This is a genomic window from Curtobacterium sp. MCJR17_043 (assembly GCF_003224315.2).
In the GTDB taxonomy this organism is placed as follows: Bacteria; Actinomycetota; Actinomycetes; order Actinomycetales; family Microbacteriaceae; genus Curtobacterium.
Genome location: NZ_CP126259.1, coordinates 2,577,063 through 2,692,405 on the forward strand (window position 1 = coordinate 2,577,063; position 115,343 = coordinate 2,692,405).

A 115,343-nucleotide genomic window follows, 5' to 3' on the forward strand; every position below is an offset into this window, starting at 1 on the left:
GGGCACGCCGCTCCGGTCCCGGATCGTGATGCGCCCGTCGTCGTCGACACCGGTGGCGTCCGCCTCGACCGTCGAGCCGTCGGGCAACTCGAGCCGCACCTGCTGGCCCACGGTCCCGCAGACCGCCCGCACGTGGGAGCGGACCGCCTCGGCCGCCGCCCCGCCGGCGGCGAGCCCCGACACCGCGTCCTGGAGGCCCGTCCAGAGGTCCGCCAGGACCGTGTCGGCGAGCACTGCGGCCGGCTCGGTCGCGCCGGCGACCAGCAGGGAGGTCGCCGTCGGGGTGGGCAGGGCCTCCACCGGGATCGTCGTGTTCACGCCGACGCCGACGACGACGGACCCGTCGGACGCCACCTGGCAGAGGACGCCGGACACCTTGCGGCCGTCGACGAGGACGTCGTTCGGCCACTTCACCAGGACCCGCTGCCCGGTCGACCGAACCGGCTCGTCCGGCTGCCCCTGCTCCGGTGCCCGACCGGCGAGGACCTCGGCGACCGCGTCCCGGACCGCGGCGCCGGCCACGAGCGGCAACCACCCGCGGTCGCGGGGTTCGAGTCCCGCCCGCACGAGCACGCTGGCGGCGAGGGTCTGCCCCGCCGGTGCCACCCAGGAGCGGTCGAGTCGGCCCCGCCCCGCGGTCTGGTCGAGCGTGACGACGACACTGCCGTCCGCGAGGCCGGGTGCGTCACGGAGCAGGTCGGCGTTCGTCGAACCCGTCGTCGCGTGCACCACGAACGTCGCTCCGGCCGCTTCGACGAGGGCACGGGCACGGGGGGAACGAGGGCGCGACCGGTGTGGACATGCACGCAAACCTACGGCGCGGAACCGTGGGGGTCCTCCAACGGATGCGGTCGGGACCGCCGGTAGGGTGAGCGGGTGACCACAGGAGACACCCCCCGATCTCTCGACGACCGCCGGCCGTCTGGCCGACCTCCGCGACCGGTACCACGAAGCCGTGACCGCCGCTGGCGAGGCCGCGATCGCGAAGCAGCACGCCAAGGGCAAGATGACCGCCAGGGAGCGCATCGCGCAGCTCCTCGACGAGAACTCCTTCGTCGAGCTCGACGAGTTCGTCCGCCACCGCACCTTCGCGTTCGGGATGGAGTCGAAGCGCCCCTACGGAGACGCGGTCGTCACCGGACACGGCACGATCCACGGCCGTCAGGTCGCGGTCTACGCGCAGGACTTCACCGTCTTCGGCGGATCCCTCGGCGAGGTCGCCGGCGAGAAGATCGTCAAGGTGATGGAGCACGCCCTGAAGACCGGCGTGCCGATCATCGGCATCCTCGACTCCGGCGGCGCCCGCATCCAGGAGGGCGTGGTCGCGCTCGGCAAGTACGGCGAGATCTTCCGGCTCAACACCGCGGCCTCCGGGGTCATCCCGCAGATCTCCATCGTGATGGGGCCCGCGGCCGGCGGAGCGGTCTACTCCCCCCGCCCTCACCGACTTCGTGATCATGGTCGACAAGACGAGCCACATGTTCGTCACCGGGCCCGACGTGATCAAGACCGTCACGGGCGAGGACGTCGGCTTCGAGGAGCTCGGCGGCGCCCAGACGCACAACGCCGTCTCCGGTGTCGCGCACTACCTGGCCGAGGACGAGACCGACGCGCTCGACTACGCGAGGTCGCTCATCGGCTTCCTGCCGGACAACAACCTGTCGGACCCGCCGAGCTACGACGTCGCACCGGAACTCGAGACGACCGACGCCGACCGCGAGCTCGACGTCGTCATCCCCGACTCGACGAACCAGCCCTACGACGTCACCACGATCATCGAGCACGTCGTCGACGACGGCGAGTTCCTCGAGGTGCAGCCCCTCTTCGCGCCGAACATCATGATCGGCTTCGGCCGCGTCGAGGGTCGTACCGTCGGCATCATCGCGAACCAGCCCCAGGCCATGGCCGGCACGCTGAACATCGACGCCGGCGAGAAGGCCGCGCGCTTCGTCCGCTTCTGCGACGCGTTCGGGATCCCGATCCTCACCCTCGTCGACGTGCCCGGCTACCTGCCCGGCACCGACCAGGAGTGGACCGGCGTGATCCGCCGTGGCGCGAAGCTGCTCTACGCGTACGCCGAGGCGACCGTGCCGCTCGTCACGGTCATCACCCGCAAGGCCTACGGCGGCGCCTACATCGTCATGGGCTCGAAGCAGCTCGGTGCCGACATCAACCTCGCGTGGCCGACCGCCGAGATCGCCGTCATGGGCGGTCAGGGCGCGGTGAACATCCTGTACCGCAGCGAGATCAAGCGGGCGGAGGAGGCCGGCGAGGACGTCGCCGCGGTCCGGACGAAGCTCGCGAACGAGTACACCTACAACGTCGCGTCGCCGTACCTGGCTGCCGAGCGCGGTGAGCTCGACGGCATCATCCAGCCGCACGCCACCCGGGTCTCGGTCATCAAGGCGCTCCGGGCGTTGCGGGGCAAGCGGGCGAGCCTGCCGCCGAAGAAGCACGGGAACATCCCGCTGTGACCGCGCGTCACGCTGCCGCCGTCCCCGCTGACGCCCCCCGCGTCGGTCGCGGACGTCCGGGTCGTCGCAGGTGACCCGACGCCGGAGGAGCTCGCCGCCGTCATCGCGGTGCTGCAACGCCAGGCCGACGAGGCCGCGGCCGCCGGGCGCGCTCGCGCCGAGGACTCGCCGCGGTCGGGGTGGGACGCCTCCGCCCGCGGCATGCGCGTCCCTCTGCACCAGGGCACGTGGAGTCGGTCACTCCGCTGACCCGCGTGTACCCCGAGTGCAGCCGGTCGACAGCTGTCGCCCAGGTGCGCGTCCCGTCGGGGTCAGCGGCGGCGACACACCGTTCCGTCTCCCCTCACTCGGGGGGACGTATGGGCCGCCGATCCGCGCAGATCCGCGCAATTGTCCCCCCGAAATGACGACTGACACCCCGCGGCGGTGCGGGCAGGATTGTCCCTGTTCGGTGTTCTTCGATGAAGTGCATCGGCGGTCGGTGGCCGACTAGGGTACGAAGCCACCACCGTGACGAGTCAGGGCGATATTCGGGTTGTCGCTCTGACTCGGGTCGCGAACGGGCCGGTCGGTAGCTCCGACCGGCCCGTTCCCGTTTCCGGCACCCCGTGCAGCAGTGTGGGCGCGCCTGCGGCAGTGCTGCGCCCGCGGTAGTGCGCCCCCCGCACCTGCGGCAGTGCCGACACGAGCCCGCGGCGGTACGGCTACGCGCCGCTCGCGGTCACCGGCGCCGCCCGCGGGATCTCCAGCCAGAGCGCCACCGAGTCGTCGTCCTCGTCGTCGTCCTCGTCCGCCGCGCCCAGGGCCGCCGACTCGCTCTCCGCCGCGTCGAGACGCAGCCCGACCACCGTCACGGCTTCGTCGGCGCCGTCCGGGACGGTCCGCACGATCACGTTGTCCGCCTGGGCAGCGAACGCACGCCGCAGTGCGTCCGCGAGTTCGGCATGCACGCGCGCCAGCTCGGTCGCGTCGAGGTCGTCGAGACCGCCGTCGTCGTGCAGCTGGACGACCGCGCCCCGGCGACGGAGGCGCATCACCTCGCCCCGGACGCCGTCGGACAGCAGGGAGCGTCCACGGATCTCGTCCCGGATCGCCTGCTCGAGGTGCAAGCTCTCCGCGCGCTCGTCCGCGTCGAGGTCGCCGCAGGTGTCGATGATGCGCTGCAGCATCGGCAGCGCCATCCGGGTGGTCTGCCCGAGGCGCACCTGACGCTCCGACACGTGCGCGTCCTGCGCCGCCTGCCAGTCGACCGTCTCCTGCTCGGCCCGGACGAAGTCCCGGGTGATCCGGTTGGCGTGGTTCATCGCGATCGCGAAGCCGGTCGCGACCGACAGCCAGATGACGCTACCGAGTGCGCCGAGCTCGCCGAGCGCACCGGGCCCGGCCCACGCGACCGAGTGCACGGTGCAGAACAGCACTCCGGCCCAGGCGAACGGGCCACGCTGCCGGACGGCGAGCACGACCATGAGCGTGCCGACCGCCGCGATCCACCACGTCGAGTAGGTCGGTGCGACGCTGAGGTCGACCGCCGGCGCACAGACGACGGGCATGACGATCGCGGTGGCGAGCGCGAAGCACGCGACCCACACCGGCAACACCGATCCGCGCACGAACAGCGCGAGTGCGGTGGCCGCGGCGTAGAGGACCATGCACGACACGACACGGGCAGCGTCGGCGGGGTCGGTGGGCAGCGTGGACACGGCGAGCACCAGGTGCACGAGCGAGAACAACGCGGCGAGCCCGGTCGCGCTGCCGGCCGTGACCGACGCCCTCACCGGAGTCCCTCCGTCCCGAGGGCCGGCTGCGGCGCGGGCCACCGGAGCACGACACGCGTCCCGGACCCCGGCGCCGACAGGACCTCGGCGACGCCGTCTGCCGCCGCCATCCGCTCGATGATCGACCGCCGGACGCCGAGTCGCTCGGCGGGGACCGTCCGCTGGTCGAACCCGGCACCGTCGTCGGCCACCTCGACCCGGACCCTGCCGCCCGCGGCGTCGATCGTCACCCACCGGTGCGCGTCCGTCCCCGCATGCTGGACGCTGTTGACCGCTGCCTGCAGTGCGGCGGACGCGAGGGCGTCGGCGGCGGAGGTCGGCACGGCGGGTCCGTCGGACGGGACGCTGCGTACCTCGACGGGAGCGGCGAGCGTGGTCACCGAGGTGACGATCCGGTCCCGGAGTGCGGAGAACGGCACCGCCGGGTCCTCCCCCCGGGCCGTCCGCGGCCGCGGCGGCGAGGTGGTCGATCGCGTTGCGTGCCATCCGGGCCGCGAGTGTCTTCGCCTCGGGCGTGTCCGCCCGGGCTGCGGACAGCAGGGTCGTGAGCACGCTGTCGTGCACGATCGCGTCGACCTGGACGCGCTCGACCTCGGTGGCGTGCTCGCGGATCGCCCGCGAGTAGCGGCGCACCGCGGTCGCCTGGGCGACGTCCACGGCCGCGGCGGCCCGGCGCAGCACCACGATGAGCACGAGCGCCGCGGTGCCGAGGACGGCGGTGTACACGCCGTCGAGCAGCGCGCGCTGGAGGCCGACCGCCCCACCCGCCGGCGACAACCGCAGCACGATGTACACGATCGGGACGAGCGCGTTGTAGACGGCCGCCCGCCAGGTGGCGAAGCTGAGGGACGCGGCGATGGTGCCGACGTTGCAGAGCCACCACGGCCACGGGATCTCGGCCGCGGAGAGCGGTTCACGGACGGTCAGCGGGAAGGTCACCAGCGCGACGAAGAACAGCAGCGCGCAGAGGATCTGCGCGGGCTGCGCCCACCGCTGCGCGAACGCCGAGGCGCCGACCGCCAGGAGCGACAGCCCGACCACGATGGTCGTCGCCGGCGCCCAGAACGCATCGAGCAACGGCAGCTGCTTGAACAGCGACGGTGTGTTCACCGCGCCGAACCCGATCGCCGCGATCGCCATGAGGATCGTGAACGCCCGGTCCAGGGACGCCTGCGTGATCGTGGCGCGCACGGACCGGGACGGGTCCGCCATGGTGGAGGTCGACGTGACGACCGCCTCGGCCGTCACGAGGACCGCCGGGCGCAGACGTCGTCAGCGGCCATCGCCGTCGGGGTCGATGCCGGAGTCGAGCCCCGGCAGGATCCCGTCCTCCACCGCACGACGGAGCAGGTCGACCTTGGTCGGGGCCGGACGGCCGACCTCGACGTACTTCACGCGGATGCGGTCGAGGTACTCCCGCGCGGTCGAGTACCCGATGCCGAGCTGCTGGGCCGCGAGCTTGAGCGGCAGCCCCGATGCGTACAGGTGCAGGATCTCCCGCTCACGTCGGCCGAGCTGCGCCTTCGCGAAGTCCCGGTCGGCGTCGATCGCGCTCGCCCATTCGAGGTTGTTGAGGACGTCGCCACGAGCGACGGTCGCCACGGCCGCCATCACGGTCTTCGTGGCGGAGGACTTCGGGATGACGCCGGCGGCCCCTGCCGCCAGTGCCTCGCGCACGTTCGCGACGCGGTCGGCGATGCTGTGCACGAGGACGGCGGAGCCGGTGCCCTGCACGCCCTTGACGTTCTCGGTCACCGTCGAGCCGTCACCGAGCGACAGGTCGAGGACGACGACGTCGACCTCGCGTCCGCCGAGCTGTGCGATGTACTCCGGGACGCTCGCGGCGGTGAGGACCACCTCGAACCCCTCGTTCTGGCAGGCGGCCTGGATGCCCAGTCGGACCGACTCGTGGTCGTCCACGACCGCGACCCGGACCGGTCGTGTCCCGAGACCGGCAGTCCCTGTCGTGCCGGTCGATGTGCTGGTGGTGTCTCCCACGGTTGCCTCTCGTTGTGACGACGCACCGGGCCCTGTCCCGACGGCCGTCCAGACACCAAGGATACCCAGGTCAGGGTCAGCTTCGTACCCCGCGACGGAAGTGCCGGGCCGGATGCGCCGACCGGCTCAGGCGACCGGCACCAGACGGGCCACGGCCTCCAGGTGGTGGGTGTGCGGGAAGAGGTCGAAGGCGCGCAGGGCCTCCAGTCGGTAGCCGAGGTCGGCGAAGGTGGCCACGTCCCGTGCCAGTGCGACCGGGTCGCAGGCGACGTAGACGACCTGGGCCGGCTGCAGCGCCGCGACGGACACCACGACGTCCCGACCGGCACCGGCTCGGGGCGGGTCGAGCACCACGGTGCCGGCGCGGAAGCGGTCACGCTCCGGACGCGAGGCGTGCTCGACCGTGCGGGCCAACCAACGATCGACCCGGCCGGTCTCGGCACGGGCACCGATCCACTCGGCGAGGTTCTCCTGCGCGTGCTCCGTCGCCCGGGTCGCGCTCTCGACGCTCGTGACCCGGGCACGCGGCCCGGCGAGGTCGGCGAGCGCGGCGGCGAGGAGGCCGACGCCGCCGTACAGGTCGAGGTGCTGGCCCTCCGGGTCCAGGCGCGCGGGGTCGACCAGGTCGTGCACGGCGGCGGTGAGGACGGCGGGCGCCGCCCGGTGCACCTGCCAGAAGCCGGTGTCGTCCACGGCGAAGGTCCGGTCGCCGACGACCTCGTGCACGACGGTCGGGCGCTGGGCGTCGACCACGAGCCGGGCTCCCTCGGAGCCGCTCGGGCTGAGGACGTCGACGACCTCCGCCCCCCGGCATCGAGCCGCGGGCGATCGGTGCGGACGCCTGCACGGCAGCGGTCGCGAGCGGCAGCGAGGTGACCGGGACGACGGTGTGCGACCGCGCAGCGAAGGGGCCGGGCGTGCCGTCGGCGTCGACGTGCAGCCGGATGCGGGTGCGCCACCCGAGGCCGTCCGCCTCGTCGTCGCCGGGCGCCGACTCCACGACGACGGGCGTGCCGAGCAGGTCGTCGAGGTCGACCCGGGCGAACCGCGAGAACGAGTCGACGAGGACGTCCCGCTTCAGGGTCCGCTGGTGGGCCAGGGCGATGTGCCCGAACTCGGCGCCGCCCGGGCGGACGGCGGGGTCACGGTCCAGGGCCGCCTCCGGCCAGACGTGGTCGACGCGGTGCTCGCTCGGCTCGAGGACCTCGACCGTGTCAGCGCGCCAGAACGACTTCTTCCGGTCCTCGGACACACGGGCGACGACCCGCTCCCCGGGGACGGCGTCCGTGACGAACACCACGCGTCCCTCGTGCCGTGCCACCGAGATGCCGCCGTGGGCGATCCCGGTGACGTCGAGTTCGAGCAGTGTGCCGACGGATTCACCCATGGTTCGATGTTCCCATGCGTCTGTACCTCGCGAGCACCTCCCCCGCCCGTCGTGCGCTCCTGGCGCAGTCCGGGATCGAGCCGGTGCTCGTGTCGCCGGGCGTCGACGAGGACGCGGTGGGCGCCGCGGAACGGGAGCGGCTCGGGCGGGACCTCACCGGACCGGAGCTCGTGGCGCTGCTCGCGGTCGCCAAGGCCACCGCGGTCGCCGACGGCTCGGTGGCGGTCGACGGCGGGGCTCCGCTCGACGGCATCGTCTTCGGCGGCGACTCGGCGTTCGAGGTCGACGGGCAGCTGTACGGCAAGCCGCACGACCCGGAGGTCGCCCGGGAGCGCTGGCGACAGATGCTCGCCGCCGGTGGCGGGACGCTGTGGAGCGGCCACTGCGTCATCGACCGGCGGGCCGGCAGCGGACCGGCCGTGTCGGGGCCGGGAGGCGCGGGGCGGGCGGATGACGAGCCTCCCGTCCGACCCGCAGCACCGGCGCGGACCGGGTCCGGGACGTCGGCGTCGACCGACGCGGTCCCGTCGCTGGGCGCCGTCGCGCCCGGCGGGTCGGCACTCGTCGTCGACGGCGACCGCGTGGTCGCGGTCGACAGCGCCGTCCTCACCTTCGCCGACGACATGTCCCCGGCGGAGATCGACGCCTACGTCGCCACGGGCGAGCCCCTCGAGGTGGCCGGCGCGTTCACGATCGACGGCCGGGCGGCCGCCTACATCACGCGGATCGACGGGACACCGTCCGCGGTCGTCGGACTCTCGCTCCCCGTGCTCCGGTCGATGCTCCTCCGGGGCTTCGGGCTCGCCTGGCACGACCTCTGGGCGCTGTAGACATCCACCTGCATCCCGAGGGGTTTCTTGTGGATGCCGGTCAAAACACGACCTCGGCACACGAATACGCTGATGTTCCATGCCCCGCATCAGCAAGGTCCTCATCGCGAACCGCGGCGAGATCGCCGTCCGCATCATCCGCGCGGCCCGCGACGCGGGCAAGGCCTCGGTCGCGGTCTACGCCGACCAGGACCGTGACGCCCTGCACGCACGCCTCGCCGACGAGGCCTACGCGCTGAACGGCACCACGAGCGCCGACACCTACCTGGTCATCGAGAAGATCATCTCGGTCGCCCGCCGCTCCGGTGCCGACGCCGTCCACCCGGGCTACGGCTTCCTCGCCGAGAACGCCGACTTCGCCCGGGCCGTCATCGACGCCGGACTCACCTGGATCGGCCCGTCGCCCGAGTCGATCGAGCGCCTCGGCGACAAGGTCTCCGCGCGGCACGTGGCCGAGAAGGTCGGGGCGCCGCTCGCCCCCGGCACCATCGAGCCGGTGCAGGACGTGTCCGAGGTCTTCGACTTCGTCGACCAGGTCGGCCTGCCCGTGGCGATCAAGGCCGCCTTCGGTGGCGGTGGTCGAGGCCTCAAGGTCGTGCGCGACCGCGCCTCCGTCGAGGAGCTCTTCGAGTCCGCGACGCGCGAGGCCATCGCCGCGTTCGGTCGCGGCGAGTGCTTCGTCGAGAAGTACCTCGACAAGCCGCGCCACGTCGAGACCCAGTGCCTCGCCGACGAGCACGGCAACGTCGTCGTCGTGTCGACGCGTGACTGCTCCCTCCAGCGCCGGCACCAGAAGCTCGTCGAGGAGGCCCCGGCGCCGTACCTGACGGACTCCCAGCAGGAGCGGCTGTACGCGTCGTCGAAGGCGATCCTCCGCGAGGTCGGCTACGTCGGCGCGGGCACGTGCGAGTTCCTCATCGGCGCCGACGGCACGGTGTCGTTCCTCGAGGTGAACACCCGTCTCCAGGTCGAGCACTGCGTGTCCGAGGAGGTCACCGGCATCGACCTCGTCCGCGAGCAGTTCCGCATCGCCGAGGGCGGCACGCTCGACTACGCCGACCCGACCCCGCGCGGGCACTCGTTCGAGTTCCGCATCAACGGCGAGGACCCGGGCCGCAACTTCTTCCCCGCGCCGGGCCCCGTGCACGTGTTCAACGCCCCGTCGGGCCCCGGCGTCCGGGTCGACTCCGGCGTGGTGTCGGGCGACGTCGTCTCCGGCTCGTTCGACTCGATGCTCGCGAAGCTCATCGTGACCGGCGCCACCCGCGCCGAGGCCCTCGAGCGCTCCCGCCGCGCCCTCGCCGAGTTCGAGGTCGCCGGGCTCCCCACCGTCATCCCGTTCCACCGCGCGGTCGTCAGCGACCCGGCCTTCGCGACCGACGACGCCACGCCGTTCTCGATCTACACGCAGTGGATCGAGACCGACTTCGTCAACGAGATCCCGGCCTGGAGCGGCGAACCGGAAGAGCTCCCGGTCCCCGGCGAGCGTGACAGCGTGGTCGTCGAGGTGCAGGGCAAGCGCATCGAGGTCACGATGCCGTCGATCGTCGGTGGCTCCGGTGGCGCCCGTCGTCCGTCCGGCCCCTCCGCGCCGCCCAAGCGCCGGTCCTCGGCCGTCAAGGGCGGACGCGCGGCGTCGGGCTCCTCGGTCGCGTCGCCGATGCAGGCCACCGTCGTGAAGCTCGCGGTCGCCGAGGGCGACACCGTCGTCAAGGGCGACCTGCTCGTCGTGCTCGAGGCCATGAAGATGGAGCAGCCCGTCCAGGCGCACAAGGACGGCGTCGTCACGGGGCTGAACGCCCCCCGTGGGCCAGACGGTCTCCTCCGGGCACGTCCTGCTCGAGCTCGCGTAGCGCGGGCCGCGCGGCGTGCCCCGCGGCGCCGATCGGACCCGCACAACACGAACCGCCCCGAACCACGGCCATCCGTGGTTCGGGGCGGTCTTCGTTGTGCGGCGCCGATCCGCGCTGGGACCCCGCGGTGCCGCTGCCGTCGTTCACCGGATCGTCCGGAACCGTCGCTCCTCCAGCGGGAGGCCGAGGCCCACGAGCAGTGCCCGCAGCAGGCTCGTGTCCTGCGTCTCCGCCCAGCCGAACCGCCCGACCCGCCGCACCTCCGGGACGAGTCGGAGTCGGTCCTCGCGACGCTTCTCCTGGACGAGGACGTCCTCGGCGGTGAGGCCGGCAGCGCGCAGCGCCGGGTCCCGGTACTTCGCCGCGCCGTCGAACTCGAGGACGACGCCCTGGTCGGGGAACCAGAAGTCAACCCGCGCGACGAAACCCGCTCGGTCCTGGAAGTCGACCTGGAGTCGCGGCCGTGGTGCCCCGACCTCGTCCAGCGCGACCCGGGCGATGGACTCCCCGACCGATCCAGTGCGCTGGTCCGCGAACGCGATCGCGAACCGCGCACGGTCCCGGCCGTGCACAGCGGACCGGGAGCTGAGTTCCGCTTGGAGCGCCGCGCGGTCGGTGCCACGTTGCAACGCGACGTCGAGCACGGGGACGGAGCGCCGGAGCTCCTGCGTCAGCGCGATGTCGACGACCGTGGTCAGCAGGTCCGTGACCGCCCGACCGGACGGGGTCCGGACGACGCGCGTCGCCCGCCCCTTCCCGGGGTGCTTCCGCAGCAGTTGGAGCGACTGGGCGGTCTCGCGGTGCGGGTCGATGACGTCGACCACCTCGGGCAGTTCCCCGCTCCAGGGCAGTCCGTGCAGAGCGACGGCCGAGACGTGGGACACGACGAGCCGCTGCGCGATCCGGTCGTCGATCGCGTCGATCCGGGCGAGGTGACGGGTCCGGGCGTCGGCCGCTCGCCACCGCTCGGCCTCGACGTACCTGCCGGGAGCGAGCCGGACGAGGACGCCTCGGTCGGCAGCCGCGACGAGGTCGGCTCCTCGTCGACCGGTGGGGTCGGCAGTGCCACCCCTGATGATGTGGAGTCGTTGCATCCCTGCAGCCTCGTGCGCTGCCCGTCCGGCGACGATCGACTCCACCCACCCTGTGGACACCAGCGGGGAAGCCGCCCGTCGTGGAGGACGAGCCCGGTTCCGGTCGCACCGACACAACGAGAACCCGCTCGAACCATCGGATCCAGTGGTTCGAGCGGGTTCTCGTTGTGCGCGTGCGCCGCGTGCCGGTTCACCCGCACCGTGCGCGTGCGCGGTGCGGAGCGCGCTACGACACGAGGGGGCGGACCGCCGCCGCCAGGCGGTCGGTCAGGGCGCCGGCCTCGGCCGACGTGTCCGCGACGGTGTCGATGTAGACCTTCACCTTGGGCTCCGTGCCGCTCGGGCGGACGATGACCCGCGCCCCGCCCTCCAGGTCGAAGCGCAGGATGTCGGACGGCGGGAAGCCCTCGACGCCGTCCAGGAAGTCGGTCACCGAGGTGATCGTGATGCCGCCGAGTTCCGTCGGCGTGGACGATCGCAGGGAGGCCATGATCTCCCCGATGCGCGACAGGTCGTCGACGCGGGTCGAGACCTGCCCGGAGGAGAACGCCCCGAACCGCTCGGCGAACGCGTCGAGCTGGTCGGCGATGGTCTTCCCGTCGGCAGCGAGTTCGGTCGCGAGCGACAGCAGTTCGAGTGCGGCGGAGATGCCGTCCTTGTCGCGCACGACCTGCGGGTCGACGAGGTACCCCAGCGCTTCCTCGTAACCGAACAGCAGGTCGGGGACACGGGAGACCCACTTGAACCCGGTGAGGGTGTCGCGGTACCCGAGGCCGTGCTGTTCGGCGACGCGGGACAGCGCCGGCGAGCTGACGATCGATGCGGCGAGGACCCCGGTCGAGCCGGCGGCGGCAGCACGGGCCGCGGCACGCCAGCCGAGGAGCCAGCCGACCTCGTTGCCGGAGAGCCGGCGGTAGGAGCCGGCACCGTCGGGGATCGCGAGCGCCAGGCGGTCGGCGTCCGGGTCGTTGGCGATGACGAGGTCCGCTCCGAGTTCGGCACCGCGCGCGATCGACAGGTCCATCGCGCCCGGCTCCTCCGGGTTCGGGAAGGACACCGTCGGGAACGTACCGTCCGGCTCGATCTGCTCGGGTACCACCGCGGGCTCGCGGAAACCGGCACGCGTGAACACGGCCCGGGCCGTCTCCCACCCGACGCCGTGCATGGCCGTGTAGACGACGGAGGGCTGCGCCTCGACCGCGAGGAGCGGGGCCGGCACGGTCGCGGCCGTGGCGTCCACGTACGCCTGCACGAGGGACTGGTCCGCGACGGTGTAGTCCGTCGCCCGGTCGAGCGACCGGATGTCCCCCCGCGGCGACGACGTCGATCGCGGCGGCGATCTCCGCGTCGACCGGCGGCACGATCTGCGAGCCCGCGTCCGCACCGCCGAGGTACACCTTGTAGCCGTTGTCCCGCGGCGGGTTGTGGCTGGCCGTGACCATGACACCTGCCCCGACGTCGAGGTGCCGGACGGCGAACGCGACGAGCGGCGTCGGCAGCGCGCTCGGGAGCAGCGTGACGTCGAGCCCGAGGCCGCGCATGACCTCGGCGGAGTCCCGCGCGAAGACGTCCGAGTTGACGCGACCGTCGTACCCGATCACGACGCTGCGGTCACGACCGGAGTCGATGAGGAAGCGGGCGAGACCGGCGGCCGCCTGCGTGACGACGACTCGGTTCATCCGCAGCGGACCGGCACCGAGTTCGGCGCGGAGACCGGCGGTCCCGAACTGCAGCCGGCCGGCGAACCGTGCTGTCAGTTCGTCCGTGTCCGCCGCGTCGACCAGCTCCTGCAGTTCCGCGCGGGTCTCCTGGTCGGGGTCCTGTTCGATCCACGCACGGGCGGTCGCCAGCACGTCCGGCGCGTCCCTGTCGCCCCGGACGCCACCGTTCCCCAGGTCGCCGCCGTCGACGAGGTCGCCGTCCGCGAGGGCACCGTCGCTCGGGCCGTCGTAGGGGGGTCACAGCGCGGCCACCACGCGGGCGAGCAGGTCCGCGATCACGGGCTCGGCCTGCTTGCCCGCCTCGAGCACCTCGGTGTGCGACAGCGGGGTCTTCTGGATGCCCGCGGCGAGGTTGGTGATGAGCGAGAAGCCGAGGACCTCCATGCCGGCCTGCCGGGCGGCGATGGCCTCGAGTGCGGTGGACATCCCGACGACGTGGCCGCCGATCGCCTTGGCCATCTGGACCTCGGCCGGGGTCTCGTAGTGCGGCCCGCGGAACTGCGTGTAGACGCCCTCGTCGAGGGACGGGTCGACCGACTTCGCCACCGCGCGGAGACGGGCCGAGTACAGGTCCGTCAGGTCGATGAACGTCGCGCCCTCGAGCGGGCTGTCGGCGGTGAGGTTGATGTGGTCGCTGATGAGGACCGGCGTGCCGGGCGTCCAGGTCTCCTTGATGCCACCGGCGCCGTTCGTGAGCACCATGACCGAGGCACCCGTCGCGGCGGCGGTGCGGACGCTGTGCACGACCCGACGGACGCCGTGGCCCTCGTAGTAGTGCGTGCGGGCGCCGATGACGAGCGCGTGCCGGCCGTCGGCGAGCCGGATGGAGCGGACGGTGCCGGAGTGTCCGGGCACGGCCGAGGTGCTGAAGCCGGGGACGTCCGCCGCGGGGATCTCGGACACGGTCTCCCCGAGGAGGTCTGCGGCCTTCCCCCCAGCCGGAGCCGAGCGTCAGGGCGACGTCGTGCCGCTCGATGCCGGACCGGGACGCGATGACGGCTGCGGCGTCACGCGCCACGTCGAAGGGGTCCACGGCGGGGTCGTTCAGGGGGGTTGTCGGTGCTGACCATGCGCCGATCGTACCGGCCCGACCCCTACCCGAGCGCCCTGTCCACAGCCGCCGTGATCTCGCTCTGGTCGAAGTGGTTCCGGATCACGATGACCTCGGCGTACGTCGTCCCGATGGTCTCGACGAACTCCTGGCTCGTCAGGATGACGTTGGCGTCGTCGGCGACCTGCCGCACGGACGCGACGTCCGCCGCGACCACCTCGGCCGTCAGTCCGAGCGAGGCGAGCGCCTTCTCCGCGTTGACCTTGAGGATGGCGCTCGCGCCGATGCCGGCACCGCAGATGGTCACGATCTTCATGCCGTCGTCACTCCCATGATGGCCCGGACCTCGCCGGCCGTGGCGGCGGCAGCGAGCCGTCCGGTGACCGAGGGGTCGTTGAACAGGTTGGCGATCGCGCCGATCGACTCGAGGTGTGTGCCGACCTCCGCGACGGCGAGCCCGAGCACGACCGACACCGGGTCGTTGTGCGGGTGCCCGAACACCACCGGTGACGCCAGGGTGACGACCGCCAGGCCGTCCCGCAGGACGCTCGACCCCGGCCGGGCGTGCGCGAACGCGAGACCCGGCGAGATGACGATGTACGGCCCGTGCTCCTCGACCATGGCGGTCATGGCGTCGGTGTACGCCTCGGTGGTCGCTCCCGATGCGACGAGGGCGCCGCCGACCGCCCGCAGCGCGTCCCGCCACGAGGACGCGGACGCCCCGAGCACGACGGCCGGGTCCGGCAGCGGCGGTAGCCCCATCGGATCAGGCCTCCGCGTACCCGGCGGTGATCGCGGCGATGATCTCCTCGCGGTCCTCGAGCGGCAGGAACGACCCGAGCGCCGCGTTGATCTGGAACGCGGCGAGGTCGTCGAGGTCGTAGCCGAACGTGCCGGCGAGCAGCGCCAGCTCCTTCGACAGCGAGGTGTTGCTCATCAGGCGGTTGTCGGTGTTCACCGTGACGCGGAAGCCGAGCTGGTACAGGACGTCGATCGGGTGGTCGGCCAGGTCGTCGCCCCACGCGGCGACCGCACCGGTCTGCAGGTTCGACGACGGGGAGACCTCGAGCGGGATCTCGCGGTCCCGCACCCAGGATGCGACCTCGCCGAGCGTGGCGAGCATGGACCCGTCACCGCCGTCGGTCAGGGTGACGTCCTCGAACACGCGCACGCCGTGCCCGAGGCGGAGGGCGCGACCGTCGACGAGCGCCGACCGGATGGAGGCGAGGCCGTCGGCCTCGCCCGCGTGCACCGTCACGGGGAAGAGCTCGGAGGCGAGGTACTCGAACGCCGCCCGGTGGTTCGAGGCCGGGAAGCCCGCCTCGGCCCCGGCGATGTCGAAGCCGACGACGCCGCGGTCACGGTGTCGCACGGCGAGTTCGGCGATCTCCATCGACCGGCCGGCGTGCCGCATCGCCGTGACGAGCTGCCCGATGCGGATGGACCCGCCGGCGGCGTCGACCGCCTCCTCGATGCCGGCCTGCACGGCCTCCACCGTCTCGTCGAGGGTGAGCCCCCCGCTGCAGGTGCTGCTCGGGGGGCCCAGCGGATCTCGCCGTAGACGACGCCGTCCGCGACGAGGTCCTCGACGAACTCGCGGGCGACGCGGGTGAGCCCGGCGGCGGTCTGCATGACGGCGGTGGTCACGTCGAAGGTCTTCAGGTACTCGACCAGGGAGCCCGAGTTCGACTGGTCAGCGAACCAGGTGGCGAGTTCGGCCGGGTCCGTGGTCGGGAGGTCGACCCCGTCGGTCGCCGCGAGCTCGATGACGGTCGCCGGACGGAGTCCGCCGTCCAGGTGGTCGTGCAGCGAGACCTTCGGCAGGTCGTTGATGACCGCTCCGGCGTCGGGCAGGCGGTAGGTCGTGGCGGCGTCGCTCATGCGTCCAAGGCTACCGGTCGCGGACGCGCCACCGCAGTCGCGGACCCACGGGACCGTGGACGACGGACCACCGCGTCCCCACGGTGGACGAGACGGACGGGAGGCCCACCACAGCACGTGTGGCGGGCCTCCCGTCCGGCTGCTGGTCGCGTCGCTACTGGATCCGCTCGCGGACGATCGGACCACGCTCCGGCGCGGAGTCCCCGATCGACCAGGCGCCCTCGAGCGACTCGAGCGCGCGCTCGAACCGCGCGGGCTCGTCGGTGTGCAGCGTCCACAGGGGCTGGCCGGCCGTGACGGTTTCACCCGGCTTGACGTGCAGCTCGATGCCGGCACCGGCCTGCACCGGGTCCTGTGCGCGGGCACGACCGGCACCGAGGCGCCAGGCCGCGATGCCGAAGGGCAGGGCCTCCTGCGTGGCGAGGACACCGGACTCGGTCGCGGTGACGACGTGGGTCTCCGCGGCGACCGGCAGCGCGGCCGAGGCGTCGCCGCCCTGGGCCTCGATCATCCGGCGCCACGTGTCCATCGCCCGGCCGTCGGCCAGTGCCGCCGCGGGGTCGGCGTCGGGCTGCCCCGCCAGACGCAGCATCTCGGCCGCCAGCGCGACCGTGAGCTCGACGACGTCCGCAGGGCCGCCACCGGCGAGGACCTCGACGGACTCGCGGACCTCGAGGGCGTTGCCGATCGTCAGGCCGAGCGGGACCTCCATGTCGGTGAGGAGCGCCGAGGTGGCGACGCCCGCGTCCTTGCCGAGGTCGACCATCGTCTGTGCGAGGAGCTTCGACTGCTCGAAGTCCTCCATGAAGGCGCCGGAGCCGAACTTCACGTCGAGGACGAGCGCCGCGGTGCCCTCGGCGATCTTCTTCGACATGATGCTCGACGCGATGAGCGGGATGCACTCGACCGTGCCGGTGATGTCCCGCAGGGCGTAGAGCTTCTTGTCGGCCGGGGCCAGGCCCGAGCCGGCGGCGCAGATGACGGCGCCGACCTGGTCGAGGATCTCCGTCATGCGCTCGTTCGAGATCGCGGCCTGCCAGCCCGGGATCGACTCGAGCTTGTCGAGGGTGCCGCCGGTGTGGCCGAGGCCGCGCCCGGACAGCTGCGGGACCGCGACGCCGAACGTCGCGACGAGGGGCGCTAGCGGCAGCGTGATCTTGTCGCCGACGCCGCCGGTGGAGTGCTTGTCGACCGTGGTCTTGCCGAGCGAGCCGAACGACATCCGCTCCCCCCGACGCGATCATCGCGAGGGTGAGGTCCTTGATCTCCCGACGCTCCATGCCGTTCAGGAAGACCGCCATCGCGAACGCGGCCATCTGCTCGTCCCCGACGTAGCCGCGCGTGTAGGCGTCGACCAACCAGTCGATCTCCGGCGTGGAGAGGGCGCCGTGCGAGCGCTTCGTGCGGATGAGGTCGACGGTGTCGAAGGGCTCGACTGCCATGGTCAGTGCTCCTGCTGGTAGGTGACGAGGGTCCGGGGGGCCGAAGGCGTCCGGCAGGACCTCGTCGATGGTGCGGATGCCCGAGACGGTCTCGAGGAGCATGCCCTCGGCCGAGTGTTCGAACAGCAGTTGCCGGCAGCGGCCGCACGGCATGAGGGTGGCCCCGTCGCCGTCCACGCAGGTGAACGCGACGAGCTTGCCGCCGCCGGTCATGAAGAGCTGCGACACGAGCGAGCACTCGGCACAGAGGGTCACACCGTACGAGGCGTTCTCGACGTTGCAGCCGGACACGATCCGGCCGTCGTCGGTGAGTGCCGCAGCGCCCACCGGGAAGGACGAGTACGGCACGTAGGCGCGGCCCATCGCGGTGGTGGCGGCCTCGCGGAGCGCGTCCCAGTCGACGTCACCGTCGACGGCCGCCGCCGTGCTCCCGTCGATCCGTGCGTCCGGGTCGGCCGGGAGGGTCGTGGCCGGGTCCGTCCAGGCCGGCTCGCCGGTCACGGGGTCGGTCCCCACCCCGTCGTGTCCCGCAGCGTTCGTGTCGGTCATGTGCCGTGCCTCCCGGCTAGTTCTTGATGTACGGCTTGCCGGCGGCCGCCGGTCCCCGCGACTGCCCGACCAGACCGGCGACCGCGAAGATCGTGACGACGTAGGGCAGCATGAGCAGGAACTCGCTCGGCACCGGCGAGTTGATGGCGCCGAGGGTGTTCTGCAGGTTCGAGGCGAACCCGAACAGGAGCGCCGCGAGCGTGGCCCGGATCGGGTCCCACCGCCCGAAGATGACGGCGGCCAGGGCGATGTAGCCCGCACCGTCCGTCATGTCCTTCGTGAACGGTCCGACCGCGTCGAGTGTGAAGTACGCACCACCCAGGCCGGCGATCGCACCGGCGATCGAGACGTTCCAGAACCGCGTCCCGGTGACGTTGATGCCGACCGTGTCCGCCGCTTCCGGGTGCTCCCCGACCGCGCGGAGCCGCAGACCCCAGCGCGTCTTGAACAGGGCGAACGTCACGACGGCGACCGCGATGTACGCCAGGTACACGATGACGGTCTGCTCGAACAGCACCGGGCCGATCACCGGGATCTGGTGCAGGACGGGGATCTCGAAGCGCGGGAAGGTGACACCGACGTTCAGGCGCTCCTCGTCCGGCGACAGCACCTGCGAGTACAGGAAGCCGGTGAGCCCGGAGATGAACGCGTTGATGACGACGCCGACGATGACCTGGTCGACGAGGTACTTGATGCTGAACGCCGCGAGGACGAACGACACGAGCACACCGGCGACGAGGGCGCCGACGAGACCGACCCACGCGGACCCGGTCAGCGACGCGATGAGCGCCGAGGTGAAGGCACCGGCGAGGAACTGCCCCTCGATGGCGATGTTGACGACACCGACCCGCTCGGAGATCACACCGCCGAGCGCACCGAACACGAGCGGGACGCTCAGGCCGATCGCACCGACGAGCAGACCGGGCAGCGGGACCGTCTTGTCCGCGGCCGCCCACGTGAGGAAGCCGATGACGAACACGACGGCGAACACGCTCGTCAGCCACAGCGGCACCGGACGGTACCGGCCGACCAGGACGAACGAGACGGCCGTGAGGAGCGACAGGACCACGACGACGACGACGCCGGTCGCGAGCGCGGGCAAGCCGACGTCCGGCAGCTGGACGAAGTCGCCGGCGTTGGCGAGCCGGAACGTGGTCGTGCCACCCCGGCCGACGCCGAGGAACAGCACGGCGGCGAGCACCGAGAAGACGACGAAGGCGACGGGCGCCTTCCAGCTCCTCGTGGTCTCGACGGGGCGGTCCGGGACGGGTGACGCCGGGACGGCGGTGGGGCTGAGGGTGCTCACGCGGCGACCGCCTTCCGCTTGGTGCTCTGCTTGGTGCGACGACGGGCGCCGGGCTGCGGGATCCGGAAGATCGCGCGCACGAGCGGCGGGGCCGCGATGAACAGGACGATGAGGGCCTGGATGACGTCGACGATGTCGATCGGGATCCCGTTGGCGGCCTGCATGGCGTAGCCGCCGTTCTTCAGCACGCCGAACAGGATCGCCGCCCAGAAGGTCCCCCAGGGCTTCGAACGCCCGAGGAGCGCGACCGTGATCGCGTCGAACCCGATGCCGGCGTCGATGCCCGACGTGAACCCGGTCGTGACCGCGCCCTCGACCTGGTAGGCGCCGGCGATGCCGATCAGTCCACCGGAGATCACGAGCACCCAGATGGTCAGGCTCGGCACGCTCATGCCGGCGACGCGAGCGGCCCGCGGGTTCTCGCCGATGGTCCGGAAGCGGAATCCGAGCGAGGACTTGTTGAGCAGCCACCAGACGACGACGACCGCGATGACCGCGACGACGAAGCCGACGTTGATGCCGAAGCGCGGTCCGAACAGCGCCGGGAGCAGCGCACTGTCCTTGGTCGCCGGGGAGATCGGGTTCGGGCTCCCACCGGCCTGCAGCAGCCCGGGGGGTCCGGAGCATGAAGGAGAGCAGGTAGAGGGCGACGTAGTTCAGCATGATCGTCAGGACGACCTCGTTGGCACCGGTCCGGGCCTTGATGACGCCGACGAGCCCGGCCCAGACCGCGCCGCCGACGATGCCGGCGAGGATCGTCAGCGGGATGTGCACCGCTGCCGGCAGGTCGAACGAGAACCCGACCCAGCCAGCTGCCGCGGCGGCGATGAGGACCTGCCCCTGGCCGCCGATGTTGAACAGGCCCGCGCGGAAGGCCACGGCGACGCCGAGGCCGGCGACGACGAGCGGCACCGCGTAGTCGACGGAGCGGGTGATCGGCGTGATCGCGCTCGCGAACGAGGGGGGCGCCGAAGTTGACGACGGAACCCTGGAACAGCGACGAGTACGAGCCGCCGACCGCGGTGCCGACGGCGCGCAGCATGTCGGTCGGTCGGGCGAAGAAGTACCCGGCCGCGGCCTGGACGTCCTTGTCGGTCAGCGCGATGAGGACACCGCTCGCGACGAGGGCGAGGACGACCGCGAGCACGGTGGTGAGGACGGAGCCGTTGACGATGCTGCGCATCGCATCGCTCCAGCGTCCGTCGCCGCCCTCACGGCGCTCGCTGTCGGCTGCCGAGTCGGTCATCAGGTGCGGCGGTCCGGCCACCTCCTGCAGGCGGTCGTCGACCGCCGGTGTGGCGTCGGACCCGGCCGGGAGGCCCGTGGTCTCGTCGACGGGGGTCGAGCTGCGGTCCGACGGCGGGGTGGCGCCGCCGTGCTCCGGCGTGGTGTCGCTCACGCGGCGAGCTCCGTTCCTGCGGGCAGTTCGCCCGCCATCATGAGTCCGAGGACGTCGCGGGGTGTGGACGCCGGGACGATGCCGACGATCGTGCCGCGGTACATCACGGCGATCCGGTCGGCGAGCGCGACGACCTCGTCGAGCTCGGTGGAGACGACGATCACCGGGACGCCGCTGTCGCGGGTCTCGACGATGCGCTTGTGCACGAACTCGATCGACCCGACGTCGATGCCGCGCGTGGGCTGTGCGGCGACGAAGAGCCGCAGGGGCCGGCTCAGTTCGCGGGCGAGGACGATCTTCTGCTGGTTGCCGCCGGAGAGCCGACCGGCTGCCGTGGTGCGTCCGGGCGTGCGGATGTCGAACTCGGCGATCTTCTCGTCGGCGAACGTGTCCCGCTCGGCGGCGCGGATGGTGCCGGCACGGACGAACTCGGTGGCGTCGGCACGGTCGAGCATGAGGTTCTCGGCGATGGTGAACTCCCCGACCAGCCCGTCCTCCTTGCGGTCCTCGGGCACGAAGCCGACGCCGGCGTCGAGGATCTGCTTGACGCTGCGGCCGGTGACCTCGCGCCCGTCGAGCGTGATGCGGCCGGAGCGGACGGGCTCGAGGCCCATGATCGCCTCGGTGAGCTCGGTCTGCCCGTTGCCCTGCACGCCGGCGATGGCGAGCACCTCGCCACGACGGACCGTGAAGGACACGTCGTCGACGAGCACGATGCCGTCTGCGTCGGTGACCGTCAGGTCCTCGACGACGAGCGCGGCCTCCCCCGGGGCGGCCGGGGCCTTGTCCACGACGAGTTCGACGCTGCGGCCGACCATGAGCGCCGCGAGCTCGCTGTTCGACGCCGTCGGGGACGCCTCGCCGACGACCTTGCCGAGGCGGATGACGGTGATGCGGTCGGCGACCTCGCGGACCTCACGGAGCTTGTGCGTGATGAAGACGATGGCGGTGCCGGCTTCGCGGAGCTGGCGCATGATGCCCATCAGCTCGTCGGTCTCCTGCGGGGTGAGGACGGCCGTCGGCTCGTCGAACACCAGGACCGAGGCGTCACGGGACAGCGCCTTGATGATCTCGACGCGCTGCTGCACACCGACCGGCAGGTCGCCGACCCGTGCGTCGGGATCGACGTCGAACCCGAACCGGGCGGAGATCTCCCGCACGCGCTTCCGGGCGCCGGCGAGGTCGAGACGCCCGCCGAACGACGTCTCCTCCTGCCCGAGCATGACGTTCTCGGCCACGGTGAAGACCGGCACGAGCATGAAGTGCTGGTGCACCATGCCGATGCCGGAGCGCATGGCGTCGCCCGGCCCGTCGAAGTGCTGGACGACGTCGTCGAGCAGGATCTCGCCCTCGTCGGCCTGGTACATGCCGTAGAGGACGTTCATGAGGGTCGACTTGCCCGCACCGTTCTCGCCGAGGAGACAGTGCACCTCGCCCGGTTCGACGGTGATCGAGATGTGGTCGTTGGCGACCAGGGTGCCGAACCGCTTCGTGATGCCGCGGAGTTCGAGCTTCATGTCGGTGAGTCTATTTCTGTCTCGGGTGCGCGACGGTCCCCGTGCGCGCGAGAACGCGGGCGGAGGAGTGTTCCCCCCGCCCGCGTTCGACGGACTACTTGACGGTGGCCTCGGTCTCGACCTTGATCGAACCGTCGATGATGCCGGCCTTGATCTCGTCGAGCTCACCCTGCAGACCCGAGTCGACCTTGGACTCGTAGTCGTGGAACGGCGCGATGCCGACGCCGTCGTTCTCGAGCGTGCCGACGTACGGGGTCTTCGCGAAGTCGCCCTTGGCGGCCTGCTCGACGACGTCCTTGACAGCGGGCTTCATGCCCTTCTCGATCGAGGTGAAGGCGATGTCCTTGTAGCGGGGGGTCGGCCTCGTAGAGGTCGCTGTCCGCGCCGATCAGGACGGAGCCGTTGTCGGCGTCCTTGATGGCCTCGGCGGCGCTCTGGTAGATCGGGCCACCGACCGGCAGGATCACGTCGGCGTCCTGGTCGAGCAGCGACTGCGCGACCGACTTCGCCTGGGTGCCGGCCTCGAAGCCACCGGTGAAGGAGCCCTTCTGGCTCGCGACGTCCCAGCCGACGACCTTGACGTCCTTCTTCTTCTGCTCGTTGTAGTACTCGACGCCGTCCGCGAAGCCGTCCATGAAGATGGTGACGGTCGGGATCTGCATGCCACCGAAGGTGCCGACGACGCCGGACTTCGAGTAGGACGCGGCCGCGTAGCCGGCCAGGAAGGCCGCCTGCGAGGTGTCGAAGGTGATCGGCTTGACGTTCTCGGCGTCGATCGAGTTGTCGTCGATGATCGCGAAGTCGGTGTCCGGGTTCGCCGCGGCCTGCTTCTTCGTCGAGGCGGCGAGGTTGAACCCGACCGTGATGACGAGGTTGCAGTTCTGGCTGACGAGCTGCTGGATGTTCGAGTCGTAGACGGTCGCGTCCTTGGACTCGGCCTTCTTGGTCTGGGCGCCGAGGTCGTCAGCGGCCGACATCATGCCCTCGTAGCCGAGCTGGTTGAACGACTTGTCGTCGAACCCACCGGCGTCGGACACCATGCAGGGCAGGAAGTCGGACTTCTTGGACGAGGTGGACTCGGACGGGGCGGACGCACAGCCGGCGAGCACGGCGACGGTGCCGACGAGCGCGAGGCCGCTCATGGCGATGCGACGGGAACGAGATGACACGGGGGGGGTTCCTCCGGGGGAGATCGGGAGTCGGCCCGGAGTCACTGCGCACCGGGCGATCGTGAGGACAGTACACGACCGGCCGGGCGGTGCAGGACCCCTCTGGACGCCCTCCCGCATCGGTTACGTGATCGCGACCGCGCTGTAACGCGCCGGAAACGCTGCGCGTGGGTCGTGGCCCCAGTTCGAGGGGTTTCGTGATGGAGCGCTACAGACGGGCTGCGGCCTGGAAGATCGCGCGGGCTCCCGTCGCTTCCGCCGAGCCGCTCGTCAGAGCACGTCGTCCCGCCCGCTGATCTTCAGCGCGTCCACCACGCCCTTGACCCGCTGCGCGTTCGCACTCGTGGTCACGAGCAACGCGTCCGGTGTGTCGACGACGACGATGTCCTCGACGCCGATCAGCGAGATGAGCCGGTTGCTCTGCGACACGACGATGCCGCTCGCGGAGTCGGCCAGGATGCGGGCGTTGTCGCCGAGCACCGCGAGGTTGTTCTTCCGCCCGCCCGACTGGAGCTTGGCGAGCGAGGCGAAGTCGCCCACGTCGTCCCAGTCGAAGTCGCCCGGCACGACCGCCATCCGCCCTGCGGCGGCTGCGGGCTCCGCGACGGTGTAGTCGATCGCGATCTTCTTCAGCCCCGGCCAGATCCGGTCGACGACGACACCGCGGGCCGGGGTGTCCCAGGCGGCCGCGAGTTCCTCGATGCCCGCCAGCAGCTCCGGCTCGGTGCGTCCGATCTCGGCGAGCAGCACGTCGGCGCGGGCGATGAACATGCCGGCGTTCCACAGGTACGAGCCGTTCCGCAGGTACGCCTCCGCGGTCCCGAGGTCGGGCTTCTCGACGAAGGACCGGACGGCGTGTGCGGTCGGTGCACCGTCGGCGCCGAGGGCGTCGTCGGCGGCGTGGATGTACCCGAAGCCGATCGCGGGCTCGGAGGGCGTGATGCCGATCGTGGTGATGTACCCGGCCCGGGCGGCCGCGACGGCCTCGCGCACGGACCGGCGGAACCCGCGGGCGTCACCGATGACGTGGTCGGCGGCGAAGGAGCCGATCACGACGTCCGGCTCACGACGGTGCAGGATCGCCGCGGCGAGGCCGATCGCTGCGGTGGAGTCCTTCGGTTCGCTCTCGAGCACGACGTTGTGGTCCGGGACGCCGGGGAGCTGGGACTCGACGGCGGCACGGTGTGCCCGCCCGGTGACGACCATGATCCGGTCCGGTCCCGCGAGCGGCGCCAGGCGGTCCCAGGTCTGTCGCAGCAGCGAGGAACCGGAACCGGTCAGGTCGTGCAGGAACTTGGGGGGCGTCGGCGCGCGAGAGCGGCCACAGGCGGGAGCCGATGCCGCCGGCCGGGATGATCGCGTAGAAGTCGTCGAGTGCGTCCGTCACGCGCCCACCGTACCGGCGGCCCGGGGAAGCAGCTGCGTGCGACCTGGACGTGTCGTGGACGGCTGCCCTGGACGACGCACGGTCTGTTCACCCCTCGCGTGCGCCGCGTTCACGTCGCACCCCCCCGCTCGTCCACGCGCCGCCCGGAACATGGGCCGTGCCATGAACGCACGCAGCGTGGAGCGAGGCACCGAGTCCCCCCCGGACCGTGGCCGTCGTGACCGAGAGCTTCCTGCCCACCCTCAACGGCGTCACCACGAGCGTCCTCGCGGTGCTCGAACACCTCCGCCGACGCGGCCACCGAGCGGTGGTCATCGCCCCGGACACCCCGGGTCCCGCTGCCTGGCGGTCACGGTCGGAACAGGAGCGGCACCTCGGGTTCGACGTCCACCGCATCCCCGCGGTCGCGTACCGGCAGTTCCCCGTCGCACTCCCGCACCCGGTCCTCGACACCATCCTCGCCGCCTCCGGCGCCGACGTGCTCCACGCAGCCAGCCCCTTCCTGCTGGGGGGGCCGCGCGATCACGGCGGCCGGGAGGCTCGGCATCCCCTCCGTCGCCGTCTTCCAGACCGACGTGGCCGGGTTCGCCCGCCGCAACGGCCTCTCCGCGGCCGCCCCGCTGGTCCGCCGGGTCCTCGGGCGGATCCACGCCGGCGCCTCGCTGACGCTCGCGCCGTCCTCCGCGACCGCGGCGATGCTCGCCGAGGAGGGCGTGCCGCGGGTCGCCCGATGGGGCCGGGGCGTCGACACGGCGCTGTTCCACCCCGCTCGCCGGACGTCTGCCCACGTCCGCGCGATGCGCCGCCGCATCGCGCCGCGCGGCGAGACCATCGTGGGCTACGTGGGACGGCTGGCACCGGAGAAGGAGGTCGAGCGGCTCGCCGAACTCGGCGGCATGCCGGGCATCCGGGTCGTGGTCGCAGGAGGGGGGACCCTCCCGGCCGTTCCTCGAGCGTCGACTCCGTCACCTGGACGTGACGTTCACCGGACCGCTGCGCGGTGCCGACCTGGCCGACGCCTACGCGATGCTCGACGTCTTCGTGCACACGGGTGCGGCGGAGACGTTCGGGCAGACACTGCAGGAGGCCCACGCGGCCGGCCTGCCGGTCGTCGCCCCGGCCTCCGGCGGACCGCTCGACCTCGTCGCCCCGGGACTCGACGGCGAGCTCTACGACCCGGATGCCCCGCTGGCCCTGCGCGCCGCGGTCGCCCGGCTCCACGCCGACCGGACGCTGGCCGAGCGGATGGGGTGCGCCGGCCGCCTCCGCGTCGAGGGCACCACGTGGGAGGCGGTCGGCGACGAACTGCTCGCGCACCACGAGACGGCCCGCACGATCGGCGCTCCCCCCGGCCCCCCACGCGCACCGCCCGGACGGGGTGGAACGAGAAGGTCGGTGCTCGGACGTAGGATGGAGGTGTTCCACACGAACACGACGGCAACGGCGCGCCGATCGGTGCGCCGGCCCTACGGGAAGGCGAGCTCATGGCCGAGCAGACCGCAGGCGGGACGGCGACAGCCGTACCGCAGGTGACCATCGACGGTACGTCGATCGACGCACCTCGGACGCGTGTCCCGCAGGGAACGCTGTACCGCGGGAGCATCGGGATGTGGTCCTGGGTCCTGCACCGGATCACCGGCGTCGCGATCTACTTCTTCCTGCTCGTGCACATCCTCGACACGGCACTGGTCCGGCTCTCCCCCCGAGGCGTACAACGCCGTGATCGGCACGTACAAGACACCGCTGATGAACCTCGGCGAGATCGCCCTCGTCGGCGCCATCGTGTTCCACGCGTTCAACGGGCTGCGGATCATCCTCATCGACTTCTGGTCGAAGGGTCCGAAGTACCAGCGGGCCATGTTCTGGGTCGTCCTCGTGCTCTGGGCCGTGGCGATCGCGGGCTTCCTGCCGCGCCAGCTCATGAACCTCGTCGCCGACTTCAACTGAGGGCTCCGTCATGACCACCGAGACCATCGCTCCGCCCCGCAGCGCCGACGCTGCCCGCCGCACCACCAACTGGGAGAAGTGGGGCTGGATCTACATGCGCGCGTCGGGCGTGCTGCTCGTCGTGCTCATCTTCGGTCACCTCTTCGTCAACATGGTCGCCGGCGAGGGCGTCAAGCAGATCGACTTCGCCTTCGTCGCCGGCAAGTGGGCGAGCCCGTTCTGGCGGGTCTGGGACACCGCGATGCTCTGGCTCGCGCTCGTCCACGGGTCGAACGGCATGCGGACGATCATCAACGACTACGTGGCCAAGCCCGGCGTCCGCAAGACCCTGCTCGGCGCGGTGCTCCTCGCCTGCGTGCTCCTGATCGTCCTCGGCACGCTCGTGTGCTGGACCTTCGACCCGTGCCCCGCCGGCGCCGCCGCCGCGGACCTGCCGTCGTTCTGCCCCGCGCAGTAGCGACGCCTCGCGCACGACGTCCCGCACGCTCCACCTCCTGATCGAAAGACCCCTGTGACCGACATCACCGTCCACCACCACCAGTACGACATCGTCATCATCGGCGCGGGAGGCGCCGGCATGCGAGCCGCCATCGAGGCCGGGCCGAAGGCGAAGACCGCGGTCATCTCGAAGCTCTACCCGACGCGCTCCCACACGGGCGCGGCGCAGGGCGGCATGGCGGCAGCGCTCGCGAACGTCGAAGAGGACTCGTGGGAGTGGCACACCTTCGACACGATCAAGGGCGGCGACTACCTGGTGGACCAGGACGCTGCCGAGATCCTGGCGAAGGAGGCGATCGACGCGGTCATCGACCTCGAGAACATGGGTCTGCCGTTCAACCGCACGCCCGAGGGCAAGATCGACCAGCGCCGCTTCGGCGGTCACACGCGTGACCACGGCAAGGCACCGGTGCGCCGCGCCTGCTACGCGGCCGACCGCACGGGCCACATGATCCTGCAGACGCTCTTCCAGAACTGCGTGAAGCTCGGTGTCGAGTTCCACAACGAGTTCTACGCGCTCGACCTCATCATGGTCGACGTCGTCGGGGACGACGGGGTCACGCGCAAGCAGCCCGCCGGCGTCGTCGCCTTCGAGCTCTCGACGGGCGAGCTGCACGTGTTCCACGCGAAGGCGATGATCTTCGCGACCGGCGGCTTCGGCAAGATGTTCAAGACCACGTCGAACGCGCACACGCTGACCGGCGACGGCGTCGGCATCGTGTGGCGCACCGGCCTGCCGCTCGAGGACATGGAGTTCTTCCAGTTCCACCCGACCGGGCTGGCCGGGCTCGGCATCCTGCTCACCGAGGGCGCCCGCGGCGAGGGCGCGATCCTTCGCAACGCCTCCGGCGAGCGGTTCATGGAGCGGTACGCCCCGACGATCAAGGACCTCGCGCCGCGTGACATCGTCGCCCGGTGCATGGTGCAGGAGGTCGCCGAGGGGCGCGGCGCCGGCCCGAACAAGGACTACGTGCTGCTCGACTGCACCCACCTGGGTGCCGAGGTGCTCGAGACGAAGCTGCCGGACATCACCGAGTTCGCCCGGACCTACCTGGGCGTCGACCCGGTCGTCGAACCCGTGCCGGTGATGCCGACGGCGCACTACGCGATGGGCGGCATCCCGACGAACGTCAAGGCCGAGGTCCTCGCCGACAACACCACGGTCGTCCCGGGCCTCTACGCCGCGGGCGAGTGCGCCTGCGTCTCGGTGCACGGGTCGAACCGTCTCGGCACGAACTCGCTGCTCGACATCAACGTGTTCGGCAAGCGCTCGGGCAACAACGCCGCCGAGTACGTGCAGACCGCCGAGTTCCTGCCGCTGCCCGAGGACCCCGCGGCGAACGTGCGCGGCATGCTCGAGCAGCTCCGGGCCTCCACCGGGACGGAACGCGTCTCCGTGCTCCGCAAGGAGCTGCAGGAGGAGATGGACAAGAACGCGCAGGTGTTCCGGACCGACGAGTCGCTCGCACGGGTCACCGAGACGATCCACACGCTCCGCAACCGGTTCATGCAGGTGTCCGTGCAGGACAAGGGCAAGCGCTTCAACACCGACCTGCTCGAGGCCGTCGAGCTCGGCTTCCTGCTCGACCTGGCCGAGGTCGTCGTGTACTCCGCCCGGAACCGCAAGGAGTCCCGCGGCGGGCACATGCGCGACGACTACCCGAAGCGCGACGACGAGAACTACATGCAGCACACCATGGCGTACCTGACGGGCGATCCGCACTCGTCACTCGCCGACGACCACATCACGCTCGACTGGAAGCCCGTCGTCATGACGCGCTACGAGCCGATGGAGAGGAAGTACTGAGATGACCGACACCCTGGTCTCCGACGCACCCCGCACCGACACCGTGCAGGACGCGCCTCCCGGATCGTTCTCCGTGACGGTGATCGTCCGCCGCTTCGACCCGGACGTGGACGACGAGCCGCGCTGGCAGGACTTCGACGTCATGATGCTGCCGACCGACCGCATCCTCGACGCGCTGCACAAGATCAAGTGGGAGCAGGACGGGTCGCTGACGTTCCGACGCTCCTGCGCGCACGGCGTCTGCGGCTCGGACGCGATGCGGATCAACGGGCGCAACCGTCTGGCGTGCAAGACCCTGATCAAGGACCTCGACATCTCGAAGCCGATCTACGTCGAGGCGATCAAGGGTCTGCCGCTCGAGAAGGACCTCATCGTGGACATGGAGCCCTTCTTCACGTCCTTCCGCGAGGTCCAGCCGTTCCTGCAGCCGAAGTCCGCACCGGAGAAGGGCAAGGAGCGCATCCAGTCCGTCGCCGACCGCGCACGGTTCGACGACACGACGAAGTGCATCCTCTGCGCCGCCTGCACGTCCTCGTGCCCGGTGTTCTGGACCGACGGGCAGTACTTCGGGCCCGCCGCGATCGTGAACGCACACCGCTTCATCTTCGACTCGCGGGACGACGCGGCCGACGTGCGCCTCGACATCCTCAACGACAAGGAGGGCGTCTGGCGCTGCCGGACGACCTTCAACTGCACCGACGCCTGCCCCCCGCGGGATCCAGGTGACGAAGGCGATCTCCGAAGTCAAGCAGGCCGTGATGCGCGGCCGTGGCTAGCGGATCGACTCCGCCAGGAACGTCATGGGCGGGCGCGCTAGGCTCCCGCTCATGACGTTCGCGGACACTCGGCCCATCCTCGATCAGCTCGGCTACACGGTCCGGTACGTGCAGCTCCCCCGGGGAGACCCTGCACGAGCCGCCGGTGGAGGGTGCGCTGCGGATCGTCCCCGCGGACGCCGACTCGTTCGCCATCGAGGTCGTCGACTACGGCACCGCACGACGGCTCGCCACCGCACGTGGTGAGGACGACGCGGTCGAGATGCTCCGCCGGTTCCTGAACCGCCCGTTCCCGGACGCGCGGGACATCCGCCGGTCCGACCTCGACCAGATGCGTGACCGGTCGGCGTCGACCTACCCGCAGCTGGCGCAGCAGGTCGCGGCGACCGGTGACGCCGGTCTGACGATCCAGATCCCGGCCGGCGTGCCGGTGGACCGCATCGGCGGCCCGGACGGGTACTTGCTGCACCCGATCGAGACCCCGCTCCACGCCCGGTCCCTGCCGCCGCACGCCACGGTCTCCCCCCGAGGTGCACCGCTACGTGGTCGAGCGCCCGTTCCTCGTCACCGTCCGCTTCGTGCGTCCGTGGTTCGACCAGCCGGGCGGCGCACTCCGGTTCGAGATCGCCGACCCGGCGACGACGATCCGCGACCTGGTCGTCGACGGATCGCTCGCGCGGGTCCGGGTCGTCTGACCCGCTCAGCACACGACGGAGCCCTCCTGCCCGATCGGGCAGGAGGGCTCCGTCGTGTGGTGGACGTCAGCCGCGCTCGGGGCGGTCGAACCGCTGCCCCTCCGGCTTCGACGGCAGGATCGTCAGCACGATCAGGATGATCCCGCCGAAGAACGGGATGACCGACAGGAAGAAGAAGGGCCCCGCGAGGTTCGCGTCGTGGAGCCGACGCCAGGTGACCGCCAGGTTCGGGATGATCGTCGCGAGCGAGTAGAGGCCCAGGAGCACCGCGGCGATCCAGTAGAGCGCGTTCGGCGTCCCGGAGGTCGTCCCCGTGACCGGGTCTGTCCGGAGGTCCGACGTCGCTCCCCCCGATGCCGATGAGGACGTAGAGCACGCCGATGACGATCGTCTGGGCGAGGGACCACCACCAGAACTCGCTGCGACTCGCACGCCCGTCGAACCGGACGTACTTCCGGAAGACCCGCTCGACCGCGTCAGCAAGGCGGCCAAGACGGGCTGGCCGCGCGCGGCCAGCCGCCGACACGACGACGGCGCCCTGTTCGTGGATGGAGGGCGCCGTCGTGACGCGACCGGCAGGCGCTCAGCGGTCCCCGGGTCGGTCGAACCGTGCGCCATCGGGGTTCGAGGGCAGGACGCCGAAGACGATGCCGACGATCCCGACGAAGAGCGCGATGATCCACAGTGCACCCGACAGGTTCGCGTCGTGCAGCCGACGCCAGCCGAGCGCGAGGGACGGCACGAGCGTCGCGAGCGCCCACAGCAGGCCGGCGATGAGGAACACGAAGGCGATCGGCGGTGCCGGGTTCTGCACCTCGTAGGTGCCGTAGTCCGTCTGGACCGTCCGGGTCGACGCGAGGGCGGCGGCGAGCAGGAATCCACCGCCGGTGAGCACCGTGGAGACGACGGCGGTGACGAGCGTCCACCACCAGAACTCGCTGCGGCTCGCGCGGCCGCTGAAGGTCGCGTACTTCCGGAAGAAGCGGCCGACGGCCTTCGGCAGTGAGATGCCGTACCAGGGCGCCCAGAGCGGCGGCTGCCCGTCCGGCCCGACGGGAGCCGCTGCACCCGGCGTCTGCTGTCCGTACTGCGGCTGTCCGTACTGCGGCTGTCCGTACTGGTGCTCGCCGTACGGCTGCTTCCCGTACGGCTGCTGGCTGCCGGGCTGTCCGCCGGCGTCCGGCACGGGATGGTGATCGGTCACGAGGTCCCCCCAGGGTGTCGATGATCGGAAGTGGTCAGCCGCGGTGCGGCTCGTCGAACCGTGTGCCGGCGGGCACGGACGGCAGGAGCCCGATGACGAGCGCGAAGACGGCGCCCACCGGCGGGATGATGAACAGCAGGGCGAGCAGGCCCGACATGTTGACGTCGTGCAGGCGTCGCACCGTCAGCGCGATGAAGCCGACGAGCGTCGCGAGCGCCCAGAGGCCACCGACCACGTTGGAGTCACTCCCGCCGATGGCCGTGTCGATCGTGCCCGTGACGATGTTGCCGATCGCCCACCAGAGTGCCCAGAACCAGAACTCGCTCCGGCTGGCGCGGCCGTCGAAGCGCACGTACTTCTTCCAGAACCGCGTGAAGGCCTTGGGGAACGGGATGCCGTACCAGGGCGCCCAGAGCGGCGGCTCACCCTGCGTCACCGGCTGCTGCCCGTAGGGCTGCTGCTGCGCCGGCTGCTGCCCGTACTGGCCAGATCCGTACGGCTGCTGCCCGTACGGCTGCTGCCCGTACGGCGACTGCCCACCCGAGGGCTGCCCGTACGGCTGCTGTCCGTACGGCGACTGCCCGCCCGAGGCCTGCCCGTACGGCGACTGCCCGCCCGAGGCCTGCCCGTACGGCGACTGCCCGCCCGGGGCCTGCCCGTACGGCGACTGCCCGTCGGACCGCCCGTCGCCGGGTCGCTTGCCGTAGGGGTCCTGCGGTGGGTACTGGTCGCTCACGGGGTTCCTTCCGAAGACGGTGACGAGACGCCCGGGATCGTCCAGCGGTCTGCGGAGGCTGGACCTCCGCGACGTCGGTCACGGCCGCCCCACTCCCCCCGCACGCTGGCCCGGCGCGCTGCACCCAGTGTGCCAGTGCTCGATGTCCGACGACGACCGACTTCAGGGCAGGAGGGCGATCTTCCCGCCCGGGTGCCCGGACTCGAGCAGGTCGAGCGCCGCGCGTGCCTCGGTGAGCGGGAACGTCCGAGCGACCGGGACGACGAGTTCCCCTCGACCGGCCAGGTCGACGAGCCGCTGCCGGACGGCGTCGCGGAAGGCCGCGCTCTCCGGCTGCGACCCGCCGATGGCCGTGATCCCCGCGTCCGGAGCGCGGGTGAAGGCCGCGATCGTCGCGATGCGTGCCCGGTCGGCGACCAACGCGAGTGAGACGTCGACGGCCTCGTCGGAGCCGACGCAGTCCAGGGCCACGTCGACGCCATGCGGCGCGAGGTCGCGGACCCGCGCTTCCAGGCCGTCGCCGTACGGGACCCACTCGCCGCCGGAGCGGCGGACGGTGTCGGTGTTCGCGGCGGAGGCGGTGCCGATCGCTCGCGCCCCGAGCATCCGGAGCTGTTGCAGCAGGCTGACGCCGACGGCCCCGGAGGCTCCGTGCACGAGCACGGTCTCACCGGCGGCGACGTCGGTCACCCGGATGAGGTCCGCAGCGGTCGTGCCGGCGAGCAGCAGGTTCGCGGCCTCCGCGAACCCCATCGCGGGCGGCTTCGCGAAGACGTCACGGGCTGGCAGGGTGACCGCCTCGGCCCATCCGCCCCGCACCCGGAACGCCAGGACCTCGTCGCCCGGTGCGACCGGGCCCGAGGCGATGTCCGTGTCCGGCCCGACCGCCGTGACGACGCCCGCGACCTCGTACCCGATCGGGAGCGGGAAGTCGGCGGGGTCGCCGTCCCGGGTGTGCTTGGCATCGGCCGGGTTCACACCGGCGGCCCGGACGCTGACGGTCACCTCACCGGGACCGGGCGCCGGGACCGCGACGTCCACCAGTTCGAAGGTCTCACTGCCACCGGGACGCGTCGCCACCCACTGCTTCGTCATGGCCGCGACGGTACTCGGAGCCGATCGCTCGGTCGACAGGCGATGCCGAGACGGACGGGAGGCCCGGTACCAGCTGGTACCGGGCCTCCCGTCCGTCTCGTGGTCGCGAGCGCTCAGGCGCGCGCCGCTCCGACCCGTCCGGTGAAGGACGCGTGCAGCGGGTGTTCACCGCCGAGACCGGTGATCTCGGACGCGATGTCGGCGTCCGACCGGTCGGACCGCAGCAGTGCCTGGAGTTCGACGCTCTGCTCGTCGTCCGCGACGTCGAAGCGGAGCACCGCTGCCATCGCGTCGAGCAGTGCCGTCGGCTCGGCGCCGTTCTCCGCCAGGGCCGCCGCCGGGGAGACGAAGCGCTCGTCGCGCGAGAGCTTCCGGAGGGGCTGCCGACCGACACGGGTGACCGTGTCCGGGAGGTGCGGGTTCTCGAAGCGGGCGATGATCGCCTCGACGTAGGCGCGGTGCACCTCGGGGTCGAGCTCGTGCCGGCGGACGAGCAGGTCGCTCGTCTCGGCGAGCACGGCCTCCAGCGCCGAGCGCACGGTCGGGAGGGCGACGGCGTCCGAGATCTTGTCCGCGCCGGCGAGGAAGCCGTGGTAGGCGACCGTGGCGTGGCCGGTGTTCACGGTGAAGAGCTTGCGCTCGATCGATGCGGCGAGGCCGTCGACGTAGTGCGCGCCGGGGATCGTCGGCTCGGCACCGGCGAAGGGCGTGCGGTCGATGGCCCACTCGAAGTAGGTCTCGACCGTGACGTCGAGGCCGCCGTCCGCGGGCTGCGCGGGCACGATCCGGTCGACGGCGGTGTTGGCGAACACGGCCTTGGCCAGCGCGCCCTCGCGCGCGTCCTCGGGCAGGGCGGCGACGATGAACTCGCGGAGGCGGTCCGTCGCGTTGATCGCGTTCTCGCACGCCATCACGACGAGCGGGGCGGCGTCGACGGAACGCTCCTGCAGGCCCTTCGCGATGACGGGTGCGATGAACTTGAGGACGGTCGGGCCGACCGCGCAGGTGACGATGTCGGCGGTCGCGATCTCGGCGACGACGCCGGCCTCGTCCTGCGCGCTGTTCACGGCGCGGAAGCCGGTGACCTCGTGGTCCTGCGCACCTGCGCCGACCTCGTGCACGGTGTACGTGTCGGCGGCGGCGAGGGCGTCGATGAGCGGTGCGGCGACGTCGGCGAAGACGACCTCGTAGCCGGCCTGGTGCAGCAGGAGGCCGACGAAGCCGCGGCCGATGTTGCCGGCGCCGAAGTGGACGGCGGTGCTCACTCGTTGACCTCACCGAGGATCGCGAGGACGGCCGCGGCGTCGGGCGCCTCGGTCAGGGCCTGGACCTGGTCCTCGTCGGAGAACACGATCGCGATCTTGCTGAGGATGTCGAGGTGCTCGTTGTTGACCCCCCGCGATGCCCACGACGAACCGGACGTCGTTGCCGTCCCAGTCGATCGGGGTGGCGTACCGGACGAACGAGAGCGCCGACGCCTTGATGGCGTCCTTCGCGTCGTTCGTCCCGTGCGGGATCGCCAGGAAGTTGCCCATGTAGGTCGAGACGCTCTTCTCGCGCTCGAGCATGGCGGGGTAGTAGTCCGCGGTGACCGCACCGGCGTCCTGGAGGATCGCAGCCGCCTCCTTCATCGCCTCCGACTTGGTCGGCGCGGCGTCCTCGGTGTGGATGCGGATCTGGCTCTCCTGCAGGACGGGCATTCGGGGTCTCCTTGTTCGTGGGTGACGGCGGAAGAGGGGACGGTCGCCCGTCCCCTCTCCCATCGTGCTCTTGTCTTACTGGTTCTTGAGCTGGTCGACGACCTGGTCGTACTGCGGAGCGTTCATGAAGTTGCCGACCGAGACGTGCTGGGCGTTCGGGTTCTTCTGCTTCGCGCGGTCCGTGAGCTCCTCCTGGGTGATGATGAGGTCCTCGTCACCCGAGAGGTTCGCGATCGCCTTGTTGACGACCGTCACACCCTCGATACCAGCCTTCTTGATCTTGTTCCGCAGGACACTCGCACCCATGGCGCTCGAGCCCATGCCGGCGTCGCAGGCGAAGACGACGTTCTCGACGCGCGTCGCCGTGGCGGTGCTGGCAGAACCGACGCCGCCGAGCGAGGCCTGGGCCTCTTCCTCGTTGGCCGGGGAGTTGTCGCCGAGCAGGCCCGAGGTCGCGGCGTTGACGTCGCGGCCCTTGTTCTGCTGGAGCTTCGCCATGGCGGCGCTCATGTCGCCGGCGTTGCCCGCGGCGAGGTCACGCTTGCGGCTGGCGAGGAGGAAGAACGAGGCCACCGCGAAGGACACGGCCGCCGACAGGACCACCGAGAGGATGACGCCGACGTAGCTGTCCTTCGCCGTCGCGGTGAGGACCGCGATGATCGAACCGGGCGACGCCGGGGCGACGAGGCCGGACTGGAAGGCGACGTTCGTGGCGACACCGGTCGCGCCGCCGAGGATGACGGCGACGAACAGGATCGGCTTCTGCAGCACGTACGGGAAGTAGATCTCGTGGATGCCACCGAAGAACTGGATGAGGATCGCACCGGGAGCGGTCGAGCGGGCGATGCCGACACCGAAGAAGGTGAAGGCGAGGAGGATGCCGAGACCGGGACCGGGGTTCGCCTCGAGGAGGAACAGGATCGACTTGCCGGAGTCCTGGACCTGCTGCGCGCCGAGCTGGTCGAGCACGCCGTGGTTGATCGCGTTGTTGAGGAAGAAGACCTTGGCCGGCTCGATGATGACGCTGGCGAGCGGCAGCAGCGAGCTGTCGACGAGGAACTTCACCGCGGCGCCGAGGCCCTCGGCGATGAGCTTGAACAGCGGGGCGAGCCAGAAGAACCCGATCAGCGCGAGCACGAAGCCGAGGATGCCGGCCGCGTAGTTGTTCACGAGCATCTCGAAGCCGGGCTTGATCTTGCCGTCCCAGATCTTGTCGATCTGCTTGATGAGCCAGGCGCCGAGCGGGCCGCAGATCATCGCGCCGAGGATCATGATCGTGCCGTTGGCGCCGATGATGACGCCCATGGCCATGATCGAACCGACGACCGCGCCGCGGGTGTCGTAGACCATCCGGCCGCCCTGGAAGGCGATCGCGAGCGGGATGAGGTAGGTCAGGATCGGGCCGACGAGGCCGATGTTGGCCACGCCGTCCGTCTCGCCGAAGCCGCCGAGGACGCCGACGGGCGTCCAGCCGGTCTCGATGAAGAACGCGGTGATGAGGCCCCACGCGATGAAGATCGCGATGTTTGGCATCACCATGCCGGACAGGAACGTGCCGAACTTCTGGACGGCGACGCGAGCGCCACCCCGCGACTTGTCGCGGGTGTCTGGCGCTGCAACGGACGACGTTGTCATGTGCGTTGACTCTCTGTGTGTGTGCTGCTGCAGGGATCGGGAGTGGTGCGGGAGGGGGGCGGGTCAGGCGGCGTGCACCGCGGCTGCGGCGGCGGACCGGGCGGTCGCTGCCGTGCTCGCGGCGAGTGCTGCCGTCGCCATCTCGCGGGCCTCGTCGAGGGTGTGCTGGCCGAGTTCGGCACGCACGTCGGCGAGGGCCGCGGGGGGTCATGGAGAGGGTGGTGGCACCGAGTCCGACGAGGACGACGGCGAGCAGCGGGTCGGCTGCCGCCTCACCGCAGATGCCGACCGCCTTGCCGGCGTCGGCACCGGCCGCACCGAGCTGCGCGACGAGGCGCAGGACGGCGGGGTGCCACGGGTCCTGGTAGCTCGCGACGGTGCCGAGCATCCGGTCGGCGGCCATCGTGTACTGCGTCAGGTCGTTCGTGCCGATCGACACGAAGTCGGCGGAGCGGAACACCTGCTCGGCCATCAGCGCGAGCGACGGCACCTCGGCCATCACGCCGGCGGTGCGGATGCCGAGTTCGCGGGCGAGCCCGACGAAGTACTCGGTCTCCTCGGCGTCGGCGACCATCGGGGCCATCACCCAGAGGTCGGCCTCGGTCGCGGCGTCGGCCCGGGCGAGTGCGGTGAGCTGGTCGCGGAGGACCTGCTCCTGGTTCCGCAGGGCGCGGAGGCCACGACGACCGAGCGCCGGGTTCTCCTCGTCCTTGTCGGTGAGGAACGGGAGCGGCTTGTCGGCACCGGCGTCGAGCGCGCGGACCACGACCTTCTTGCCGGGGAACGCGGCGAGCAGCTGCTCGTACGACTTCTGCTGCGACTCCACCGTCGGTGCCGTCGGCGCGTCGAGGAACAGGAACTCGGTGCGGAACAGTCCGACGCCCTCGGCGCCGAGGTCCACCGCGGCCTGCGCGTCGGCGGGGCTGCCGAGGTTCGCCAGCAGCGGGACGACGTGCCCGTCGGCGAGCGCGCCCGCCGTGAGCGGTGCGGCGGCGGCGGCGCGCCGGTCGGCGATGCGCTGCTCGACGTCGGCGACGAGTTCGGCGGAGGGGTCGGTCACGACGGTGCCGGCGACGGCGTCGACGACGACCTGCTGCCCCTCGACCAGGTCGTCGGCACCGCTCACGCCGACGACGGCCGTGATGCCCTTGGCGCGGGCGAGGATCGCGGTGTGCGAGGTCGGGCCGCCGTCACGGGTGACGAGGGCGAGGACCTTGTCGAGGTCGAGGAGCGCGGTGTCGGCCGGTGCGAGGTCGCGGGCGACAAGCACGAACGGGGCGTCCGACTCGGGGACGCCGGGGGGCCGGGACGCCGCGGAGCTTCGCGACGATGCGCTGGGCGACGTCGTCGAGGTCGGCCGCGCGCTCCCCCCATGTAGCCGCCCATGCCGACGAGCAGGTCGCGGAACTGCGCGAACGCCTCGTACACGGCACGCTCGGCGTTCGTGCCGCCGTCGATGCGCGCGTGCACGTCGTCGAGGAGGGTCGGGTCCTGCGCCATGAGCGCCTGCGCCTCGAGCACGGCCTGGGCGTCGCCGCCTGCGAGCTGGCCGCGCTTCGTGAGGTCCTCGGCGACCGCGGCGAGCGCGGCGTGCACGGCCTGCTTCGCGTCCTCGGCCGAGCCCTCGAGCGGGGTGGTCGACGGCTCTCCCAGCGGGTCCGCCATCCGGAGCACCGGGCCGTGGGCAACGCCGCGACCGACGCCGGTTCCGAGCAGATCGGACATGGGGAGACTCCTTCATCTCACGCGCAGCAGCGGTGGGCGGTTCGGGGGGCGGTGCTGCATCCGGGGCGTGCTGCATCCGGACGGTCTTGCAGCACCTTACATCGCCCCGCGTTGACAAACAAACACATCCGGGGATAAAAATGCAGAAACAGATGCCCGTTTGCGTCTGCCGGGACGTCCGGCCGCGGGTCACTCGCGGCGATCGTGCCCGAGCTTGTCCGTTCCGATCCGACGAGGCACCGATGTACGCACCAGAACGCCACCAGCGCATCGTCGAACAGGCGCGCGCGCACGGCCGGGTCGACGTGAAGGACCTCGCCGAACTGCTCGCCGTCACGCCGGAGACAATCCGACGCGACCTGACGAGCCTGGAGCGCCGCGGGCTCGTCCGGCGTGCCCACGGTGGTGCGATCCCCGTCGAGCGCGTCACCCTGCACCCGGGCGTCGGTGACCGCGGCGGCATCAACCAGACGGAGAAGATGGTCATCGCCGAGGCCGCGCTCGAGGAGCTGCCCGAGAACGGGTCGGTGATGATCGACGCCGGCACGTCGACGATCTGCCTCGCCGAGCTGCTGCCGACCGACCGCGGCCTCACCGTCGTCACGCACTCGCTCCCCGTCGCGATGGCCGTCGCGAACCGGCCCGGCATCGACCTGCACCTGCTCGGTGGCAACATCCGCAGCGACTCGCTCGCGGGCGTCGGCACGTGGACGCACCAGCTCATCGGCATGGTGAGCGTCGACGTCGCGTTCGTCAGCATCAACGGGATCACCCCCGAGCGCGGCCTGACGACGCACAACATGGCCGAGGCGGCCGTGAAGAGCGCCATGATCAAGTCCGCCCGCCGGAGCATCCTGCTCGCCGACCACACCAAGTTCGGGCGCGAGGAGTTCGGCCGGGTCGCCCCGCTCGCCGCGATCGACACGATCATCACCGACCCCGGCGTCAACCTGGACCTCGTCCGCGAGGTCGAGGCCGCCGGTACCGAGGTCTTCTGGCCCGGGCGCGACTGACCGTCCCCGCACGTCGGCCGTCCGCGTCCACGAGACCCGGGAACCACCCGCCAGGCGCTCGCTAGCATGAGCGCACCACCCATCGACAGGAGTCCATCGATGTCCGAAGCCACCCGCACCGTCACCGTCGCGAGCGCGTCCGGCCTGCACGCCCGCCCCGCCTCGCTGTTCGTCCAGAACGTCACCGCGTCCGGCCACCAGGTCACGATCGCCAAGGGTGAGAAGTCGGCCAACGCCGGCAGCATCCTCGGCCTGCTCGGCCTCGGTGTGGAGAACGGTGACGAGGTCGTGCTGACCGTGTCCGGCGACGACGCCGAGACCACCGCGGACAGCCTCGTCGACTTCCTGCAGACGGACCACGACGCGGCCTGACGCGCGTCCGGAGTCCGCGCGACCACACGGTCGCCGTGCCGACGGGAGGCCCGTCACCAGCTGGTGACGGGCCTCCCGTCCGTCGTCCGGTCGCCCCTCCCGCGGGCACGCCCGGGGCGTCGGGGCGCGCCGGTAGGGTTGGTGCATGACACGCCTGCGCCTCGCGACCGTCAACGTCAACGGCATCCGTGCCGCGTTCCGGAAGGGCATGGGCGACTGGCTCGCCGAGCGCGACGTCGACGTCCTCGCCCTGCAGGAGGTGCGCGCCTCGACCGAGGACCTGACCGGCCTGCTCGGCGATGAGTGGGACGTCGTGCACGACCCCGCCACCGCCAAGGGCCGCGCCGGCGTCGCCATCGCCTCGCGGCACCGGGCCCACCTGCACCGGGTCGAGCTCGGGGCGGAGGACTTCGACTCCGCCGGCCGCTGGCTCGAGGCCGACTACGAGATCGGTGGCCGCACCGTCACCGTCGTGTCGACCTACGTGCACTCGGGCGAGGTCGACACCCCGAAGCAGGTCGAGAAGTGGAAGTTCCTCGACGCCATGACCGAGCGCCTGCCCGCGCTCCGCGCGCACAACCCGCTCGCCGTGGTGGTCGGTGACCTGAACGTCGGCCACGACCAGCGCGACATCAAGAACTGGAAGGGCAACGTCAAGCGCGCCGGCTTCCTGCCGCGCGAGCGCGCCTACTTCAGCCGGTTCTTCGGGGCCGAGGGCGAGCAGGTCGAGGGGGGCGGACGGCTCCACCGGTCCGGGTCTCGGCTGGGTCGACGTCGGTCGCGCCCAGGCCGGCGACGTCGACGGCCCGTACACGTGGTGGTCCTGGCGCGGTCAGGCGTTCGACAACGACTCCGGGTGGCGCATCGACTACCAGGTCGCGACGCCCGAGCTCGCCGCGACCGTGACCTCGTACACCGTGGACCGCGCCGCCGCGTACGACCAGCGATGGTCCGACCACGCCCCCCGTGGTCGTCGACTACGACCTCTGATCCCCCCGCTCGCTCCCCAGCACCAGGACTCTCCGCATGACCAGCACGCGCATCTTCTCCGGCATCCAGCCCTCGGCCGGGTCGCTCCACCTCGGCAACTACATCGGCGCCCTCATGCAGTGGCGCGACCTGCAGGACGACCACGACGCCATCTACTGCGTGGTCGACATGCACGCGATCACCTCCCCGCAGGACCCCGCGGAACTGCGGGCGAGCACCCGGGCGACCGCGGCGCAGTACATCGCCTCGGGCATCGACCCGTCGAAGTCGACGCTGTTCGTGCAGTCGCACGTCCCCGCGCACGCCGAGCTCGCCTGGGTGCTGAACACCCTGACGGGCTTCGGCGAGGCGAGCCGGATGACCCAGTTCAAGGACAAGTCGGCGCGCCAGGGTGCGGAAGCCGCCTCGGTCGGCCTGTTCACGTACCCGATCCTCATGGCGTCGGACATCCTGCTCTACGACACGGCGGTCGTCCCGGTCGGCGACGACCAGCGCCAGCACGTCGAACTGACGCGCGACCTGGCCCAGCGCTTCAACTCGCGCTTCGGCGACACGTTCGTCGTCCCGGAGGCCCGGATCGGTTCCGAGACCGCTCGCATCTACGACCTGCAGGACCCGACCAGCAAGATGAGCAAGTCGGCCGCGTCCGACAACGGCCTCGTCCGCCTGCTCGACGACCCGAAGCGGACCGCCAAGAAGATCCGGTCGGCCGTGACGGACACCGAGCGCGAGATCCGTGCCGACCGGCAGGCGAAGCCGGGCGTGACGAACCTGCTCGCGATCCTCTCCGCCTTCACCGGCACCGCGGTCACCGACCTCGAGACGTCGTTCACCGGCAAGGGCTACGGCGACCTCAAGGGTGCGGTGGCGGACGCCGTCGTCGCCGAACTCGAACCGGTGCGCGCCCGCACCCTCGAACTCCTCGACGACCCGGCCGAGCTGGACCGCCTGCTGGCCGTCGGTGCCGAGCGCGCCGAGGCGATCGCGGATGCCACGCTCGCCCGCGTCTACGACGCCATCGGCTTCGTGCCGCGCGCCCGCTGAGCGCCCGTGCTCCCCGTCACGCTCGAGTCGGCGCGGGTCCGGCTCGACGTCCCCACCCGCACCGACGCGCCCGCGATCACGCAAGCCTGCCAGGACCCGGAGATCGTGCGCTGGACGACGATCCCGCAGCCCTACCGACAGCAGGACGCCACGACGTTCGTCGACGCGCTCGTCGGGCCGGGGTGGGCCTCCGACCGTGAGTACACCTGGGCGATCCGTCGACCCGGTTCGACCTGGCTCGACGGGGTGATCAGCTACCGGACCGCCCGCCGGGACCTCGGGTTCTGGCTCGCCCCGTCTGCCCGGGGCCTCGGGCTCGTGCACGACGCCGTCGAGCTCGTCGTCGGGTTCGCGTTCGACCGCGGCGCGCCCGACGTGTACTGGGAGTGCTACGTCGGCAACACCGCCTCGGCCGCGGTCGCCCGGCGCGCCGGCTTCGCGTACACCGGCACCGGCGACGCCCTCGTCCCGAACCGGGACGGGTCCCCCCGCCGCCGCGTGGAAGGGGCTCCGTCGGGCGGACGGCACCCCGGCGTCGGACCTGCCCTGGCCGCCCGACTCGATGACGGGCCCCGCCGGTAGTCTCGCTCCGTGAGCGACTCCGCACCCGACACGACCCCGGTCCGCGACGTCGGGGTCCGCGACGTCGAGGTCCGCGCCATGCGCCGGGCGCTCGAGCTCGCCGCCCGCGGCCCCGCCGTCGGCGACCACGCCCGGGTCGGCGCCGTCCTCCTCTCCCCCCGCGGGTGACGTGCTGGCAGAGGGCTGGCACAAGGGCGCCGGTACCGCGCACGCCGAGGTCGACGCGATGCGGAAGGTCGATCCGGCCCTGCTCCGCGGTGCGACCGCCGTCGTGACCATGGAGCCGTGCGACCACACCGGCCGGACCGGGCCCTGCTCGGTCGCCCTCATCGACGCCGGCGTCGGCCGGGTCGTGTACGCCGTCGACGACCCGGGGGGCGGCGGCACACGGCGGGGCGGACCGGCTCCGTGCCGCCGGCGTCGACGTCGTGCCGGGGGGTCCTCGCCGACGACGCCGAGGCGTTCCTCGAGCGGTGGCTGCTCTCGGTCCGGCTCGGGCGACCCTGGGTGACGGTGAAGTGGGCCTCCAGCCTCGACGGCCGCGCTGCGGCGGCGGACGGGTCGAGCCGGTGGATCACCGGTGCCGCCGCCCGGCAGCACGTGCACGAGCAGCGTGCCGCGCACGACGCCGTCCTCGTCGGTACCGGGACCGCGCTGGCGGACGACCCGAGCCTGACCGCCCGCGGCGACGCCGGGGAGTTCCTCGCCGACCAGCCCCTGCCCGTCGTCCTCGGCGACCGGCCGCTGCCTGCCGACGCGGCCCTGCACCGGCACCCCCCGTGGTCTCGTCACGATCCCCGGCCACGACCTGGACGGCGCACTCCGGTCCCTCCGCGAGCAGGGGGGTGCACAGCGTGCTCGTCGAGGGCGGGCCGACCGTCGCGTCGGCGTTCATCGCGGCCGGGCTCGCCGACGAGCTGCTCGTCTACCTCGCCCCCGTGCTGCTCGGCGGTCCCCGGGTGGCACTCGACGACATCGGGGTGGGAAGCATCCAGGGAGCGCGGATGTTGCGTGTACTGTCGACGTCCAGCCTCGGCCCCGATCTGCTGGTCCGCGCCCGTCCGGTCCCCCCAGCGGTCCGATCACGCGGTCGACGGGGCCCCCCACCGACCGGAGCACCCCATGACCGACGCACTGACCTCCGCCACCCCCCGGGAGCCCGGTCCAGTTCGAGGTCGCCACGAAGGTCCCGACCACGCACGGCACGTTCGAGATGCGTGCCTACCGGGACCTCGTGACGAGCGCGGAGCACGTCGCCGTCATCGCGACCGCTCCGGACGGGTCGGCACCGACCGACGGGGCGCTCGTGCGGGTGCACTCCGAGTGCCTGACCGGTGAGGCGTTCGGGTCGCTGAAGTGCGAGTGCGGTCCGCAGCTCGACGCGGCCCTCGACACGATCGCGGCCGAGGGCGGGGTCGTCGTGTACCTGCGCGGGCACGAGGGGCGCGGCATCGGGCTCATCAACAAGCTCAAGGCGTACCGCCTGCAGGAGGACGGGCTCGACACCCTCGACGCCAACCTCGCGCTCGGGCTCCCCGCCGACTCCCGCGAGTACGGCGGCGCGGCCGGCATCCTCGCCGACCTCGGCATCACGCGCGTGCGGCTGCTGACGAACAACCCCGAGAAGCGTCGGCAGCTCGTCGAGCACGGCATCGCGGTGGACGCCCTGGTCCCCCCTCGTGGTCGGTGTCTCCGCGCAGAACGCCGGGTACCTCGACACGAAGCGCGACCGGATGGGCCACACGCTCCCCGACCACCTCGCGACCGGCGCGGCCAACTGACGGCTCCTTCCGGGCGGATTCGCAGGTGGGCGACATCCGTCGTACACTGAGGACCCCGTCACGAGCGGGACCACCACCCCGAACGCACCCGACCCGGTGTCCGCGCCACCCCGCGCGAACCGGTCGGCGTCCGCAGTCCGGCCCCACGCTGCGCTCCCCCCGCGAGCGCGCGCACCGCGAAAGTGCCCTCACGCCCATGACCGCCGCACCGGCCACCCCGACGTCCGCCCCGAAGACGAACCCGCGCTCGCGCGTCGTCATCGCGAGCCTCGTCGGCACCTCCATCGAGTTCTACGACTTCTACGTCTACGCGACGGCCGCGGTCCTCGTGTTCCCGACGCTCTTCTTCCCGAACGAGGACCCGACCGCGTCGCAGCTGTCCTCCTTCGTCACCTTCGCGCTGGCGTTCTTCGCCCGCCCGGTCGGCTCCGTCCTCTTCGGCCACTTCGGGGACCGCATCGGCCGGAAGACCACCCTCGTCGCCTCGCTGCTCGTGATGGGGACGGCGACGTTCCTCATCGGCTGCCTGCCGACCTTCGACACGATCGGCATCTGGGCGCCCGTGCTCCTCGCCGTGATGCGCTTCGCGCAGGGCGTCGGCCTCGGCGGCGAATGGTCCGGCGCCGCGCTCCTCGCGACCGAGAACGCGCCGCAGGGCAAGCGCGGGGTGTTCGGCTCGATGCCGCAGCTCGGCGCCCCGATCGGGTTCCTCCTGGCGAACGGTCTGTTCATCGCGATCAACGCCGCCATGCCGGCCGGTGCGGACGGCACCCCGAACGCCGACTTCCAGGCCTGGGGATGGCGCATCCCGTTCCTGCTGTCCGCCGTGCTCGTGCTCATCGGCCTCTACGTGCGGTTCCGGCTCGTCGAGTCGCCCGCCTTCCGCGGCGTGCAGGAGACCGGCTCGGTCGCGAAGGTCCCGCTCGCCCGGGTGTTCCGCACCTCGTGGCAGGCCGTCGTCGTCGGCACCTTCGGCATGGTCGCCACGTACGTTCTCTTCTACTTCATGACGACCTTCACGCTGGCGTACGGCACCACCGCGACCTCGATGGTCCCGAAGGTCGGCCTCGGGTACACGCGCGGTGAGTTCCTCACCCTCCTCATGATCGGCGTCGTGTTCTTCGGGATCTTCACGCCGGTCGCCGGGATCCTCGCGGACAAGTTCGGACGTCGTCGCACGCTCATCCCGACCACGATCGGCATCGCGCTCTTCGGGCTGACCTTCCAGCTGTGGTTCGCCGCGTCGCAGGGCCCGATCACGGTCGTCACGTTCCTCATCGTCGGGCTGTCGCTGATGGGACTGACCTTCGGGCCGATGGGGGGCCCTGCTGCCGGAGCTGTTCCCGACGAACGTCCGCTACACCGGCTCCGCGCTCGCCTACAACCTCGCGTCGATCCTCGGGGCGTCCCTGGCCCCGACGATCGCGGTCGCGCTGTGGAAGCCGGACGGGGACATCTTCCTGGTCGGCCTGTACCTGACGATCGCGGCGGTCGTCACCCTGGTCGCGCTCCTGCTCGTCCGCGAGACGCGCGGCACTGACCTCGACGAGGCCGAGGCGCGGCAGGCCGTCGCGGCCGGACGCGACGCGCGCTGACCGCGGCCTGATCGGACGGGAGGCTGCCCACCAGGCTGGTGGACAGCCTCCCGTCCGTCTGTCGGTGCAGCGGTGAGAGAATCGACGCACGATGAGCAACCCGTTCGCACGCCCGAAGCCGACCGACGGGCCCCGTGCCACCTTCGGCCGCCTGCTGTCCTACCTGTTCGAGAACAAGCCGGCGATGGTCGTCATCATCGTGCTGAGCATCCTCGGTGCCGCGGCGTCCCTCGCCCAGCCGCTGCTCGTCAACCAGGTCGTCACGGCGGTCCAGCAGGGTACCGGCATGTCGACGCTCGTGTGGGCGCTCGTCGTCCTCGTGCTCGTCGCCGGCGTCCTGAACGGTGTGCAGCACTTCCTGCTCCAGCGCGCCGGAGAGGGCGTCGTGCTGTCGACACGGCGGAAGCTCATCGCCCGCATCCTCAACCTGCCGATCTCGGAGTTCGACGTCCGCCGCACCGGCGACCTGGTGTCCCGCGTCGGCAGCGACACCACGCTCCTCCGCGCCGTCCTGACCCAGGGCCTCATCGAGTCGATCGGCGGTGCCCTCACCTTCGTCGGCGCGGTCGTCGCGATGGCCGTCATCGACCCGCTGCTGCTCGTCGTGGTCGTCGTGATCGTCATCGTCGCGGTCGTCGTCGTCGGCGGCCTCAGCCGGCGCATCCGGGTCGCCTCGAAGGCCGCGCAGGAGAAGGTCGGCGACCTCACGGCGGCGGTCGAGCGGGGCATCGGCGCCGTCCGGACCATCCGCGCCGCCGGGGCCACCGCCCGCGAGGTCAGCGAGGTCGACGCACACGCGACCGAGGCCTACCGCCGTGGGCTCGTCATCGCGCGCATGTCCGCCTTCGTCGTCCCGGTCGCGAGCATCGTCATGCAGGTCGCGTTCATCGCGGTGCTCGGCATCGGCGGCGCGCAGGTGGCGGCGGGGACGATCACGATCGCCACCCTCATCACGTTCATCCTGCTGCTCTTCATGATGATCATGCCGCTCGGGCAGGCGCTCGGCGCGGTCGTCGCCGTGGCGCAGGCCCTCGGCGCGCTCGGACGCATCGAGGAGATCCTGCACCTGCCGACCGAGGACCAGGACGACGCTGCCGTCCACCCCGCCGCCGCGGTCGCGACCGACGACGCCATCACCTTCGAGCACGTCACGTTCCGCTACGCCGCGACACCGGACGCCGTGGGGTCGGACGGAGCGGCCGGGTCGGGGGACGTCAGTGCCCCCGCTCCCACCGCCGGCGTCGGCGAGCAGGCTGTCCTGCACGACGTGTCGTTCAGCGTGCCCCGTGGCACCCGGGTCGCCCTCGTCGGACCGTCGGGCGCCGGGAAGTCCACGACCCTGGCCCTCATCGAGCGCTTCTACGACCCCACCGAGGGCGTCATCCGCCTCGGCGGGCTCGACGTCCGCGGCCTCGACCGGGCCGAGCTCCGTGCCCAGATCGGCTACGTCGAACAGGACGCCCCGGTGCTCGCCGGCACGATCCGCGCGAACCTGCTGCTCGGCTCGCCGGACGCGCCGGAGTCCGAGTGCGTCCGGGTGCTCGAAGCGGTCAACCTCGGCGACGTGCTCCACCGCGACCCGCGCGGACTCGACGCGCAGGTCGGCGAGGACGGCGTGATGCTCTCCGGCGGTGAACGCCAGCGGCTCGCGATCGCCCGGGCGCTCCTCGCCGCTCCCCCGATCCTGCTGCTCGACGAGTCGACGTCCTCGCTCGACGGGGTGAACGAGCAGAAGATGCGGCTGGCGATCGACGCGGTGGCCGAGGACCGGACGCTGCTCGTCATCGCGCACCGGCTGTCGACCGTCGTGGACTCCGACGTCATCGTCGTGCTCGAGCACGGCCGCGTCGTCGGCATCGGCACGCACTCCGAGCTGGTGCAGAGCACCCCGCTCTACCGCGACCTGGCGAAGCACCAGCTGCTGGTCTGAGCGCCCCGCCCCGCAGGGTCAGGCGGCGAAGGGGTCCGGGGTGAGCACGTACACGGTCTCCAGGTACTCCTCGAGGCCCTCGTGCGAGCCCTCGCGGCCCAGGCCGGACGCCTTGACGCCGCCGAACGGGAACGCGGCGTTCGACACCACGCCGGTGTTCCAGCCGAGCATGCCCGTCTCCAACCGCTCGGCCAGGCGCTGCCCGCGCCGCATGTCCTCGGTGAAGGCGTAGGCGACGAGCCCGTACTCGGTGTCGTTCGCGAGCCGGATGCCCTCCTCCTCGGTGGCGAACCGCGTGATCGAGACGACGGGCCCGAAGATCTCGGTCGTCAGGATGTCCGACCCCGGCTGGACGTCGTCGAGGAGCGTCGGCGCGTAGTACGTGCCCGCACGATCGACCCGCCGACCACCCGTCACCAGCGTGGCGCCACGCTCGACGGCGTCGTCGACGAGCCCGGCCGCCTTGTCGACGGCCCGGCCGTCGATGAGCGGGCCGATGTCGGTGCCGTCCTCGGTCCCGCGCCCGATGCGGAGTGCCTCGATCCGTTCGGTCAGGGCCGCCGTGAACGCGTCTGCGATGCCCTCCTGCACGAAGAACCGGTTCGCGGCGGTGCAGGCCTCCCCGACGTTCCGGAACTTGGCCTGCATGGCGGCGTCCACCGCACGGTCCAGGTCGGCGTCGTCGAACACGAGCAGCGGGGCGTTGCCGCCGAGCTCCATGCTCGTTCTCAGCACGGTGTCGGCCGCCTGCTTGAGGAGCGCGGACCCGACCGGCGTCGAGCCGGTGAAGGTGAGCTTCCGGAGTCGACGGTCCGCGATGACCGGTGCGGACAGTGCCTTCGCGTCCGAGGACGGCACGACGTTGAGCACGCCGTCCGGCAGTCCGGCCCGGCGGAACAGCTCGACGAGGTACAGGGTCGTCAGCGGGGTGAGGTCGGCGGGCTTCAGCACGACCGTGCAGCCGGCGGCGAGGGCCGGTGCGATCTTCCGGGTCGCCATCGCGAGCGGGAAGTTCCACGGGGTGATCGCGTAGACCGGACCGACCGGGCGCTTCAGCACGATGCCACGACCGGTGCCCTCCGGGTTCGTCCGGTAGTCGCCGCCGATGCGGACGGCCTCCTCGGAGAACCAGCGGAGGAACTCGGCGCCGTAGACGACCTCGCCGTGCGACTCGGCGAGGGGCTTGCCCATCTCGAGCGTCATCACCGCGGCGATGTCGTCGGCGTGCTCGTGCACGAGGTCGAAGGCGCGGCGGAGCAGGTCCGAGCGGCGGCGCGGGGCGGTGGCGGCCCACTCCTCCTGTGCAGCGACCGCGGCGTCGAGCGCGGCGATGCCGTCCTCCGGTGTGGCGTCGGCCACGCTCGCGAGGACGGCGCCGGTCGACGGGTCGCGGACGTCGAACGTCGCGCCGCCCGAGGCCGGTCGCCAGGAGCCCCCCGATGAACAGGCCGGTGGGAACGCCGGGGACGCTGACGTGCTCGTCGGTGACGGTCGTGACGGTCGTGTCGGTCGTGTCGGTCGTGTCGGTCGTGTCGGTCGTGACGGTCGTGTCGGTCACAGGACCGCTCCTCCCGGGCGCTGCCGCCCCTCGTCCATGTCACTGCGTCCGGTGTGGCCGCCCTCGTCCCGGACCTCCTCGAGCGCCGCCTCGCTGGCCGCGCGGTCGACGCCGACGACGAGGTCCTCGTACACGAACACGTCCAGGCCCGCGTGCACGCCGTCGAGCGCCGATGCCCGCACGCAGTGGTCGGTGGCGATGCCGACGACGTCGACGGCGTGGACCTCGCGGTCGAAGAAGACGTCCACCAGGTCCGCGCCCGTGTCGGTCGTCCCCCTCGAACGCCGAGTAGGCCGGCTCGCCCTGCCCCTTCCGCACGTGCACGTCCACGGCGGACAGGTCGAGCGCCGGGTGGTACTCGGCACCCGGGCTGTCGGCCACGCAGTGCACCGGCCAGGTCGTCCGGAAGTCGGGGCCGTCCGGGCCGGCGAAGTGCCCGCCGTTGTCCCCGGTGGCGTCGTGCCAGTCGCGGGAGGCGACGACGAGGTCGTACTCGTCGGCGTGCCGTCGGAGGAAGGCGGTGATCCGTCCGGCCACCGCCGCTCCTCCGTCGACCGCGAGCGCGCCGCCCTCGGTGAAGTCGTTCTGGACGTCGATGATGAGCAGTGCCCGAGCCATGACCCCATCCAACACCTGGCACCAGAGCACCCGTTGACGGGGCACCCGTCCGGCCAGGTACGCCGGGGTCAGGACGCAGCGAGCGCCGGGTCAGGAGGCGGCGAGGGACCCGCCGCAGCGGTAGGCGGCGGCCGTCACGGCGTCGAGCGCCGGCAATGCGGCGGCCCGCGACGACCCGATGGCGTAGAACGCGAACGTCAGCTTCGTGCCGTCTGCGGCGTCGATGAAGCCGCCCAGGGTGTTCGCACTGTCGATCCACCCGGTCTTGGCGTGGACCTTGCCCCGGGCGTCGGCGTTCGCCCCCGTGAAGCGGCTCGACAGGGTGCCCGAGACGCCGGACACCGGCAGCACCGATGCGAGCGTCCCGAGCCCTCGCTCACCCCGGGTCACCGGGACCATGAGGTGGGCGACGAAGGACGGCGACACGGCGTTGGCCGCACTCTCCCCGGAACCGTCGATGATCGTGATCCCGGCCGGGTCGACCCCGTAGCCGCGCAGGGCCGAGGCGTACACCCCGGTGAGCGACGCCGCGGTCCCGCCCGCACCGGCCTCCTTCGAGGACACCCGCGCGAGCATCTCGGCGAGGGTGTTGTCCGAGTTCGGGATCATCTGCCCGATGAGCGTGGAGACCGGCTGCGACTGCACCTGCGCGATCGTGGCCTGCGAGGTCGTCGCGCGCTTCGTGACCGGTGCCGTCGCGGCCCCGACGACCCCTGCGTTGACCAGGGCCGTCCGGAACGCGTCACCGGCCCGGCCGATCGGGTCCTCGGAGCGCGGTGAGGTGGCGGCGGCCGGGTTCGCACGGTCACCGTCGACCATGAGCGCGGTCACCTCGGGCTGGTAGCCGATCGTGCGCTCGCTCACCGGCCAGGTGGGGTGCCAGGCGTCGGCCTCGCTCCACCACGTGCCGTCCGCGACGATCGACCGGACGGGCGCGTCGCCGAGGCGGGCCTTCACCTGCTGCGCGAGCTGCTGCAGCGTGGGTGCACCGGGGTAGACGGTGCCGTTGCCCGCCGACAGGGTCGCGTCACCGTGCCCGACGAGGGCGATCGTGCCGTCGCCCTCGTCGGTGACGGTGGTCGGGATGGTGTGGTCGCCCCCGAGCACGGCGAGTGCGGTCGCGCTCGTGAGGGTCTTCATCACGCTGCCGGTCTGGGCCGGGGTGCCGCCGTCGCGGGAGAACAGTTCCTCACCGGTGGTCGCGTTCATCACGTACCCCTCGAACCGACCGAGGCCGCTCGCGGAGGCGGCACCGGCGATCGAGCAGGTCCGCGCGGCGGCACGGGCGCTCGGCGTCGGGGTCGGGGTCGGCTTCGCGGTGGGCGTGACGGTCGCCGTCGGCTCCGGGGACGCCGAGGGGCTCACGGTCGGCGTCGCGCTGGCGGTCGGCGTCCGGGCGGCGCTGGCGGACACCGCGGCTCGCGGCTGCTCCCCGCTCGCAGCACCCACGGCGACCGCGCCGCCGGACCCGACGACGAGGACCGCGACGAGCCCGCCGATCGCCCACGGGACCGGTCGGCGGTTCGCGGAGGCACGGAGCGCGGCGACGGAACGGGAGACGGGACCGCCGGCGGACGGCTCGGGTGACTGCTCGGACATCGGGACGATCCTACGAGACGCGCGGTCGGGCCTCCAGGGCGGGACCGGCCGTCCGGTGCGGGAACGGCCGGTCAGTCGGCGTCGTCGGCCGCGTAGCGGACGCCCACCTGGCGACGTGCCTCGTCCATGACCGCCATCACCGCGACGGTGTGGTCGATGCCGGCCGGACCGTCCTCCGCGGTCTCGACCGGTCCGCCCCCGGCGGGCGCCGCCGTGACCGCGGCCTCGAGGGCACGGGCCTCGTGCGCGTAGCCGGCGAGCTCCTCGCGCCCGTCGAACTCCTCGATCACTGCCCCGTCCGCGTCCCGGATGCGCCAGGTGGTCGGCGTGTACCAGGTCGGGTCGATGTCGATCCGCCCAGCCGTCCCGATGATCGACGCGCTGTTCGGGCTCCGCACGTCGAGCGCGAAGTGCACGGTCGACTGCGCACCGCCCTCGTGCGTCATCACGATCCCCATCTGGGTGTCGACGCCCTGGTCACTGAGCGTGCCGGCCGCCACGAGACCGGTCGGGACGCCGAGGACGTCGACCGCGAACGAGACGGGGTACACCCCGAGGTCGAGGAGGGCGCCGCCACCGAGCGCCGGGTCGTTGAGCCGGTGCCGCGGGTCGGTCGGGAGGGCCTGGTGGTGGGTCGCCTCGACCAACCGCGGCGTCCCGATCCGCCCCTCGGCGAGGACCCGGCGGATCATCGCGGTCTGCGGCAGGAACCGGGTCCACATCGCCTCGACGACGAGGACTCCGCGCTCGCGTGCGGCGTCGCGGACCCGCCGCGCCTGGGCCGCGGTGATCGTGAAGGCCTTCTCCACGAGGACGTGCTTGCCGGCCGCGATCGCGAGGAGGGCGTCCTCGGCGTGCCGGGAGTGCGGCGTCGCCACGTAGACGGCGTCCACCTGGTCGTCGGCGACGAGGGACGCGTAGTCGCCGTGTGCACGCGGGATGCCGTGCTCCTCCGCGAAGGCACGGGCGCCCTCCTCGGTACGGGACCCGACCGCGACGAACTCCACCCCCCGCGGCGGTGCAGTCCACCACGAAGGACCGGGCGATGCCACCGGTCCCGAGCACTCCCCATCGAACGGTCATGCGGCCTGTCTACCAGGCGCGCCGTGACGGGACCGGTGTCGCCTGCACCGAGCACCCGTCGGTCCGTGCCCGGTCAGGACGCGCGGCGTACCGTGCTGTCCACCAGGAGACGGACGGGAGGCCCGCACCGGGCGGGTGACAGGCCTCCAGTCCGACAGGTGGTTGGTCCGCGCGCCGAGCGCACGGACCGGACGCGAGGAGGCGCCGTGACCGGACCGGAACCGTGGTGGACGAGAGCCGTCGTCTACCAGGTGTACCCACGGAGCTTCGCCGACGGGAACGGCGACGGCGTCGGTGACCTCGCCGGGCTGCGCCGGCACCTCGACCACATCGCCGACCTCGGCGTCGACGTCGTCTGGCTCTCCCCCGTCTACCGCTCACCGCAGGTCGACAACGGGTACGACATCTCGGACCACGAGGACATCGACCCGCTGTTCGGCACGATCGACGAGTTCGACGCGCTGCTCGTCGAGGTGCACCGGCGGGGCATGCGGCTCGTCATGGACCTCGTCGTCAACCACACCAGCGACCAGCACCCCTGGTTCCGCGCGGCACTCCGCTCCCGGACGTGCCCGAAGCACGACTGGTACATCTGGCGGGACCCGGTCGACGGGCACGAGCCGAACCGCTGGCGCGCCGCGTTCGGCGGCCCCGCATGGTCGTGGGACCCCGGCACCGGCCAGTACTACCTGCACATGTTCACGCCGCAGCAGCCGGACCTGAACTGGGAGAACCCGGACATGCGTGCCGCCGTGTACGACATGATGAACCGCTGGCTCGACCGCGGCGTCGACGGCTTCCGGATGGACGTCATCAACCACATCGCGAAGGACGACGACGCCCTGTCCGGCGACAGCGACGCCTACGTCATGCAGCCGCGGGTCCACGAGCACCTGCAGGAGATGCACGACCGGGTGTTCGCCGGCCGGGACGCGCTGCTCACCGTCGGCGAGATGCCGGGCGTCTCGGTCGAGGACGCCGTGCTGTTCACCGCTCCGGAGCGGCACGAACTCGGCATGGTGTTCCAGTTCGAGCACGTCGGGCTCGACCACGCGCCGGCGTCGAAGTTCACCCGGCAGGAAACTGACCTACCGGCGCTGAAGGCCTCGCTCGCGCGGTGGCAGACGGGGCTCGAGCAGCGCGGCTGGAACTCGCTGTACCTGTCGAACCACGACCAGCCGCGGCCGGTGTCGCGCTTCGGGGCGGCGGCACGGGCGGAGTTTGACGACCCGTTCGCCTTCCGCTACGAGTCGGCGACGCTGCTCGCCACCGTGCTGCACCTGCACCGCGGGACGCCGTACGTCTACCAGGGCGACGAGATCGGCTTGGTGAACGCGGGGTTCACCGCGATCGAGCAGTACCGCGACGTCGAGTCGGTGAACTGGTTCCGCGGGACCGTCGGCCGGGGCATGTCCGCCGCGTCGGCGCTCGAGGCACTGGCGTTCCGCAGTCGTGACAACGCCCGGACGCCGATCCCCTGGGACGACAGCGAGCCTGCCGGTGGGTTCTCGACCGCGGAGCCGTGGATCGGGATGGGGCAGGGCTGGCCGCACGTCACCGTCGCGGCGGACCGCGCCGCCGGGGACCGGTCCGTGTACGAACACCACCGGCGGCTCATCGCGCTGCGGCACCGGTCGCGGACCGTGCAGCTCGGCACCTTCACGCTCCTCGAGCCGGAGCACCCGGTGCTGTGGGCGTTCACGCGGGCACTCCCGGACGGGTCGACCGGGAACGAGGACGACCCACCGCTCGTCGTCGTCGCGAACCTGTCGTCGTCGGACCTCGTCCTGCCCGACGGCATCGCGGGGCGGACGGGCGACCTCGTGCTCGGGAACCTCGGGGAGCCGGGCTCGACCGGGATGTTGCGTCCGTGGGAGGCGCGCGTGCACGTGTGCCGGTGACGGGCCTCCCGGCCGGCGACCCTGCCCGCGACCAAGCCTGACGCGGGCCGCCCCGGGAAGCACGAACCCCCCTCGCTCCCGGAGGAACGAGGGGGGTGGTCGGAGCCGCCTGTCGGAATCGAACCGACGACCTATTCATTACGAGTGAATCGCTCTACCGACTGAGCTAAGGCGGCGGACGCTCCGGATGACCCGGAGCGGCACGAGAAACAACTGTACAGGATCAGACGAGCGAGCGCGAAACGAGCGCGCCGAGATCGTCGAACGACCGCTCCAGCTCATCGGTCAGGTGCACCGCCGACCCCGGTTCGGACCACTCCCACCAGGCGTGCCGGAGTGCCGCCAGTCCGACGAGCGTCGCGAGCCGGGCACGTCGGCGGAGGGCCGGAGGGACATCGGCGTCCGCGGTGGCCTCGTCACCGCTCAGGGTGGCGTCGCGCTGGAGCCGCCGCTCGACCACCGTCTGGAGCTCGGCCTGGAACTCCTGCATCGAGGCCATCCGTCGACTGAACAGTTCCGGGTTCGCACGGAGGACCTGCTGCCGCTCCCCGATCAGACCGCGCTCCTCGACGAGTTCACGCGCCGAGTGCACGAGCAGGGCGCCGAGGTCGGACAGCAGTTCGCCCGAGGGACCGCCGGCGACGAACACCTCGACCTCCTCCCCCTGCGGCAGCGTCGGGTCGTCGCCGAGGATCGCCTGTTCCTTGCTCGGGAAGTAGTTGAAGAACGTGCGGGGCGAGATGTCGGCACGGCGGGACACCTCGTCGACGGTGACCGCGGCGAGACCGTGCTCGAGCGCGACGTGCAGCGCGGCCTGCTGGATCGCCAGTCGGGTGGCGCGGCGCTTCCGCTCGCGGAGGCCCGGTTCGGCATCGGTCATGGGCACGATCCTCGCACGCGCACCGCAGCGGGCGGCATGAGAGGACGCGCGGGAACGGCCCGTGCGCACCCGATGGCGGCGCCGTCGGTCAGCGGACGGCGCGGGCCACCGTGACGAGCAGGGCCTCGAGCGCCAGGAGGGCCGCGACGTTCGCGCCGATCCGCTGTCGTGCGGTGGCGATCGCGTCGAGCACCTCCAGCGCGGCGGCCGGCGGCACGGACGGCAGCGCCCGCTCGAGCTCGTGCCGGATCGTCAGGTTCACCGGTTCCGCCGGTGCGCCGAGACCGAGGAGCAACAGATCCCGGTAGAGCGAGGAGACGTCCACGAGGATACGGTCCAACCCGTCACGGAGGCTCCGGGTCGCGCGCCGCTTCTGGTCTTCCTCCAGCGCACGCAGCTGCGACCGGAGCGCCGGCGGCACCGTCCCGCCCGGCTGCACGCCGAGCGACCGGAGCGCTGCGTCGCGTTCCTCGGCGTCACGTTCGAGCGTGATCGCCTTGGCGTCCTCGTCCGCCACGGCGAGCAGCGCGGCCGCGGCGTTCACGGCGTCGCCGACGCTCCGGATCCCGAGCACGGTCGTCAGGGTGCGACGGCGGCGGTCACGGGCGTCCTCGCTGGTGGCGAGCCGTTGGGCCATCCCGATGTGGCTCTGCGCCTGCCGGGCGGCATCGGTCGCGAGGACCCGGTCCACGCCGGTGCGGGCGACGATGAGGTCGGCCACAGACTCGATCCCGGGCACCCGCAGGCGCACGGAGCGGACGCGTGACCGGATGGTCGGGAGGAGGTCCGCCTCACTCGGCGCGCACAGGATCCACACGGTGCGCTCAGGCGGTTCCTCGAGCGCTTTGAGCAGCAGGTTCGAGGTGCGTTCGGTCATCCGGTCGGCGTCCTCGACGATCATCACGCGGTACCGGCCGACCGAGGGCGAGAAGTGCGACGAGGTCACGAGCGCACGGATCTCGTCGATGGTGATGATGACCCGCTGGGTGGTGAGCCGCGACACGTCCGGATGCGTGCCCGCGGCGATGAGCCGCAGCGTGTGGTCGTCGTCCGGACCGTTCCCCACGAGTGCTGCGGCGAAGGCGGCGGCGACGTTCGACCGTCCCGACCCGGGCGGACCGGTGATGAGCCACGAGTGGGTCATGCCCCCCGGTGCCGTCGGTCGACTCCGCGGCGCTGCGCAGTGCAGCCACGGACTCCTCCTGCCCGGTCAGGCCCTCCCACACGCTCACGGGGCGATCTTCCCAGCCGCCACCGACGGCCGACCGGTCGCGGGCATCAGGAGACCCCGACGCGGCCGGAGACCGCTGCACGGATGTGTCCCTGCACCGTGTCGGCGGGTTCCGCGGCGTCGACGACGAGGAACCGCTCGGGCTCCGCCCCCCGCCATCGCGAGGAAGGCCGCGCGCACCGTCTCGTGGAACATCTCCGCTTCGGACTCAAGGCGGTCGAAGACGTCGCCGCGGGCCGCGGCGACCCGGGCCCGTCCGATGGACACGTCGACGTCGAGCAGCACGGTGAGGTCCGGCGTCAAGCCGTCGGCAGCCCAGTCCGAGACGGTCCGGATCTGCTCCGCACCGAGGCCGCGTGCGACGCCCTGGTAGGCCACCGAGGAGTCGATGTACCGGTCCTGGAGCACGACCGCACCACGGGCGAGTGCCGGACGCACGACGGTCTCGACGTGGTGCGCTCGGTCGGCCGCGTACAGCAGTGCCTCGGCGCGCGGGGCGACGTGACCACGCTCGTGCAGCACGATCTCGCGGATGCGCTGCCCGAGGGGCGTTCCGCCCGGCTCCCGCGTCCGGACGACCTCCAGGCCGTGGTCCACGAGCCACTGCTCGAGGCGCTCGGCCTGGGTGGTCTTGCCGGCGCCGTCGCCACCCTCGAGGGTGATGAACCACCCGCGGGCGGCGACGGGCGACGGTCCGGACACGGCGGCGTCCGGCGTCACTTCTTCTTGGCGGGGGGCGCGTCGGGCGGGGGCCTTCTTCTTGACCGGACCCTTCGCGCGCTTGTCGGCGAGGAGCTGGACCGCGCGCTCGAAATCGACCGCCTCGACCTCCTCGCCGCGCGGGATCGTCGCGTTCGTCTCACCGTCGGTGACGTACGGACCGAAACGGCCGTCCTTCACCTTGATCGGCTTGCCGGACACCGGGTCGGCGTCGAACTCCTTCAGCGCCGCGCTGGCGGCACGCTTGGCGCCGTACTTCGGCTGCGCGAACAACTCGAGGGCGCCGGGTAGATCGACGTCGAAGATCGCGTCCTCGCTCGGGAGCGTCCGGGTGTCCGTGCCCTTCTTGAGGTACGGACCGTAGCGGCCGTTCTGCGCCGTGATCTCCTCGCCGGACTCCGGGTCCGTGCCGACCGTGCGGGGCAGGTCGAGGAGCTTGAGCGCGGTCTCGAGGTCGACGGTCTGCGGGTCCATCGACTTGAACAGGGACGCCGTGCGCTCCTTCGGGGCTGCTGCCGCCTTCTTCGTCGTCTTCTTCGCCGCCGGGGTCTTCCCCTTGGCCGCCGTCTTCGTCGCGGTGGTCTTCGTGGTGGTCGTCGTCGTCGTGGTGGCTTCCGCTGCCGCCGACGGGTCCGACTCGGCCGTCGCCGGCAGGACCTCGCCCGTCGCCGGGTCGACCGTCGGCTCGGGCTCCGGGGTGCGCTCGGTCACGTACGGACCGAAGCGGCCGTCCTTGGCGAGGACCTCCTTGCCGGTCTCCGGGTTGATGCCGACGACCCGGTCACCGATCACGGGTGCCTCGACGAGCTCCCGCGCCTTCTCGAGCGTGAGTTCGTCGGGGGGCGATGTCCTCGGGGACGTTCACCCGCCGCGGCTTCTCGGGGTCGTCGCTCGGCGTCTCGATGTACGGGCCGTACCGACCGATGCGGAGGGTCAGTCCCGGTGCGAGTTCGACCGAGTTGATCTCGCGGGCGTCGATCTCCCCGAGGTTGTCGATGACCGTCCGGAGGCCGCGCTGGTCGTCGCCGCCGAAGTAGAAGCCCTTGAGCCAGTCGACCCGGTCCTCGTCACCGCTCGCGATGCGGTCGAGGTCGCTCTCCATCTCGGCGGTGAAGTCGTACTGCACGAGGTCGCCGAAGTACTCCTCGAGGAGTCGGACGACGCTGAACGCGATCCAGTTCGGCACGAGGGCCGTTCCACGCTGCGTGACGTACCCGCGGTCCATGATCGTGGAGATGATCGCGGCGTAGGTCGAGGGACGGCCGATGCCGAGCTCCTCGAGCGTCTTCACCAGGCTCGCCTCGGTGTAACGGGGCGGTGCCGAGGTGTCGTGCCCCTTGGCGGCGACGTCGTGGACGCCGAGGTGGTCGCCCTCGGTCATCTGCGGCAGCTTGGCGTCGTCGGCGGAGTCCCCCCGCGGCGCGCTCCTCGTCACGACCTTCCTCGTAGGCGTTGAGGAACCCGCGGAAGGTGATGACCGTGCCGGACGCGGTGAACTCCACGTCGGTGCCGGACGCCGTGGACGCCAGGCCCTCCACCGGTTCGGTCGAGGTGATGCCGAGCACGACGGACGCGGTCGACCCCTTGGCGTCCGCCATCTGCGAGGCGACGGTGCGCTTCCAGATGAGGTCGTACAGCCGGAGGTCGTTGCCGCGCAGGACGCCCTCCATCTGGGATGGCGTCTTGAAGGTGTCACCCGCGGGCCGGATGGCCTCGTGCGCCTCCTGCGCGTTCTTGCTCTTGCCGGCGTACGAGCGCGGCTTCGCCGGGACGGAGTCGGCACCGTAGAGCGCGGTCGCCTGCTTCCGCGCCGCCGAGACCGCCTGCTGCGAGAGCGAGGCGGAGTCGGTACGCATGTAGGTGATGTGACCGTTCTCGTACAGGCCCTGCGCGACGCTCATCGTCTGCCGCGCGGAGAAGCGGAGCTTGCGTGCCGCCTCCTGCTGCAGGGTCGACGTCGTGAACGGCGCGGCTGGTCGGCGGGTGTACGGCTTCGACTCGACGCTGCGGACGACCGCGTCGCCGGCGCGCTCGAGGACCGCGGAGAGCGCACTCGCCGACGTCTCGTCGAGCCGGACGACGTCGGACGTGGTCGCGCCGCGGTCGTCGAAGTCGCGTCCGGAGGCGACGCGCTTCCCGTGGATCCGGGCGAGGCGTGCGGTGAACGTCCCGTCGTCGGCCTTCTCGAACCGGGCGGTCAGGTCCCAGTAGTTCGCCGAGACGAAGGCCAAGCGCTCGCGCTCCCGGTCGACCACGAGTCGGGTCGCGGCCGACTGCACGCGGCCGGCGGACAGGCCCGGGCCGACCTTGCGCCACAGGACCGGCGAGACCTCGTACCCGTAGAGACGGTCGAGGATCCGACGGGTCTCCTGCGCATCGACGAGCGCGGTGTCGAGTTCCCGCGTGGCTTCCTGCGCGCGCTGGATCGCTTCCTTGGTGATCTCGTGGAAGACCATGCGCTTGACGGGCACCTTGGGCTTCAGGACCTGCAGCAGGTGCCACGCGATGGCCTCGCCCTCGCGGTCTTCATCTGTTGCGAGGTAGAGCTCGTCGGCGTCCTTCAAGGCGCGCTTGAGGTCGGCGACGGTCTTCTTCTTGGCATCGGAGACGACGTAGTACGGCTCGAACCCGTTGTCGACGTCGACCGAGAACTTGCCGAGGGAGCCCTTCTTGAGCTCGGCGGGCAGGTTCTTGGGCTCGACGAGGTCGCGGATGTGTCCGACGGACGCCTGGACTTCGTATCCGTCGCCGAGGTATTGCGCGATCGTCTTGGCCTTCGCGGGGCTCTCGACGATCACGAGCTTCTTCGTGCCTGGCACGTGTCTCCTTGATCGATGGTGCTGGTCAGCCGACGGACGTCGTGGATGCGTCCGGGTCGACCGGGAACTCGGTGACCGGCGGGCCGACAGGCACACCATACACACTCCGGTGGGGATGCCCGGCGGAGCCGGAGGTGGTCCGCGACCTCCGGCTGGACGACACGGCCGGTGTCCGTCGCCCCGGCCGAGGCGTCTGCGCCGCCGTGCGGTCCGGCGACCGCCACGGCCCCGACGGACAGCGGCCCGGACCCGACCACGACGGCGACACGCGCGACGGCCCCGGTGACGGAGCAGGTGCGGACGTCGGCCCGGACGGCCCGGGCGGAGCGGCGAGCAGCAGCGCACGGCGGGCCCGGCGCCAGTCCGACCGTCGCGGCCGCTGCGCTGAGTGCCGCGGTGTCCGCTGCCCCCCTGCGCCCGAGCCGATGCGACGCGGAGGCCGGCGGCGGCGAGCGCCGACACGACGACGAGCGAGACGGCAGCGAGGACCGCGACGAGCACGACCGCCACCGATCCTCCGTCGTCTGCCCGCCCGGCGACCGACGGTCGAGACCGAACGGACAGGTACGCCGCTCCGCCCGACCGGGCACCGGGAGCGATCCGGATCGGCCGGGTCACGACGGGCCGCCGCCGTCGGGCCCGTCTTCGGCCAGCCCGTCCGCGACGTGGTCACCCAGGTCGTGCTCGGCCGGGTCACGCTCGTCGACCGAGCAGGCGCTCTCCCGCAGCACGAGCGCCGCGAACGGACCGCTCCCCGCGGCCCGCCCGGCGTGCACACAGACCAAGCCCTGTGTGTGGTCGATGCGGAACGACCCGGCTCCCGCCGTCCGGAGCGCCCGGCGGCCCGCGTCGTCGTCGCCGCGTCCGAACGCCCGGGCGGCCGTGACCGCGGCGGCCTGCAGACGGCCCTGCGCGTCGACGACCCGCACGCCGCCGATTCCCGCGGCCAGGACGGCGGCGACGACCGGTAGCGCGACGGCGAACTCGACGGTGACCGATCCGCGTTCGTCTGCTGGTGGGCGGGTTCGCCGCGGACTCACGGCGTGAGCGCGGTGCGGACGAGTTCGGTGAGCAGGACCTGTACCTCGCCGGACCGCATCACCGCGACCAGGACGCCGGCGAAGGCCACGGCCGCCAAGATGACCACCGCGTACTCCGCCGTGGCGGACCCGTCGTCGTCCCGCAGCCGCGTCCTCCGACGCTCCGGTCGCGCCTCCGCCGGCGGCAGGTCCGCACTCGGGATGTCCTTCTCCATGTGGTGTCCTTCCTTCTGTCTTGTCTCGTGTGTCCGATCCGGGCCCGTCGGTCCCGGCCGGACGGTCTCGGCCCCGCGGTTGCTGGACCAGCGGGCCCTGGTCCGAGTCTCGGCGAGGCGCCGGTCGTGCGATCGGCACCCGCGACCGTCCGTGGAGGGGTCAGCCGAAGGCACCCGATGTGGAGGAGAGGATGCCCACGACCACGGGCACCACCCCCACCAGTACGAACGCCGGCAGGATGCACACCCCGAGCGGCAGCACGAGCCGTACCCCCCAGCCGCTCGGCGCGCGCGAGACCCTCGGCAGCGGCGTCCGCCCGCCGGTCGAGGGCGCACGCGCGGAGGAGCCCGGCGGCCGGGACCCCGGCTCGTCCGGCGAGCGCCAGGGTCTCCGCGAGCCGGTCACGGTCCGGCTGCGGCCAGGCCCGATCGGCGAACACGGCGTCGACGCTGGCGCCGGCGTCGGTCCAGGCGCCACCGCCGGAGAGCGCCACGGCCCAGACGTCGAGCAGCAGCCCCGGCATCGGCTCGTTCTCCGCAGCGGAGGCCACGAGTCGCTGCGTCCACCGGTGCGCGACCGCGACGAGCACCACCGCCGTGACCAGGCAGACCGAGCCGACAGGGCTGCCCACCAGGACGCCGACCGAGTCGACACCCCAGGCCCACCCGAGCAGCGCCCCGAAGACCGGGAGCGTCAACACGACCCGTGTGCTCGCGCGCGGACCGGCGAGCGCGGTGCGGATCGACCGCGCCGTCTGTTCGGCATCGCGCAGGGACACTGCGAGCGCCCGGAGTGTCGGTGCCACCGGCGCTCCCGTCCGGGCCGCGACGGCGAGCACCCCCCTCGACGTCCCGCTCGGTCGAGGGGGTCCCACGACCCGCGACCGCCGCCCGCCGGGCCACGTCCTCGTACCGTCCTGCGGGATGGACGGGTCCGGCGTCGGACCAGTCCCGCCCGTCCCCGGCGCGGCTCCGGTTGGCCAGTGGCCGGGTACGACCGCCTCTGGGTCGGTGCGGCTGCCGCCGCGGTCACGAGCGCCCACGCCCGCGGCGGTGGGACGCCGGCAGCGACCAGCACGGCGACGCGGTCCAGCGTCCGTGCGAGGTCCAGCGGTCGGCCGAGGGGATCGGTCCTCGGTCCGGCGCGATCACCGGTCCGCGCGCGGGGCGTCGTCACGAGCCGTCACGGGGACGTCGGTGCGCCCCGCCTGTCCTCCGGCGGCACTGCTCGTCGTCGACCCGCCGCGCATCACGTCGAGCGTCGCCCGCGGGTCGGGAGCCACTGCGGGGCGCCGACGAGCCGCAACCGTCGATCCGGGCCGGCCCGCCCGTCCTCGCGCCCTCAGGTGCCGCCACCCGGTCCCCGCTGCTCGACACGACCCGGCTCGGCGCGCCCCGGCTCGACGCCGCCCGGCTCAGCACGGCCTCGACGTCGGCGACCACCAACCGTCCGGCGCGGTCGACGTGCATCCGGCCCACCGCTGCCAACCGCCGCACCCCGTGCCGGCGCTCCACGTGCAGCACCAGGTCGAACGCACTCGCCGCCTGTCGCGCGAGCGACTCGGGTCCGAGCCCGGCCAGCGCACCGAGCGCTTCGAGTCGCGCGGCGACGTCGTCGAGGCCGTTCGCATGCACGGTCCCCGCGCCCCCCGTCGTGCCCGGTGTTGAGGGCCGACGTGAGCTCCCGGACCTCGGCGCCCCGGCACTCCCCCCACGACGATCCGGTCTGGTCGCATCCGGAGCGCTTCGCGGAGCAGTCGACCGAGACCCAGCTCGCCGGCGCCCTCCGCGTTCGCCTGCCGGGCCTCGAGCGCGACGACGTGCGGGTGGTCGACCCGGAGTTCGGCGACGTCCTCCACCGTGATGATGCGTTCGCGGGCCGGCACCTGCGCGAGCATCGCTGCGAGGAGCGTGGTCTTCCCGCTCCCGGTGGCCCCCCGTCACGAGCACGTTCTGCCGTTCGTGCACGGCCCGCTCGACGAGCCGGCGCGGCACCCGCTCGAAGAACCCTCGGTCGGCCAGGCGGTCGATCGTGGGTCGCTCGTCGCGTGGCAGCCGGACGGAGATCGCCGTCCCGTGCACGGACACCGGAGCGAGCACCGCGTGCACACGGATCCCGTCTCCGTGCCGGACGTCGGCGCAGGGTGTGGTCTCGTCGACGTGCCGTCCGCCGCGGGCGACCAGGGCACGGGCGAGGTCGCGGGCGCGGTCCTCCGGCAGGACGAGTCCCGGCACGACGACCAACCCGGCGCCCCGGTCGGTCCAGACGCCCCGTCCGCCCAGGACCAGTACGTCCGTCACGCGGTCGTCGGCGACCAGGGGCGCGAGCTCCTCGAAGTCGACCAACGACGCGGCACGCCGCCGATGGTGAGGAGGCGGAGACCCGGGCAGGAACGGAGCGCGATGGCGGTGCATGGCGCGACGGTACGGCCGCGCTTCAGGTGATCCGCGCCTCCCGGCCGGACCGGTGGACAGCCCTGCCCGACGTCACGACCGTGAGCGATTTGTACCCCGACGATCGCCTTCGTACCCCGTTCCGGATGTCCGGGTGCTGCAGCGATCCGGCGCCGAGGTCGCGGGTCCGCCGAAGGGCGGACCGGGACGAGTGGGTCCCGATGAGCGCGACGAGACCGGCGTGGGGCGCGGGGCTGGGCCGACCGGTCTGTCCACGTCGGCCGCGTCCTGCTGCCGATCGGCGGCGTCGCGCCCGTTCCGTCCGACGCACGCCCGTGCGGTCCAGCCGGGAAGAAGAAGAGGCGGCACCTGTTGGGGGGGAACGGGTGCCGCCTGGACACCGGGGTGATTGGGGGGGAATCGTGACCGGTGCCACCGGGAACGAGCCCGGCAGGGAACACTGTACCCCACGAAGGGGATGCGCCGACACTCCTGGACGCGGAACGCGAGGACCTGCGCGGATCGACTGTCCCGCTGCGCGCCGGCAGGTCCGCGGTGACGGGCCGGACCGCAGGACGGCGCTCGCTGCCGGCACCGGGCCGGGTCCTCCGCCGGGAGCGCGGTCGGGAGTAGTCTCCGACTGCGCCCGGTCGTCGTCTGCCTCGGTGGTCCGACCGCGTCCCGGGCGGACGAGACGAAAGGACATCGATGACGATTCCGCAGCAGGCCGCTCCACAGCAGGCCGACACCTCCGACGACGCGACGACGTTCCCACCGTCGCCCGAGTTCGTCGCGGACGCCGTCGCCGACCAGGGCCTCCACGACGCCGCGAGCGCCGACCGGGTGGCGTTCTGGGCGGAGCAGTCCCGAGCCCTGCTCAACTGGCGGACGCCCTTCACGACGACGCTCGACTGGTCCGGGGCACCGTTCGCCCGGTGGTTCGCGGACGGGGAGCTCAACGTCGCCGAGAACTGCCTCGACCGGCACGTCCGCGCCGGCAACGGCGACCGCGTCGCGATCCACTTCGAGGGCGCGAACGGCGACACCCGCACCGTCACCTACGCCGAGCTGACGGCGGACGTGCAGCGCGCGGCGAACATGCTGCAGGGTCTCGGCGTCGGGCGTGGTGACCGTGTCGTCGTGTACCTCCCCCCTCATCCCGGAGGCCGTCGTCACGATGCTCGCGATCGCCCGGCTCGGCGCGATCCACTCCGTCGTCTTCGGCGGCTTCAGCGCCGAGAGCCTCCGCGCCCGGATCGAGGACGCCGGCGCGAAGGTCGTCGTGACCGCGGACGGCGGATGGCGTCGCGGTGCCGTCTCCCCGCTCAAGCCCGCCGTGGACGAGGCCCTGCAGGGCGAGGGCACGGGCAGCGTCGAGCACGTGCTCGTCGTGCAGCGCGGCGGCAACGAGATCGCCTGGACCGACCGCGACCGGTGGTGGCACGACGAGTTCGCCGCCGCCGCTCCCGATCACGAGGCGCAGGCCTTCCCCGCCGAGACGCCCCTGTTCATCCTGTACACCTCGGGCACGACCGGGAAGCCGAAGGGCATCGTGCACACCTCCGGCGGGTACCTCACCCAGGCGGCCTACACGCACCGGAACGTCTTCGACATGCACCCGGAGAAGGACGTCTACTGGTGCACGGCCGACATCGGCTGGATCACCGGTCACACGTACGTCGTCTACGGTCCCCTCGCGAACGGCGTGACGCAGGTCCTGTACGAGGGCACGCCGGACGAGCCACAGCCCGGTCGCTGGTGGGACATCGTGGACGCGTACGGGGTCACGGTCCTCTACACGGCACCGACCGCGGTCCGCGCCGCGATGAAGGCCGGTCGTCAGATCCCGGAAGCACGCAGCCTCGAGTCGCTCCGGCTGCTGGGCAGCGTCGGCGAGCCGATCAACCCCGAGGCGTGGCAGTGGTACCGGCAGGTCATCGGCCACGACCGGACCCCGATCGTCGACACGTGGTGGCAGACGGAGACCGGCGCGATCATGATCTCGGCGCTGCCCGGCGTGACGAAGCTCAAGCCCGGCGCGGCACAGACCCCGCTGCCGGGGATCGTCACCGAGATCGTGGACGAGGACGGCACCCCCCGTGGGTCCCGGCGGCAGCGGCTACCTCACCGTCACCGAGCCGTGGCCGTCGATGGCGCGCGGCATCTGGGGCGACGACGACCGCTTCGTCGAGACGTACTGGTCACGGTTCCCGGGCCGCTACTTCGCCGGCGACGGCGCCCGGCTCGACGGCCAGGGCGACATCTGGGTGCAGGGACGCGTCGACGACGTGATGAACGTCTCCGGGCACCGACTGTCCACCGCGGAGATCGAGTCCGCGCTCGTCGGACACGAGGGAGTCGCCGAAGCAGCGGTCGTCGGTGCCGCCGACGAGACGACCGGGCAGGCCGTCGTCGCGTTCGTGATCCTCACCGCCGAGGCGGCCGAGGGCGTCGACCGCGAGGCCTCCGCCGCCGAGCTGCGCTCCTGGGTCGGCAAGCGGATCGGCCCGATCGCGAAGCCCCGTCAGGTCGTCATCGTCCCGGAGCTGCCGAAGACGCGGTCCGGCAAGATCATGCGCCGCCTCCTCCGCGACGCGGCCGAGGGGCGTCGCATCGGCGACACGACGACGCTGGCCGACCCGACGATCATGGCGACCATCGCGGACCTGATGTAGCCGGGCGGACGCAGGAAGGGCCTCCCGTCACACCGGCCGGGAGGCCCTTCCTGCGTCCCACGGACGCGTCGCGTCCGTGGGTGGTCAGACCGTCAGCTCGACGACCAGCTCGACCTCGACCGGTGCGTCCAGCGGCAGGACCGCGACGCCGACCGCGCTGCGCGCGTGGACGCCGGCTTCGCCGAACACGTCGCCGACGAGCTGCGACGCTCCGTTCGCGACCGCCGGCTGCCCGGTGAACGAGGGGTCGGAGGCCACGAAGACCGTCACCTTGACGACCCGGGCGACCCGGTCGAGCGACCCGGCGACGCTCTGCACCGCGGCGAGGGCGTTGAGCGCCGCCACCCGGGCCTGCGCCGTCGCCGTCTCGGCGTCGACCGCTGACCCGACCTTGCCCGTCACCGGCAGGGCGCCGTCGACGAACGGCAGCTGCCCAGCGGTGAAGACGTGTGCGCCGGAGACGACGGCGGGGACGTACGCGGCGACGGGAGCCGCGACCTCCGGCACCGTGATGCCGAGCTCGGTCAGGCGCTCGGCGACGCTCATGCCTCGGCCTTCGGACGCTTCAGGTAGGCGACGAGCCCGCCCTCCGGGCCGGTGACGACCTGGACCAGTTCCCAGCCCTGCTCACCGAAGTTGTTGAGGATGGCGGTGGTGTTGTGGATGATCAACGGGGTCGTGAGGTATTCCCAGCGGCTCATGCGGTTCCTTGCCAGCTTTCCAGTCCGAGGTGTCGTTTAGGCTGCATCCTATGTCTGCCCAGAAGACGTCTGCCCGCCGGACCAAGCCCGTCTCCGCAGTCGGCGCCTTCGTCGGTTTCGTCGGTTTCAGCGCACTCGCCGGCCTGCTCGTCACCATCGGTGTCACGCCGGCGATCGCGGTCGCCGGTGTCACGACGACCTCGACGATCGGCGTCTTCGAGTCGCTGCCCGAGTACATCGAGCTCGGCGACCTGCCCCAGCGCAACGAGGTGCTGGCGTACTCGGGCGGCAAGCCGACCCACCTGGCGACGGTCTACGACCAGAACCGCCAGGAGCTGAAGTACGACCAGATCAGCGAGAACCTCAAGAACGCCGCGATCGACGGTGAGGACAAGCGCTTCTGGCACCACGGCGGCGTCGACATGACCTCGCTCGTCCGCGCCGGTGTCGGCACCGTCGCCGGGGGTGGCCTCGGCGACTCCGGCGGTGGGTCGACGCTCACCATGCAGCTCGTCCGCAACATCAAGATGCAGCAGGCACTCGAGCTCCCCACGCAGGAGCAGCGGATCAAGGCCTACAACGAGGCGACCAAGGTCTCCGTCTCCCGCAAGCTCGAGGAGATGAAGCTCGCGATCGGGCTGGCGAAGAAGTACCCGAAGAAGGACATCCTCACCGGCTACCTGAACATCGCCTACTTCGGTGACCAGACGTACGGCGTCCAGGCCGCGGCGCAGCACTACTTCGGCAAGAGCGCCACCGACCTCACCGCCGCCGAGGCCGCCTCGATCCTGGCGATCGTGCAGTCGCCGAACACGCGCAACCTGTCCGACCCGAAGTACTACGAAGCGAACGTCGCCCGGCGTGACGTGATCTTGAAGTCGATGTACGCCCAGAAGCACATCAACACCAAGGACTTCAAGGAGGCCATCGCCTCCAAGCCCGCCGACTACGTGCACCTGACCGACCCGACCCAGGGCTGCAAGGCCGCCGCCGGCAACGGATCCCAGTTCTTCTGCGACTACGCGGTGCAGGTCGTCAAGGAGATGTCCCAGCTCGGCTCGACCCAGAAGGCACGCGACGCCGCCTGGCGCAACGGCGGCTACACGATCCAGACCACGCTGAACCTCGACCTCAACAACGCGCAGAAGGACCTGATCAACGCCTACGCGCCGAACACCGAGGCCCGGCTCGCCCTGGGCGGGGTCCTGAACTCGGTGGAAGCCGACACCGGCCGCGTGCTCACGATGGTCCAGAACAAGAACTACAACCAGCTCGCGGGCTGCGGAACCGAGGGCGCCGACCCGAACGCCTGCGCTCCGGCGACCGACACGGGGATCAACTACAGCGTCGACGAGCGGTACGGCGGCGGTGAGGGCTTCCAGACCGGGTCGACGTTCAAGCCGTTCACGCTCCTCAACTGGCTGCAGAACGGCCACGGCCTCGGCGAGATCGTGAACGGTACTCCCCGACCGTTCCCGAGCTTCAACCAGTGCGGCAGCCCCGTCGGAGTGACGTACACGCCCAAGAACGACGCCCCCCGGTGAGGGCGGCAACATGACCGTCGAGAACGCGACCTACCGCTCGGTGAACGTCTCCTACGTGAACATGGCGCAGAAGCTCGACTACTGCGACATCCGCAAGACCGCGGAGTCGCTCGGCGTGCACCTCGCCGCCCCGCGCGAGACCTCGGCCGAGTTCGCGGACGACACCTCGAAGAAGACGACGACCTCGGTCCGGACGAACGCGTCGTTCGTGCTGGGCACGAACTACATCGCGCCGCTCACCATGGCGGCGGCCTACGCCGGCATCGCGAACAACGGCACGTTCTGCCGTCCCATCGCGATCGACAACGTGACGAACGCGGACGGCAAGTCCCTCGGCGGCCAGGAGAAGGACTGCACGCAGGCCATCGACCCGCAGGTCGCGGCGACGGCCATCTACGCGCTGAAGAAGGTCATGACCATCGGCACCGCTCCCGGTGCTCGGACCGCGGACGGCTTCGACGAGTTCGGCAAGACCGGTACGACTGACGAGGCCGACCAGATCTGGCTCGTCGGGGCCACCACGAAGGTCGCGACCGCCGCGTGGTTGGGCAACACCGTCGGCAAGCAGAACCTCCGCTACGTCTACGGCCCGAACGGCGCCTACGCCGGCTCCCGCACGGCACTGTGGCGCCAGGCGCAGACGATCGTGAACACGCAGTACCCGGGTGGTCAGTTCGCCGACCCGTCGCCCGCCGCAATCCGCGGCAACAGCGTCGCGGTGCCGAACGTCCAGGGTCAGACCCCGGAGGCGGCTCGCGCAGCGATCGCAGCGGCCGGCCTGACCTACGTGGACGGCGGCGTCCAGGCCGGCGGCGGTACGCCGGGCACGGTCCTCTCGACCAACCCGGCAGCCGGGCTGCAGCTCTCCAAGGGGTCGAGCGTGACCGTGTACACGACCGACGGTTCACAGACCGCCATCCCCGAGGTGACCGGCAAGCAGATCGGCGACGCGCAGGACGCCCTCGCCGACGCCGGGTTCACGAACGTCTCCGTGTCGAAGGACTACCCCAAGGGGAACGGCGACAACGAGTGCCTCGTGGCCGCGGTCGACCCCGGCCAGGGCACGGCGGTGTCGAAGGACACCGGGATCACCCTGTCCGTGTACGGCAACAAGAACGGCAAGTCGCCGAAGGGCTGCCGGTGACCCGAGCGCGTGGTGCCCTCGGCGTCCTCGCCGCGGGCGCCGCGCTCGGAGTCGCCTCCGCCGCCTGGGGCTCCCTCGTGGAGCGCCGCGCGTACACCCTCCGGTGGGAGACCGTCCCGGTGCTGCCGGTCGGCTCCCGGGACGTCACCGTCCTGCACCTGTCCGACATCCACATGGCCCCGTGGCAGGCGGACAAGCAGCAGTGGATCCGCGACCTCAGCCTGGTCGAGCCGGACTTCATCGTGAACACCGGCGACAACCTCGGCCACGCGACCGCGAACGCCGCCGTCGAGTACGCCCTCGAGCCGTTCCGCGGGATCCCGGGCGCCTTCGTCTACGGGTCGAACGACTTCTTCGCACCGTCACCCCGCAACCCCGCGCAGTACCTCGCCGGGCCGAGCACCATGCGGGCCCATGCCGAGCCGGCGAAGCTCGACGTGGACCGCCAGACGGCCTTCTTCGAGTCCCTCGGGTGGCTGGACCTCAACGACCACGCCCGCGCCGTCGAGATCCGCGGGTCACGCTTCGAGCTCTTCGGCACGTCGGACGCACACCGCGACTGGGACCGGCTCGACCTCCTGCCGGCGAACGTCGACGAGATGCGCTCCGAGGTGCCGTGGTCGGAGGACGAGAGCGGCCCCTCCCCCCGTCTCCATCGGCATCACGCACGCGCCCTACCGTCGCGTCCTGGACGCCTTCGTGACACAGGGCGCGGACATCGTCTTCGCCGGGCACACGCACGGCGGCCAGGTGGCCGTCCCGGGCGTCGGCGCGCTCGTGACGAACTCGGACCTGCCGCGCCGGTACGCGAGCGGCCTGCACCAGTGGCAGAACCGCACGCACTGGTCCTGGTTGAACGTCTCGGCCGGACTCGGGACCTCGATCTACGCGCCCGTGCGGTTCGCCGTCCGGCCGGAGGCGGTCGTCGTCACGCTGACGGCCCGGACCTGACCGCTCCCCCCGTCGATCGCGACGCGCCCGGCTGACACCGCGTGGTCGTGAGCACCCCCCGATCATCGGATAGACTTCTGGGGTTGCTCCGGGAACGGAGTGATCACACCGCGGGGTGTGGCGCAGCTTGGTAGCGCGCGTCGTTCGGGACGACGAGGTCGCAGGTTCAAATCCTGTCACCCCGACACACAAGGCCCCGGCTTCTCAGGAAGCCGGGGCCTTCGCCGTTCCCGGAGTTCTCCGGCGCCGCCGGACTTCGTCGGCACAACAGGAACCGGCCCGAACCACGGGAGTCCGTGGTTCGGGCCGGTTCCTGTTGTGCACGTCCAGAACGCGCCACGCAAGCCCGCGTCGCGCAAGCCGGCGTCGTGCGGACGGTCCAAGCTGCGCGCTGACGCGCACCCGGTCCGCGCGGCGTCAGGCGACGGCGACGCCCGGCCGGACGAGCCGCCCCTCGGCGTGCAGCCCCGCCACGACCTCGAGCGCCTGGTGCCGGTAGCGTGCCTGCGCGGCCCCGGGAGCGACGATCACCCCGTCGGCGCCGGTCGACTCGACCAACTCGTTGATCTTCGCCGCGACCTGGTCGCGGGAGCCGTACGCCTGACGTTCCGTCCGGGCGGCGATGAACCGTCGCTCGAGGTCGGAGAACTCGTACGCGCGCGCCTCCTCCATCGAGACCGGCTCGGGCTTCGCGCCCTGACGCATGCGGATGAACGAGATCATCCCGGGCGCGCTCTGCTCGTCCACGACGGCCGGGTCCTCGTCGGTGACGACCTGCACGCCGATCAACGCGAGCGGCTCGGAACGGAAACGCGAGGGTCGGAACGCCTGGTGGTACAGCGCGAGCACCGCCTCCGTGTTGTCGGACGCGAAGTGGTGCGCGAAGGCGAACGGGATCCCCAGCGCCCCGGCGACCTGTGCACTGTAGCCCGACGACCCGAGCAGCCAGAACTCCGGGACGTCGCCGTAACCGGGCACGGCACGGATGCGGGCGAGCGGGTTCGACTCCTCCATACCGGTGAAGAAGCCGACCAGGTCGGCCAGCTGCTGCGGGAAGTCGTCGACGTCGAGCCGGTCCGTCCGCCGGAGGGCCATCGCGGTCGCCCCGTCCGTCCCGGGCGCGCGGCCGATGCCGAGGTCGACGCGGTCGCCGTACAGCGCTCGGAGGGTGCCGAACTGCTCCGCGATGACGAGCGGGGCGTGGTTCGGCAGCATGACGCCACCGGAACCGATGCGAATCGTGGAGGTCGCGGCACCAACGGCGCTCAGCAAGACCGCCGGCGCGGACGAGGTGATGCCCGGCATGCCGTGGTGTTCCGCGACCCAGAAGCGCTCGTAGCCAAGCTGTTCGGCCCGGACGGCCATGTCGATCGAGCCCTGCAGGGCCTCGGTGTTCGACTGCCCGTACTCGCGCGTCGCGAGGTCGAGGACGGAAAGGTGCAGGGGTGCGTCACTCATGTCCACACCAACGCGCCGCGTCGCGCGCCCATTCCGGGACACGTGTTGGATGGGAGGCCCGGGATCGGTCCGGTCTGCGCCTCCTGTCCGGACCGGGCTCTCCTGTCCGGACCGGGCTCAGTGTCCGGTCTCGCCGTCCAACCGGCCGCCGGACTCGGTGAGGTAGCAGTTGGCGCAGAGTGACTCGTACTCGACGTCGACGCCGTCGATCGCGACCTGTGACCCGTCGAACACGAACCGGCCGTCGACTTTCCGGGCGTTGAACACGGCCTTGCGCCCGCAGCGGCAGATGGTCTTGAGTTCCTCGAGGGAGTGCGCGACTTCGAGGAGGCGACGGCTGCCGGGGAACGCCTCGGTGCGGAAGTCGGTGCGGATGCCGTACGCGAGGACGGGGATCTCGTCGAGGACGGCGATCCGGAGCAGGTCGTCGACCTGCCGGGGCGTGAGGAACTGCGCCTCGTCCACGAGCACACAGCTGACCGGCCGGACCATGCCGTCGAGTGCTGCCGACTCCGGATCGGTCGCGCCCGCCTCGGCCACCGCAGCACGGACGTCCGCCTCGGCGGGGAGCACGACGTCCACGGTCCGCGTCACACCGAGCCGCGAGACGATCTCGCGGTCGCCCTTGGTGTCGACGCTGGGCTTGGCGAGCAGGACGCGCTGGCCGCGCTCCTCGTAGTTGTACGCGGCCTGCAGGAGCCCGGTGCTCTTGCCGCTGTTCATCGCGCCGAAGCGGAAGTAGAGCTTGGCCACTACGCGAGGAACCCGTCCTCCGCCGCGCGACGGATGAGGTCGGACTTCTTCGACGCCGGACGGCCGACCTTCGCGTACTTCTCACGGACACGGCGGAGGTACGTCTTGGCGGTCTCGTACTGCACGTTCATCTGCGCCGCGACCTCGTTCGTCGAGTAGCCCGACACGTACAGGCGGAGCGCTTCCTCCTCGCCGTGGCTGAGCTTCGGACGCTGGTGGGCGCTCGCCCCCGTCGGCAGCGGACGCCATTCGCGCTGTGCCGGCGTCTCGCGCGCCACGCCCATCACCTCACGCGCGATGTCCATCACCTCGCGCATCGGCAGGGACTTCGAGAGGAACGCCGCCGCACCGGCTGCGAGGGAGCGGTCGCGGGACTCGCGGGCGTCGACGCTCGACAGGACGATCACCTTCGCCCCGGCTGCTCGGCACGTGCGGACGCGGGCCTCGATCGACACCGGCTCCTTGAGCTGGAAGTCGAGGAACACCAGGTCGGTCGGGAAGCTGTCGCTGTGCACCATCTCGAGCCAGGTGTGTGCGGTGAGGGCCAGGTCGAAGTCGAAGGCGTTCACCGCGATCCAGCTCGACAGGCTGTCGAGCAGGACCTCGTGGTCGTCGAGGATGGCCAAACGCACCCGGCGGGAACCCGGGGCCGGCATGGCGGGACCGCCCTCCGGGAACCGGGTCGGGTCAGTGCTGGTCATACGAGAACCTTAATGTCAGGGACGATGGTCGGACGGCGACGTCGAGGTCCGGGAACGTCACGCGGAGCACGGCGACGTACGGATCGAACGCCCGGTGGATGCCGACGTCGGAGTCGGCCACGGCGACGTCGAAGGTCATCGTGACCGCGCTGCCCGCAGCCGACGGGTCGGGAGGCGCGACCGTCACCCGGACGCCGGCCGGGTCGACGGTGTCGGCCGCGAGCACCACGCGCACGAAGGTCCGGACGACGGTCCGCTGGTCGGCGTCCATCGCCGCAGCGAGGCCGAGCGGGTCGACGACGGTGGCGGCGGGGTCCCCCCGCGATGCGCACGGCGTACTCCAACCACGTGCGGTCCGCCTCGGCGACCATGACCTGCCGGATGCCGTCGGCGATGGCCCGTGCCCGCGCCCGGTCCGCGTCCGTCAGCGTCGTCCGCGTGCGGAGCTCGGCGAAGAAGGGGGGCGACGTCCCGCGCGAGGATCGTCGACCGGTCCTGCTGCACGCTCGACGTGATGCCGTCGCGTTCGGCACGTTCCACCGAGTACGACCCCGCACGGATCTGCACGCGCTCCGCCAGACCGGCGAAGGTGTGGGCGAACACGGCCGACGCGGCGGTGAGGACGAGGGTCGGAGCGGCAGCCAGGAACGCCGCGACCGGCACCGGGACGCCCGCAGGGTGCACGAACGCGACCGCCCCACCGGTGGCGGCCCCCACGACGGCGAGGGCGAGACCGCCCGCGACGAGGTCCGTCCACGGACGGTACGGGGCGACGACCACGATGCCGATCGCACCGAGCAGCACCATGAAGTCGTTCACGAGCGACCGGTCGGGACCCCACTGCGCGGCCGCCGCGGTCACGGTCGCGAGCGCGAGCAGTGCGACGTGGGCGACGAACGCCCACCGGGTGAAGGGCGCCCGGAACGGACTGGAGGCGCTGAACACGACGACCGCGGAGGCGGCGAGCAACAGGACGGTCAGGGCGCTCAACGTCGGCGCGCCGACCACGTCCCGGTCGAGGATCGACACCAGGGAGGCCCAGAGCACGCCGCCGGCGCCGAGGACGACCGCGAGCGGTCGGGACCCCATCGCGCCGAGCGGGTCGTACTGCTGCGCGGTCCGTCGTCCCGGACCGCGGCGCGTGGTGCGGCTCACGAGGCCCGCTCCACGTCGTCGTGCGGTCGGAGGGGCACGGGAGCGTTCGCCGACCCGTACGGCACGCTCATCATGACGCTCGTCCCCGACCCGGGCGAGGACCACACCTGCACGTCCCCGCCGACCCGGCCGATGCGCTCGCGGACCGAGTTGCGGAGCCCCATGCGGTCGGCTCCGGTGGCCTGTTCGTCGAACCCGCGCCCGTCGTCCACGACCATCACGGTGCACGCCAGGCCGTCGTCGAAGACGCTGACCTCGGCCGCGTCGGTGCCGGCGTGCTTGCGGACGTTCGTCAGGCACTGGGCGACCGCACGGAGCACCGCGGTCATCGCCTGTGGGTCGAGCCGGGCGACCGACACCGGGTCACCGGTCACGGTGATCTGCAACCCCGTGGACCGTTGCTCGTCGAGCATGCGGTCGAAGGCCGCGACCGCGACCGTGGTCGTGTCGTCGGCGCCGTCGTCCGCCGCCGGACCGTCCGCCGCGAGCCAGGCACGCCCGGTGAGCATCGCGACGTCCGCCTCCATCGTCTGCACGAGGTGCTCGTCCATCGGACCGGCCGGCGCCAACGCGATCGCGTTGAGGTGGTTCAGGACGGTGTCGTGCAGGATCGCCGCGGCTTCGGCCTCGATCCCCGCCCGGTACGCCGTCACGTGCTCTTCGCGGGCCGACCGCAGCAGCTCGGGTTGGATGCGCTCGGACCGCCTGGTCGACCGGTTCACCGCCACCACGAGACCGATGACGAACCCGAGCGTCACCCACGCGAGCACGAGCGGGTGGTCGGGGCCGCCGGCCTGTGCGGCGACGACCGACGTCACGACCCGGCCCACGACGAAGCCGGACACCGACCAGAGCACCACGCGGAGCGTCCCGCTGCCGGTGCCGCCGATGAGCACGAGCGGCACGACGACCAGGGAGAGCAGGTACGAGGTGACCCACGGGACCCCGGCGAGTTCGCGTTGCACGACGGTCGCGAACCAGTACGCGCAGATCCCCCCGACGACGAGGAACGCAGCCGCCGACCGCCAGGTGCCGACGTGGACGTGCACACCGATCATCACGAGCATGGGGACCACGGCGAGCACCGCGCCGAGGACGTGGTCCGTCGGAGCGTCGACGCGGTAGAGCAGCAGCAGGAGCGCAGCGGCGACGAGGGACCCGATCGCGGCTGCGTGGAAGGCGCGCACGGTCGACCACGCGTTCACCCGTGGCGCGAGATGCGTGGGGATGCCGAGCACCGGGGCTGTCCTTCCGTGCGGTCGAGGGGACACGGAGCACTCGGACTCCGAGTGCTCACCGCCGCGTCAGACCGTGGGGTGGTCCGTCAGCGGCGGGGGGCGCCGTCTTCGATCCAACCACGATGGGTGCTGGTGTGTACCCCGATCAGATCGCCAGGCGGCGGACTCGTCCATGGTAACGGCGACCACCGACGGGCCACTGTCCCCCCGGAAGCGGGATCGACGATCAGAAGAGACGCGGTTCCGCCGTGCGGACCGCACCCGTCTCGCGGACCGCACCCGTCGGACGGGTCGCCTCCGTCAGCCGGGTCGGGCCCGTCGGCCGACCCGCCCCCCGCCGAGGCCGGGGCAGAAGCGGCCACACCGGGGGGCCCCGGCGCCCGGGCCGAGCCCGTTCGACGGCCGGTACTCGGCGCGGTGGGCGTACCCGGGGTCCGCGCGCTTGAGCGGCGACTGGTCCGACGTCCGGGGCACGGCGTCGTCCGAGAACCCCATCGATCCGGTCGCCGGGTCGACCTTCCCCAGGGACAGGCCGTGCTCGTGCAGGATCGGCCGGACCCGCTCGGCCAACCAGCGCCGGTAGTCCTTCGGCGCGTACGTGTTGTCGAGGTACATGGCCCGGTAGCGCCCCACGAGGTCGGGGTGCGTCCGGCCCAGCCACTCGTACCACCACGGCTTGATGCCGGGCTTGAGGTGCAGCGCCGAGTACATCAGGCTCGTCGCACCGGAGGCAGCCGCGCGCCCGACCGCGTCCTGCAGGTGCGCCCGCGTGTCCGTGATGTACGGCAGGACCGGCATGAGGAACACCGAGCAGTCGAGCCCGGCGTCGCGGACCGCCCGTACCGTGGCCAGGCGTGCAGAGGTCGTCGGGGTGCCGGGCTCGACGGACTGCTGCAGGTCGTCGTCGTACACCGCGATGGACATCGCGATGTCGACCGGGACGGACTTCGCGGCTTCGACCAGGAGCGGGATGTCCCGTCGGAGCAGACTGCCCTTGGTGAGGATGCTGAAGGGCGTGCCGGAGTCGGCCAGGGCGCGGATGATCCCGGGCATGAGCCGGTACCGTCCCTCTGCGCGCTGGTACGGGTCGGTGTTCGTGCCGAGGGCGACCGGGTGCCGGTCCCAGCTCGGCTTCGCGAGTTCCCGAGTGAGCACGTCGGCGACGTTCGTCTTCACGACGATCTGCTGGTCGAAGTCCGCCCCGCCGTCGAACTCCAGGTAGGTGTGGGTCGGACGGGCGAAGCAGTACACGCAGGCATGACTGCAGCCGCGGTAGGGGTTGATCGTCCACCCCCCACGTGCCGCCGTCCGCTCCCCCCGACCTTGTTCAGCGCGGACTTCGCCAGGACCTCGTGGAAGGTCACCCCGACGAACTCAGGGGTCGTCACGCTCCGGACGAACCCGCTGTTCGACTCGAGTCCGGGGAGCATGTCGCTCCGCTCGGCCGTGATCGCCTGCCCGTCCCAACGCATGCTCCCATTCGAACACATGTTCGAACGAGGTGCAAGGAGGGGGGACGTCAGCGGTGCAGGCCCAGCACCGCCGCCGTACGGTCCAGCGTGGCGCTCGCCAGGGCCGCGTCGTCGCCGAGGTCCTGACCGTACGTCGGCACCATCTCACGCACCGACGCCTGCCAGCCGTCCCACCGGTCCGGGAAGCACCGCTGCAGCAGCCCGAGCATGATCGGGACCGCGGTGGACGCTCCCGGGGGAGGCACCGAGCAGGCCGGCGATCGACCCGTCCCCGGACGTGATGACCTGCGTGCCGAACTGCAGGACACCGCCCTTCTCGGGGTCCGGCTTGATGACCTGCACCCGCTGCCCCGCGGTGATGCGGTGCCAGTGCTCCGGCCGCGCGCTCGGCATGAACTCGCGGAGCGCGTCGAACTTCGTGCGCTTCGAGGCCAGGAGCTGCCCGACCAGGTACTTCACCAGGTCGAAGTTGGAGAACGCGACCGCGAGCATCGGACGGAGGTTGTGCGGGCGGATCGACGTGAACAGGTCGAGCACCGACCCCTGCTTGAGGAACTTCGGGCTGAACCCCGCGTACGGTCCGAACATGAGCGACGCCTGCCCGTCGACGATGCGGGTGTCCAGGTGCGGCACCGACATCGGCGGAGCCCCCCACGCTCGCCTTGCCGTAGACCTTCGCCGCGTGCTTCTGCACCACCTCCGGGTCGTCGGTGCGCAGGAACTCGCCGGACACCGGGAAGCCGCCGTAGCCGCGGATCTCCGGGATGCCGGACTTCTGCAGCAGCTGCAGCGCCCCGCCGCCGGCACCGACGAACACGAACTTCGCCGCGATGCGCTGCTTCGAGCGACCGACCTCGTTGCGGACGTCGAGCACCCAGCCGTCGGAGACCTTCGAGCGGGCGATCTTCGTCACGCGGTGCGACGGTTCGAACTGCAGGCCGTCGATCTCGAGCTGGTCGAAGAGCTGCCGGGTGAGGGACCCGAAGTCGACGTCGGAGCCCGCCGCCGAGTACGTCGCCGCGATCGGCTGGTCCTTCTTGCGCCCCGGGATGAGGGCCGGTGCCCACTTCCGGATCTGCTCGGCGTCCTCGCTGTACTCGAGCCCGGCGAAGAGCGGGTGGTCCTTCATGGCGTCGTAGCGCGCGCGCATGTACGCGACGTTGTCCGCGCCCCACACGAAGGAGATGTGCGGCGTCGGGTTGATGAAGCTCGTCGGGTCGGGCAACGTCCCGTCCTCGACCAGGTGCGACCAGAACTGCCGGGACACCTGGAACTGCTCGTTGACCGTCACGGCCTTCGCGATGTCCACGCGGCCGTCGGGGAGCTCGGGCGTGTAGTTGAGCTCGCAGAGCGCCGAGTGGCCCGTCCCGGCGTTGTTCCACGGGTTGGAGGACTCCTGCGCCGCGCTGCCCAGCCGCTCGTACACGCGGATCGTCCAGTCCGGCTCGAGCCGGTGGATGATCGCGGCGAGCGTGGCGCTCATGATCCCTCCGCCGACGAGGACGACATCGATGGGGTCCACCTGCTTCACTGCCACCCGTCGAGCCTACCGCCGCTGCCTGTCCGACGACGGGAGGCGCGGTACCAGCCGGCACCGTCCCTCCAGGCACGGCCGTCGCGCCGTTGGCGCGTCCCGCCGGTACCGGCCGGCGGGGCCCACCTCCCGTCCGTCGTGCGGCCGTCGGGTCAGACGGTGACCGTCCGCTTGGCGACCACCGTCTCGGCGATCTGGACCGCGTTGAGCGCGGCGCCCTTCCGGAGGTTGTCGTTGCTGACGAAGAGCGCCAGGCCGCGTCCCTCGGGCGCGGACTGGTCGGCACGGATGCGTCCGACGAAGGACGGGTCCTGCCCGGCCGCCTGCAGCGGCGTCGGGACGTCGGAGAGCTCGACGCCGGGGGGCGGCGGCGAGCACCTCGGTCGCGCGCTCCGGCGACAGCGGACGGTCGAACTCGGCGTTCACCGAGATCGAGTGGCCGGTGAACACGGGGACACGGACGCAGGTGCCGGCGACCAGCAGGTCCGGCAGGTCGAGGATCTTCCGGCTCTCGTTGCGGAGCTTCTTCTCCTCGTCGGTCTCGCCCTCGCCGTCCTCGACGATGCTGCCCGCGAGCGGGACCACGTCGAAGGCGATCGGCCGGACGTACTTCGCCGGTTCCGGGAAGGTGACGGCGGACCCGTCGTGGGTCAGCGCCGCGGTGTCCTGCTCGAGCGCCGCGCGGGCCTGGCCGAGCAGTTCCTCGACCCCGGCCAGGCCACTGCCGGACACGGCCTGGTACGTCGTGGCGACGAGGCGACGGAGGCCGGCCTCGGTGTCGAGCACCTTGAGGACCGGCATGATCGCCATCGTCGTGCAGTTCGGGTTGGCGATGATGCCCTTCTCGGCGTCGTCGATCGCCTCCGGGTTCACCTCGCTGACCACGAGCGGGACCTGCGGGTCCATCCGCCACGCGCTGGAGTTGTCGATGACCAGGGCGCCGGCGGCGGCGAAGCGCGGGGCGAGGGAGCGCGATGCGGTCGCGCCCGCGGAGAACAGGGCGATGTCGATGCCGGACGGGTCGGCCGTCTCGGAGTCCTCGACGACGATCTCTTCGCCGCGGAAGGGCAGCGTCGTGCCGGCCGAACGGGCGCTGGCGAAGAACCGGACCGTGGTGGCCGGGAAGTCGCGCTCCTCGAGCAGCCGACGCATCACGGCGCCGACCTGTCCGGTGGCGCCGACGACGGCGACGGTGAGCTGGGTGTCGGTCATGGTCGTGCTCCTGCTCGGTTCAGCGGCCGGTGCCGGCGTAGACGACGGCCTCGTTGTCGGCGTCCAGCCCGAACGCCTCGTGCACGACGCGCATCGCCTCGTTGAGGGTGTCGGCACGGGTCACGACCGAGATGCGGATCTCGGAGGTCGAGATCATCTCGATGTTGATGGACGCGTCGTGCAGGGCCCGGAAGAGCTGCGCCGAGACACCCGCGTTGGTCCGCATGCCGGCACCGACCAGTGCGAGCTTGCCGATCTGGTCGTCGTACTGGATGCCCTCGTACCCGATGTCGGACTTGGACACCTCGAGCGCGGTGAGGACGCTCTGCCCCTGGTCCTTCGGCAGCGTGAACGAGATGTCGGTCCGCCCCGTCGAGGCCGCCGACACGTTCTGCACGATCATGTCGATGTTCGCCCCGGCGCGCGCCACGATCGTGAAGATCTCGGCTGCCTTCCCGGGCTGGTCGGGCACCCCGACGACGGTGATCTTGCCCTCGGAGAGGTCTCCGGCGATGCCGGTGATGATCGGTTCTTCCACGGTTTCCCCCTCGGCAGGGTTGTAGACGATGGTGCCCTCGACGTTGCTGAACGAGGAACGGACGTGCAGGGTGACGCCGTGCCGTCGGGCGTACTCGACGGCGCGGATGTAGAGGACCTTCGCGCCGGACGCCGCGAGCTCGAGCATCTCCTCGGTCGTGACGCGGTCGATCTTCCGGGCCTTCGGGACGATCCGCGGATCGGCGGTGAAGATGCCGTCGACGTCGGTGTAGATCTCGCAGACGTCGGCGTCGAGCGCGGCGGCGAGGGCGACGGCGGTCGTGTCCGAACCACCGCGTCCGAGCGTCGTGATCTCACCGGTGGTCCGGTTGAAGCCCTGGAAGCCCGCGACGATCGCGACGTGGCCGGCGTCGAGCGCCTCACGCACCCGCTTCGGCGTGACGTCCACGATGCGGGCCTTGCCGTGCTGCGCGTCGGTGAGCATGCCCGCCTGGCTGCCCGTGTACGACGAGGCCTCGACGCCGAGGCTCTTGATCGCCATCGCCAGGAGCGCCATCGAGATGCGCTCGCCCGCGGTCAGGAGCATGTCGAGCTCCCGCCCGGCCGGGATCGGGGTGACCTCGTGCGCCAGGTCGACGAGTTCGTCGGTGGTGTCCCCCATCGCGGACACCGCCACGACGACGTCGTTGCCGGCCTTCTTCGTCTCGACGATGCGCTTCGCGACGCGCTTGATGCTCTCGGCATCCGCGACGGACGAACCACCGAACTTCTGCACGATCAAGGCCACGGGCACGCACTCCTGGGGACGGTTCACCGCGACGTCACGCGGCTCGACGATCGTAGCCGGTGTTCCTCGGATGTTGCGTCGGAGCGGGTCGCGACGCAACGATCCCGCGCGGTCGGATCAGCCGCCGACGACCCGTCGACCCTCGAACGCGCGGCCGAGCGTCACCTCGTCGGCGTACTCCAGGTCACCACCGACCGGCAGGCCGGACGCCAGGCGGGTCGTCCGGATGCCCATCGGCACGAGGAGGCGGCTGAGGTACGTCGCTGTCGCCTCGCCCTCGAGGTTCGGGTCGGTGGCGATGATGACCTCGTCCACGGTCCCGTCCGCGAGCCGCACCATGAGCTGCTGGATGCGCAGGTCGTCCGGGCCGACGCCGTCGATCGGGCTGATCGCACCGCCGAGCACGTGGTAGAGCCCGCGGAACTCCCGCGTGCGCTCGATCGCCGCGACGTCCTTGGCCTCCTCGACCACGCAGATCGTGCTCGGCGACCGACGTGGGTCGCGGCAGATGCTGCACCGGACGTTCTCGGTGACGTTGCCGCACACCTCGCAGAACCGGACCTTCTCCTTCACCGTGCCGAGGAGCTTGGACAGCCGTGTCGGGTCGAAGGACTCGGTCTGCAGGATGTGGAACGCGATGCGCTGTGCCGACTTCGGCCCGATGCCGGGCAGACGCCCGAACTCGTCGATGAGGTCCTGCACGATGCCGTCGTACATCAGACACCCCCCCTCGGTCAGCGACGTCTCCTCGATGAACTGCGCGCCGAGGATCTCACGCACGACGGCCTCGCCGTAGCGCCCGGGCACGGCGGTCCGGCGGACACCGGACTGGTTGCCGGCGGCCTGCTGCCCCTGCTGCGCGGTGGGCTGCTGCTGGCCACCGGACGGTTGCGCGGTCCGCGGCGGCGCCGACTGCTGACGCGGAGCGGTCTGCTGCTGCGGAGCCATCTGCCGTTGCGGAGCCGTCTGCGCCGGACGACCACCACCCGGACCGGGGTCCGGGTGCGGCGCACCGTCGTCGAACGGCTCGTCGTCGAGCGGGTAGTCGTCGACCGGTACGGCATCCGAGGGGACGCCGGCTGCGGTCCGGGGTGCGTCTCGGCCGGGAGGCCCGCCCTGCGTGACCGCGTCGGCACGGATCGCCTGGTCGTCGCTCCCGGTTCGGGCAGGTGCACCGACCGGACCCGAGGCGGCGAGAGCAGCGGCCGGCGCCGGCTGCGGCGCCGTCCGCTCGGCCGGCGCGACGGCTGCGTCGGCGGGCACGGTACCGAAGGGGGCGGCCCACGACGGCTCGATGTCCTCGGGGACGGCACCGGCCGTCGGGTCCGAGGCGGGGATGGTCGCGACGGCCCACTCCGTTACCGGGCCGGCGTCCTGCTGAGCGGCGTCCCGCGGCTCGGCGTCCTGCCGGGCAGTGGTGTCCCGCTGCGGGGCGGTGCGCTCCGTCGGCCGGCCCTCCGAGCGGTCGACGGCCGGTGTCGAGCCGGAGCCCGACGGACGGTCCGCCGTCGTGCCCTGGCGGGCAGCGGGTCGCGATCCGGCGGACGGCGCCGAGGCACCGGCGCTCGGCGTCTCCTGCTGGGCGCGCGACACCGCTGCGCCGCTCGGGCCGCCCTGTCGGTCGGGCGCCGCCTGCGCCGGAGCGTCCTGCGTCCGGGCGGACTGCGCCGGAGCTGCCTGGCGCGCCTCGGCTCGCCCCGCACCGGCCTGGGGAGCAGCCTGCGTCCGAGCCGCCTGCGCCGGAGCAGCCTGCGTCGGCCCGGCCTGCGTCGGCGGGCTCGGCGGTCGCGTCGCACCGGCCCCGGCAGCACCGCCTCCGGGCCCGCGGGCGACGAACTTCACCCGGAAGCCGAGCACGTCGTTGATCGCGGCACGCAGGTGCTCGCTGACGCTCGTGTTCGGGTCGCTCATCTCCTTGAACGACGCCACGTCCTGCTGGCTCGGGAAGGTCAGCGTGAGGACGTCGTCCTTGAGCGCGGTGACCTGCGCCGTCGCGACGACCGCCCACGCGGAGCGCTTGGCCCGTTGGACGTGCTCGACGATCTGCGGCCAGGTGTCGCGCATCTGCTGGAGGCCGACCGGGGTGACCGACCGCACGGCCGGCTCGTCACCGATCACGGTGCCGACACCGGTGGACGACGGCGACGCCTGGCCATCGCTGGTCTGCGGGGACGGGGACGCCGCCGGCGCAGGAGTGCTCTCGGGGACGGCGGCAGCCCACGAGGCCGCCGCGCTCCGGGCGGCGTCGACGGTCGGGGCTGGCGGCGACCCGGCCTGCTCGGACGTCCCTGCGGCAGGGGCGGACCCGGCGACCGGAGCGGTCGTGCTGGTCGTCGAACCGGGGGGCCGCCGACACGGGTGCCGACGTCGCGGGTGCCGCCGGTACCTGCGCGGCCGTCGTCGCCGGTGTCGGCGTGGTCGGCGCGGCCGTCGCCGGCCGGGCGGGAACAGCAGCAGGTGCGACGGCGGCAGGAGCGGCCGTCGGCAGCTCCGCCGGTCCGGCCTGGTGGCCCCCGGCGTCGCCGACGCCGACGCGACGCTCGAGCCGTTCGACACGTGCGAGCGCACCGCGCTGGGTGTCGTCGGACTCCGGCACGAGCATGCGCGCGACCATGAGTTCGAGGTGCAGTCGCGGCGAGGTCGCCCCGGTCATCTCGGTGAGCGCACGGTTGGCGATGTCGGCTCCGCGGGACAGCGCCGTCGCGCCGAACACCCCGGCCTGCCGGGACATGGTGTCGAGCTCCTCGGGCGAGACGCCGCGCAGCACGGCGCCCGCGCTCTCGTTCGTGGCCGCGACGACGATCAGGTCGCGGAGGCGTTCGAGCAGGTCCTCGACGAAGCGCCGCGGGTCCTGTCCGGTCTGCACGACGCGGTCGATCGCCGAGAACGCCGATGCCGGGTCGGCCACGGCGAGCGCGTCGACGACGTCGTCGAGCAGTGCGGCGTCGGTGTACCCGAGGAGCGCGACGGCCCGTTCGTAGGCGATCGCACCGTCCTCGCTGCCGGCCATCAGCTGGTCGAGCAGGGACAGGGTGTCGCGCACGGACCCGCCGCCGGCGCGCACGACGAGCGGCAGCACGCCCGGCGCGACCGACACCGACTCCTGCGCGCACAGCTGCTCGATGTACTCGAGCATCGTCGCGGGCGGGACCAACCGGAACGGGTAGTGGTGGGTGCGCGAGCGGATGGTGCCGATGACCTTCTCGGGTTCGGTCGTCGCGAAGATGAACTTCACGTGCTCCGGCGGCTCCTCGACGAGCTTGAGCAGGGCGTTGAAGCCCTGCGGCGTCACCATGTGCGCTTCGTCGAGGATGAAGATCTTGTAGCGGTCGCGAGCGGGCGCGAAGACCGCACGGTCGCGGAGGTCGCGGGCGTCGTCGACGCCGTTGTGGCTCGCGGCGTCGATCTCGATGACGTCGAGCGATCCCCCGCCGCCGCGGGCGAGTTCGACGCAGCTGGGGCAGACGCCGCAGGGTGTGTCGGTCGGGCCCTCGGCGCAGTTCAGGCAGCGCGCGAGGATGCGCGCCGAGGTGGTCTTGCCGCAGCCGCGCGGCCCGCTGAACAGGTACGCGTGGTTGACGCGGTTCGTCCGGAGCGCCGTGCGGAGGGGGTCCGTCACCTGCGACTGCCCGATGAGTTCGGCGAAGTTCTCGGGCCGGTAACGGCGATACAGGGCGGTGACCACGCGACCAGGGTAGTCGGCACCGCCGACACCTCGGCACCGCTCTCCACAGCCCCGGAAGACGAAGAAGACTCCTCACGCACGGAACCGGCACAGCCCCGGTTCCCCCCGCAACGCCGCCCCAGGAAATGAAGAAGACCCCTCACGCACGGAACCGGCACAGCCCCGGTTCCCCCCGCAACGCCGCCCCAGGAAATGAAGAAGACTCCTCACGCACCCGCCAGAGCCCGGTTACCCTTGCTGCGTTTCCGCCCTGGGGGGAGTTGGCCTGGATGGCGTCACGTGAGGAGCCGCTGAACACTCTACCGGACGCGAGGAGCAGCATCGAACGCATGAAGATCGCCATCGCCGGAGGCCACGGGCAGATCGCCCTGATCCTCGAACGCCTCATCACCGAAGCCGGCCACGACGCCGTCGGCATCGTCCGCAACCCAGCACACGTCGCCGACGTCGAACAGACGGGCGCGAAGGCGCTCGTCGCCGACCTCGAGCAGCTGTCGGAGGAGGACCTCGCCCTCCGCCTCCGCGGCTTCGACGCGGTGGTCTTCGCCGCCGGTGCCGGGCCGAACAGCGGCGCCGAGCGGAAGCTCTCGGTCGACCGGGACGCGGCCGTGCTGCTCGCGGAGGCCGCGGTGCGCCTCGACATCGACCGCTACGTGATGATCTCGGCGATGGGCGCCGACTCGTACGACCCCGAGGCCGCGAGGTTGCCCGCCGAGGACGAGGACGGCGTCTTCCAGGTCTACCTCCGCGCGAAGGCGGAGGCGGACGCCAACGTCCGGATGCGCCGGTTCCGGTGGACGATCGTCCGTCCCGGCGCCCTGCTCGACACCCCGCCGCAGGGCACTGTCTCGGTCGGCAGGACGGTGCCGCGTGGCTCGATCCCCCCGCGCCGACGTGGCGGCGGTGGTCCTGCACGCGCTCCTCGATGACAGCGCGGTGGGCCAGCAGTTCGAGGTCACGAGCGGGGACACGCCCATCCCGGCGGCCCTGCACGCGCTCGGCTGACCGAGCCGACCCGACGACGGCCAGGAGGCCCACCACCGGACCGGTGGACGGGCCTCCTGGCCGTCCGCTGCGGACGCTGCTGAGGCCGGCCGCGCCTCAGAGCGCGACGGCCGCCGACTGCCGGGCGATCTCGAGTTCCTCGTTCGTGGGGATGACGAGGACGGCGACGCGGGACGCGTCCGTGGAGATCCGACGTGCCTCCTTCGAGTGGAGTTCGTTGCGGTCCGGGTCGACCTCGATGCCGAGGTGTTCGAGACCGGCCAGCACACGACGCCGGAGCAGCGCGTTGTTCTCCCCCCACACCCGCGGTGAAGACGACCGCGTCCAGCCCGCCGAGCTGCGCGGTGTACGCGCCGACGTAGCGACGGATCCGGTGCCGGTACACGGCGAGCGCCGCCTCGGCCGTCTCGTCGCCCTTCGTCGCGGCGTCCTGCACGTCGCGCATGTCACCGCTGCCGGTCAGGCCGAGCAGACCGGACCGCTTGTTGAGCATCGTGTCGAGGTCCTCGAACGACATGCCGGCTTCGCGGTGCAGGTGCACGAGCACGGCGGGGTCGAGGTCGCCCGAGCGGGTGCCCATGACGAGACCCTCGAGCGGGGTGAGACCCATCGACGTCTCGATCGACCTCCCGCCGTCGATCGCCGCGGCGGACGCCCCGTTGCCGAGGTGCAGCACGATCGTCTTCAACTCGGACAACGGCCGGTCCAGGAACACCGCGACCTGCTCGGACACGTACTTGTGGCTCGTGCCGTGCATGCCGTAGCGGCGGATCTGGTACTGCTCGGCCAGGTCGGCGGGGATCGCGTAGGTGTAGGCGTGCGGCGGCATGGTCTGGTGGAACGCGGTGTCGAAGACCGCCACGTGCGGGACGTCCGAGAACACCTGCTTCGCGGCCCGGATCCCCTCGAGGTTGGCCGGGTTGTGGAGCGGTGCGAGGCTCGACAGGTCGTCGATCTGCTGCTCGACCTCGTCGGTGACGACCGTGGCGGCGTCGAAGCGGGTGCCGCCGTGCACGACGCGGTGCCCGACGACGGCCGGCGGGTGCTCGTCGAAGGACGGGCCGACCTTCCGGAAGGCGTCGATCATCGCCTGGAAGCCGGCGGCGTGGTCGGGCACCTCGGCGCTGTCGTTCGACGAGGTCTCCCCCCGTCAGCGCGTTCGTGTGCTTCCACGAGCCGGTCGACTCGCCGATCCGTTCGACCAGGCCGGAGGCGAGGGTGCGCTCGTCCTCGAGTTCGACCAGCTGGTACTTGAACGAACTCGAGCCGGAGTTGACGACGAGTGCTGCGCTCACGAGGGGTCACCTTCTGTGCGGGGTGCGGGGGCCGCGGTGCCGGCCTGGATGGCGGTGATCGCGACCGTGTTCACGATGTCGCTGACGAGGGCCCCGCGCGAGAGGTCGTTGATCGGCTTGCGGAGCCCCTGCAGGACGGGACCGACCGCGACGGCGCCGGCGGACCGCTGCACGGCCTTGTACGTGTTGTTGCCCGTGTTGAGGTCGGGGAAGATGAACACCGTCGCCTGACCGGCCACCGGGGAACCCGGCATCTTCGCGCTCGCGACCGTCGGGTCGGCTGCGGCGTCGTACTGGATCGGCCCCTCGACGAGCAGGTCCGGCCGACGCTCCCGCACGAACGCGGTGCCCGCGCGCACCTTGTCCACGTCGGCGCCGGACCCGCTGTCGCCGGTGGAGTAGCTGAGCATCGCGACGCGCGGCTCGATGCCGAACTGCGTCGCGGTCTCGGCGGACGAGATCGCGATGTCCGCGAGCTGCTCGCTCGTCGGATCGGGGATCACCGCGCAGTCGCCGTAGACGAGGACCCGGTCGGCGAGGGCCATGAGGAACACGCTCGACACGATGGAGGTGTCCGGACGGGTCTTGATGATCTCGAACGACGGCCGGATGGTGTGGGCCGTGGTGTGCTTCGCGCCGGAGACCATGCCGTCGGCGAGCCCGAGCTGCACCATCATCGTCCCGAAGTACGACACGTCGGTCACCGTGTCGCGGGCGAGCTCGACGCTCATGCCCTTGTGCGCCCGCAGTGCCGTGTACTCCTGCGCGAACCGCTCGCGGAGCTCGGGGTCGAACGGGGACAGCAGCTGTGCGCCCTCGAGGTCGAGTCCGAGCTCGGTCGCCCGGGCCCGGATCGCGCCCGGGTCGCCGAGGATCGTGAGCGCGCACACCTGGCGCTGCAGGAGCGTGGAGGCCGCGCGGAGGATGCGGTCGTCGTCGCCCTCCGGCAGGACGATGTGCTTCCGGTGCTCGCGGGCCCGGTCGATGAGCCCGTGCTCGAACATGAGCGGTGTGACGACACCCGACGGCGTGAGCTGCAGACGGGCGCGCAGGGCCTCGGCGTCGACGTGCCGCTCGAACAGCGCCAGTGCCAGGTCGGCCTTGCGCGGGGAGTCGGCGGCGAGACGACCACGGGTCTGCGTGATCCGCAGCGCCGTGTCGTACGTGCCCAGGGCGTTCTGCGCGATCGGCAGGGAGCTCGACAGGCCCTCGAGCAGCCGGGAGACCTGCGGGGCGGTCTCGAACCCGCCGTTGAGGATGACGCCGGCCAGGCTCGGGAACGTCTCCGACTGGTTCGCGAGCAGCGTGGCGATGAGGACGTCGTTCCGGTCGCCCGGCACGACGACGATGCCGCCCTCGATGAGCCGCGGCAGGACGTTCTCCATGCTCATGCCGGCGACGACGGTGCCGAGGGCCTCGCGGTCGAGCAGCGCCTCGTCGCCGCGGACGAGCGTCGCGTCGGTGGCCGCGAGGAGCGCACGCACGGTCGGGGCGACCAGGACCGCGTCCTCCGGGATCGCCCACACCGGGGCGTCCGGGTGGTGGTCGTGCACGGCGGTGCTGACGCTCGCGACGATCGCGTCGAGGGCGTCCGGGTCGGCGCGGTTCACGACGACGCCGAGGAGCTGGGCGTGCTCGGCGCGGAGTTCGCTCGTCGTGACGTCGGCGACCTGCGCCATGCCGTCCGCCGATCGGGCCGCGCGCTCCGCCGAGTCGCGCCCGCCGAGCACGAGCAGCACGGGTGCGCCGAGGTTCGCCGCGACCTTGGCGTTGAACGACAGCTCCGTCGGGCTGCCGACGTCGGTGTAGTCGGAGCCGAGGACGACGACGGCGTCACAGCGGCGCTCGACCCCGGCGAAGCGGGTGAGGATGGTGGCGAGCGCGGCGTCCGGGTCCGCGTGCACGTCGTCGTACGTGACACCGACGGCGTCGTCGTAGGGGATGTCGACGCCGGTGTGCTGGAGCAGCAGCTCGAGCACGTAGTCGGGTTCGTCGACCGACCGCGCGACCGGTCGGAAGACCCCCCACACGCCCCACGGTCCGGGCGAGGGTCTCGAGCACCCCCCAGTGCGACGGTGCTCTTGCCGGTGTGTCCTTCTGCTGACGTGATGTAGATGCGGCTCGACACGTGACCCAGGGTAGCCCTCGTCCCCGGACGGACCCGGGGCGCTCGACCTCGGCCGAGGACGGGTCCGACGGAGGCCCGACGGGGGGGTGGTCGTCAGCACCCTCCGGGACCTGTACCATAGGGTGTCGTCACCGCGAGGTGGCGCCCGGAGGATTCGCCTAGTGGCCTATGGCGCACGCTTGGAAAGCGTGTTGGGTGCAAGCCCTCGGGGGGTTCGAATCCCCCCATCCTCCGCACGACGAACCGGAACCCCCCGCCCTGTGCGGGGGGTTCCGTCGTTCCGGGGGTGCACCACCGCGGGCGGTGGCCGTGCCGGGAGGCCCCGGGCGCACCCGCCAGGCCGGTCACGCTGGTCCCGCCGGTTCCGCCGGCGTCGGTCCGGGTGGTCCCGCTGGTCCCACTGGTCCCCCAGGCGGCGGACCCGCGCGCACCCCGTCGCGGACCGACCCTCCGGAAAGCGGCCGACCGCCTGTCCCCGCCGCGACCACTCCCCTATGCTGACCGGACGAGCGCGCCGGAGGGACCCGACGCACTCGACCAGCATCGGACGGCAGGGGCGCCGTCGCGGGCCCGGCGCTCCGCCGCGCCCGTGCACTCCGGGGACGAGGAGACCTGCCGTGGGGGAAACGACGGCGCGAGCGACACCGCTCGACACGAGCACGGCCGAGGAGCTCGTGCGACCGCGGGCGGCACTCGTCCGCTCCACCGGACTGAGCATCGGCTTCTCCGCCCTGCCGATCGCGGTCGCGGTCGTCTGGTCGGCGGTCCCGACGGGACTCGGCGCCGTGGTCGCCGCGGTCGTGCTCCTGCTCGCCGCGGTGGTCGCCGCCGCCTACCTCCGGCTCCGCACCGCGTTCGTCGCGGTCCACCAGGACAGCGTCACGATCCGCGGCGTGCTCACCGGCACCCGGACGGTCGCCCGCTCCCGCGTGCACGACGTCCTGCTCGTCACCCGGCACGGCGCGTCGGCGGAGCGCGCCAGCCGTGACCTCGTCGCGCTCGACCCCGCGGGCGAAGCGCTGTTCCGTGTCCGGGGCGACGTGTGGGGCGACGACGGTGTCGAGCGGCTGGTCGATCGGTTCGACGTCCGGACGGAGCGCCTCCCCGGCACGATGTCGGCCCGGGAGTTCTCCCGTCGCTGGCCCCGGCTCCGCCACTGGTACGAGCGACCTGCGGCGGCGGTGTTGGTCGGCGGAGCGGCCGTGCTGACCGTCGGCGGACTGCTCGTCGCGGAGACGGTCGGCCTCGTCCGGAAGTGACCGCCCGGTCACCGCCCGCCCTCAGTGACTGAGGGCCGGGACCGTCCTCGGACGCACGACGAACCACAGCACGAGGATCGCGACGAACGCGGTCGTCCCCATCACCATGGCCATCGGGGTGGCCGTCGAGATGCCGAGCAGGCCCACGACCGGCGAGATGATCCCGGCGACGCCGAAGTTCAGCGCACCGAGGAGGGACGCCGCGGTGCCGGCCTCCTTGCCGTGCGACGCGAGACCGATCACCTGCACGAGCGGGAACGAGAACCCGCACGCCGCGATGTAGAACCAGAGCGGGACGAGCACGCCGACCAGACCCGCGTCGAGCTGGTCCAGCACGACGATCGCCAGCGCGGCCAGGAAGAGCGTCGCGGTCGAACAGGCCAGGATCCACTGCGGTCCGACGCGCTGCGCCAGCCGCGAGGAGATCTGCACGCCGAGGACGACACCGACCGAGTTCACGGCGAAGAGCAGGCCGTACTGCTGCGCATCGAGGCCGAACACCCCCTGGAACAGGAACGGCGACGCACTGAGGTACGAGAACAACCCGCTGAACACCATCGCACCGATGAGCGCCACCCCGACGAAGATCCGGTCGGAGAACAGCGCGCGGTACCGCTGGCCGATGGTCGAGTGTCCGGCCTCCTGCCGGCGTTCCTTCGGCAGCGTCTCGACGATGAGCAGGATCGAGGCGATGACGACCGCCAGGCCGTAGCAGGCGAGGAACACGAAGATCCCGCGCCACGGGAAGAAGCGGAGCATCTGCGAGCCGATGAGCGGCGCGAGGATCGGGGCCAGCCCGTTCACCATCGCCAGTCGCGACAGCATGCGGACCAGCGGCTTCCCGCCGAACAGGTCACGCACGGTCGCCATCGCGACGACGCCACCGGCCGCGGCGCCCATGCCCTGCAGGACACGGAACAGCGCGAGGACCTCGACGTTCGGCGCGAGGGCGGCGCAGACCGAGGCGGTGACGTGCAGGCTCGTCGCGATGATGAGCGGGAGACGGCGGCCCACCTTGTCGCTCCACGGACCGACCAGGAGCTGCCCGATCGCGAAGCCGATCGTGGTCGCGGTGAGCGTGAGCTGCACCGCGCCGGCGGAGATGCCGAGGTCCCGCTCGAGCGACGGGAACGCCGGCAGGTAGAGGTCGATCGTGAACGGTCCGAGCGCCGTGAGCGCGCCGAGCACGAAGACGTAGACGAGTCGCTGCGCCCGGGTGAGCGAGTCGCCCGGGTGCAGGATGACCTTGAGTGAGCCGGTGGTCGCAGGCGCGGACACGACGAGATCCTCCGAAAGGCAGGCGGTGGGATGGGATCGGCCGCTCGAATCGATTCGGTCCGTTCCATCATGGTACGGGTCGGTGCGACACGACGACAAGCGCGGACGCGGACGTCCGCGCGTACCGGACGCGCGGACCGGACGCGCGGCCGTCGCTCGGCTCCGGTTCCCCCCGGCCGCGAGGCCCGGCGCGCGTCCACACGAGGGTGCGGCGGACCGGTGGCGCGGCCCGACGGTGCGGTAGCGTCGGACTCCCGGCCGAGGTGCGCCGGGAGCACCGCGAACGAGATGGGAGGAGCGTCATGGTCGACGCTCGGATCCTGCACACGACGGCTGCCCTCAAGGAGGCCGTGCTCCGACTCGCTGCCGACCGCCCGGTGTCGCAGATCACGGTCGCGGACGTCACCCGCGCCGCCGGCATCAACCGTGCGACGTTCTACTCGCACGCGGTGTCCCCCCGGGTCGTTGCTCGCCGACGTGCTCACACCCGAACTCGACCGCATCCGTGCCGACGACGCCGAGGCACACCGCGCAGCCGTCGAGCGAGGGGCCGGTCCCGACGAGCTCGCCACCATCACCCGCCGCGGTATCGAGGCCGTCATCGACCACGTGACGGCCCACCGGGACGTCTACGCCCTCGCGCTCCCCGACCCGAACGACGCCTCACTGCACCGTCTGCTGGTCGGGCACTTCACCGTGTCGAGCGCCATGCACATCGACGAGCTCGACCCCGCGGTGAAGCCGGACATCATCGACGAGGTGGCCGCCGGCTTCGTCGCGCAGGGGTTCGTCGGTGCGATCGAGGCGTGGCTCGGCGGTCCTCGACGCTCCCGGAAGGCCCTCGTCGAGACGATCACGCGCTCGTTCCCGGCCTGGTGGCGCTGACCCGTCCCTGTCGCCGGCCCGTCCCCTGGTGGCGCTGCTTGAACGCCCTGGTGGCACGCTGCCCCGCCCCGACGTCGCCGACCGCCCACGGGCCTCCCGGCCCACCGCGCCGGCGGTCGGACACGGCACTACTGCGCGGGGTCGTCCCCGTCCCGCGGCTCCTCGCCGCGCTGCAGTGACGACACCATCGCGACGCTCCGGCTGACGAGGTCGGCCTCCGAGTCCGCGCCGTCGATGCGGTAGTCCGACGCGAGTCCGTCGTTCCCGCCGCCCGAGGACGGCAGGGCACCGCCGAGCGCCACGACCACGACGCCCGCGTCGTGTGCGTCGCGGAGCTCCGTGCGGAGCGCGTCGGGGTCCGCTGCCCGGACGACGAGCGCCTTGGCGCCGGTCCGGACCAGGTCGTGCACGGCCGCCCGCTGTCGGGCGGGCTGGTCGGCCCCCGCGACCCGGACGTCCGGGCGGAACCCGGCCTCGGTGAGTTCCTCGCGGAACCGGGTCGCCAGCGAACGGCCGTCACCGGAGTCGGTCGGCGTCGCCGCGTCAGCCGTCAGCACGACCCCGATCACGGCGTCCTCGGCGAACCCGCCGTCCGAGCTCGTGAGGTCGGTGCTCCGCACCGGCGTCGGAGCCGTCGTGGTCGTCCCGCTGCACCCCGTGAGCACGAGGGCGCCGACCGCCAGCGTGGCGGTCAGCACGACTGCTGCGGTGCGACGCACGGGTCCTCCTCGGTCCGGGTCTGCCAGGCTACCCGCCCGGTGCCTCCGGTGACGGCGACCGCGGCGGCGGTGGGACCGGTCCGAGCCGCCGCACGGCCACGAGCCCGACGAGGGCGACCACCGTCATCGCGGCGAACACGAGCGCGAAGGCCGTCGGCTCCTCCCGGCCGCCCGCGGTGGTGAACAGCAGACCGGCGATCGCCAACCCGACGACGCTGCCGGACGCGTCCGCGATCGTCAGGGCGGAACTGGCGAATCCGTCGTCGCCCTCTCGCGAGAACCGGAGCGTGAGCATCGACGTCCGCGGGTACGCCACCCCCATGCCGGCGCCGCCGACGAACCAGCCGGCGACGAGCACCCACACGGGCAGGTCCACCAGGGCGACCGCGAGCGCGGACAGCAGGCTCACCAGGACGAGCCCCAGTCCGGCGCCGAAGGCCCGTGTGGCCGGGAGGTGCTGCTCCCCCCAGGCGCCCGTGCAACCAGCTCGCACCGGCCCAGCTCAGGGCGGCCACGGTGAGCGCGAGTCCGGCCGCCGAGGGTTCCAGGCCGTGCTGCGCCTGGAGCAGGAAGGGGACGTACGCCTCACTGCCGAAGAACCCGGCGGCGAGGACCCCGCGGAGGAGCACGACCGACGGCAGGCCCGCGCCGCCCGTGAACGTGCGCCGGGGCAGGAGCGGACGGAGCGCCGTCCACGCGCCGACCAGTCCCACCCCGACCGCCACGAAGCGGACGGCGAGGGGCAGGTCGGGAGCGGTGTTGAGCAGGAGCACGGCGGCGGACGCGGCCACCGACCAGGCGATGCGCCGACCCTGCCAGGGCGGTCGGGCCTCCGGTGCGGGCGGCCGCAGGTGCCGCAGCGTCGGGACCAGGCACGCGAACGCGACGACGGCGATCACGAGTGCCCCGGCGAACACCCAGTGCCAGCCCAGGGCGTCGGTCACGATGCCGGCCACCGCCGGTCCGACGAGGGCGGGCACCACCCAGGCGGCCGCGAACCCGGCGAACACCGAGCCGTGCAGGTCGGCCGGGAAGACCCGGGCCACGAGGACGTAGAGCACGACGTCGATCGCACCCGCGCCGAAGCCCTCCACGAGTCGACCGGCCAGGAACACCGGCATAGTCGGAGCGACCATGACGACCGCCGTGCCGATCGCGAACAGGGACGCGGACACCCACGCGACCACCCGCCCGCCCGCGCGGTCCGTCCAGTTCCCGGCGAGGACCATGCCCGGGACACCGGCGGCGAGGGGCGCGGCGAAGCTCAGCGAGTACAGCGTCTCACCATGCAGCTCCTCGGAGATGACCGGCATGATCGTCGTCATCGCCAGGTTCTGGAACGCCGACACCGCGACGATCGCGACCATGCCGATCGTCGCCACGAGGTACCGCGGCGCGAACACGCTCGTCCGGGTCGCCGTCGTGGAGGTCACCCGGTCATCGTAGGACGCCGGGTCCCGCGTCCCGAGGTGCGGGGCCCCGAGGTGCGGGATCCCGAGGACCTCGGTCCCGAGGACCCCGGTTCCGAGGTCAGCGGTCGAGCGCCTGCTGCACGTCCGCGACGAGGTCGCCGGCGTCCTCGATGCCGACCGACAGACGGACGACGTTCTCCGGCACCGCCAGCTCGGTGCCCTTCACCGACGCGTGCGTCATCTCGCTCGGGTAGCCGATGAGCGACTCCACACCGCCCAGCGACTCCGCCAGGGCGAACAGCTCCGTGGACTCGGCGAAGCGCTTGGCCGCCTCGGCACCACCGGTGAGCGCCACCGAGAGCATGCCGCCGAAGCCGCGCATCTGCTTCGCCGCGATGTCGTGGCCGGGGTGCTCCGGCAGGCCCGGGTAGTACACGTGCTCAACCGCCGGGTGCGCGAGCAGCGCCTCGGCGACGGCCTGCGCGTTCGAGGAGTGGCGCTCCATCCGGACGCTGAGCGTCTTGATCCCGCGGATCGTCAGCCAGGCGTCGAACGGCGACGAGATCGCACCGCCGCCGAACTGCACGAACTGCACCGCGTCCGCCAGCTCCCGGTCGCGCAGCACCACGGCGCCGCCGACGACGTCGGAGTGGCCGCCGAGGTACTTCGTCGTCGAGTACACGACCACGTCGGCGCCGAGCGACAGCGGCTGCTGCAGGGCCGGCGAGGCGAAGGTGTTGTCCACGACGACGAGCGCGCCGGCCTCGTGTCCGATCGCGGCGAGGGTCTCGATGTCCGCGATCTTCATGAGCGGGTTCGTCGGCGTCTCGACCCAGAGCACGGTCTTCGCGGGGCTGTCGGCGAGCGCGGCGCGGACCCGGTCCGGCTCGCTCATCTCGACCGTGACGAGCTCGATCCCCCCACGGCACGTGCAGTCGGTTCGCGAGCCGGTGCGTGCCGCCGTAGACGTCGTTGCCCATCACGATCCGTGCTCCCGGCTCCAGGTAGGCACGGAGGAGGGCGTCCTCCCCCCGCCAGCCCGGACGAGAACGAGTAGGCGGCGACGCCACCGTCCAGGTCGGCCAGGAGCGTCTGCAGCGAGTCGCGGGTCGGGTTGCCGGAGCGGGAGTACTCGTACCCGCCGCGCAGGCCGCCGACGCCGTCCTGCACGTAGGTCGAGGTCAGGAACAGCGGCGGGATGACGGCGCCGGTGGCGGCGTCGGGCTCCTGGCCGGCGTGGATGGCGCGGGTGCTGAAGTCGGTCATGTCGCGGGTGCCCCTTCCTGGAGGCTCGGTGCGGTCTGTGTGGTCGTCTCGCTGTGGGTGGGTCGGCGGCGGGCCGGACGGCCGTCGCTCGTGCCCGTGTCGGCGGGGCTCGGCGGTGCGTCGCTCACGTCCGGTACCGGCGCGGCTGACATGGGGCGCCGTCCGTGGTCGGCGACGCGGGCGCGGCGGTGCCGCCCGCCGTCACTCGGAGAGGTAGGTGAGCACGTCGTGGCGCGTCAGCACCGTGACCGGCTTGCCGTCGCCGACGACGAGCAGGGCGTCCGCCGACTCGAGGGCCCGGCGTGCGGCCGACACGGACTCCCCGATCCCGATGAGGGGCAGCGGGTCGCCGACGAACGGGGTGAGCGCATCGGCCATCCCCGCGGCACCGGTGAACACGTGCTCGAGCAACGTCTTCTCCTCGACGGCCCCGACGACCTCGCCCATGACGACGGGCGGTTCGGCGCTCAGGACGGGCATCTGCGAGACGCCGTACTTCGTCATGATGTCGACGACGTCGCGGACGGTGTCCGACGGGTGGGCGTGCACGAGGTCCGGCAGCCGTCCGTCCTTGCCGGCGATGAGGTCGCCGACGCTCCGCTCGTCCTCGGTCTCCGCGAAGCCGTAGGAACGCATCCACCGGTCGTTGAAGATCTTGCCGAGGTACCCGCGGCCGCCGTCCGGCAGCAGCACCACCACGACGTCGTCCTCGGTCAGGTCCTTCGCGGCCCGCAGCGCGGCGACGACGGCCATGCCGCTCGAGCCACCGACGAGCAGACCCTCCTCGCGCGCCAGGCGGCGGGTCATCGCGAACGAGTCCGCGTCCGACACGGCGATGATCTCGTCCGGGACGCCGGCGTCGTAGGCGGCGGGCCAGAAGTCCTCACCGACGCCCTCGACCAGGTAGGGGCGGCCGGTTCCGCCGGAGTACACCGAGCCCTCCGGGTCGGCGCCGATGATGCGGACGCCGCCGTCGGACGCTTCCTTCAGGTAGCGGCCGGTGCCCGAGATCGTGCCGCCGGTGCCGACTCCTGCCACGAAGTGTGTCAGGCGCCCCTCCGTGTCGCGCCAGATCTCCGGCCCGGTCGTCTCGTAGTGGCTGCGCGGACCGTTCGGGTTCGCGTACTGGTTCGGCTTGTACGCGCCGGGGATCTCGCGCACGAGCCGGTCGGACACGGAGTAGTAGGACTCCGGGTCGTCGGGCGCGACGGCGGTCGGCGTCACGACGATCTCGGCGCCGTACGCGGTGAGGACGTTGCGCTTGTCCTCGCCGACCTTGTCCGGGAGGACGAACACGCACCGGTAGCCGCGCTGCTGGGCGACGAGCGCGAGGCCGACGCCGGTGTTCCCCGAGGTGGGCTCGACGATCGTGCCGCCGGGGAGCAGCTCGCCGGATGCCTCGGCCGCGTCGAGGATCCGCGTCGCGATGCGGTCCTTGGCCGAACCACCCGGGTTGAAGGACTCGACCTTCACCAGGACGGTGGCCCGGATCCCCCTCGGTGACACGGTTGAGCTTGACGAGCGGTGTGTCGCCGACGAGGTCGATGACGGAGTTCGCGTAACGCACCAGGAGAGTCTAGGTCGCGTGCCCCGGTGTGCGACGTCCCGCGACGAACACCCAGCCGGTGTCAGCCGAGGGCGAACGAACGGCCCGGGCGTCCCGGCACGCCGCGCCGGACCAGCAGCGCCCACGAGGGCCGCCGGTCACTCGCGGGCGGCCACCACGGGGTCGCTCTGCTGCTCGTGCAGGGTCGCGTAGGTACCGCCGAGGGCGATGAGTTCGTCGTGCGTCCCCTGCTCGACGATCTGCCCGTGGTCGAGCACGAAGACCACGTCCGCGTCCCGGATGGTCGACAGGCGGTGTGCGATCGAGATCGTCGTCCGTCCCCGCGCCGCGGTGTCCAGTGCCGCCTGCACGACCCGTTCGGAGATGGAGTCGAGCGCGCTCGTCGCCTCGTCGAGCACGAGGACGGGCGGGTCCTTGAGCAGCACGCGGGCGATGGCGATGCGTTGCTTCTCCCCGCCGGACAACCGGTAGCCCCGCTCCCCCCACGACCGTGTCGTACCCGTCCGGGAACGAGGCGATCGTCTCGTGGATGTTCGCGGCACGTGCCGCCCGTTCGAGTTCGGCGTCGGTCGCCCCCCGGCTTGGCGTACCGGAGGTTGTCACCGATGGTCGCGTGGAACAGGTAGGTCTCCTGACTCACGATGCCGATGTGCGCCATGAGGTCCTCGTGCACGAGGTCGCGGACGTCCTGCCCGGCGAACCGGACCGAACCGGCGGTCGCCTCGTACAGCCGCGGCACCAGGTACGAGATCGTCGTCTTGCCCGCGCCGGACGGTCCGACGAAGGCCGCGAACTGTCCGGGCTGCAACTCGAACGAGACGTCGCGCAGGGTGGGCTTGTCGGCTTCGCCGTCCGGGTACGAGAACGAGACGTGGTCGAACGCCACGTGTCCCACCCGTCGTTCGTCGACCGGCTTCGCGGTGGCCGCGTCCGTGATCGCCGGCTTCAGGTCGAAGTACTCGAAGATGCGGGCGAACAGCGCCCCCGACGTCTGCAGGTCGAGCACGACGCGGAGCAGGCCGACGGTCGGGAACAGCAGCCGGGACTGCACGGTCGTGAAGGCCACGATGGTGCCCGCCGTGATCGGGACGCCGCCGAGGACGAGGTACGCGGCCACGAGGTAGATGACCGCCGGGATGATCGACAGGAAGATCTGCACGATGGCGAAGAACCACTGACCGGACATCTGCTGTCGGACCTGCAGCCCGATCTGGTTGCGGTTCTCGTCCCCGTAGCGGTGGATCTCGGCGCGCTGCTGGTTGAAGCTCTTCGCGAGCAGGATCCCCGACACGCTCAGGGTCTCCTGCGTGATCGCGGTCATGTCGGACAGGGACTCCTGGGTCTGCGCGGCGATCCGGGCGCGGACCTTGCCGACCTTGCGCTGGGCGATGACGAGCAGGGGCAGCAGGACCACCGCCACCAGGGTCATCTGCCAGCTCAGGAGCAGCATCGCGACGACCGCGGCGATGACCGTCACGGTGTTGCCGAGGACCGACGAGATCGTGTTGTTGAGGACGCTCGCGACCCCGCCGACGTCGTTCTGCAGGCGGCTCTGGATGACGCCGGTCTTCGTCCGGGTGAAGAACGCGAGTTCCATCCGCTGCAGGTGCCCGAACAACCGCATCCGCATGGCGCCCATGACCTTGTTGCCGACGGTGGCGGTCAGGTACGTCTGCCACACGCCGATCCCGGCGCTCGCGATCCACAGCCCGATCATGGCTCCGACCAGCACGGCGAGCACCGGCACGTCCGGTCTGCCCTCCGGCGGGAACAACCCGCGGTCGAACGCCTGCTGGGTCAGCAGCGGCGGGATGACCGAGAGAGCGGCTCCGACCAGCACGAGCACGACCGTCAGGACGATCGCGCGTCGGTGTGGGACGAACAGTCCGGCGATGCGACGCAGCAGGTGCGGGATCTGCGGCGCTTCGGCGTTCGCTGCGCGCTGCGCGTCCGGGTCGCCACTCGAGATCCGGCCGCGGGGTCCACCGCCGCCGCCACCGCGCATCCCGCCGCCGCCGGCGACCGCGTCCATCCGACTCATCCGCACCCTCTCCGCGCCGTCCGGCGCCGTCCTCGGATGAATGTACGCCCGCGGACGGGCCCGGCCCGACGCGTTCGCCGAGGGCTGTGGACGGAGGCGGTCCGGGCCTCCCGCGTGGAGGGAGGGACCGTCTGGTTTGGACCCCGTCCGAGGGCCGTGGGACGATGTCGCGTCCACCGCAAGCGCCCCCCGTGAGGTCCCATGTCGTCCGCGCCGTCACTCGCCCACCAGCTCCTCCGGCGCAAGCCGGTGGACCAGCTCCGCGCGGAGGCTGCCGAAGGCGTCGACGGGCAGCCGCTCCGACGGACACTCGGGGTCTGGCACCTCACGATGATCAGCGTCGGCGCGACGCTCGGCACCGGCATCCTCGTCGTCCTCGGGACGGCCGTCCCGCTCGCCGGACCCGCCGTCTGGATCTCGTTCGTGATCGCGGGTGTGGCGGCGCTCCTGTCGGCGCTGTCCTACGCCGAGATGGCAGGCGCCGTCCCGACGTCCGGGTCGAGCTACTCCTACACCTACGCGACCATGGGCGAGGGGATCGCCTGGGTCTGCGGGTGGTGTCTGGTCCTCGAGTACGCGGTGTCGGTCGCGGCGGTCGCCGTCGGCGCCAGCGAGTACGTCGACGAGACGCTGCGGGTCTTCGGGCTGCACCTGCCCACCGTGCTGTCCGCGCCTCCCGGCGACGGCGGCTTCGTGAACCTGCCCGCGGCCGCGCTCGTCGTCATCGCGATGCTCGTCCTGCTCCCCGGGGCGAAGGAGAGCGCCTGGGTGAACACCCTCATGGTGCTCGTGAAGATCGCCCTCCTGGTGTTCTTCGTCGTCGTCGCGTTCTCGGCGTTCCGCGCCGGGAACTTCGAGCCGCTGGCGCCCATGGGTGCTGCCGGGGTGAGCGCGGCTGCCTCCCGGCTGTTCTTCTCGTACATCGGCTTCGACGCGGCCTCCACCGCCGGCGAGGAGGCGAAGGACCCCCGCCGCGACCTGCCCCGCGCCATCATCGGGTCGATCGCGCTCATCACCGCGCTGTACATCCTGGTCGCGGTCGCCGCCATCGGTGCTCGGTCCTGGACGTCGTTCTCCGCTGACGAAGCCTCGCTCGTCCGCATCGTCGTCGACGTCACCGGGCAGCCCGTCGTCGCCCTCGTGTTCTCGATCGGGGCCGTGGTCGCGATCGCGAGCGTGGTCCTCACCGTGCTCTACGGACAGACTCGCATCCTGCTGTCGATGGCTCGGGACGGCCTCGTGCCGAAGGTGTTCGGGCGGGTGTCGCCCCGGACGGGCACCCCGATCGCGAACACGCTCATCGTCGGCATCGTCGTGACGATCGTCTCCGCGCTGGTCCCGCTCGGGGAACTCGCGGACGCCACGAGCATCGGGACGCTCATCGCCTTCGCCCTCGTGAACATCTCGGTGATCGTGCTCCGCGGGACGCAGCCGGACCTCGACCGCTCGTACCGCGTGCCGTTCTTCCCGGTCGTGCCGGTGCTCGGCGTGCTGTTCTGCCTGTTCCTCGCCGTGACGCTCGGCGCGGGCACGTGGATCGCCTTCGGCATCTGGATGGTCGCCGGGGCGGTGCTGTACCTGGCCTACGGCCGCCGCCACAGCACGCTCGCGTAGGCGGGTCGAGAGGGACGTCGTCGCGAAACCGACACTTCGGCGCAGGAGTTCCGCGGCGGAGTGTCGGTTTCATGACCTGAACTCGGTCAGGTCTGGTCAGGTCACCGGCAGGGCACGCCGTGCATGCGGAACAGGGTCCGCAATCGCTCCGGGTCGACGAGGTGCCACCAGGTCACGCGGATGAACCCGCGGACGTCACCATCTGCTCGGATGTCGTCCTCGCGCAGCTTCTCGCTCCACAGGACGTCGTCAGCAGTACCGGGCACAGCTCCGTGGTCCCGGTACTTCTGACGGCCGTCGAACTCGAGCACCAGCCCGAGCGACGGCATCCAGAAATCGACGCGGTAGGTCTTCCCGCCCGGTCGGACGAACTGCACCTGCGGCTCCATGTACGGCGCTCGGAGTTCGTGGCAGCGAGCCGCGAAGAAGGACTCGCCCACCGATTCATGCCGCTCGTCCGCGACACCGAGCGCGTTCGCGACACGGACCCGCCCCCCAGTCGGGACCGCTGTCCAGCATTCCTTCCGGTTCTCGGCGCTGTACGCCGCTCCGCAGCGCATGGTCCACCGCCACGACCGCTCCGCTGAGACTCGAACGCCGAGACGTCTCGACGACGGTCTCCGCCAGACTCGCCACCGGTACCCCGTGGAAGCGTCCGGCCTCTGCGGGCCGTCTTCCGGCGTGCAGGGTGAGTCCGACCCGACGACGGTCGGCGTCCAGGGCCGGGACCGTCACGTGCACGTGCTCTGGCCACGAGGTCAGGCGCGGCACGTTGAGAACGGCTGCCGCGGAGTCGCGCGTGAAGACCGCCCCGATCGGGAGCAGCGGCACAGCAGCGCGCATCCGGACGAGGTACCGGGACCGCCCGTCGAGCGCCGCCCAGGCTGCAGCAGGGACGTACACTCCGTGCCGCACCCGGACGAAGTGGCCGTCTGCCGCTCCCCGTTGCAGCGTGCGCGCCCGTGACGGATCGGCCTTCGTCGTCCGCAGGAGTTCGATCGCATCGGCAGGGTGCACGCGGCACAGCATGGCCTCGCCACGAGGGGCGGATTGCACGGCGAGCAGATCTGTGGACGGTCCCGGTCCTCCACACCGAGGCAGCAGTCCGTCCGATGCCGCTTCCCAGGCGCCGAACCGACAGATCGGGGGGCGAAGTTCGGCGCAGAACTGTCGGTTTCGCGCCCAAGCCCCCGCGCCCGCCGCCGCGCCCCGCGCACGACGAAGGCCGCCGCCCCGAGGGGCAGCGGCCTTCGTGACCAGAAGGTCGGACTCAGACGAGCTCGACGGTGGCGCCAGCGGCCTCGAGGGCAGCCTTCGCCTTGTCGGCAGCTTCCTTGTTCGCACCCTCGAGGATCTTCGCGTCGGCGGTCTCGACGAGCGCCTTGGCCTCGCCCAGGCCGAGCGACGTGAGGCCACGGACCTCCTTGATGACCTGGATCTTCTTGTCACCGGCCGACTTGAGCACGACGTCGAACTCGGTCTTCTCCTCGACCTCCTCGGCGGGGGCAGCAGCGCCACCGGCCGCGGCGACCGCGACGGGGGCAGCAGCGGTGACCTCGAAGACCTCTTCGAACTTCTTCACGAAGTCCGAGAGCTCGATGAGCGTGAGCTCCTTGAAGGCCTCGATGAGCTCGTCCTGCGAAAGCTTCGCCATGATTTTCTCCTACTACTTACTGATGCGTGGTGTGGTTGTGGAACGCGTGCCTGGTCAGGCCGCGGACTCCTGCTTCTCACGGAGGGCGTCCACGGTGCGGACGGCCTGCGAGAGGGGTGCCTGGAACAGGTACGCAGCACCGAACAGCGAGGCCTTGAAGGCGCCGGCGAGCTTGCCGAGCAGGACTTCACGGGACTCGAGGTCGGCGAGCTTGTCCACCTCGGTCGCGGTGAGCGGGTTACCGTCGAAGTAACCGCCCTTCACCACGAGCTCGGGGTTCGCCTTGGCGAATGCACGCAGCGACTTCGCGACGGCGACGGTGTCACCGTGGACGAAGGCGAGAGCGGACGGACCGGCGAGCTCGTCGTCGAACGACGTGATGCCTGCCTCGTTGGCCGCGATCTTGGTCAGCGTGTTCTTCACCACGGCGTACGTGGCGTGCTCACGGATCGAGTTGCGGAGCTCCTTGAGCTGCGCGACCGTGAGACCGCGGTACTCGGTGAGCAGAACGGCGTTCGAGCTACGGAAGGACTCCGTGAGCTCGGCGACCGCAGCTTCCTTGTTCGCCATGGTTCTCCTTGGGGTTCTTGCTGGCAGCCCCGGGTCCCATGGCTGTGGTGAACACAACCCGCACATGAAGAAAGCTCCGGCGCAGAGGCTCGGAGCTGCTCCCGCACGATGTGTGGGAGTGGTTCTGAACACCTGCGCGGGCTGCCTCGTGACGAGGACCTTCGGCCACTGTCCGAGCGTGAGCACGGCAGCGACGACCAGCGGTCTTTGGCTGAGAAGAACCGTACCACACCAGGGTCACGTGCCGGAACCCGCAGGTGCTCCCACCGGCTGCCGCGTCCGGTCCGGCAGGTGCACCGTGAACACCGTGTCCCCGGGCTCGCTCGTCACACTCACCCGACCGCCGTGCGCCTGCACGACCGCGTCGACGATCGCGAGGCCGAGTCCCGTCGACCCGGCGGTCCGCGAGCGCGAGCTGTCCGCCCGCGCGAACCGCTCGAAGAGCTTGGGCAGGAAGGCCGGGTCGATGCCCTGCCCGTCGTCGCGCACCGTCAGGTCGACGCCGCCGCCGTCCGCCGGCGGTACCGGAGCGATCCCCACGGTGATCCGCGTGCCGTCCGGCGTGTGGGTCCTGGCGTTCGTGACGAGGTTGACGATCACCTGGTGCAGCCGGGGCGCGTCGCCGAGGACCTCGACGGGCTCGTCCGGCAGGTCGACCTCGATCGGGTGGTCCGGCGACGCGGCGTGGGCGTCGTTGACCGCGTCGAGCACCAGGCCGGTCAGGTCCACGTCCGCGAACTGGATCTCCCGGCCCTCGTCGAGTCGGGCGAGCAGCAGCAGGTCCTCGACCATGGAGGTCATCCGGATCGACTCGGACTCGATGCGGCTCATCGCGTAGACGACGTCCTGCGGCAGGTCCCCGCCGATCCGCCGGGTGAGTTCCGCGTACCCGCGGACGGACGCGAGCGGCGTCCGGAGTTCGTGCGAGGCGTCGGCGACGAACTGCCGCACCTTCTGCTCGGAGCGCTCACGTGCCTGCATGGCTCCCGCGATGTGTCCGAGCATCCGGTTGAAGGCCCTGCCCACTCGGCCGACCTCGGTTGCGGGGTCGGCGTCGGGCACCCGCACGCCGACGAGCGCGTCGCTGCGCTCGAGCGGCATCCCGGCGACGGCGGACGCGGTCTCGGCGACGCGGTCGAGCGGCCGGAGGGCGCGACGGACGGCGGCCGTCGCGACGAGGGTCGCGGCGAGCAGGGCGAGCCCGGTCACCACGAGCACCACGCCGAACAGCTTCCACACGCTCTCGTAGACCGGGCCGAGCGGCAGCCCGACGACGAGGACGGCCGGCCCGACGGTGGCGGCCGTGACCCGGTAGCGCCCGAGGTCCGCACCGAGGTCGATGGTGTGCGCCCTTCCGTCGAGCCGGAGTCCGCCGAGGGGGGTCGACCACGTCCGCCCGCAGCCGGTCGACCCGTCCGGCGTTGTCGAGCACGTTGCCGACGACGACGTTCCCGTCGAGGACGTACACGGTCAGCGTGCCGGCCGCCTGGCCCGAGGGTCGCCCGAACTCGGCGCCGTTCGGCCCCTCCTGCTCGACGGACCGCTGGGCGCGGCTCGTCGCGTACTGCAGCTGCTCGTCGATCGCGGAGCGCTGGATGGAGAACAGCGCGATGATGCTGCCGCCCCCGATCACGGCGCTGACGGCGACGACGAGGGCGACGATGCTCAGGACGAGCCGGCGACGGAGGGTCATGCGTGGCAGTCCGGGATCAGGAGGTGGGCTTGATGACGTAGCCAACGCCGCGCACGGTGTGGATCATCGGCTGCTCCCCGACGTCGATCTTCTTGCGCAGGTAGGAGATGTAGATCTCGACGACCGACGACTTGCCGCCGAAGTCGTACGACCAGACACGGTCGAGGATCTGCGCCTTCGACATGACGCGGCGTGGGTTGCGCATGAGGAACCGGAGCAGCTCGAACTCGGTCGCGGTGAGCTCGATCGCCCGCCCGGCGCGCGAGACCTCGTACGACTCCTCGTCGAGGACCAGGTCGCCGACGACGATGCGCGAGTCGCCGGCTTCGGACACCGAGATCTGCGAGCGCCGGATGAGCCCGCGCAGGCGTGCCACGACCTCCTCGAGGGAGAACGGCTTCGTGACGTAGTCGTCCCCGCCCGCGGTGAGCCCGGTCACGCGGTCCTCGACGGAGTCCTTCGCGGTGAGGAACAGCACCGGGGTGTCGTCGTGGTTCTGACGCAGCCGGCTGAGCACCTGCAACCCGTCGAGGTCCGGCATCATCACGTCGAGCACCATCGCGTCGGGCCGGAACTCGCGGGCCTTCGTCAGGGCGTCCTGGCCGCCGTTCGCACTCCGCACGTCCCACCCCTCGTAGCGCAGCGCCATCGAGAGCAGGTCGGTGAGACTGGCTTCGTCGTCGACGACGAGGATGCGCAACGGCGAACCGTCGGCACGCGTGAGGCGCGGGGCTGTTGAGGGCTGGGAGATGGTCACGTCTCTGAGTATGGAGAGCTTCCTATGAAGCCCCTGTGGCGCATCCCGATGCGCCCTGTGGATCGAACGGGAGACCGACCCGAGGGTCGGCGGGGGGACGGGGCCGAGCCGAGCGGCTCCGCCACACCTCCGGCGACGCGACCTCGGCCCCTCACGATCCTCATAGGGCACGGAATGGAGGCCCTTGGCACCCCTTCCTAGGTTCTCCCCGTCGGCCCCCCGCCGCGCGATCCGCGTGACCGGTGTTCCCGGAGCCGACCCCCACCGAGGAGAACCATGTTCCTGACCTACCTCAGGCGCGAACTCACGAACCGCAGAAAGCAGACGGTCGTCATCGCGGTCGGGATGGCGTTGGCCATCGCGCTCGTCGTGATCGTGTCGTCCATCGCGAGCGGCGTGCAGTCCGCCCAGTCCAGTGTGCTGCAGTCCGTGTACGGCGTCGGCACCGACATCACCGTCACGAAGACCGAGACCCCCCACGTCGAGCAGCACCGGACGGCCGTCGTTCGACTTCGGCGGTGACGCGTCGGACGGCAACTCGTCCGACGGCGGCTCGACCGACGACAACGGCTCGACGGACCTGTCCCAGTCCCGCCTGGCCGTCTCCCGTGGATCCGGGACCCTGAGCGCCGCGGACGTCGAGACGGTCGCCGGCACCGACGGCGTCGCGGCCGCGACGGGCGTGCTCACCCTCGAGAACAGCACGTTCTCCGGTCAGGTGCAGCAGGCCGACGGCAGCGACAGCAGCAGCGGTGCGGCGCAGGGTGCCCCGCCGAGCGACGGTGGCCAGGGCGGTGGCGGGTTCGGTGGCGGCTCGTTCAGCGTCGACTCGTTCACCGTGACCGGCATCCCGGTGTCCGGCGACACGGTCGGCCCGCTCACCAGCACCGAGACCACGAAGGGCCGCACCTTCACCACGGCGGACGCCGGCGAGGACGTCGTCGTGCTCGACTCCGCGTACGCGACGAGCGAGTCGAAGACCGTCGGTGACACGATCTCGATCGGCGGCGAGGACTTCGACGTCATCGGCATCGTCGCCTCGACCGGTTCCGCGTCGACCACGGGATCGAACACGTACGTCCCGCTCGACACCGCGCAGGAGCTCGCGGACCTCGACGGCGAGGTGACCTCGATCTACGTCTCCGCCGGGTCGTCCTCGGACGTCGCGACCATCAAGACCGCGCTGCAGGACGAGCTCAGCAGCGCGACCGTGTCCACCGAGTCCGACCTCGCGTCGAGCGTCTCCGGCTCCCTCGCCACGGCATCGACCCTCGTGTCGAACCTCGGTCGGTGGCTGTCGATCGTCGTCCTGGCGGCGGCCTTCCTCATCGCGATCCTGTTCACCATCTCCGGCGTCACCCGACGGACGCGTGAGTTCGGCACCCTCAAGGCGATCGGCTGGTCGAACGGCCGCATCACCCGACAGGTCGCCGGCGAATCGCTCGTGCAGGGTTTGATCGGCGGCGTCATCGGCGCGGCAGCCGGACTCGTCGGCATCCTCGTCGTGAACGTGATCGCCCCCCACGGTCTCGGCGAGCGCGGCCAGCAGCAGCCGGACCGGTCCCGGCGCGGGCGGCGGCATGCCGGGCAACGCGGCGAGCGCGGCAGCGGGCAGCAGCACGAGCGGGGGGCGCTCCAGCCGGCGGGTTCGGCGGCGGCGGTCAGAGCGCCGCGACCACCGACGTCGTCCTGCACGCACCCGTCACGGTCGAGGTGATCCTGCTCGCGATCGGACTGGCGGTCCTCGGCGGGCTGCTCGCCGGCGCGATCGGGGGGGTGGCGAGCCTCCCGTCTGCGTCCCGCGGCAGCGCTGCGGAGCGTGGCGTGATGCCGCGACGTCCCACCTCCACGACCTCGACACCAGCACCCTCGACGACTGCCCCAGGAGCATCCATGACCACCACCGAGAGCGCGCCCGCACGGGGCGACGTGCCCACCGCCTCCCGACCGGTGTACCGCCTGTCGGGCGTGACGAAGACCTACCGGCAGAAGAACCGGACCGTCACCGCCCTGGCGGGGGTGGACCTCGAGATCCCGCAGGGGCAGCTCGTCGCCGTGCAGGGGCCGACCGGTGGCGGCAAGTCGACGTTGCTGCAGATGCTCGGCGCGCTCGACCGGCCGAGCACCGGGTCGGTGCAGCTGGGCGACCGGGACCTCGCGACGCTCGGCGACCGGGCGCTCACGGACGTCCGGGCGACCGAGATCGGCTTCGTGTTCCAGGGCTTCAACCTCATCCCGACGCTGACGGCCCTCGAGAACGTGGAGACCGCGTTCGCCGGGTCCCTCGCGAACCGCTCGCGCGCCGAGGTCCGCGAGCGGGCGACCGCCGCACTGCACGGGGTCGGCCTCGGCGAGCGGCTCGACCACCTGCCGGCCGAGCTCTCCGGCGGGCAGCAGCAGCGGGTCGCGATCGCCCGCGCGCTCGTCAAGGACCCGAGCGTGCTCCTCGCGGACGAGCCGACCGGGGCGCTCGACGAGGGGACGCGCGACGAGATCATGGGCCTCATCGAGCGGCAGTGGCGGGACCGCGGGCTGACGGTCGTCATCGTGACACACGACTCAGGGGTGGCGCGGCGCGCGGAGCGCCGGTTGCACATCGCGCAGGGCCGGGTGCGTGACGTGTAGCCGAGCGTCCGGGCGGTGGGCAGCGCTCAGTCGGCGACCGGGTAGTCGCAGTAGGCGAACCACGACGAGTCCGGCGCCCACGGCGGCACGTTGACCGTCCCCTGCCCGCCGTCGAGTGCCACGAGCGTCTCCGGCAGGACCGCGATGCGTGCCCCGGAGGCCAGGACACCGGGCAGCAGTCGGAGCTCCACGCGGTGGTCGGCCGGGTGCCCCTGCACGCCCGGCTCGTACGACAGGTAGAGCAGGTGCGCGCCGTCCGGGGAGACGTGCGGGAACCAGTTCACCCGCTCGTCGCCACTGATCGGCACGGGGCCGGTCGATCCGGCTCCGTCCGGTCCGGTCCGGAGCGCCGCGATCTGTGCGGTGCCGGGCGTGAACCGCTCGGTGTTGAACAGGAGCGTGCCGCCGTCGGGCGTCCAGGCGCAGCCGTCGTCGGGGTGCTCGTCGCGGGTCACGAACGTCGTCGCTCCGGTACGCGGGTCGACGACGGCGACGTCCGTCGTCCACACGCCGGCCTCGGTCCGTTCGCCCACGATCGCCGCCAGGGCGGAACCGTCGGGAGCGATGCCGTGCAGGTAGTACTTCCGCACCACGGGCAGGGCCGCGGCCGTGTCGGTGATGCGGGACCCGGGACCGCCGGCCGGCAGCGGCACGCGGTACAGCTCACCGTCGCGGGCGCTCACCACGACCGACTCCCCCCGACGGATCGAGCACGTGGTCGTTGTTGATCTCCGGCACGCCGCCCATCGGCACCGGCACGAGTGCGGTCTCGTCGAGCACCGTCCCGGGCGGCGGCACCGGCAGGAGCCACAGGTCGCCGTCGCCGTTCAGCACGAGGGTGTCCACGTCGAGGACGTTCGGCGCCTCGACGAGCACGGAACGGGACTCGAAGACGAGGCGGGCGCTCCGTCCCTCGACGTCGTACACGTGCACGCGGCTGGTCTGTCCGGTCAGCAGCTGCCGCCCGCGGGTCTCCGTCATGCGTCCATCCTGTCGTCTCGTCGGGCAACGCGGACGGGAGGTGCGGTGCGGGCGGACCCGCACGGCACCTCCCGTCAGGGGGGTCGTGGCTACTTCACCGCGCCGGCGGTCAGGCCGGCGACGAACTGGCGCTGGACCACGAGGAACGCGATCACGACCGGGATCGACACGACGAGCGAGGCCGCCATGATCTGGTTCCAGTACACGTTCGTCTGCGTCGAGTACTGCTGCAGACCGACCGCGAGCGTCGACCCGAGGCCGTTCGTCATGACCGAGGCGAAGAGCACCTCGCCCCACGCGGTCATGAAGGAGTAGATCCCGACCGCGACGAGACCCGGGCGGGCCGACGGCAGGATGATCCGGAACAGGGCACCCATCGGGCCGGACCCGTCGACCATCGCGGCCTCGTCGAGCTCGCGCGGGATCGTCTCGAAGTAGCCCGCGAGCATCCAGATCGAGAACGGGAGCGTGAACGTCAGGTACGTGATGATGAGCCCGAGCCAGCTGCCGACGAGCTGGATGCCGAGCGAGTTGCCGAGGTTCGTGAAGATCAGGAACAGCGGGAGCAGGAACAGGACGCCGGGGAACATCTGGGTCGACAGCACCGTCGTCGTGAAGGCGCTCTTGCCCTTGAAGTCCCAGCGCGAGACCGCGTAGGCGGCGAACGTCGCGATGATGAGCGAGAACACCGTGGCGACCGTGCACACCACCAGGGAGTTCACGAAGTACCGCGCCAGCGGGACCGTCGACCACATGTCGATGAACGGCTGGATGGTGATGTTCGACGGGATCCAGGTGAAGTCGTCCTGCACGTCGCCGAGCGGCTTGATCGCGGTCGTGACCATCACGTAGAGCGGCACCACCGTGAAGACGGTGAGCAGCGCGATGACGATGATCTTGAAGGACTTTGCGCCCACTGTTTCACGCACGGACGGACCTCCGGTTGGTGACGGCCAGGTAGATGCCCGTGACGACGAGCAGGAAGAGGAGCAGCAGCACGCTCATCGCGGCGCCGGACCCGAAGTTCCAGGTGATGAACGAGGCGTTGTAGATGTGGAAGCTCAGCAGGTCCGCGGCCGGGGGCTGCGCGGTCGACCCGAACAGCACGAACGGCGTGTTGAAGTCGTTGAACGTCCAGAGGAACATCACGAGCACGAGGGTGACGTTGACCGGGCGGACCATCGGCAGGGTGATCGAGCGCCACTGTCGGAACGGCTTCGCACCGTCGACCGAGGCGGCCTCGTACACGTCGGCCGGGACGGACTGCAGGCCCGCCATGAGCATGAGGAACGCGAAGGGCCAGGTCTTCCAGATGGCCACGACGACCACGGCCACGAAGGCGTTGTTGCCGATGAGCCAGAACGGGGCACCGCTGCCGAACAGGTGCAGCTGGTCCACCAGGACGTGGTTGATGGCACCGGAGTCACGCTGGAACATGAACTTCCACGTGATGACGCCCGCGTACATCGGCAGGGCGTAGGGGATGAGGAACAGCGTGCGGAAGAGCCCGCGGCCGGCGAACGGCTTCTGCAGTGCGACCGCGGCGGCCATGCCGAAGCCCCAGGACAGGCCGACGACCAGGATCGTGAACCCGCAGGTGATGAGGAACGAGCTGAGCAGTCCGCGCCCGATGGCCTGGTCGAAGTCCACCGCGACGGAGTAGTTGCGCAGGCCGGCGAACGGGGCGGCACCCCAGTTCGCGATGAAGTACTTGGTGAGCTGCACGAAGCTGATCCAGATGCCGACGAGCATCGGCACGATGTGGATGAGCAGCTCGAAGAGGATCGCGGGACCGACGAGCGCGTACGGGAGCCACGTGACGCCACGCTTCCCGCGGGGCGACGGACCCGAGAGGGTCGGCGCCTTGGTGTGCGTCAGGTCGATGGCCTCGGAGTCTGGCAGGACCGTCGTGGACATGGGCAGGCCTTCCGGCTGGGTGGGAGGGTTCGAGGAGGGGGGGCGGGAGGCCCGGACGCGACCTGTCGGACGCGTCCGGGCCTCCCGTCAGGTCAACCTGCGGCCTGGGAGACCTGGTCCTGGGCCGTCTGCAGGGCGTCCTTGATGTCCTTCTCGGACACCGTCGAACCCGTGGCGATCTTGGCGAACATCTCGTTCATCGCCTTGCCGACCGTGGACTCGAACTGGTCCTCGGCGGGGACCAGCGGGAGCGGCTTCGCCTTGTTGTTGTAGATGTCGAGGAACGTCTTCGTCTGCTCGTCCGAGACGGAGTCAGCAGCTTCGGCGAGCACCGGCAGGGCCGAGTACGGCTTGTCCAGCGTCGTCTGCGTGTCCATGCTCGTCATGTACTTGACGAACTTCAGCGCGCCGTCCTTGTTGTCGGTGTTCTTGAAGATCGACAGGTTGATGCCGGCCGGGAAGCTGGCGATGTCCTCGCCACCGGTCGGCGCCGGGAGCGGCACGACGCCGAACTCGTCGGACTTCATGCCGAGCGACTCGATCGTGGTGTTCGCGTTGTTCTGGTTGAGGATCATCGCGGCCTTCTTGTTCGCGAAGTCCGCGACCGACTGGTTCGCGTTGTCGTACTGCGCGTTCGACGGGTTGGCCGCCTTGCTGTCCTGCATGAGGTCGAGGTAGCGCTTGATGCCCTCGACGTTCTCCTTCGACGTGAAGGTCGGCTTGCCGTCCTTGTCGAACCACTCGCCGCCGTTCTGCGCCGAGTTGATGAACGCGAAGTGCGCGTTCTCGGTGTAGGACCCACCGGCGAGGCTGAAGCCGTACTTGCCGTCGGTCGTCAGCTTCTCGGCGGCCGAGACGAGGTCCTCCCAGTTGGTGGGCGGCTCGACGCCGGCGTCGGCCAGCATCTGCTTGTTGTAGAACAGGCCGTACGCGAGGCCGTAGAGCGGGACGCTCGTGACGGTCTGACCCGGTGCGCCACCGGTCGAGAGCGCGACCTTGCCGAACTTGTCGGCACCGCCGATGGCCTTCATCTCCGCGTCACCGAACTCCTGGAAAGCGCCGGTGGCCTGGAGCGAAGTCGCCCACGTGTTGCCGATGTTGACGACGTCCGGGCCCTGGCCCGAGGTGACGGCGGTCTGGATCTTCGTCTGCAGGTCGTTCCACCCGATGACCTGGAGGTCGACCTTGATCCCGGTCTCGTCGGTGAACTTCTTGAGGACGGGGGGTCAGCACCTCCTTGTCGTTCTCGAGGGAGGTGCCCTGGTTCGACGCCCAGTAGGTGAGCGTCTTCGAGTCGCCCGATGCGCCGGAGGACCCGGAGGAGCAGGCGGCGAGGCCCGACACGGTGAGTGCCGCGGCCGCGGTGATGGCCAGTGCGCGGATGGCAGTGCGCATGACTCTCTACTTTCTCGTCGTTGAGATGGTGCAGGAAGTGGTGCTGGATCGTGCTGGGTGGTGCTGGATCGTGCTGGGTGCTGCTGTGGAGGGTGGGGCAGGCTGGTCAGACCAGGGTCTGCTCCGCGGGGGTCCCAGCCCTCGGGGAGGGTCGGGGAGGGTTCGACGGTGCTCTCGACGAGCACGGTCTCACCACGTTCGGCGGCCTCGGCGATGGAGACCATCACGTCGAGGACGTGGAAGGCGAGGGCGCCGGGGACCCGGTTCCCTTCGCCGGCACGGAGGGAGCGGGCCAGGTCGACCACGCCCGTCCCCCGCGAGTAGGTGGACCCGACGGCCGGGATCGTCTCGGGTTCCTCGGCGCCGAGCGCGTACAGCTTCGTGTCGCCGTCGAACTCGTTCGGGTCGGGGAACACGACGGTGCCGGTCTCCCCCCGCGATCTCGACGAAGCCGGTGCGGCCGCGGTCGGACTCGAACGAGAACACGCTCTGCGCGCTCCCGCCGTTCTCGAACTGGATGAGCGCGGAGTGGTTCGTCGGGACCTCGACGGGGAACTCGGTGCCCGCCTTCGGCCCGGAGCCGATCGTGCGGGTGGCGCGGGACCTGGACGCGGTGGCGGTGACCTTCGCGACGGGTCCGAACGCCTGCACGAGCGTCGTGATGTAGTACGGACCGATGTCGAAGAGCGGGCCGGCGCCGTAGGCGAAGAGGAACTCGGGGCTCGGGTGCCAGGACTCCGGGCCGGGGCTCTGGAAGAGGGTCAGCCCGTTCAGCGGCGTGCCGATGCGACCGTCGCGGATCGTGCGGAGTGCGGTCTGGAGGCCCGCCCCCCAGGAACGTGTCCGGCGCGACCGACACGGTGCGGCCGGCCGCGACCGCGGCGTCGCGCAGCTCCGCCGCGCTCTGCCGGTCGAGCGCGTAGGGCTTCTCGCCCCAGACGTGCTTGCCGGCGCGGAGCGCCTGCAGCGCCACCTCGACGTGCGCCGCGGGGATCGTGAGGTTCACGACGATCTCGATGTCGTCGATCGCCAGGAGCTCCTCGACGGTGCCCGATCCGGCGACGCCCCACTTCTCGGCCTGCGAGGCCGCCCGGGGCAGGTCGATGTCGGCGATGAACAGCACCTCGACGTCGGGGAAGACGGTGAGGTTCGACAGGTACTGGTCGGAGATGACCCCGGCGCCGATGACGCCGACGCCCACGCGGCCCGCGGCGCTCATGCGTCCGCTCCGGCGAGGAAGGCGTACGAGTCGCGGACGGCCTGGACGACGTCGCCGTCGTGGTCGTCGAGCTCGATGACCTGCTGCGCCTGGGGCGCGGCCGCGATGATGTCCCGGACCGGCATGACGCCGGTGCCGACGGCGACCTGCTGCTTGTCGTCGTGCGAGCCGTCGCCGTCCTTGACGTGCAGGAAGCGGACCTGGTCGCCGAGCCGCCCGAGGACGGCCACCGGGTCGTCCCCGCCGACCTTCGCCCAGTAGGTGTCGAGCTCGAGGACGACGTCGTCGGCGAGGGCGCCGGCGAAGACCTCGAAGGCGCTCGTGCCGTCGATGCGGTTCGAGAACTCGAAGGCGTGGTTGTGGTAGCCGAGCACGAGGCCACGGTCGGCGGCGCGCGGGACCAGTTCGTTGAACTGGCGGGCGATCGCCTCGACGTCCTCGCGGGTGGTCCAGCGGGCCTCGTCCACGTGCGGGTCGATGAGCGTGCCGAGGCCGACCGTGACGCTCGCGGCGAGGATGCGCTCGAGGTCCTGCTCGTC

68 protein-coding genes, 3 tRNA genes, 1 other RNA gene and 41 pseudogenes (2 of these 113 cut by a window edge) are annotated in these 115,343 nt (G+C 71.6%); 35 read left to right on the forward strand and 78 right to left on the reverse strand.

The window, feature by feature from the left end:
• On the reverse strand, positions 1-729 hold the 5' portion of the coding sequence (locus DEJ15_RS13300; RefSeq protein WP_284175127.1) for a biotin--[acetyl-CoA-carboxylase] ligase. It extends 54 nt beyond the left edge of the window; only the first 729 of its 783 coding nucleotides appear in the window; the start codon lies at positions 727-729; its stop codon lies beyond the left edge, outside the window.
• Between the two features lie 193 nt (positions 730-922).
• Between DEJ15_RS13300 and DEJ15_RS13305 the strand changes: the two are divergent.
• Both DEJ15_RS13305 and DEJ15_RS13310 read left to right on the forward strand, forming a co-directional pair.
• Positions 923-2,474: pseudogene (locus tag DEJ15_RS13305) on the forward strand (acyl-CoA carboxylase subunit beta).
• A 27-nt stretch (positions 2,475-2,501) separates the two neighbouring features.
• Positions 2,502-2,723, forward strand: a complete 222-nt coding sequence (locus DEJ15_RS13310; RefSeq protein WP_284176212.1) for an acyl-CoA carboxylase subunit epsilon — start codon at positions 2,502-2,504, stop codon at positions 2,721-2,723.
• A gap of 455 nt (positions 2,724-3,178) precedes the next feature.
• On the opposite strand, the gene DEJ15_RS19645 is transcribed toward DEJ15_RS13310, so the two are convergent.
• The 5 genes and pseudogenes from DEJ15_RS19645 to DEJ15_RS18680 all read right to left on the reverse strand — a co-directional run.
• Entirely contained in the window at positions 3,179-4,291 is a 1,113-nt protein-coding gene (locus DEJ15_RS19645) for a DUF8320 family protein (protein ID WP_502866173.1), read from the reverse strand.
• Complete coding sequence (locus tag DEJ15_RS18670) at positions 4,246-5,166, reverse strand: sensor histidine kinase (protein WP_349814893.1); 921 nt, start codon at positions 5,164-5,166, stop codon at positions 4,246-4,248. Before DEJ15_RS18670 ends, DEJ15_RS19645 begins: the two co-directional genes overlap by 46 nt.
• 355 nt (positions 5,167-5,521) lie before the next feature.
• Positions 5,522-6,247, reverse strand: a complete 726-nt coding sequence (locus DEJ15_RS13320; RefSeq protein ID WP_181419566.1) for a response regulator transcription factor — start codon at positions 6,245-6,247, stop codon at positions 5,522-5,524.
• A 126-nt stretch (positions 6,248-6,373) separates the two neighbouring features.
• Positions 6,374-7,000 (reverse strand): class I SAM-dependent RNA methyltransferase, encoded by a 627-nt coding sequence (locus DEJ15_RS18675; RefSeq protein ID WP_349814713.1) that lies wholly within the window; start codon positions 6,998-7,000, stop codon positions 6,374-6,376.
• 535 nt (positions 7,001-7,535) lie between these two features.
• A pseudogene (locus DEJ15_RS18680) lies at positions 7,536-7,634 on the reverse strand (hypothetical protein); the annotation flags it as partial.
• A gap of 14 nt (positions 7,635-7,648) precedes the next feature.
• Between DEJ15_RS18680 and DEJ15_RS13330 the strand changes: the two are divergent.
• Together DEJ15_RS13330 and DEJ15_RS13335 are read left to right on the forward strand one after the other, a co-directional pair.
• Positions 7,649-8,464: a Maf family protein gene (locus DEJ15_RS13330; RefSeq protein WP_110824543.1), complete on the forward strand. Its 816-nt coding sequence runs from the start codon at positions 7,649-7,651 to the stop codon at positions 8,462-8,464.
• A gap of 79 nt (positions 8,465-8,543) precedes the next feature.
• Positions 8,544-10,317, forward strand: a pseudogene (locus DEJ15_RS13335) (acetyl/propionyl/methylcrotonyl-CoA carboxylase subunit alpha).
• Between the two features lie 143 nt (positions 10,318-10,460).
• Here the strand turns inward: DEJ15_RS13335 and DEJ15_RS13340 are convergent.
• The 13 genes and pseudogenes from DEJ15_RS13340 to DEJ15_RS13400 all read right to left on the reverse strand — a co-directional run bounded on the left by DEJ15_RS13340 (position 10,461) and on the right by DEJ15_RS13400 (position 24,833).
• Positions 10,461-11,411 (reverse strand): hypothetical protein, encoded by a 951-nt coding sequence (locus tag DEJ15_RS13340; protein WP_146232868.1) that lies wholly within the window; start codon positions 11,409-11,411, stop codon positions 10,461-10,463.
• A gap of 226 nt (positions 11,412-11,637) precedes the next feature.
• Positions 11,638-13,306: pseudogene (locus DEJ15_RS13345) on the reverse strand (phospho-sugar mutase).
• A 63-nt stretch (positions 13,307-13,369) separates the two neighbouring features.
• A pseudogene (locus DEJ15_RS13350) lies at positions 13,370-14,210 on the reverse strand (purine-nucleoside phosphorylase).
• 16 nt (positions 14,211-14,226) lie between these two features.
• Positions 14,227-14,499, reverse strand: coding sequence for a PTS sugar transporter subunit IIB (locus tag DEJ15_RS13355; RefSeq protein WP_110824547.1), 273 nt, complete (start codon positions 14,497-14,499; stop codon positions 14,227-14,229).
• Entirely contained in the window at positions 14,496-14,945 is a 450-nt protein-coding gene (locus DEJ15_RS13360; protein WP_110824548.1) for a PTS sugar transporter subunit IIA, read from the reverse strand. The genes DEJ15_RS13355 and DEJ15_RS13360 overlap by 4 nt, the downstream gene beginning before the upstream one ends.
• A gap of 4 nt (positions 14,946-14,949) precedes the next feature.
• Positions 14,950-16,064, reverse strand: a pseudogene (locus DEJ15_RS13365) (adenosine deaminase).
• A gap of 154 nt (positions 16,065-16,218) precedes the next feature.
• Positions 16,219-17,506: pseudogene (locus tag DEJ15_RS13370) on the reverse strand (thymidine phosphorylase).
• Positions 17,507-17,542: 36 nt separating this feature from the next.
• Positions 17,543-17,869, reverse strand: a pseudogene (locus DEJ15_RS13375) (cytidine deaminase); the annotation flags it as partial.
• Between the two features lie 202 nt (positions 17,870-18,071).
• On the reverse strand, positions 18,072-19,361 hold the full coding sequence (locus tag DEJ15_RS13380; protein ID WP_110824552.1) for an ABC transporter permease: 1,290 nt from the start codon (positions 19,359-19,361) through the stop codon (positions 18,072-18,074).
• Positions 19,358-20,607, reverse strand: a pseudogene (locus DEJ15_RS19650) (ABC transporter permease). The gene DEJ15_RS13380 and the pseudogene DEJ15_RS19650 overlap by 4 nt, the downstream one beginning before the upstream one ends.
• Before the next feature lie 149 nt (positions 20,608-20,756).
• Positions 20,757-22,277: an ABC transporter ATP-binding protein gene (locus DEJ15_RS13390; protein ID WP_110824553.1), complete on the reverse strand. Its 1,521-nt coding sequence runs from the start codon at positions 22,275-22,277 to the stop codon at positions 20,757-20,759.
• A 94-nt stretch (positions 22,278-22,371) separates the two neighbouring features.
• Positions 22,372-23,446 (reverse strand): annotated as a pseudogene (locus DEJ15_RS13395) (BMP family lipoprotein).
• A gap of 270 nt (positions 23,447-23,716) precedes the next feature.
• Positions 23,717-24,833 (reverse strand): annotated as a pseudogene (locus DEJ15_RS13400) (mannose-1-phosphate guanylyltransferase).
• A gap of 271 nt (positions 24,834-25,104) precedes the next feature.
• Here DEJ15_RS13400 and DEJ15_RS18695 point away from each other — a divergent pair.
• From DEJ15_RS18695 to DEJ15_RS13435, 7 genes and pseudogenes are all read left to right on the forward strand, one after another.
• Positions 25,105-25,528: pseudogene (locus DEJ15_RS18695) on the forward strand (glycosyltransferase); the annotation flags it as partial.
• A gap of 280 nt (positions 25,529-25,808) precedes the next feature.
• A complete protein-coding gene (locus DEJ15_RS13410; protein ID WP_284175130.1) occupies positions 25,809-26,366 on the forward strand; it encodes a glycosyltransferase in 558 nt (185 codons plus the stop codon).
• A 74-nt stretch (positions 26,367-26,440) separates the two neighbouring features.
• Positions 26,441-26,780: pseudogene (sdhC, locus tag DEJ15_RS13415) on the forward strand (succinate dehydrogenase, cytochrome b556 subunit).
• Positions 26,781-26,790: 10 nt separating this feature from the next.
• The gene (gene sdhD, locus DEJ15_RS13420) at positions 26,791-27,237 is read left to right on the forward strand and encodes a succinate dehydrogenase, hydrophobic membrane anchor protein (RefSeq protein WP_110824558.1); all 447 of its coding nucleotides are present in this window, start codon (positions 26,791-26,793) and stop codon (positions 27,235-27,237) included.
• 54 nt (positions 27,238-27,291) lie between these two features.
• On the forward strand, positions 27,292-29,085 hold the full coding sequence (gene sdhA, locus DEJ15_RS13425; RefSeq protein WP_110824559.1) for a succinate dehydrogenase flavoprotein subunit: 1,794 nt from the start codon (positions 27,292-27,294) through the stop codon (positions 29,083-29,085).
• 1 nt (position 29,086) lies between these two features.
• Positions 29,087-29,861: pseudogene (locus DEJ15_RS13430) on the forward strand (succinate dehydrogenase iron-sulfur subunit).
• Positions 29,862-30,391: 530 nt separating this feature from the next.
• Positions 30,392-30,556, forward strand: a complete 165-nt coding sequence (locus DEJ15_RS13435; RefSeq protein WP_284175131.1) for a glycohydrolase toxin TNT-related protein — start codon at positions 30,392-30,394, stop codon at positions 30,554-30,556.
• A 66-nt stretch (positions 30,557-30,622) separates the two neighbouring features.
• On the opposite strand, the gene DEJ15_RS13440 is transcribed toward DEJ15_RS13435, so the two are convergent.
• The 9 genes and pseudogenes from DEJ15_RS13440 to ptsP all read right to left on the reverse strand — a co-directional run bounded on the left by DEJ15_RS13440 (position 30,623) and on the right by ptsP (position 38,651).
• Entirely contained in the window at positions 30,623-30,823 is a 201-nt protein-coding gene (locus DEJ15_RS13440) for a DUF805 domain-containing protein (RefSeq protein WP_284175132.1), read from the reverse strand.
• Between the two features lie 133 nt (positions 30,824-30,956).
• Positions 30,957-31,082 (reverse strand): annotated as a pseudogene (locus DEJ15_RS13445) (hypothetical protein); the annotation flags it as partial.
• A gap of 57 nt (positions 31,083-31,139) precedes the next feature.
• Entirely contained in the window at positions 31,140-31,760 is a 621-nt protein-coding gene (locus DEJ15_RS13450; RefSeq protein WP_258365937.1) for a DUF805 domain-containing protein, read from the reverse strand.
• Positions 31,761-31,794: 34 nt separating this feature from the next.
• Positions 31,795-32,496: a DUF805 domain-containing protein gene (locus tag DEJ15_RS18700; protein WP_309146410.1), complete on the reverse strand. Its 702-nt coding sequence runs from the start codon at positions 32,494-32,496 to the stop codon at positions 31,795-31,797.
• A gap of 162 nt (positions 32,497-32,658) precedes the next feature.
• Positions 32,659-33,591, reverse strand: coding sequence for an NADP-dependent oxidoreductase (locus DEJ15_RS13460; RefSeq protein ID WP_110824564.1), 933 nt, complete (start codon positions 33,589-33,591; stop codon positions 32,659-32,661).
• A gap of 113 nt (positions 33,592-33,704) precedes the next feature.
• On the reverse strand, positions 33,705-34,856 hold the full coding sequence (locus tag DEJ15_RS13465; RefSeq protein WP_110824565.1) for a mannitol-1-phosphate 5-dehydrogenase: 1,152 nt from the start codon (positions 34,854-34,856) through the stop codon (positions 33,705-33,707).
• Positions 34,853-35,291, reverse strand: a pseudogene (locus DEJ15_RS13470) (PTS mannitol transporter subunit IIA). The gene DEJ15_RS13465 and the pseudogene DEJ15_RS13470 overlap by 4 nt, the downstream one beginning before the upstream one ends.
• A 75-nt stretch (positions 35,292-35,366) precedes the next feature.
• The gene (locus tag DEJ15_RS13475; RefSeq protein WP_181419564.1) at positions 35,367-36,926 is read right to left on the reverse strand and encodes a PTS mannitol transporter subunit IIBC; all 1,560 of its coding nucleotides are present in this window, start codon (positions 36,924-36,926) and stop codon (positions 35,367-35,369) included.
• A 63-nt stretch (positions 36,927-36,989) separates the two neighbouring features.
• Positions 36,990-38,651: pseudogene (ptsP, locus tag DEJ15_RS13480) on the reverse strand (phosphoenolpyruvate--protein phosphotransferase).
• Positions 38,652-38,893: 242 nt separating this feature from the next.
• Here ptsP and DEJ15_RS13485 point away from each other — a divergent pair.
• The 9 genes and pseudogenes from DEJ15_RS13485 to DEJ15_RS13525 all read left to right on the forward strand — a co-directional run bounded on the left by DEJ15_RS13485 (position 38,894) and on the right by DEJ15_RS13525 (position 47,958).
• Positions 38,894-39,664, forward strand: coding sequence for a DeoR/GlpR family DNA-binding transcription regulator (locus DEJ15_RS13485; protein WP_110824569.1), 771 nt, complete (start codon positions 38,894-38,896; stop codon positions 39,662-39,664).
• A 99-nt stretch (positions 39,665-39,763) separates the two neighbouring features.
• Entirely contained in the window at positions 39,764-40,036 is a 273-nt protein-coding gene (locus tag DEJ15_RS13490) for an HPr family phosphocarrier protein (protein ID WP_110824570.1), read from the forward strand.
• Between the two features lie 145 nt (positions 40,037-40,181).
• Positions 40,182-41,026 (forward strand): annotated as a pseudogene (locus DEJ15_RS13495) (exodeoxyribonuclease III).
• Between the two features lie 36 nt (positions 41,027-41,062).
• Entirely contained in the window at positions 41,063-42,070 is a 1,008-nt protein-coding gene (gene trpS / locus DEJ15_RS13500) for a tryptophan--tRNA ligase (RefSeq protein ID WP_110824572.1), read from the forward strand.
• A gap of 6 nt (positions 42,071-42,076) precedes the next feature.
• Positions 42,077-42,652 carry a GNAT family N-acetyltransferase gene (locus DEJ15_RS13505; RefSeq protein WP_284175133.1) on the forward strand — a complete coding sequence of 192 codons (576 nt, stop codon included), beginning with the start codon at positions 42,077-42,079 and terminating at the stop codon, positions 42,650-42,652.
• 78 nt (positions 42,653-42,730) lie between these two features.
• Positions 42,731-43,716: pseudogene (gene ribD, locus DEJ15_RS19655) on the forward strand (bifunctional diaminohydroxyphosphoribosylaminopyrimidine deaminase/5-amino-6-(5-phosphoribosylamino)uracil reductase RibD); the annotation flags it as partial.
• Between the two features lie 83 nt (positions 43,717-43,799).
• Positions 43,800-44,433, forward strand: a pseudogene (gene ribA / locus DEJ15_RS13515) (GTP cyclohydrolase II); the annotation flags it as partial.
• A gap of 196 nt (positions 44,434-44,629) precedes the next feature.
• Positions 44,630-46,028: pseudogene (locus DEJ15_RS13520) on the forward strand (MFS transporter).
• Positions 46,029-46,119: 91 nt separating this feature from the next.
• Positions 46,120-47,958 (forward strand): ABC transporter ATP-binding protein, encoded by a 1,839-nt coding sequence (locus DEJ15_RS13525; protein ID WP_110824576.1) that lies wholly within the window; start codon positions 46,120-46,122, stop codon positions 47,956-47,958.
• An 18-nt stretch (positions 47,959-47,976) separates the two neighbouring features.
• Here DEJ15_RS13525 and DEJ15_RS13530 read toward each other — a convergent pair.
• The 4 genes and pseudogenes from DEJ15_RS13530 to DEJ15_RS13545 all read right to left on the reverse strand — a co-directional run bounded on the left by DEJ15_RS13530 (position 47,977) and on the right by DEJ15_RS13545 (position 52,740).
• Positions 47,977-49,405: pseudogene (locus DEJ15_RS13530) on the reverse strand (NAD-dependent succinate-semialdehyde dehydrogenase).
• Positions 49,406-49,512: 107 nt separating this feature from the next.
• Positions 49,513-50,134: pseudogene (locus DEJ15_RS13535) on the reverse strand (isochorismatase family protein).
• A 90-nt stretch (positions 50,135-50,224) separates the two neighbouring features.
• On the reverse strand, positions 50,225-51,733 hold the full coding sequence (gene dacB / locus DEJ15_RS13540; RefSeq protein WP_110824579.1) for a D-alanyl-D-alanine carboxypeptidase/D-alanyl-D-alanine endopeptidase: 1,509 nt from the start codon (positions 51,731-51,733) through the stop codon (positions 50,225-50,227).
• Between the two features lie 71 nt (positions 51,734-51,804).
• Positions 51,805-52,740 (reverse strand): Gfo/Idh/MocA family protein, encoded by a 936-nt coding sequence (locus DEJ15_RS13545; RefSeq protein WP_349814716.1) that lies wholly within the window; start codon positions 52,738-52,740, stop codon positions 51,805-51,807.
• Between the two features lie 282 nt (positions 52,741-53,022).
• Here DEJ15_RS13545 and DEJ15_RS13550 point away from each other — a divergent pair, with 282 nt between their 5' ends.
• A complete protein-coding gene (locus DEJ15_RS13550) occupies positions 53,023-54,717 on the forward strand; it encodes an alpha-glucosidase (RefSeq protein ID WP_110824581.1) in 1,695 nt (564 codons plus the stop codon).
• A gap of 103 nt (positions 54,718-54,820) precedes the next feature.
• On the opposite strand, the gene DEJ15_RS13555 is transcribed toward DEJ15_RS13550, so the two are convergent.
• From DEJ15_RS13555 to DEJ15_RS13595, 9 genes and pseudogenes are all read right to left on the reverse strand, one after another.
• Positions 54,821-54,893 (reverse strand) — tRNA-Thr (locus DEJ15_RS13555).
• Positions 54,894-54,940: 47 nt separating this feature from the next.
• A complete protein-coding gene (locus DEJ15_RS13560) occupies positions 54,941-55,597 on the reverse strand; it encodes a TetR/AcrR family transcriptional regulator (protein ID WP_110824582.1) in 657 nt (218 codons plus the stop codon).
• 88 nt (positions 55,598-55,685) lie between these two features.
• A pseudogene (locus tag DEJ15_RS13565) lies at positions 55,686-56,829 on the reverse strand (DNA polymerase III subunit delta').
• Positions 56,830-56,875: 46 nt separating this feature from the next.
• Positions 56,876-57,530: pseudogene (tmk, locus tag DEJ15_RS13570) on the reverse strand (dTMP kinase).
• 24 nt (positions 57,531-57,554) lie between these two features.
• Positions 57,555-60,367: pseudogene (topA, locus tag DEJ15_RS13575) on the reverse strand (type I DNA topoisomerase); the annotation flags it as partial.
• Positions 60,368-60,981: 614 nt separating this feature from the next.
• On the reverse strand, positions 60,982-61,407 hold the full coding sequence (locus tag DEJ15_RS13580; protein ID WP_110824586.1) for a TadE/TadG family type IV pilus assembly protein: 426 nt from the start codon (positions 61,405-61,407) through the stop codon (positions 60,982-60,984).
• Positions 61,404-61,622: a DUF4244 domain-containing protein gene (locus DEJ15_RS13585; RefSeq protein ID WP_110824587.1), complete on the reverse strand. Its 219-nt coding sequence runs from the start codon at positions 61,620-61,622 to the stop codon at positions 61,404-61,406. Before DEJ15_RS13585 ends, DEJ15_RS13580 begins: the two co-directional genes overlap by 4 nt.
• Positions 61,623-62,795: 1,173 nt before the next feature.
• On the reverse strand, positions 62,796-63,257 hold the full coding sequence (locus tag DEJ15_RS13590; RefSeq protein WP_284176321.1) for a hypothetical protein: 462 nt from the start codon (positions 63,255-63,257) through the stop codon (positions 62,796-62,798).
• A gap of 128 nt (positions 63,258-63,385) precedes the next feature.
• Positions 63,386-63,520, reverse strand: a pseudogene (locus DEJ15_RS13595) (pilus assembly protein CpaF); the annotation flags it as partial.
• A gap of 13 nt (positions 63,521-63,533) precedes the next feature.
• Here DEJ15_RS13595 and DEJ15_RS13600 point away from each other — a divergent pair.
• On the forward strand, positions 63,534-64,067 hold the full coding sequence (locus DEJ15_RS13600) for a hypothetical protein (protein WP_284175134.1): 534 nt from the start codon (positions 63,534-63,536) through the stop codon (positions 64,065-64,067).
• A gap of 657 nt (positions 64,068-64,724) precedes the next feature.
• Positions 64,725-66,691, forward strand: a pseudogene (gene acs, locus DEJ15_RS13605) (acetate--CoA ligase).
• Positions 66,692-66,775: 84 nt separating this feature from the next.
• Here the strand turns inward: acs and DEJ15_RS13610 are convergent.
• Together DEJ15_RS13610 and sp36 are read right to left on the reverse strand one after the other, a co-directional pair.
• Positions 66,776-67,237 carry a RidA family protein gene (locus DEJ15_RS13610; RefSeq protein ID WP_110824591.1) on the reverse strand — a complete coding sequence of 154 codons (462 nt, stop codon included), beginning with the start codon at positions 67,235-67,237 and terminating at the stop codon, positions 66,776-66,778.
• 11 nt (positions 67,238-67,248) lie between these two features.
• Positions 67,249-67,392, reverse strand: a pseudogene (sp36, locus tag DEJ15_RS13615) (Sp36 family protein); the annotation flags it as partial.
• 50 nt (positions 67,393-67,442) lie between these two features.
• Here sp36 and DEJ15_RS13620 point away from each other — a divergent pair.
• The 4 genes from DEJ15_RS13620 to DEJ15_RS13635 all read left to right on the forward strand — a co-directional run bounded on the left by DEJ15_RS13620 (position 67,443) and on the right by DEJ15_RS13635 (position 71,216).
• Positions 67,443-68,936 carry a transglycosylase domain-containing protein gene (locus DEJ15_RS13620; protein WP_284175135.1) on the forward strand — a complete coding sequence of 498 codons (1,494 nt, stop codon included), beginning with the start codon at positions 67,443-67,445 and terminating at the stop codon, positions 68,934-68,936.
• Positions 68,937-68,946: 10 nt separating this feature from the next.
• Positions 68,947-70,080, forward strand: a complete 1,134-nt coding sequence (locus DEJ15_RS13625; RefSeq protein ID WP_284175136.1) for a PASTA domain-containing protein — start codon at positions 68,947-68,949, stop codon at positions 70,078-70,080.
• The gene (locus DEJ15_RS13630; RefSeq protein ID WP_349814717.1) at positions 70,077-71,066 is read left to right on the forward strand and encodes a metallophosphoesterase; all 990 of its coding nucleotides are present in this window, start codon (positions 70,077-70,079) and stop codon (positions 71,064-71,066) included. Before DEJ15_RS13625 ends, DEJ15_RS13630 begins: the two co-directional genes overlap by 4 nt.
• 76 nt (positions 71,067-71,142) lie before the next feature.
• Positions 71,143-71,216, forward strand: a tRNA-Pro gene (locus DEJ15_RS13635).
• A 232-nt stretch (positions 71,217-71,448) separates the two neighbouring features.
• Here DEJ15_RS13635 and DEJ15_RS13640 read toward each other — a convergent pair.
• The 13 genes and pseudogenes from DEJ15_RS13640 to ffs form a co-directional block, all read right to left on the reverse strand.
• On the reverse strand, positions 71,449-72,489 hold the full coding sequence (locus tag DEJ15_RS13640; RefSeq protein WP_110824829.1) for an LLM class flavin-dependent oxidoreductase: 1,041 nt from the start codon (positions 72,487-72,489) through the stop codon (positions 71,449-71,451).
• Between the two features lie 117 nt (positions 72,490-72,606).
• Entirely contained in the window at positions 72,607-73,242 is a 636-nt protein-coding gene (locus tag DEJ15_RS13645; RefSeq protein ID WP_110824594.1) for a thymidine kinase, read from the reverse strand.
• Entirely contained in the window at positions 73,242-73,943 is a 702-nt protein-coding gene (locus DEJ15_RS13650) for a DNA-binding response regulator (RefSeq protein ID WP_258365935.1), read from the reverse strand. Before DEJ15_RS13650 ends, DEJ15_RS13645 begins: the two co-directional genes overlap by 1 nt.
• Positions 73,930-74,169, reverse strand: coding sequence for a hypothetical protein (locus DEJ15_RS13655; protein ID WP_284175137.1), 240 nt, complete (start codon positions 74,167-74,169; stop codon positions 73,930-73,932). Before DEJ15_RS13655 ends, DEJ15_RS13650 begins: the two co-directional genes overlap by 14 nt.
• Positions 74,127-75,098: a hypothetical protein gene (locus tag DEJ15_RS13660; protein ID WP_284175138.1), complete on the reverse strand. Its 972-nt coding sequence runs from the start codon at positions 75,096-75,098 to the stop codon at positions 74,127-74,129. Before DEJ15_RS13660 ends, DEJ15_RS13655 begins: the two co-directional genes overlap by 43 nt.
• Complete coding sequence (locus DEJ15_RS13665; RefSeq protein WP_110824596.1) at positions 75,095-76,336, reverse strand: sensor histidine kinase; 1,242 nt, start codon at positions 76,334-76,336, stop codon at positions 75,095-75,097. The genes DEJ15_RS13660 and DEJ15_RS13665 overlap by 4 nt, the downstream gene beginning before the upstream one ends.
• Positions 76,337-76,636: 300 nt before the next feature.
• Positions 76,637-77,808, reverse strand: a pseudogene (locus tag DEJ15_RS13670) (Rv2578c family radical SAM protein).
• A 47-nt stretch (positions 77,809-77,855) separates the two neighbouring features.
• Positions 77,856-79,291, reverse strand: a pseudogene (locus DEJ15_RS13675) (malate:quinone oxidoreductase).
• A gap of 203 nt (positions 79,292-79,494) precedes the next feature.
• A pseudogene (locus tag DEJ15_RS13680) lies at positions 79,495-80,554 on the reverse strand (aspartate-semialdehyde dehydrogenase).
• A gap of 19 nt (positions 80,555-80,573) precedes the next feature.
• Positions 80,574-81,839: an aspartate kinase gene (locus tag DEJ15_RS13685; protein WP_110824600.1), complete on the reverse strand. Its 1,266-nt coding sequence runs from the start codon at positions 81,837-81,839 to the stop codon at positions 80,574-80,576.
• 117 nt (positions 81,840-81,956) lie between these two features.
• A complete protein-coding gene (gene recR / locus DEJ15_RS13690) occupies positions 81,957-82,556 on the reverse strand; it encodes a recombination mediator RecR (protein ID WP_110824601.1) in 600 nt (199 codons plus the stop codon).
• A gap of 1,533 nt (positions 82,557-84,089) precedes the next feature.
• Positions 84,090-85,524 (reverse strand): annotated as a pseudogene (locus tag DEJ15_RS13695) (DNA polymerase III subunit gamma and tau); the annotation flags it as partial.
• A 194-nt stretch (positions 85,525-85,718) separates the two neighbouring features.
• Positions 85,719-85,816: signal recognition particle sRNA small type (gene ffs / locus DEJ15_RS13700), an RNA gene on the reverse strand.
• 37 nt (positions 85,817-85,853) lie between these two features.
• On the opposite strand from ffs, the gene DEJ15_RS13705 reads away from it, so the two are divergent.
• A complete protein-coding gene (locus DEJ15_RS13705) occupies positions 85,854-86,453 on the forward strand; it encodes an NAD(P)H-binding protein (protein WP_284175140.1) in 600 nt (199 codons plus the stop codon).
• A 172-nt stretch (positions 86,454-86,625) separates the two neighbouring features.
• Here DEJ15_RS13705 and DEJ15_RS19660 read toward each other — a convergent pair.
• Positions 86,626-87,824 (reverse strand): annotated as a pseudogene (locus DEJ15_RS19660) (acetate/propionate family kinase).
• Positions 87,821-89,952, reverse strand: a pseudogene (gene pta / locus DEJ15_RS13715) (phosphate acetyltransferase). Before pta ends, DEJ15_RS19660 begins: the two co-directional pseudogenes overlap by 4 nt.
• Before the next feature lie 147 nt (positions 89,953-90,099).
• Here pta and DEJ15_RS13720 point away from each other — a divergent pair.
• A tRNA-Ser gene (locus DEJ15_RS13720) sits at positions 90,100-90,186 on the forward strand.
• A gap of 383 nt (positions 90,187-90,569) precedes the next feature.
• Positions 90,570-91,211 carry a hypothetical protein gene (locus DEJ15_RS13725; RefSeq protein WP_110824606.1) on the forward strand — a complete coding sequence of 214 codons (642 nt, stop codon included), beginning with the start codon at positions 90,570-90,572 and terminating at the stop codon, positions 91,209-91,211.
• A 21-nt stretch (positions 91,212-91,232) separates the two neighbouring features.
• Here DEJ15_RS13725 and DEJ15_RS13730 read toward each other — a convergent pair whose 3' ends face one another.
• On the reverse strand, positions 91,233-92,489 hold the full coding sequence (locus tag DEJ15_RS13730) for a multidrug effflux MFS transporter (protein ID WP_110824607.1): 1,257 nt from the start codon (positions 92,487-92,489) through the stop codon (positions 91,233-91,235).
• Positions 92,490-92,966: 477 nt separating this feature from the next.
• Here DEJ15_RS13730 and DEJ15_RS13735 point away from each other — a divergent pair, with 477 nt between their 5' ends.
• Positions 92,967-93,374: a hypothetical protein gene (locus tag DEJ15_RS13735; RefSeq protein ID WP_284175141.1), complete on the forward strand. Its 408-nt coding sequence runs from the start codon at positions 92,967-92,969 to the stop codon at positions 93,372-93,374.
• Positions 93,375-93,502: 128 nt separating this feature from the next.
• Here DEJ15_RS13735 and DEJ15_RS13740 read toward each other — a convergent pair whose 3' ends face one another.
• The 6 genes and pseudogenes from DEJ15_RS13740 to DEJ15_RS13760 all read right to left on the reverse strand — a co-directional run bounded on the left by DEJ15_RS13740 (position 93,503) and on the right by DEJ15_RS13760 (position 100,343).
• Complete coding sequence (locus DEJ15_RS13740; protein WP_181419561.1) at positions 93,503-94,093, reverse strand: substrate-binding domain-containing protein; 591 nt, start codon at positions 94,091-94,093, stop codon at positions 93,503-93,505.
• A 28-nt stretch (positions 94,094-94,121) separates the two neighbouring features.
• Positions 94,122-94,586 (reverse strand): MFS transporter, encoded by a 465-nt coding sequence (locus DEJ15_RS18740; RefSeq protein WP_349814897.1) that lies wholly within the window; start codon positions 94,584-94,586, stop codon positions 94,122-94,124.
• A pseudogene (locus DEJ15_RS18745) lies at positions 94,570-95,460 on the reverse strand (MFS transporter); the annotation flags it as partial. The pseudogene DEJ15_RS18745 and the gene DEJ15_RS18740, both read right to left, overlap by 17 nt.
• Positions 95,461-95,623: 163 nt before the next feature.
• Positions 95,624-96,771, reverse strand: a pseudogene (locus DEJ15_RS13750) (cystathionine gamma-synthase).
• Between the two features lie 201 nt (positions 96,772-96,972).
• Positions 96,973-98,338 (reverse strand): annotated as a pseudogene (locus DEJ15_RS13755) (cystathionine beta-synthase).
• 137 nt (positions 98,339-98,475) lie between these two features.
• A pseudogene (locus DEJ15_RS13760) lies at positions 98,476-100,343 on the reverse strand (ABC transporter ATP-binding protein).
• Positions 100,344-100,580: 237 nt separating this feature from the next.
• On the opposite strand from DEJ15_RS13760, the gene DEJ15_RS13765 reads away from it, so the two are divergent.
• A complete protein-coding gene (locus tag DEJ15_RS13765; protein ID WP_110824612.1) occupies positions 100,581-101,993 on the forward strand; it encodes an APC family permease in 1,413 nt (470 codons plus the stop codon).
• Between the two features lie 101 nt (positions 101,994-102,094).
• Here DEJ15_RS13765 and DEJ15_RS13770 read toward each other — a convergent pair whose 3' ends face one another.
• The 6 genes and pseudogenes from DEJ15_RS13770 to DEJ15_RS13795 all read right to left on the reverse strand — a co-directional run bounded on the left by DEJ15_RS13770 (position 102,095) and on the right by DEJ15_RS13795 (position 106,667).
• Positions 102,095-102,433 carry a hypothetical protein gene (locus DEJ15_RS13770; protein WP_284175143.1) on the reverse strand — a complete coding sequence of 113 codons (339 nt, stop codon included), beginning with the start codon at positions 102,431-102,433 and terminating at the stop codon, positions 102,095-102,097.
• Positions 102,434-103,263: 830 nt separating this feature from the next.
• Positions 103,264-103,647: a 50S ribosomal protein L7/L12 gene (gene rplL / locus DEJ15_RS13775; RefSeq protein ID WP_110824614.1), complete on the reverse strand. Its 384-nt coding sequence runs from the start codon at positions 103,645-103,647 to the stop codon at positions 103,264-103,266.
• Between the two features lie 54 nt (positions 103,648-103,701).
• Entirely contained in the window at positions 103,702-104,217 is a 516-nt protein-coding gene (gene rplJ, locus DEJ15_RS13780; RefSeq protein ID WP_110824615.1) for a 50S ribosomal protein L10, read from the reverse strand.
• Between the two features lie 237 nt (positions 104,218-104,454).
• Positions 104,455-105,198 carry a sensor histidine kinase gene (locus tag DEJ15_RS13785; RefSeq protein ID WP_284176213.1) on the reverse strand — a complete coding sequence of 248 codons (744 nt, stop codon included), beginning with the start codon at positions 105,196-105,198 and terminating at the stop codon, positions 104,455-104,457.
• Between the two features lie 69 nt (positions 105,199-105,267).
• Positions 105,268-105,318: pseudogene (locus DEJ15_RS13790) on the reverse strand (hypothetical protein); the annotation flags it as partial.
• Positions 105,319-105,926: 608 nt separating this feature from the next.
• The gene (locus DEJ15_RS13795; protein ID WP_181419560.1) at positions 105,927-106,667 is read right to left on the reverse strand and encodes a response regulator transcription factor; all 741 of its coding nucleotides are present in this window, start codon (positions 106,665-106,667) and stop codon (positions 105,927-105,929) included.
• Positions 106,668-106,943: 276 nt separating this feature from the next.
• On the opposite strand from DEJ15_RS13795, the gene DEJ15_RS13800 reads away from it, so the two are divergent.
• The 3 genes from DEJ15_RS13800 (at position 106,944) to DEJ15_RS13810 (ending at position 109,292) form a co-directional block, all read left to right on the forward strand.
• Entirely contained in the window at positions 106,944-107,189 is a 246-nt protein-coding gene (locus DEJ15_RS13800; protein WP_284175144.1) for a hypothetical protein, read from the forward strand.
• 160 nt (positions 107,190-107,349) lie between these two features.
• The gene (locus tag DEJ15_RS13805; RefSeq protein ID WP_284175145.1) at positions 107,350-108,384 is read left to right on the forward strand and encodes an ABC transporter permease; all 1,035 of its coding nucleotides are present in this window, start codon (positions 107,350-107,352) and stop codon (positions 108,382-108,384) included.
• Between the two features lie 176 nt (positions 108,385-108,560).
• On the forward strand, positions 108,561-109,292 hold the full coding sequence (locus DEJ15_RS13810; protein WP_220032687.1) for an ABC transporter ATP-binding protein: 732 nt from the start codon (positions 108,561-108,563) through the stop codon (positions 109,290-109,292).
• 26 nt (positions 109,293-109,318) lie between these two features.
• Here DEJ15_RS13810 and DEJ15_RS13815 read toward each other — a convergent pair whose 3' ends face one another.
• From DEJ15_RS13815 to DEJ15_RS13845, 7 genes and pseudogenes are all read right to left on the reverse strand, one after another.
• Entirely contained in the window at positions 109,319-109,975 is a 657-nt protein-coding gene (locus tag DEJ15_RS13815; protein WP_284175146.1) for a TolB family protein, read from the reverse strand.
• Positions 109,956-110,273, reverse strand: a complete 318-nt coding sequence (locus tag DEJ15_RS13820; protein ID WP_284175147.1) for a hypothetical protein — start codon at positions 110,271-110,273, stop codon at positions 109,956-109,958. The genes DEJ15_RS13815 and DEJ15_RS13820 overlap by 20 nt, the downstream gene beginning before the upstream one ends.
• Before the next feature lie 89 nt (positions 110,274-110,362).
• The gene (locus tag DEJ15_RS13825) at positions 110,363-111,202 is read right to left on the reverse strand and encodes a carbohydrate ABC transporter permease (protein WP_110824619.1); all 840 of its coding nucleotides are present in this window, start codon (positions 111,200-111,202) and stop codon (positions 110,363-110,365) included.
• On the reverse strand, positions 111,195-112,190 hold the full coding sequence (locus DEJ15_RS13830; RefSeq protein ID WP_110824620.1) for a carbohydrate ABC transporter permease: 996 nt from the start codon (positions 112,188-112,190) through the stop codon (positions 111,195-111,197). The genes DEJ15_RS13825 and DEJ15_RS13830 overlap by 8 nt, the downstream gene beginning before the upstream one ends.
• Before the next feature lie 92 nt (positions 112,191-112,282).
• Positions 112,283-113,380, reverse strand: coding sequence for an ABC transporter substrate-binding protein (locus tag DEJ15_RS13835; RefSeq protein ID WP_349814898.1), 1,098 nt, complete (start codon positions 113,378-113,380; stop codon positions 112,283-112,285).
• Between the two features lie 324 nt (positions 113,381-113,704).
• Positions 113,705-114,804: pseudogene (locus DEJ15_RS13840) on the reverse strand (Gfo/Idh/MocA family protein); the annotation flags it as partial.
• Positions 114,801-115,343 carry the 3' portion of a sugar phosphate isomerase/epimerase family protein gene (locus DEJ15_RS13845; protein ID WP_110824623.1) on the reverse strand. It continues 204 nt past the right edge of the window, so only the last 543 of its 747 coding nucleotides appear in the window; its start codon lies off the right edge, out of view; it ends in the stop codon at positions 114,801-114,803. The pseudogene DEJ15_RS13840 and the gene DEJ15_RS13845, both read right to left, overlap by 4 nt.

Excerpts from the sequence above, each read along its gene's own strand:
- DEJ15_RS13560 (WP_110824582.1), bottom strand. The coding sequence starts at position 55,597 with ATGACCGATGCCGAACCGGGCCTCCGCGAGCGGAAGCGCCGCGCCACC.
- trpS (WP_110824572.1), top strand. The coding sequence starts at position 41,063 with ATGACCAGCACGCGCATCTTCTCCGGCATCCAGCCCTCGGCCGGGTCG.
- DEJ15_RS13650 (WP_258365935.1), bottom strand. The coding sequence starts at position 73,943 with ATGACCAGCACTGACCCGACCCGGTTCCCGGAGGGCGGTCCCGCCATG.
- DEJ15_RS13330 (WP_110824543.1), top strand. The coding sequence starts at position 7,649 with ATGCGTCTGTACCTCGCGAGCACCTCCCCCGCCCGTCGTGCGCTCCTG.
- DEJ15_RS13640 (WP_110824829.1), bottom strand. The coding sequence starts at position 72,489 with ATGAGTGACGCACCCCTGCACCTTTCCGTCCTCGACCTCGCGACGCGC.
- DEJ15_RS13460 (WP_110824564.1), bottom strand. The coding sequence starts at position 33,591 with ATGACGAAGCAGTGGGTGGCGACGCGTCCCGGTGGCAGTGAGACCTTC.
- DEJ15_RS13620 (WP_284175135.1), top strand. The coding sequence starts at position 67,443 with ATGTCTGCCCAGAAGACGTCTGCCCGCCGGACCAAGCCCGTCTCCGCA.
- DEJ15_RS13830 (WP_110824620.1), bottom strand. The coding sequence starts at position 112,190 with ATGTCCACGACGGTCCTGCCAGACTCCGAGGCCATCGACCTGACGCAC.
- rplJ (WP_110824615.1), bottom strand. The coding sequence starts at position 104,217 with ATGGCGAACAAGGAAGCTGCGGTCGCCGAGCTCACGGAGTCCTTCCGT.
- DEJ15_RS13625 (WP_284175136.1), top strand. The coding sequence starts at position 68,947 with ATGACCGTCGAGAACGCGACCTACCGCTCGGTGAACGTCTCCTACGTG.
- DEJ15_RS13765 (WP_110824612.1), top strand. The coding sequence starts at position 100,581 with ATGTCGTCCGCGCCGTCACTCGCCCACCAGCTCCTCCGGCGCAAGCCG.
- DEJ15_RS13390 (WP_110824553.1), bottom strand. The coding sequence starts at position 22,277 with ATGAAGCTCGAACTCCGCGGCATCACGAAGCGGTTCGGCACCCTGGTC.
- DEJ15_RS13610 (WP_110824591.1), bottom strand. The coding sequence starts at position 67,237 with ATGAGCGTCGCCGAGCGCCTGACCGAGCTCGGCATCACGGTGCCGGAG.
- rplL (WP_110824614.1), bottom strand. The coding sequence starts at position 103,647 with ATGGCGAAGCTTTCGCAGGACGAGCTCATCGAGGCCTTCAAGGAGCTC.
- DEJ15_RS13475 (WP_181419564.1), bottom strand. The coding sequence starts at position 36,926 with ATGACAACGTCGTCCGTTGCAGCGCCAGACACCCGCGACAAGTCGCGG.
- DEJ15_RS13340 (WP_146232868.1), bottom strand. The coding sequence starts at position 11,411 with ATGCAACGACTCCACATCATCAGGGGTGGCACTGCCGACCCCACCGGT.
- DEJ15_RS13810 (WP_220032687.1), top strand. The coding sequence starts at position 108,561 with ATGACCACCACCGAGAGCGCGCCCGCACGGGGCGACGTGCCCACCGCC.
- DEJ15_RS13525 (WP_110824576.1), top strand. The coding sequence starts at position 46,120 with ATGAGCAACCCGTTCGCACGCCCGAAGCCGACCGACGGGCCCCGTGCC.
- DEJ15_RS13485 (WP_110824569.1), top strand. The coding sequence starts at position 38,894 with ATGTACGCACCAGAACGCCACCAGCGCATCGTCGAACAGGCGCGCGCG.
- sdhD (WP_110824558.1), top strand. The coding sequence starts at position 26,791 with ATGACCACCGAGACCATCGCTCCGCCCCGCAGCGCCGACGCTGCCCGC.
- DEJ15_RS13490 (WP_110824570.1), top strand. The coding sequence starts at position 39,764 with ATGTCCGAAGCCACCCGCACCGTCACCGTCGCGAGCGCGTCCGGCCTG.
- DEJ15_RS13585 (WP_110824587.1), bottom strand. The coding sequence starts at position 61,622 with ATGGAGAAGGACATCCCGAGTGCGGACCTGCCGCCGGCGGAGGCGCGA.
- DEJ15_RS13360 (WP_110824548.1), bottom strand. The coding sequence starts at position 14,945 with ATGGGGCTACCGCCGCTGCCGGACCCGGCCGTCGTGCTCGGGGCGTCC.
- DEJ15_RS13820 (WP_284175147.1), bottom strand. The coding sequence starts at position 110,273 with ATGACGGAGACCCGCGGGCGGCAGCTGCTGACCGGACAGACCAGCCGC.
- DEJ15_RS13785 (WP_284176213.1), bottom strand. The coding sequence starts at position 105,198 with ATGCAGGCACGTGAGCGCTCCGAGCAGAAGGTGCGGCAGTTCGTCGCC.
- dacB (WP_110824579.1), bottom strand. The coding sequence starts at position 51,733 with ATGTCCGAGCAGTCACCCGAGCCGTCCGCCGGCGGTCCCGTCTCCCGT.
- recR (WP_110824601.1), bottom strand. The coding sequence starts at position 82,556 with ATGTACGACGGCATCGTGCAGGACCTCATCGACGAGTTCGGGCGTCTG.
- DEJ15_RS13355 (WP_110824547.1), bottom strand. The coding sequence starts at position 14,499 with ATGAAGATCGTGACCATCTGCGGTGCCGGCATCGGCGCGAGCGCCATC.
- DEJ15_RS13705 (WP_284175140.1), top strand. The coding sequence starts at position 85,854 with ATGAAGATCGCCATCGCCGGAGGCCACGGGCAGATCGCCCTGATCCTC.
- DEJ15_RS13800 (WP_284175144.1), top strand. The coding sequence starts at position 106,944 with ATGTTCCTGACCTACCTCAGGCGCGAACTCACGAACCGCAGAAAGCAG.